This is a genomic window from Gelidibacter gilvus, assembly GCF_004115975.1.
Lineage (GTDB): Bacteria > Bacteroidota > Bacteroidia > Flavobacteriales > Flavobacteriaceae > Gelidibacter > Gelidibacter gilvus.
This window is the reverse complement of sequence record NZ_SDDZ01000010.1, coordinates 1-109691: the sequence shown is the minus strand read 5'-3', so window position 1 is coordinate 109691 and position 109691 is coordinate 1. Positions and strand designations below refer to the sequence as shown.

94 protein-coding genes, 1 rRNA gene and 1 pseudogene are annotated in these 109691 nt (G+C 37.9%); 36 read left to right on the top strand and 60 right to left on the bottom strand.

What is annotated here, in order from left to right:
- Positions 1-13 precede the first annotated feature (13 nt).
- Together rrf and ESZ48_RS14830 are read left to right on the top strand one after the other, a co-directional pair.
- A 5S ribosomal RNA gene (gene rrf, locus ESZ48_RS14835) occupies positions 14-122 on the top strand.
- A 239-nt stretch (positions 123-361) separates the two neighbouring features.
- On the top strand, positions 362-550 hold the full coding sequence (locus tag ESZ48_RS14830) for a hypothetical protein (protein WP_129018285.1): 189 nt from the start codon (positions 362-364) through the stop codon (positions 548-550).
- A 6-nt stretch (positions 551-556) separates the two neighbouring features.
- On the opposite strand, the gene ESZ48_RS14825 is transcribed toward ESZ48_RS14830, so the two are convergent.
- From ESZ48_RS14825 to ESZ48_RS14800, 6 genes are all read right to left on the bottom strand, one after another.
- Positions 557-787 (bottom strand): DUF6095 family protein, encoded by a 231-nt coding sequence (locus ESZ48_RS14825; protein ID WP_129018284.1) that lies wholly within the window; start codon positions 785-787, stop codon positions 557-559.
- Positions 765-1595 (bottom strand): N-acetylmuramic acid 6-phosphate etherase, encoded by an 831-nt coding sequence (murQ, locus tag ESZ48_RS14820; RefSeq protein ID WP_129018283.1) that lies wholly within the window; start codon positions 1593-1595, stop codon positions 765-767. Before murQ ends, ESZ48_RS14825 begins: the two co-directional genes overlap by 23 nt.
- Positions 1596-1799: 204 nt before the next feature.
- Positions 1800-2615, bottom strand: coding sequence for a DUF4249 domain-containing protein (locus ESZ48_RS14815; protein WP_129018282.1), 816 nt, complete (start codon positions 2613-2615; stop codon positions 1800-1802).
- A 3-nt stretch (positions 2616-2618) separates the two neighbouring features.
- Positions 2619-4994: a TonB-dependent receptor gene (locus ESZ48_RS14810; protein ID WP_129018281.1), complete on the bottom strand. Its 2376-nt coding sequence runs from the start codon at positions 4992-4994 to the stop codon at positions 2619-2621.
- A gap of 119 nt (positions 4995-5113) precedes the next feature.
- Positions 5114-7342, bottom strand: coding sequence for an NADP-dependent isocitrate dehydrogenase (locus ESZ48_RS14805; protein ID WP_129018280.1), 2229 nt, complete (start codon positions 7340-7342; stop codon positions 5114-5116).
- Positions 7343-7436: 94 nt separating this feature from the next.
- Positions 7437-8009 (bottom strand): pentapeptide repeat-containing protein, encoded by a 573-nt coding sequence (locus tag ESZ48_RS14800; RefSeq protein ID WP_129018279.1) that lies wholly within the window; start codon positions 8007-8009, stop codon positions 7437-7439.
- 321 nt (positions 8010-8330) lie between these two features.
- On the opposite strand from ESZ48_RS14800, the gene ESZ48_RS14795 reads away from it, so the two are divergent.
- Complete coding sequence (locus ESZ48_RS14795; RefSeq protein WP_129018278.1) at positions 8331-9656, top strand: glycoside hydrolase family 2 TIM barrel-domain containing protein; 1326 nt, start codon at positions 8331-8333, stop codon at positions 9654-9656.
- A complete protein-coding gene (locus ESZ48_RS14790) occupies positions 9646-13413 on the top strand; it encodes a glycosyltransferase family 2 protein (RefSeq protein WP_129018277.1) in 3768 nt (1255 codons plus the stop codon). Before ESZ48_RS14795 ends, ESZ48_RS14790 begins: the two co-directional genes overlap by 11 nt.
- A gap of 714 nt (positions 13414-14127) precedes the next feature.
- On the opposite strand, the gene rplS is transcribed toward ESZ48_RS14790, so the two are convergent.
- Positions 14128-14478 carry a 50S ribosomal protein L19 gene (gene rplS / locus ESZ48_RS14785; protein ID WP_129018276.1) on the bottom strand — a complete coding sequence of 117 codons (351 nt, stop codon included), beginning with the start codon at positions 14476-14478 and terminating at the stop codon, positions 14128-14130.
- A gap of 620 nt (positions 14479-15098) precedes the next feature.
- Between rplS and ESZ48_RS14780 the strand changes: the two genes are divergently transcribed.
- Entirely contained in the window at positions 15099-15296 is a 198-nt protein-coding gene (locus tag ESZ48_RS14780; RefSeq protein WP_129018275.1) for a hypothetical protein, read from the top strand.
- A gap of 29 nt (positions 15297-15325) precedes the next feature.
- On the opposite strand, the gene ESZ48_RS14775 is transcribed toward ESZ48_RS14780, so the two are convergent.
- The 6 genes from ESZ48_RS14775 to ESZ48_RS14750 all read right to left on the bottom strand — a co-directional run bounded on the left by ESZ48_RS14775 (position 15326) and on the right by ESZ48_RS14750 (position 21955).
- A complete protein-coding gene (locus ESZ48_RS14775) occupies positions 15326-16264 on the bottom strand; it encodes a LysR substrate-binding domain-containing protein (RefSeq protein ID WP_129018274.1) in 939 nt (312 codons plus the stop codon).
- Positions 16265-16489: 225 nt separating this feature from the next.
- Positions 16490-17797 carry a DUF58 domain-containing protein gene (locus tag ESZ48_RS14770; protein ID WP_129018273.1) on the bottom strand — a complete coding sequence of 436 codons (1308 nt, stop codon included), beginning with the start codon at positions 17795-17797 and terminating at the stop codon, positions 16490-16492.
- A gap of 168 nt (positions 17798-17965) precedes the next feature.
- Positions 17966-19036: an AAA family ATPase gene (locus tag ESZ48_RS14765; protein ID WP_129018272.1), complete on the bottom strand. Its 1071-nt coding sequence runs from the start codon at positions 19034-19036 to the stop codon at positions 17966-17968.
- 4 nt (positions 19037-19040) lie between these two features.
- On the bottom strand, positions 19041-20246 hold the full coding sequence (locus ESZ48_RS14760; protein ID WP_129018271.1) for a DUF4350 domain-containing protein: 1206 nt from the start codon (positions 20244-20246) through the stop codon (positions 19041-19043).
- Positions 20243-20971 (bottom strand): hypothetical protein, encoded by a 729-nt coding sequence (locus ESZ48_RS14755; protein ID WP_129018270.1) that lies wholly within the window; start codon positions 20969-20971, stop codon positions 20243-20245. Before ESZ48_RS14755 ends, ESZ48_RS14760 begins: the two co-directional genes overlap by 4 nt.
- On the bottom strand, positions 20972-21955 hold the full coding sequence (locus tag ESZ48_RS14750) for a stage II sporulation protein M (RefSeq protein WP_129018269.1): 984 nt from the start codon (positions 21953-21955) through the stop codon (positions 20972-20974).
- Between the two features lie 24 nt (positions 21956-21979).
- Here ESZ48_RS14750 and ESZ48_RS14745 point away from each other — a divergent pair, with 24 nt between their 5' ends.
- Together ESZ48_RS14745 and ESZ48_RS14740 are read left to right on the top strand one after the other, a co-directional pair.
- On the top strand, positions 21980-22696 hold the full coding sequence (locus ESZ48_RS14745; protein WP_129018268.1) for an RDD family protein: 717 nt from the start codon (positions 21980-21982) through the stop codon (positions 22694-22696).
- Between the two features lie 541 nt (positions 22697-23237).
- Positions 23238-23864 (top strand): trimeric intracellular cation channel family protein, encoded by a 627-nt coding sequence (locus ESZ48_RS14740; protein ID WP_129018267.1) that lies wholly within the window; start codon positions 23238-23240, stop codon positions 23862-23864.
- A gap of 253 nt (positions 23865-24117) precedes the next feature.
- Here the strand turns inward: ESZ48_RS14740 and ESZ48_RS14735 are convergent, their stop codons facing one another.
- Together ESZ48_RS14735 and ESZ48_RS14730 are read right to left on the bottom strand one after the other, a co-directional pair.
- Entirely contained in the window at positions 24118-26274 is a 2157-nt protein-coding gene (locus tag ESZ48_RS14735; RefSeq protein ID WP_129018266.1) for a M3 family metallopeptidase, read from the bottom strand.
- Between the two features lie 62 nt (positions 26275-26336).
- The gene (locus tag ESZ48_RS14730) at positions 26337-27044 is read right to left on the bottom strand and encodes a peptidylprolyl isomerase (RefSeq protein ID WP_129018265.1); all 708 of its coding nucleotides are present in this window, start codon (positions 27042-27044) and stop codon (positions 26337-26339) included.
- Between the two features lie 6 nt (positions 27045-27050).
- Between ESZ48_RS14730 and ESZ48_RS14725 the strand changes: the two genes are divergently transcribed.
- The gene (locus ESZ48_RS14725) at positions 27051-27692 is read left to right on the top strand and encodes an NUDIX hydrolase (protein ID WP_129018264.1); all 642 of its coding nucleotides are present in this window, start codon (positions 27051-27053) and stop codon (positions 27690-27692) included.
- Positions 27693-27778: 86 nt separating this feature from the next.
- Positions 27779-28591, top strand: coding sequence for a lysophospholipid acyltransferase family protein (locus ESZ48_RS14720; RefSeq protein WP_129018263.1), 813 nt, complete (start codon positions 27779-27781; stop codon positions 28589-28591).
- A gap of 190 nt (positions 28592-28781) precedes the next feature.
- Here the strand turns inward: ESZ48_RS14720 and ESZ48_RS14715 are convergent, their stop codons facing one another.
- From ESZ48_RS14715 to ESZ48_RS14705, 3 genes are all read right to left on the bottom strand, one after another.
- Positions 28782-29423: a hypothetical protein gene (locus tag ESZ48_RS14715; RefSeq protein WP_129018262.1), complete on the bottom strand. Its 642-nt coding sequence runs from the start codon at positions 29421-29423 to the stop codon at positions 28782-28784.
- Positions 29424-29427: 4 nt separating this feature from the next.
- Positions 29428-29922 carry an RNA polymerase sigma factor gene (locus ESZ48_RS14710; RefSeq protein ID WP_129018261.1) on the bottom strand — a complete coding sequence of 165 codons (495 nt, stop codon included), beginning with the start codon at positions 29920-29922 and terminating at the stop codon, positions 29428-29430.
- A 169-nt stretch (positions 29923-30091) separates the two neighbouring features.
- Positions 30092-30760: a lysoplasmalogenase gene (locus tag ESZ48_RS14705; protein WP_129018260.1), complete on the bottom strand. Its 669-nt coding sequence runs from the start codon at positions 30758-30760 to the stop codon at positions 30092-30094.
- A 158-nt stretch (positions 30761-30918) separates the two neighbouring features.
- On the opposite strand from ESZ48_RS14705, the gene ESZ48_RS14700 reads away from it, so the two are divergent.
- Entirely contained in the window at positions 30919-33072 is a 2154-nt protein-coding gene (locus tag ESZ48_RS14700; protein ID WP_129018259.1) for a TonB-dependent receptor, read from the top strand.
- Between the two features lie 15 nt (positions 33073-33087).
- Here the strand turns inward: ESZ48_RS14700 and ESZ48_RS14695 are convergent, their stop codons facing one another.
- On the bottom strand, positions 33088-33693 hold the full coding sequence (locus ESZ48_RS14695) for a thiamine phosphate synthase (RefSeq protein ID WP_129018258.1): 606 nt from the start codon (positions 33691-33693) through the stop codon (positions 33088-33090).
- 175 nt (positions 33694-33868) lie between these two features.
- Positions 33869-34942: an endonuclease/exonuclease/phosphatase family protein gene (locus ESZ48_RS14690; RefSeq protein ID WP_129018257.1), complete on the bottom strand. Its 1074-nt coding sequence runs from the start codon at positions 34940-34942 to the stop codon at positions 33869-33871.
- A 143-nt stretch (positions 34943-35085) separates the two neighbouring features.
- Between ESZ48_RS14690 and ESZ48_RS14685 the strand changes: the two genes are divergently transcribed.
- The 3 genes from ESZ48_RS14685 to ESZ48_RS14675 are packed head-to-tail and all read left to right on the top strand — an operon-like array spanning position 35086 to position 37652.
- Complete coding sequence (locus ESZ48_RS14685) at positions 35086-35403, top strand: four-helix bundle copper-binding protein (protein ID WP_129018256.1); 318 nt, start codon at positions 35086-35088, stop codon at positions 35401-35403.
- A gap of 18 nt (positions 35404-35421) precedes the next feature.
- On the top strand, positions 35422-36114 hold the full coding sequence (locus tag ESZ48_RS14680) for a DUF421 domain-containing protein (protein WP_129018255.1): 693 nt from the start codon (positions 35422-35424) through the stop codon (positions 36112-36114).
- Positions 36115-36128: 14 nt separating this feature from the next.
- Positions 36129-37652, top strand: a complete 1524-nt coding sequence (locus tag ESZ48_RS14675) for a GH3 family domain-containing protein (RefSeq protein WP_129018254.1) — start codon at positions 36129-36131, stop codon at positions 37650-37652.
- On the opposite strand, the gene ESZ48_RS14670 is transcribed toward ESZ48_RS14675, so the two are convergent.
- The 3 genes from ESZ48_RS14670 to ESZ48_RS14660 form a co-directional block, all read right to left on the bottom strand.
- Positions 37639-38250, bottom strand: coding sequence for a hypothetical protein (locus ESZ48_RS14670; RefSeq protein ID WP_129018253.1), 612 nt, complete (start codon positions 38248-38250; stop codon positions 37639-37641). The genes ESZ48_RS14675 and ESZ48_RS14670 overlap by 14 nt on opposite strands.
- 245 nt (positions 38251-38495) lie before the next feature.
- Entirely contained in the window at positions 38496-39767 is a 1272-nt protein-coding gene (locus tag ESZ48_RS14665; RefSeq protein ID WP_129018252.1) for a hypothetical protein, read from the bottom strand.
- 78 nt (positions 39768-39845) lie between these two features.
- Positions 39846-40415, bottom strand: coding sequence for a thioredoxin family protein (locus ESZ48_RS14660; protein ID WP_129018251.1), 570 nt, complete (start codon positions 40413-40415; stop codon positions 39846-39848).
- Positions 40416-40466: 51 nt separating this feature from the next.
- Here ESZ48_RS14660 and ESZ48_RS14655 point away from each other — a divergent pair, with 51 nt between their 5' ends.
- A complete protein-coding gene (locus ESZ48_RS14655) occupies positions 40467-40802 on the top strand; it encodes a tRNA-binding protein (protein ID WP_129018250.1) in 336 nt (111 codons plus the stop codon).
- 54 nt (positions 40803-40856) lie between these two features.
- Positions 40857-41864 carry a 1-acyl-sn-glycerol-3-phosphate acyltransferase gene (locus ESZ48_RS14650; RefSeq protein ID WP_129018291.1) on the top strand — a complete coding sequence of 336 codons (1008 nt, stop codon included), beginning with the start codon at positions 40857-40859 and terminating at the stop codon, positions 41862-41864.
- A gap of 80 nt (positions 41865-41944) precedes the next feature.
- On the opposite strand, the gene ESZ48_RS14645 is transcribed toward ESZ48_RS14650, so the two are convergent.
- The 3 genes from ESZ48_RS14645 to ESZ48_RS14635 form a co-directional block, all read right to left on the bottom strand.
- On the bottom strand, positions 41945-44452 hold the full coding sequence (locus ESZ48_RS14645; RefSeq protein ID WP_129018249.1) for a M14 family metallopeptidase: 2508 nt from the start codon (positions 44450-44452) through the stop codon (positions 41945-41947).
- 87 nt (positions 44453-44539) lie between these two features.
- The gene (locus ESZ48_RS14640; protein ID WP_129018248.1) at positions 44540-44935 is read right to left on the bottom strand and encodes a PUR family DNA/RNA-binding protein; all 396 of its coding nucleotides are present in this window, start codon (positions 44933-44935) and stop codon (positions 44540-44542) included.
- 176 nt (positions 44936-45111) lie between these two features.
- The gene (locus tag ESZ48_RS14635; RefSeq protein WP_129018247.1) at positions 45112-46866 is read right to left on the bottom strand and encodes an ABC transporter ATP-binding protein; all 1755 of its coding nucleotides are present in this window, start codon (positions 46864-46866) and stop codon (positions 45112-45114) included.
- A 121-nt stretch (positions 46867-46987) separates the two neighbouring features.
- Here ESZ48_RS14635 and ESZ48_RS14630 point away from each other — a divergent pair, with 121 nt between their 5' ends.
- The 5 genes from ESZ48_RS14630 (at position 46988) to tnpA (ending at position 51092) form a co-directional block, all read left to right on the top strand.
- Positions 46988-48088: a Glu/Leu/Phe/Val family dehydrogenase gene (locus ESZ48_RS14630; protein ID WP_129018246.1), complete on the top strand. Its 1101-nt coding sequence runs from the start codon at positions 46988-46990 to the stop codon at positions 48086-48088.
- Between the two features lie 111 nt (positions 48089-48199).
- The gene (gene nusB, locus ESZ48_RS14625) at positions 48200-49144 is read left to right on the top strand and encodes a transcription antitermination factor NusB (protein ID WP_223266465.1); all 945 of its coding nucleotides are present in this window, start codon (positions 48200-48202) and stop codon (positions 49142-49144) included.
- A 72-nt stretch (positions 49145-49216) separates the two neighbouring features.
- Entirely contained in the window at positions 49217-49774 is a 558-nt protein-coding gene (locus ESZ48_RS14620) for a DUF1573 domain-containing protein (RefSeq protein ID WP_129018245.1), read from the top strand.
- Between the two features lie 20 nt (positions 49775-49794).
- Positions 49795-50100 carry a preprotein translocase subunit YajC gene (gene yajC / locus ESZ48_RS14615; protein ID WP_129018244.1) on the top strand — a complete coding sequence of 102 codons (306 nt, stop codon included), beginning with the start codon at positions 49795-49797 and terminating at the stop codon, positions 50098-50100.
- 515 nt (positions 50101-50615) lie between these two features.
- Positions 50616-51092 (top strand): IS200/IS605 family transposase, encoded by a 477-nt coding sequence (gene tnpA / locus ESZ48_RS14610; RefSeq protein WP_129018243.1) that lies wholly within the window; start codon positions 50616-50618, stop codon positions 51090-51092.
- Between the two features lie 180 nt (positions 51093-51272).
- Here the strand turns inward: tnpA and pepT are convergent, their stop codons facing one another.
- Positions 51273-52511, bottom strand: a complete 1239-nt coding sequence (pepT, locus tag ESZ48_RS14605) for a peptidase T (protein ID WP_129018242.1) — start codon at positions 52509-52511, stop codon at positions 51273-51275.
- A 410-nt stretch (positions 52512-52921) separates the two neighbouring features.
- On the opposite strand from pepT, the gene ESZ48_RS14600 reads away from it, so the two are divergent.
- The 10 genes from ESZ48_RS14600 (at position 52922) to guaB (ending at position 67574) form a co-directional block, all read left to right on the top strand.
- Positions 52922-55789 carry a TonB-dependent receptor gene (locus ESZ48_RS14600; RefSeq protein ID WP_129018241.1) on the top strand — a complete coding sequence of 956 codons (2868 nt, stop codon included), beginning with the start codon at positions 52922-52924 and terminating at the stop codon, positions 55787-55789.
- Between the two features lie 70 nt (positions 55790-55859).
- Complete coding sequence (locus tag ESZ48_RS14595) at positions 55860-56903, top strand: quinone-dependent dihydroorotate dehydrogenase (RefSeq protein WP_129018289.1); 1044 nt, start codon at positions 55860-55862, stop codon at positions 56901-56903.
- A 103-nt stretch (positions 56904-57006) separates the two neighbouring features.
- Positions 57007-57621, top strand: coding sequence for a LysE family translocator (locus ESZ48_RS14590; protein ID WP_129018240.1), 615 nt, complete (start codon positions 57007-57009; stop codon positions 57619-57621).
- Positions 57622-57757: 136 nt separating this feature from the next.
- Positions 57758-58471 carry a hypothetical protein gene (locus ESZ48_RS14585; protein WP_129018239.1) on the top strand — a complete coding sequence of 238 codons (714 nt, stop codon included), beginning with the start codon at positions 57758-57760 and terminating at the stop codon, positions 58469-58471.
- A gap of 140 nt (positions 58472-58611) precedes the next feature.
- Entirely contained in the window at positions 58612-59472 is an 861-nt protein-coding gene (locus tag ESZ48_RS14580; RefSeq protein ID WP_129018238.1) for a hydroxymethylglutaryl-CoA lyase, read from the top strand.
- A gap of 177 nt (positions 59473-59649) precedes the next feature.
- Positions 59650-60849: a DUF4856 domain-containing protein gene (locus ESZ48_RS14575; protein ID WP_129018237.1), complete on the top strand. Its 1200-nt coding sequence runs from the start codon at positions 59650-59652 to the stop codon at positions 60847-60849.
- A gap of 83 nt (positions 60850-60932) precedes the next feature.
- Complete coding sequence (locus ESZ48_RS14570) at positions 60933-62054, top strand: imelysin family protein (RefSeq protein WP_129018236.1); 1122 nt, start codon at positions 60933-60935, stop codon at positions 62052-62054.
- A 68-nt stretch (positions 62055-62122) separates the two neighbouring features.
- Entirely contained in the window at positions 62123-63487 is a 1365-nt protein-coding gene (locus ESZ48_RS14565) for an HTTM domain-containing protein (protein WP_129018235.1), read from the top strand.
- Positions 63468-65891, top strand: coding sequence for a TonB-dependent receptor domain-containing protein (locus ESZ48_RS14560; protein ID WP_129018288.1), 2424 nt, complete (start codon positions 63468-63470; stop codon positions 65889-65891). The genes ESZ48_RS14565 and ESZ48_RS14560 overlap by 20 nt, the downstream gene beginning before the upstream one ends.
- Positions 65892-66101: 210 nt before the next feature.
- Positions 66102-67574 carry an IMP dehydrogenase gene (guaB, locus tag ESZ48_RS14555; protein ID WP_129018234.1) on the top strand — a complete coding sequence of 491 codons (1473 nt, stop codon included), beginning with the start codon at positions 66102-66104 and terminating at the stop codon, positions 67572-67574.
- A 541-nt stretch (positions 67575-68115) separates the two neighbouring features.
- Here guaB and ESZ48_RS14550 read toward each other — a convergent pair.
- Positions 68116-68622: a GreA/GreB family elongation factor gene (locus ESZ48_RS14550; protein ID WP_129018233.1), complete on the bottom strand. Its 507-nt coding sequence runs from the start codon at positions 68620-68622 to the stop codon at positions 68116-68118.
- A gap of 260 nt (positions 68623-68882) precedes the next feature.
- Between ESZ48_RS14550 and ESZ48_RS14545 the strand changes: the two genes are divergently transcribed.
- Complete coding sequence (locus ESZ48_RS14545) at positions 68883-70058, top strand: dicarboxylate/amino acid:cation symporter (RefSeq protein WP_129018232.1); 1176 nt, start codon at positions 68883-68885, stop codon at positions 70056-70058.
- Between the two features lie 88 nt (positions 70059-70146).
- On the opposite strand, the gene ESZ48_RS14540 is transcribed toward ESZ48_RS14545, so the two are convergent.
- The 16 genes and pseudogenes from ESZ48_RS14540 to ESZ48_RS19810 form a co-directional block, all read right to left on the bottom strand.
- Complete coding sequence (locus ESZ48_RS14540; RefSeq protein ID WP_129018231.1) at positions 70147-70545, bottom strand: GlcG/HbpS family heme-binding protein; 399 nt, start codon at positions 70543-70545, stop codon at positions 70147-70149.
- A 130-nt stretch (positions 70546-70675) separates the two neighbouring features.
- Positions 70676-71515: a helix-turn-helix domain-containing protein gene (locus ESZ48_RS14535; RefSeq protein ID WP_129018230.1), complete on the bottom strand. Its 840-nt coding sequence runs from the start codon at positions 71513-71515 to the stop codon at positions 70676-70678.
- Positions 71516-71518: 3 nt separating this feature from the next.
- Positions 71519-72031, bottom strand: a complete 513-nt coding sequence (locus tag ESZ48_RS14530; RefSeq protein WP_129018229.1) for a GNAT family N-acetyltransferase — start codon at positions 72029-72031, stop codon at positions 71519-71521.
- 232 nt (positions 72032-72263) lie between these two features.
- A complete protein-coding gene (locus ESZ48_RS14525; protein WP_129018228.1) occupies positions 72264-72689 on the bottom strand; it encodes a DoxX family membrane protein in 426 nt (141 codons plus the stop codon).
- 186 nt (positions 72690-72875) lie between these two features.
- Positions 72876-73145 carry a hypothetical protein gene (locus tag ESZ48_RS14520; protein ID WP_129018227.1) on the bottom strand — a complete coding sequence of 90 codons (270 nt, stop codon included), beginning with the start codon at positions 73143-73145 and terminating at the stop codon, positions 72876-72878.
- Positions 73146-73236: 91 nt separating this feature from the next.
- On the bottom strand, positions 73237-73566 hold the full coding sequence (locus tag ESZ48_RS14515; protein WP_129018226.1) for a DMT family transporter: 330 nt from the start codon (positions 73564-73566) through the stop codon (positions 73237-73239).
- 251 nt (positions 73567-73817) lie between these two features.
- Complete coding sequence (locus ESZ48_RS14510; RefSeq protein ID WP_129018225.1) at positions 73818-74447, bottom strand: DsbA family oxidoreductase; 630 nt, start codon at positions 74445-74447, stop codon at positions 73818-73820.
- Positions 74448-74484: 37 nt separating this feature from the next.
- A complete protein-coding gene (locus tag ESZ48_RS14505) occupies positions 74485-76329 on the bottom strand; it encodes a PLP-dependent transferase (protein WP_129018224.1) in 1845 nt (614 codons plus the stop codon).
- Between the two features lie 109 nt (positions 76330-76438).
- Positions 76439-77560, bottom strand: coding sequence for a DUF6920 family protein (locus ESZ48_RS14500; RefSeq protein ID WP_129018223.1), 1122 nt, complete (start codon positions 77558-77560; stop codon positions 76439-76441).
- A 179-nt stretch (positions 77561-77739) separates the two neighbouring features.
- Positions 77740-78540 carry an MliC family protein gene (locus ESZ48_RS14495; RefSeq protein ID WP_129018222.1) on the bottom strand — a complete coding sequence of 267 codons (801 nt, stop codon included), beginning with the start codon at positions 78538-78540 and terminating at the stop codon, positions 77740-77742.
- A 454-nt stretch (positions 78541-78994) separates the two neighbouring features.
- Positions 78995-79483: a hypothetical protein gene (locus tag ESZ48_RS14490; protein ID WP_129018221.1), complete on the bottom strand. Its 489-nt coding sequence runs from the start codon at positions 79481-79483 to the stop codon at positions 78995-78997.
- A 483-nt stretch (positions 79484-79966) separates the two neighbouring features.
- A complete protein-coding gene (locus tag ESZ48_RS14485) occupies positions 79967-80404 on the bottom strand; it encodes a BLUF domain-containing protein (RefSeq protein WP_129018220.1) in 438 nt (145 codons plus the stop codon).
- A 190-nt stretch (positions 80405-80594) separates the two neighbouring features.
- Positions 80595-81467 carry an SMP-30/gluconolactonase/LRE family protein gene (locus tag ESZ48_RS14480; RefSeq protein ID WP_129018219.1) on the bottom strand — a complete coding sequence of 291 codons (873 nt, stop codon included), beginning with the start codon at positions 81465-81467 and terminating at the stop codon, positions 80595-80597.
- 217 nt (positions 81468-81684) lie between these two features.
- Positions 81685-83394 (bottom strand): glycoside hydrolase family 26 protein, encoded by a 1710-nt coding sequence (locus tag ESZ48_RS14475; protein WP_129018218.1) that lies wholly within the window; start codon positions 83392-83394, stop codon positions 81685-81687.
- 55 nt (positions 83395-83449) lie between these two features.
- Entirely contained in the window at positions 83450-85894 is a 2445-nt protein-coding gene (locus ESZ48_RS14470) for an LTA synthase family protein (protein ID WP_190246276.1), read from the bottom strand.
- Between the two features lie 736 nt (positions 85895-86630).
- Positions 86631-86813 (bottom strand): annotated as a pseudogene (locus tag ESZ48_RS19810) (DUF1398 family protein); the annotation flags it as partial.
- A gap of 803 nt (positions 86814-87616) precedes the next feature.
- Between ESZ48_RS19810 and ESZ48_RS14460 the strand changes: the two are divergent.
- Positions 87617-89326 (top strand): 3-ketosteroid-delta-1-dehydrogenase, encoded by a 1710-nt coding sequence (locus ESZ48_RS14460; protein ID WP_129018215.1) that lies wholly within the window; start codon positions 87617-87619, stop codon positions 89324-89326.
- 119 nt (positions 89327-89445) lie between these two features.
- Here the strand turns inward: ESZ48_RS14460 and ESZ48_RS14455 are convergent, their stop codons facing one another.
- From ESZ48_RS14455 to ESZ48_RS14395, 13 genes are all read right to left on the bottom strand, one after another.
- Positions 89446-90093 carry a TIGR02117 family protein gene (locus tag ESZ48_RS14455; protein WP_129018214.1) on the bottom strand — a complete coding sequence of 216 codons (648 nt, stop codon included), beginning with the start codon at positions 90091-90093 and terminating at the stop codon, positions 89446-89448.
- Between the two features lie 111 nt (positions 90094-90204).
- On the bottom strand, positions 90205-90438 hold the full coding sequence (locus ESZ48_RS14450; RefSeq protein ID WP_129018213.1) for a hypothetical protein: 234 nt from the start codon (positions 90436-90438) through the stop codon (positions 90205-90207).
- A 142-nt stretch (positions 90439-90580) separates the two neighbouring features.
- The gene (locus ESZ48_RS14445) at positions 90581-90859 is read right to left on the bottom strand and encodes a DUF1398 family protein (RefSeq protein ID WP_129018212.1); all 279 of its coding nucleotides are present in this window, start codon (positions 90857-90859) and stop codon (positions 90581-90583) included.
- Positions 90860-90924: 65 nt separating this feature from the next.
- Entirely contained in the window at positions 90925-92328 is a 1404-nt protein-coding gene (locus ESZ48_RS14440; protein ID WP_223266464.1) for a S41 family peptidase, read from the bottom strand.
- Positions 92329-92497: 169 nt separating this feature from the next.
- Positions 92498-93271: an AraC family transcriptional regulator gene (locus ESZ48_RS14435; protein WP_129018210.1), complete on the bottom strand. Its 774-nt coding sequence runs from the start codon at positions 93269-93271 to the stop codon at positions 92498-92500.
- 106 nt (positions 93272-93377) lie between these two features.
- Complete coding sequence (locus ESZ48_RS14430) at positions 93378-94112, bottom strand: CPBP family intramembrane glutamic endopeptidase (protein WP_129018209.1); 735 nt, start codon at positions 94110-94112, stop codon at positions 93378-93380.
- 180 nt (positions 94113-94292) lie between these two features.
- Positions 94293-94730: a hypothetical protein gene (locus ESZ48_RS14425; RefSeq protein WP_129018208.1), complete on the bottom strand. Its 438-nt coding sequence runs from the start codon at positions 94728-94730 to the stop codon at positions 94293-94295.
- A 182-nt stretch (positions 94731-94912) separates the two neighbouring features.
- A complete protein-coding gene (locus tag ESZ48_RS14420) occupies positions 94913-95401 on the bottom strand; it encodes a hypothetical protein (RefSeq protein WP_129018207.1) in 489 nt (162 codons plus the stop codon).
- An 87-nt stretch (positions 95402-95488) separates the two neighbouring features.
- Positions 95489-95785, bottom strand: a complete 297-nt coding sequence (locus tag ESZ48_RS14415; RefSeq protein ID WP_129018206.1) for a DUF4298 domain-containing protein — start codon at positions 95783-95785, stop codon at positions 95489-95491.
- 181 nt (positions 95786-95966) lie between these two features.
- On the bottom strand, positions 95967-96644 hold the full coding sequence (locus tag ESZ48_RS14410) for a hypothetical protein (protein WP_129018205.1): 678 nt from the start codon (positions 96642-96644) through the stop codon (positions 95967-95969).
- A gap of 517 nt (positions 96645-97161) precedes the next feature.
- Positions 97162-97548: a DUF1801 domain-containing protein gene (locus tag ESZ48_RS14405; protein ID WP_129018204.1), complete on the bottom strand. Its 387-nt coding sequence runs from the start codon at positions 97546-97548 to the stop codon at positions 97162-97164.
- 318 nt (positions 97549-97866) lie between these two features.
- Complete coding sequence (locus ESZ48_RS14400) at positions 97867-98211, bottom strand: hypothetical protein (protein WP_129018203.1); 345 nt, start codon at positions 98209-98211, stop codon at positions 97867-97869.
- 300 nt (positions 98212-98511) lie between these two features.
- The gene (locus ESZ48_RS14395) at positions 98512-99078 is read right to left on the bottom strand and encodes an outer membrane beta-barrel protein (RefSeq protein ID WP_223266463.1); all 567 of its coding nucleotides are present in this window, start codon (positions 99076-99078) and stop codon (positions 98512-98514) included.
- A gap of 599 nt (positions 99079-99677) precedes the next feature.
- Between ESZ48_RS14395 and recQ the strand changes: the two genes are divergently transcribed.
- A complete protein-coding gene (gene recQ, locus ESZ48_RS14390; RefSeq protein ID WP_129018202.1) occupies positions 99678-101462 on the top strand; it encodes a DNA helicase RecQ in 1785 nt (594 codons plus the stop codon).
- Positions 101463-101493: 31 nt separating this feature from the next.
- Here recQ and ESZ48_RS14385 read toward each other — a convergent pair whose 3' ends face one another.
- Positions 101494-102411, bottom strand: coding sequence for a T9SS C-terminal target domain-containing protein (locus tag ESZ48_RS14385; RefSeq protein ID WP_129018201.1), 918 nt, complete (start codon positions 102409-102411; stop codon positions 101494-101496).
- Positions 102412-103089: 678 nt separating this feature from the next.
- Here ESZ48_RS14385 and ESZ48_RS14380 point away from each other — a divergent pair.
- The 3 genes from ESZ48_RS14380 to ESZ48_RS19675 all read left to right on the top strand — a co-directional run bounded on the left by ESZ48_RS14380 (position 103090) and on the right by ESZ48_RS19675 (position 107274).
- Positions 103090-105777, top strand: a complete 2688-nt coding sequence (locus ESZ48_RS14380) for a TonB-dependent receptor (protein WP_129018200.1) — start codon at positions 103090-103092, stop codon at positions 105775-105777.
- A 377-nt stretch (positions 105778-106154) separates the two neighbouring features.
- A complete protein-coding gene (locus ESZ48_RS14375) occupies positions 106155-107141 on the top strand; it encodes a c-type cytochrome (RefSeq protein WP_129018199.1) in 987 nt (328 codons plus the stop codon).
- A 7-nt stretch (positions 107142-107148) separates the two neighbouring features.
- Positions 107149-107274, top strand: a complete 126-nt coding sequence (locus tag ESZ48_RS19675) for a hypothetical protein (protein WP_262707991.1) — start codon at positions 107149-107151, stop codon at positions 107272-107274.
- Between the two features lie 70 nt (positions 107275-107344).
- On the opposite strand, the gene ESZ48_RS14370 is transcribed toward ESZ48_RS19675, so the two are convergent.
- Positions 107345-107521 carry a DUF2200 family protein gene (locus tag ESZ48_RS14370; RefSeq protein ID WP_129018286.1) on the bottom strand — a complete coding sequence of 59 codons (177 nt, stop codon included), beginning with the start codon at positions 107519-107521 and terminating at the stop codon, positions 107345-107347.
- A 482-nt stretch (positions 107522-108003) separates the two neighbouring features.
- Positions 108004-109146, bottom strand: coding sequence for a hypothetical protein (locus ESZ48_RS14360; protein WP_129018198.1), 1143 nt, complete (start codon positions 109144-109146; stop codon positions 108004-108006).
- Positions 109147-109691: the final 545 nt, after the last annotated feature.

The window sequence follows — 109691 nt, the reverse complement described above, 5'->3', positions numbered from 1 at the left end:
CGCAGCTATGACTTAAGGTGGTTATAGCGACGGGGCTCACCTCTTACCATTCCGAACAGAGAAGTTAAGCCCGTTTGCGCCGATGGTACTGCATCTCGTGGGAGAGTAGGTCGTCGCCTTTTTTAGAATCCCTTCATAGTAATATGAAGGGATTTTTTTGTTTATATAGGTCAAGGTTTTATTGACGACTCTCCAACAGAAATGTTGGGGAGTTTTTTATTTGGAATACCTATGTAATCTGAAGAGAGACCAGTAACAATAGGAATGGTTCATTCGAAATCGATCAAAACGACTGATGTTATTTGTGAAAAAGAAAAGGGGTTGATGAAAAACAGCTGTCTAGGGAATTGTTAGAATAGTAATGGCTCATTCAAAATCGATCAAAACGACTGATGTTATTTTTGAAATAGAAAACACGGTTGTTGAAAAACATCTGTCTAGGGGCATTGTTAGATCACTAATGCTAATTACGGATTCTTCGCAGTTAATGGAATTGTGTGGGTATAAAATACCAACATTGGCATTTGTAAAGTGGAGTAGAGGCGATTAAAAGTATTTAATCATTAAATAAGCTTTGCATAATAACATAGATGCCTCTAAACAAGAAGAAGATGGCACCAAGGCAGAGTAGAATTGCAATGATCAGAACTAAAATATAGGTGGGTTTGTCCTGATTGCTAAATGCGAGATAAAGAATGGTTGGTCCCGTAAACATCAATACCAGGCAAATGCCAAGATTTTGAATTCCCTTAACCAAAAGGTTTCTATTTGTGCGTTTCGTTTCCATTTGTGTAGTTTTGAATTGCGGTTCTTACATTCTTGTGGGTTTGCAAAAGCGTTTGAGCTTCTGAAAAGTCGATGTGCAGCTCGGTTATCAACATTTTAATGCCTCTATCGACTAATTTATTATTGCTCAATTGCATATCCACCATTTTGTTGCCTTTTATTTTTCCTAATTGAACCATAGCCGCCGTTGAAATCATGTTCAACACTAATTTTTGAGCGGTACCGGCCTTCATTCTGGAACTTCCTGTTACAAATTCCGGACCTACAATAACTTCTATAGGAAATTGTGCAGTTTGGGATAAGGGACTGTTTTGGTTACAAGAGATGGATCCTGTGATAATGTTGTGACGATTACATGCTTCTAATGCAGAAATAACGTAAGGCGTGGTTCCCGAAGCAGCAATTCCTACCACAACATCATTAGAGTTAACTTGGTATTCTTCTAAATCACGCCAACCTTGCTCTGTTGAATCTTCTGCAAACTCTACGGCATTTCTGATCGCACCATCGCCTCCTGCAATTAAACCAACCACTATATCAGGGCTGACGCCAAAGGTAGGTGGACATTCGGATGCGTCCAAAACGCCCATTCTGCCACTCGTCCCTGCGCCGATATAAAATAGACGACCTCCAAATTTTAGCTTGGGGATGATTTGATTAACCAATGCTTCAATTTGGGGCATTGCTTTCTCTACAGAAAAAGCTACCATTTTATCCTCGGCATTGATATTTGAAAGTAATTCTGGAACGCTCATTTTTTCTAAATGATTATAGCGCGAATCTTGTTCTGTGGTTTTGTTGAATTGCATAGGACAAAAATACGAAATTTTGTGTATTGCTCTATCAATCTGGTTGGGTTAGTGATGGCAACGGCATCCTTTTTATGCGCTTCCTATTTATAATTAATAGACGAGGTATTATTCGCATAAAAATATAAAGTGAACAGCCTGCCTGCTGGCAGGCGGGCAAGCCGCTTTGAACCGGAGAATGAAAAGCGGAACCTCCAAATAAATCTACTGAACGGTATATATTAATTCTGCCACTTCTGAAAGTCTAAAATAGCCTAAAGGAAAATTCTCTGGATTTGTTTGATTGACACAATTTCCTTTTACGACGGTAGGTTGGATTTCAAACGGACCACCGCCGGCATTGCTGTTTTGTTGGAGCAAAATGAACATATAATTATAAAAACGTTCAGAAATTCCATGGTTTCTAATAATAACCTGATCGCCAACATCTAAGTCTTCTTCTGAATAATATCCAAATATTTGATTGCCATTATTGTACCTGTCCTCGTAAACGGATAACGATGGAATGGCGGGAATATCGCTGATGAATTCGAAAAAGTAAAAATTGGTTTCATCGGCAGGATCAGTATAGTAGGCTTTCAACTCTGCGTCTTCACCTGAAAAGCCACCAGTAAGGGTTTGACCTACAGAATCTATGGGAACTACAGATTTCAGGGTTTCCGTAGCATAATAAACCTCGTTGTTGTAAGTGATTTCTAGTGAATATGTATGATTGATATTTGGTATAAATCTTGAGTTTTTATAAATCCCTGTTGTTCCCTCTTCCACAAAATTATAAATCCTATTGTTCTGATCTGTTATGATTACAATTGCTCCGCTTGCTGGTGGAATTGCGGAGTCAAAATAAGGTGCTGTTAACGAAAGTTTGACGAATTGATTCTTCCCCGAAGTACCTTTTATCCAATTTATGGAGGCTTCTATAACTAATCTAGGTTCCGCATCATTAAGGTCGAGATCGATAATGTCTTCACATGAAGTTTGAAGAAGGAGTACTGACAATATGAATAAATACGTTCTCATTTTCTAAAATTTAAAATTGTATGAAATTGAAGGAATCATTCCAAAAAGTGCTAATCTACTGGCTTCGTTGACACCGGTATCGCGGTTTTCCTTGAAAGCTATTGATGCTGCATTTTTACGTCCGTAAACGTTATAAATACCAAAAACCCATTCGCCTTTCCATCTTTTTGTAGATTCAGGATTAGGATTGTAATTCGCAGAAAGGTCCAAACGGTGATAATTGCTTAAACGACTCGAATTTCTCGCTTCATAGTTCGGGATTTTGATCCCATTATATTCGTATTGGCCGTTGGGAAAAGTGGTAGGTTGTCCTGTTTGAAAGATGAAATTACTGCTTAAACTCCATTTTTCACTCAGATCATAACTAGAGGTTATGGAGATGTCATGAGTTTTATCGTACGGTGTGTTATACCATTCTCCATCGTTAATTCCTGTTTCAATTGCTGTTCTTCCTGGAGTTTGTTGTTCAGATTTTGATAGCGTATAGGCAATCCAACCTTTTAATCTACCTTCATTTTTCCTAAATAAAACTTCCAATCCGTAGGCTCTTGCTTTCCCATTTAAAATAACTTGTTCAATGGCGTCATTAGCAATTAGATTTGCCCCATCTATATAATCGATTCGGTTTTTGATGTCCTTATAAAAGGTTTCGACTTCCAGCGCATACTTATTGTCCTTAAAGGTTTTGAAATATCCTATAGCGACCTGATCCAATAGTTGTGGTTTGATATACTTTCCACTAGGTGCCCATACATCTAATGGCGTAGGAGAGCTTGTGTTGGAAAGCAGGTGCAGGTACTGGCTCATTCTGTTATAACTTGCTTTGATTGACGAATTATCGTTGAGTTGGTATGCCATGGCCAATCGCGGCTCTAAATTCATGAAGGATTCTATCACGTCAGACCGCTCATAAGTATCGACACCAATAGCCTGCGCTTTTTCATAAATTTGCAACTCTTCATTGAAACTGACCGGTTGATCATTTTCATAGATATTTAGCTCCGATTGCCCCAGACGTTGGAATGAGCTTAGTCTTAATCCATAAGAAATGGCAAATTTTGAACTTAATTGGTGTTCTGCATCAATGTACACCGCATTTTCAAAAGCATATTTTTTGATTAGATCGTAGGGATTAATTCCAGATGTTTCGCTGGTTGGATTAATTTCTCCAGGATTAAAAGTGAGATAAAGGCTGTTCAATCCATATTCCAGTTTAAAATCTGTCGATATATAATGTTTAAGATCGTACTTGAGATTGAAATTCTTGATTCCGGAGATCCAATCGAACTCGACGAATTTAAGCGCTAATCCGTAGTAATAATCAGAATAGATAAGAGATAGATTTGAGAATAATTTATCTGAATACAAATGGTTCCATCGGAAATTTAAAACCGTATTGCCATAGGAGTTATCAAAACTGTCTGAGATTTGAAAAACATCCCTCCCAAAATAACCGGAGAGATAAATATTGTTATTTCTATTGATGTTTAGGCTTATTTTGGTGTTCAGATCATAAAAATAAGCTTTACTATCAAGGTCAAATAGAGGGAAGAACAAGTGCGCATAACTTGACCGACCACCTAATAAAAAGGATCCTTTCTCTTTAATAATCGGACCTTCGGCAAGTAACCTGCTTGAAACTATCCCGATACCACCGTTCATTTGAAATGTATTGCTGTTACCTTCCTTTTGATAAATATCTAAAACAGAGGACACGCGTCCTCCATATTTTGCAGGAATACCGCCTTTATAGAGTTTTAAATCTTTTATGGCGTCTGGATTAAAGACGGAGAATAATCCGAAGAGATGTGAGGAGTTGAAAATAGTTGCTTCATCCAAAAGGATTAAATTTTGATCTACAGCACCACCTCTCACATTAAATCCTGAAGAACCTTCGCCAGCATTGCTAACACCGGGTAGAAGGGTAATGGATTTGATGACATCCACTTCGCCCAAAATTACAGGCATTTGCTTGATGGTGTTTATTGATAAGGAATTGACGCTCATTTGGGGTTTACGAATGTTGAGTTTCTCTACATTTTCCGTAATGACAATCTCGTCCAGACTTTCCGTGGATTCTGTGAGTTTGAAATTAAGTGCTTTGTTCTCATCCATCGTGATGGTTTCAGAAATACTATTAAAACCTAAATAGCTAATTTGAAAATTGTAGGTCCCTTTTGTTAAGGTGATGGAATAAAATCCGTATTCATTGGTGATGGTTCCCGTTTGGAGCTCTGGAAAGATAATATTGACACCAATCAAGGTTTCATTACTGCGTTGATCTGTTATTTTCCCGCTTAGCGTAAATTTTTCTTGCGCAGTGATATATAATGGCAAACATAGCATCAGCCATAGATATACTTTGAATTTATTGGTCATCTGCAATTTTTCATTAAAAATAAAAAAAGCTCCTCGATAAAAGGAGCTTTTTGTGATAATTTTGTTTAATTATTTTCAAATAATTATAAACAAATAAATGTATTTAGCATTTATATGTTTTAAGCTTTATTCTCAAGAATTGCATTAAACGTCGAACTTGGTCTCATGGCTTTATTAATCTTTTCTTCATTTGGATGGTAATAGCCACCAATTGAAACCGGTTTGCCTTGAACCTCTATAAGTTCAGAAGTAATTTGGTCCTCATTCGTTTTTAATACTTCTGAAAGTGTCTTAAATTCTTCTTGTAATTGCATGTCCAAAGTTTGGTTGGCCAATGCTTCAGCCCAATAGAGTGCCAAATAGAAATGACTGCCTCTATTATCCAATTCTCCGGCTTTTCGTGAAGGTGATTTTCCGTTATCCAACAATTTCCCGGTAGCTTCATCTAAAGTATCGGCTAAAATCTGGGCTTTTGGATTGTTATTCGTTTGAGCCAAATGTTCTAAAGATACTGCCAAGGCTAAAAATTCGCCCAATGAATCCCAACGTAAATGATCTTCTTCCACAAACTGCTCGACGTGCTTTGGCGCAGATCCACCAGCACCTGTTTCAAACAATCCGCCACCATTCATCAAAGGCACAATGGATAACATTTTTGCACTTGTTCCCAATTCTAAAATAGGGAAAAGGTCAGTTAAATAATCACGCAGCACGTTTCCTGTAACAGAAATGGTATCTTTTCCATCTTTTATACGCTGTAAAGTAAATGTTGTTGCTTCAGATGGGGATAGAATCTTTATATCAAGACCTTGAGTGTCGTGATTTGGAAGGTATAGATTGACTTTCTTGATCAATTCTGCATCATGCGCTCTGTTTTTATCCAACCAAAAAATGGCGGGTGTATTGGAAGCTCTAGCTCTAGTTACAGCCAATTTTACCCAATCCTGAATTGGTGCATCTTTAACTTGACACATTCTCCAGATATCTCCTTTCTCGACATTATGTTCAATAATCGTTTTCCCTTCTGAATTGATGACGAGAACTTTTCCGTCATTAGTCATTTCAAAAGTTTTGTCATGAGAACCATATTCTTCTGCTTTTTGTGCCATAAGACCCACGTTAGGAACAGTACCCATGGTTGTTGGATCAAAAGCACCATGTTTTTTACAGAAATCGATGGTGGCTTCATATAAACCTGCATAACTGCTATCAGGGATAACTGCTAAAGTATCTTCAGGTTTGCCTTGGGCATTCCACATTTTACCAGAAGTTCTGATCATTGCAGGCATAGAAGCATCAATGATGACATCACTTGGTACATGGAGATTGGTGATTCCTTTATCGGAATTAACCATTGCTAAATTCGGACCATTGGCAATGGCATCTTCAAGAGCAGTTTCTATTTCTTTGCGTTTAGCTTCTGGAAGTTCTTTTAGTTCATCATATAAATTGGCTAAACCATTACTTGGACTGAATCCAATTTGTTTAAACTCATTATGATATTTTTCAAATACATCTTTGAAATATACTTCAACGGCGTGACCGAAAATGATTGGGTCAGAGACCTTCATCATGGTCGCTTTTAAGTGCACTGAAAGAAGAATATTTTTCGACTTCGCGGTCGAAACGGCTTCTTGTAAAAACTTTATCAATGCTTTTTTACGCATTACTGATCCATCAATAATTTCACCATCTATTAATTTCAACTTATCTTTTAGAATGGTCTCTTTTCCATCTTTTCCAACAAATTTGATACTAACAATATCCGCTTTTGAAAGGGTCACGGATTTTTCAGTGTGAAAGAAATCGCCTTCAGACATGGTGGTGACCTCAGTTTTTGAATTTGGTGACCATGCGCCCATAGAATGCGGGTTTTTCTTGGCATAGTTCTTTACGGCTCTTGGGGCACGTCTGTCAGAATTACCCTCACGAAGTACTGGGTTTACAGCACTTCCCATTACTTTGTCGTAGCGTGATCTAATATTTTTGTCTTCTTCAGTTTGAACGTCATCAGGATAATTTGGTATATTGAATCCTTGAGATCTTAACTCCGTAATTGCTTCCTTAAGTTGAGGAACCGAAGCACTTATATTTGGCAATTTAATGATGTTAGCCTCAGGTTTCTTCACAAGTTCTCCCAGTTCAGCTAAAGCATCCGATACTTTTTGGTCTTCCTTTAAAAAATCAGGAAAAAGACCTAAGATGCGTGCGGCCAAAGAAATATCCTTGGTAACGACATCTATATTGGAAGATGCGGTAAATGATTTTATAATTGGTAATAACGAACGCGTTGCCAAAGCTGGTGCTTCGTCTGTTTTTGTATAAATGATAGTGGAAGTTTTTGCCATAAGTACTGTGAATTTAATTTTTTAAGATGAGCCCGAAATTAGGCTGTGCAAATATACGAAATTGAGTTTAGCCTAGAAAGCCCAAAGCATTCAATTAAACAATGTTAATTTGATAGTGATGTAGTAAACCCATCACATTTTCTTTGGAAAACTTTGCCTTTGTGATGGTATTGTTTTCGGGGTTTATTATAAAATTTTCTGAGGAGCTTAAATCACTGTGTTTCAAATTTGTTTGTTCGAAAACAGCGTGTTTGAAGTCGCAGTTATCGAATAAGCCATTATTAAGGTCGGCCTCTGCAAAATTAACCTGATTGAGATTGCAATTGCTGAACTTGATTCCTTTTAACTTCAGTTTAAAGAAGGATGAGAATTGCAATTGGCAATTTGAAAAATTAAAGGATAATAAAAACGGATTGCAATCCTGGAATTGAAGACCAATCATTTTGCAATCCATAAAATCCACTTCCCTAAAGATGCTGTATTTGATATTGGCGTTGCTAAAGTTACAAGTATCAAATTCACATTCTGTAAAAGTGATGGAAGACAGATCTGTTTCCGTAAAATTACAGTTCGTGAAGGTGCAGTTGTCATATTCTGCTTTTTGAAATGGGTTTTCGGTGAAATTGAGGTTAGAAAAAAGTTGTGACTCAATTAGAGGTAGTATCATACGTAAAATATAAATAGAAATTCGAAAGTTACAGGTTCTCCTCTTAGAAAGCAAAAAAGCTTTATGATCAACGTTTTCTTGGGTATGGTTTGAATATAAAAATAAGACTTAGAGTATTGTTTTTAGAGTTTAAAAGCTTCAGTAGAAAAACATACTTATTTTGCTATTAATTCGTGCTGACACCATACTCTTAAGTTCTATTAATCCGATTTTTATGCGATTACAAGTTATTTGTCTCAGATATTCAATAATTCGTCGTAATAATGGTTTCATATAAAAAAAACTTTCTACTTTGTTGCCCTTAAAGGTTTTTAAAATGCAATGAAAAGTAGGATTTTAATTTTTTTTGTGATCAGTATCGCCATTCTCATTTTTCTTTACATCTATATGCATAGGGATCGTGGAAGGGTAGTAGATCCTACACACACTGTGTTTATAAAGAACACGGAAGATGGTTTTCAATTGAATAGAAATGGTTCGCCTTTTCATATAAAAGGGGCCGGTGGGCTTGGGCATATGAAAGAGTTGGCGGAAGCTGGCGGCAACACCCTTCGGGTATATGATACCTTAAATTTACAATCTTTATTGGATGAAGCGCATCGCTATGGAATTGCTCTCATTGTAGATATCCCATTACCTACAAATGAATCAAATGATACTTATTATGCTGATAAGGAGTATATTTTAAAAATTAAGAGGGATATTAGAAATTTAGTCCGGCGGTATAAAGATCATCCATCATTATTAATTTGGAATTTGGGCAATGAACTCTATTTTCCTTTGGTGGCAAGAGAAAACAACTTTATCAAAGTATTCAATCAGCTTGTGGATCTCATTCATGAAGAAGATCCTGACCATCTTGTGAGCACCACCGTTGTTGGGGTTTCAAGAAGCCAGACATTGAGTATTCACCTTATGGCGCCCAAATTAGACATTATTGGATTTAACGCTTTTGGGAATATTACACGTCTCAAAACAGTGATGAACGCGGTAGGATGGATCACCAAACCCAAACCTTATTACATTACTGAATGGGGAAATCACGGTCCCTGGGAATCGGATACTAATTTGTGGAAGGCAGTTCTTGAACCTACCAGTACTGCAAAGGGCGAAATATATAAGGATATTTATTTAACTTATATTGACCCAGATTCAGATTGTTTGGGAAGTCTGGCCTTCTATTGGGGTTATAAGCATGAAGGAACACCAACTTGGTTCAATATCTTGGATGAAGAGGGCCGTAAATCAGAAGTCTATTATTATTTGAAATCACTATGGACCCGAACACAACTGGAGGATACACCCAGGTCAAAAATTCAAAATATTCTATTAAATAATACAGAAATGAACCACCAAGTCTTCGCTCCAGAAAATGTTATGACCGTCCAGCTAAATATGTTGGATACCATTACGCATAATCTCTCCTTTGATTGGAAAATATATAAAGAGGGATGGGGACTCCATGAATGGATTGCAGAACCAGATACCTTGAAAATTTCAGATATAAAAAATTCCTTTTCAAATACTGTGGAATTTAACGTGCCTGAGGAGGATGGTCCCTATAGAATTGTAGTTTCGGTTCAGGATGACGCTGGTAATTTTGCGACCACCAATATCCCATTTTACGTATTGAACCATGACCGATAAAATGCTTAAAGCTCCTTCTAAATATCAAAGATTTAAAATTAGAATACTTATCCTCATCGGATTTGCCAGTATTATTAATTTTTTCTATTGGTTTTTAGACTTCAGTCTCATAGAAGATCATGTGTTGTATTGGCTTTTAATGATATTAATATTTTATGACACGTTCAGACTGATCTATATTTGGTATCACTACTGGGATATTTCGGTACCTCGAAAGCCAAAAACATCTATTCGACCTACTGTTGATGTATTGACCACATATTTTCCTGGGGAACCCAAGGATATGCTCAAGCAAACGTTAATGGCAATTCAAGACATGGATTATGAGCATACCACCTATTTATGTGATGAAGCCAATGACCCAGAGTTAAAGGAATTTTGTCAAGAAAATAAAATTATTCATGTTACTCGGGATAATCGGATTGATGCAAAAGCTGGAAATATTAACAATGCGTTAAAGCAGGCGTCCGGTGAAATATGTTTAATTCTGGATCCAGATCACATTCCCCATCAGGAGTTTCTAACTGAAGTAATTCCTTATTTTGCCGATCCAACTATTGGTTTTGTACAAACGGTACAAACCTATTATAACCTCCATGAATCTTATGTTGCTAGGGCCGCAGCTGAACAGACTTTTCATTTTTATGGTCCTGTCATGATGTGTATGAATTCCTATGGCACGGTAAATGCCATTGGGGCCAATTGTGTTTTTAGAAGATCGGCCTTAGATTCCATTGGCGGGCATGCTGCCGGGCTATCGGAAGATATGCATACGGCCATGAAACTGCATGCCAAAGGATGGAAATCCATCTATGTTCCGAAGTTGCTTTCTGCGGGATTGGCACCAGCAACACTGACGTCGTATTTTAAACAACAACTCAAGTGGTCGCGAGGTACGTTCGAATTATTGGTAACCTCGTACCCAAAACTGTTTAGTAAATTTACATGGCGACAAAAATTACACTATGGCGTGCTTCCATTACATTATTTTACAGGACTTATTTTTTTGATCAGCCTTTTAATTCCCATCATTTCCTTGTTGACTTCTTCCACACCATGGAATGGCAATGTTATTAATTTTGGATTAATTGTCCTGCCAGTCATTGTATCCATAATAGGCATTCGATTTTACGTGCAAAAATGGGTTATTAATAAAGGGGAGCGAGGAACCCATTTGTTAGGTGGATTGTTAATGCAAATTACTTGGACTATTTATTTGATGGGCTTGTTATATACACTCATTAGAAAAAAGGTTCCTTACTTGCCTACGGATAAAGATGATGAAGAGAAAACCAGTTTTTACATCGTTTTGCCAAATCTAATTTTTGGTTTAATTTGTATTTTTTCTATAGTTTATGGACTTTATAGAGATTTTACTCCATTTTCCCTGTTTATGTCGGGATTTGCCTTATGGAATGCCATAATTATGTTTTACACGCTCCGCTTTGCGTACACATTAAATGCCATATCTACTCAGGATCGAAAAAAAATGGATAAAGATTTTAATCGTGAATCGAAATTTGAAAAATATATTTTTACTTTTTGGCAAAGAGGTGCAGTGGCAGTCTTAGGATTGGTTCTTTTATTTACTGTGTATCTTAATGGACGAAAGGAAGAAATAAAATACGACGGATTGGCACATTCTGGAAGTTTTAATAAACCAATAAAATACTTGGGGGTTTTTGCACCCATTGAGGATAATGGTTTGAGTGATTTATCTAAAGTAGAAGAATTCTCAAAGTCAATTAATCAGGATATGGATATTGTCTCATTTTATTTAGCGTGGGACAAAGATCTTAAGACAAGTTTCCCAGAAAAGCAACTTCTCAAGGTATATCATCAAAAGGCTATTCCCATGATTACTTGGGAGCCATGGACCAATACATTTAATGAAGAACAAAACTTTAAAGGCCATGTCCTTGACTCCATTACGAGTGGATATTTTGATGCCTTTATAGGGGATTTTGCCAAACGCATGAAAAATTTGGATAAACCCGTTTTTTTGAGATTTGCGCATGAATTTGACAATCCTTTTTATCCATGGTATGATGATCGTGAGGGGGCCGAAGTTCATTTTAAAAAGGCTTGGATCCATACTTGGCATATTTTTAAAGAACATGGTGCCGATAACGTTATTTGGGTTTATAATCCATGGAAACCAGATAACGTAACCAGTTTTTTTCCAGACGCGCCTTATGTGGACTGGATAAGCATAAACCTCTTGAATTATGCTACCCATGATCAAGAAAATTACCGGTCATTTCAAACGTTATATTCTCCCTATCATGACGAAATAATAAAAACAGGAAATTTTCCGGTGATGCTATCGGAATATGGGACTTACTTTGATCCGGGATACCAGAAATTATGGTTAGAAAACGCAATGGATATGATACTCTCCAATTATAAAGAAATTAAGGCCATTATATTTTTTAATTCCAACGTTGATAATAATATGCCAGATGGAACTGAGGGAGATTCTTACTTAAACTGGACTATTGCAGACGTTGAACATATCGACCTAAATTTTAAAACCAAACAAATGCCCTTGTATTTAACTAAGAATAAACCAAGGGCAGAATCAGCACCAAAGAAAAACACTAATTTATTAGCTAACCTTAGTGATATACGTGGCGTGAACATTAAGAATAGTCAGAAATGGAAACAGGATTATCATGTTAAAACTAGAAAACATTTAGAATCAAATTTTGAAAAAATAAGCAATTTAGGTTTAAATACGATAAAATATACTTCCAATCAAACCTATGACTATAATGTTATCACTATCTCAAAAGAGTATAACTTGAAACTTTCCTTTGGATTTTGGATTCCAGAAACTATTAATTTTATGGAAGATACCCTTATGGCTTCTCGTCTTCACGATAGAATTCTTGGTTTAGTTAAGAAATATAAGGACCATGAAAATATTATTTCATGGCACTTACAAAACGATCTTTTTGCAGACGGAATATCTCAATTTCATGAACCCGTCAGATCTTATCATCTGAGTGCCTATGTAGTTTGGTTGCAAAAATTAACCTCTGAAATTAAAAAATTGGATGCAAGTCGGCCTGTAATTATTGATTATACATTAAATGGCTTAAATGAAAAACAAGCAAAAAGACTATTTGAAGACGTTTTAGGTTTGGACGGTCTAGGCTTAATTGTAAAAGACGACATTTATGATGATACGAATCGTTTGTTGGAAAATATTCGAGCGTTGGACGTGCCTTATGTCTATTCTGACATCTCTACGACAGTCTTAGCTAAGATGAGTCAAGAATCGACAAACACCAATTATTTCATTAGAAACTGGCAGGACCAACATCAAATCGACAAAGTTACTTTTGACGGTGTGATAGATAGAAAAGGAAGATTTAAACCAGACTATTTTGAGCTCGGAAAATATTTGGGGTCATTTCATCATGATGTCGTCCCATATTCAATTCGGATTTTAAAAAGGTTAGATTTACTTGGCTATCCCCACAAAAAGTCATTATACTTTGCCATGCACTATGATCCAATAAAAGGTTGGGAGCGGATGGAACACAACTCAAATTATAAACTAGAGTGGGCATTAGTCAAATGTGATCCCTATGGTAACTTTCTTACTATAAATGAAGTTGAAGGCCTAGTCGATTATGTATTGCTTGACATCCCAGAAAATTATGAAGAATATCACTTAAGATTAACCATCTTAAAAGACAATACGGTAAAGTCCACCATGACGAGTTTAAATACGCCCTATTACCAATAAATTAATCAACACTTATATTTGGTAACATATCAAGAAAGTGAAACAAAATACTCTTAAAAACAAAAGCCATATCATTGTAGCTAAACTACCTTGACATGGCTTTCTTTGAAACAGTGACGTGATCTAATTAACATTGCTGTTAAATCAGCCGATTAAAACTCACATTTTACAATCGTCTTTTTCAATTCAAGTTTACTATTTCAATAAAACATTTCTACAACTATCAAAATGTATTGACCTGTTAAGAAAATGTTTCAGTTTGTTGCTTTTCTTGATGTAGTAAATCTTGCAATTCGCTTTCACGACATACAAATTTCAAAACATTGCTTCCTACCTTAGTATTCACTTTCGTTGCTACTATCTTTGGAAACTTTCAACTCTACCAGTTACAACCTGCCTAAGCGTGATGCACTTCTTAAAGTATCATGATTTTTCAGCCTTTCACGCATACACGTGACACTTAAAAAATCTCAAAAAACAACTTTATAAAGAACGTTACTTTATCCGATTTAAATCAAGTTCAATCTTTTAGGTTGAAACCAACACTGAGGTTGTTATCAAATCGTTTTACTAATTTACGAAAAAATGTTGTGTTGTCCAAAATTCTCAAGGCTTTAGTTATCAACTCACTATAAACATGACTTATTAACAATTGTTCATAAAAAAAAGCCTTGAGAATATTCAAGGCTTTTTTCTACAGTATGTTTGAGGTTATTATCCTCTTCTTTCTTTAATTCTTGCTTTTCTACCGGTAAGACCTCTAAAGTAGAAGATACGGGCACGTCTAACTTTACCTTTTTTGTTCACTTCAATTTTCTGAAGGGCTGGAAGGCTGATTGGGAAGATACGCTCTACACCAATAGTTCCTGACATTTTACGGATGGTAAATGTTTCTGAACTTCCAGAACCTTTACGTTGCAATACCACACCTCTAAAGAACTGGGTACGTTTTTTTTCGCCCTCTCTAATTTCGTAGTACACAGTGATCGTATCACCTGCGCCGAATTGAGGATATTCTTTTTTTTCTACAAATTCGTCTTGTACAAATTTTACTAAAGAATTCATTTCTTTTAATTTTTAAGATTGATCCAAATCAACATTCACGGAAATCGTCAGAGGTTAATTTGAAATTGGATGCAAAAATAAGGATAAATTAATAATTAACAATTATTATTTTAGAATTCTTACAATTTGTTTTCGGTCACCAAATAAATGGTCTGGAGGCTTAAAAAATCTCCTTAAGAAGTTGAGGGTCAAATTGGTTATTATTTTTAGTTTGTCATTTGTCATTTGTCATTTGTCATTTGTCATTTGTCATTTTTTGATGGGCATGTCTAGGTGATGGGGTCAGGTTCACATCATCAGGTGCCTGATATACTTTAGTCCTTTAATTATACCAACTTCACCCATCTAATAAGTATCAAATCTCAATCCTCTATCCAGTTAAAGGCGCAACAAGGAAACGGGAGCACATACATTAATTTGCCGAGAAGACTTTGTATACGTTGGATTTGAAGCAATTAGAACATGGATTTTTATTTGACAAAATAAAATAAAAGACTCTTTAAATTGTTAAAGTTAGTCTTCTGTAGGTTGCCTATTGTTTTTTTTACTAAATTTAGACAACCTAAAAACAATGCGTATTATTGAAATCTACCTAATATTATAACCTAAACTAAAATATCATGTCAAGAGCAATGTTTGAGTACACTAAAACTGTACTTAGCAAAGTCAGTTTTGATACTGCATTGTTCTGTAGAGAAGTTCAGAAAGCTATTCAACGCTTATTACCTTACGAAATTGAAGAGCTGAAGATCTTTATCAAATCTTTGATCCTACAGAATCCAGAATTAAATCAATGTTTAATCTATTTAAAACCATAACAAACGAAAGCGACCAACAGGTCGCTTTTTTATTTGGGCAGGGGACTGATGATTTTTACGTTCTGAAATGTAATCGCTCCACGTATGATCCCGGAAATCACGCTGTGCAATGCATCAATTATTTGCATTTTCAGTTCGCTCTTATGGTAAATAATACTGACCTCACGTGCCGGTGAAGGTTCCACAAAATGATGGAGGTTGACCTTGAGGCTGTCATTAAGTTCAAGCGTGTGCAAATAAGGTAGCAAAGTCATTCCTAAACCTTCGTTTGAGAGTTTGATCAAGGTTTCTATACTGCCACTTTCCAATTGAAAATTGTCGTCATTCTGATCCTTGAACGCTTTACAAAGATTAATGATGCCGTCCCTAAAACAATGGCCGTCCTCAAGCAATAACATGTCATCAATTTCGAGATCAGATACTTCAATTGTTTTCTTATTAAAAAGACGATGATGTTCTGGGATGTAACCTACAAAAGGTTCATAATAAAGTACGCGTTCCTTTATATTTTCACTTTCTAATGGTGTTGCGGCAATGGCAGCATCTAAGTGCCCTTCTTTAATCCTTAAAATGATTTCATCAGTGGTTAGTTCTTCAATCTTCAATTTTACTTTAGGATATTTCTTTATAAATGCTTTTAAAAACATAGGAAGAAGTGTCGGCATTACCGTTGGGATGATTCCAATTCGAAATTCACCACCAATAAATCCTTTTTGCTGATCTACAATATCTTGGATCCGTTCAGATTCATTGACAATATTTCGGGCTTGCTGGACAATTTTTCGTCCAACCTCAGTGAGTTCAATAGGTTTCTTACTACGATCAAAAATAAGAACCTCTAATTCTTCTTCTAATTTTTGTATCTGTGTGCTTAATGTAGGTTGCGTAACAAAGCATTTTTCGGCCGCTTTAGTGAAGTTTTTATGCTCCGCAATGGCTATAACATAGGTTAATTGTGTAATGGTCATGGTTATTCATTTAAACTATAAAAATATAAAAACTATCTACAAAAGCTATTATAAGGAGGGTTAATTAAAGCATAATTTTTGCGAAGAAAAGATCCTTACTATCAAATGAAATGTCTTTTGGTGTGAAATTGAAATCGAAGTTGAAAATAAAAATGCTCTAACTTAGAGTACCGACTGCGACTTCGACTGCAGACTGAGGTCTGAACACTGAAAGCCACTGCTCATTCAAAGCAATCCCCGAGATTTAATCTCCAAATACTTATTAATGGTATCAATGGTCAGGTTTTCAGGCGTCGTTAGGATGGAGTAAATACCATACTTTTTTAATTCTTGAACGATAAGACGTTTTTCAAAGGCGAATTTTTCAGCAATGACCTTATCATAAACTTGTTGAATGGTTCTTGCTTTTTCATCGACAATGCTGTTGAGTTCGGTGTTTTTAAAGAAGATGACCACAAGGAGGTGGTTTTTTGCCATTGCTTTCAAATAGGGCAACTGTCTGTTTAAACTATCTAATGTTTCGAAATTGGTGTAGAGCAAGACCAAGCTACGTTGCGTGATGTTGCGTTTAATGTTGGCGTAAAGTCGGCTAAAATCACTTTCATAATAATCGGTTTTTACATTATAAAGTGCTTCTAATATTAAGCGCATTTGCGAATTTCGGCGTTGTGCGACCACAATGTTTTCCACCTTTTTAGAGAAAGAAAGCATTCCAGCTTTGTCATGTTTTTTTAAGGCGATACTGCTGATGACCAAGGTGGCATTAATGGCATAATCCAATAAGCTCAACCCTTCAAAAGGCATTTTCATCACGCGGCCTTTGTCGATAACAGAATAGATAGGTTGCGATTTTTCATCCTGAAACTGATTGATCATCAAGCTGTTTTTCTTAGCCGTTGCTTTCCAGTTAATGGTACGTAGGTCATCACCTAAAACATAATCCTTGATTTGTTCAAATTCCATGGAATGCCCGATTCGGCGAATTTTTTTAACGCCATAATCATGCAGACTGTTATTAATATTGAGCAGTTCAAATTTACGCAGTTGCTTAAAACTTGGATAGGTTGGCACCATGGCTTCATTATCAAAACGAAAACGTTTGGCTACAAGTCCTATTCTTGTTGATGCATAAACATTTAGGTTTCCAAAATGATATTCGCCACGTTCCGTCGGTTTGAGGTTATAGGCGATGTTGTCTTGTTTTTTGGGATTTATTTTTAGTTTGAGTTCAAAATCCCTGACTTGAAATTGGAATGGTACTTCATCTACGATAGTCAAATATACCATAAAGGGATATTTATTTTCAATAATGATTTCTACCTGATTATTATCGCCATTTGAGAATTTATCAGGTAAGATTCGTTGACCGCTAATTTTATCTCTCCCAAAAAATACAATCACGACATCGAGAAAGAATAAAAATACAATCACCAAAATCAATAATTGGGCAATCCCAAATAAAATAGGAACAAAATAGCTGAATACAAACAGGGTTATAATGACTAATCCACTATAGAAGAATCGCGGCTGCATGTAAAATGGTTTAAAGAATTTCAAGTTTATTTTGTGTTATTTACCACTAATTCACGATTTTGTTTGAAGACTGAAGACTGAAGACTGAAGACTGAAGACCGCTGACCGAAGACGAATGACGGATGACTGAAGGCTGAATACTGCCAACTGAACACTTTCTCCTGAAACCTATCTCGGAATCTCCACATTCTCAATAATCTGTTTGATGACGTCCGTACTTGTGATGCCTTCCATTTCTCTTTCTGGTGTCACGATAACCCGATGGTGCAAGACTGGAATTGCGGCGCGTTTAATATCTTCAGGTGTTACAAAGTCGCGACCTGTCATTGCAGCAAAGGCTTTACTTGCTTTTAAAATAGCGATGGAAGCTCTTGGTGAGGCACCCAGATACAAGAATTTGTTATTTCTTGTCGCCATAATTAAATCGGCTATATATTTCAGCAAATGCTCTTCCACTAATACTTGAGTAACGAGTGCTTGATATTTGACAATTTGCTCTGCGGTTAAGAATGGGGTGATGGCATCTGTTTTGACGCGATCTTGTAAATGGTGCTCGCGCATTAAAATCTCAATTTCTTCTTCCAAATTAGGATAGCCAACATCAATCTTAAATAAAAAACGATCTAATTGTGCTTCTGGCAAACGGTAGGTACCTTCTTGTTCTATCGGATTTTGGGTGGCCAAAACCATGAATGGCGATTCTAATTTGTAGTAATTGCCATCAATGGTGATTTGCTGTTCTTCCATAACCTCAAATAAAGCAGCCTGCGTTTTTGCGGGAGCTCTGTTGATTTCGTCGATCAAGATCATATTGCTGAAAATTGGTCCTTTTTTAAATTCAAATTCCGTTGATTTTAAGTTGAACACAGAGGTGCCTAAAATATCACTCGGCATTAAATCTGGCGTAAATTGGATCCTGCTAAATCCAACGCTTAATGATTTCGCCATCAATTTTGCTGTAATCGTTTTCGCGACACCAGGTACGCCCTCAATCAATGAGTGGCCTTTAGCGAGTAATGAAGCCAAAAGCATATCGACCATGTCGGTTTGCCCAACAATGACCTTACCTATTTCTTCTTTCATTTTTTGCACATTGGTTTGCAATTCAGAAAGATCCAGCCGGTTAGTGAATTTTAAGTCTTGTGAGGTTTCCTCCTGAGGGGTTTCTTCCTGAATGACTTCTGGAGTTGGTATATGCTCTATTGGTGTTTGTCCTTCAACAGGATCTTGGTTTTCCATATGTTTATGAATAAAATTCTTCAATGTGTCTATTGAGTTTTAAAAGATTATCTTCAAAAAACTCATTTTTGGTGCGCAACCAATTGATGAAATTAATAGTTTTTTTAACGGTTTCTATCTTCTTGCCAGATTTTTGGGAGAGTTTGGTGATAAACTCTTCGTTTAAATTGGTGGTGTCTAAATTATAATCGGATCTTATCTTTTCTAAAAAATAGGTAATTTTCTTATCGATGAGATTTTTATGGTCTTGGGTTTCATAATAAAGATTGGAGATTGTTTTCACAAATCCGACGGTTGTGTTTTCCAGCGGTTTTATAATGGGGATGATACGCTGTCTTCTTTTGGCATTGAAAACCATAAATAAAAAGGTCAACAGCAAAGCCAAATACCAGGCCCATTTAAAAGACGTTTGTTGCAAAAACCAACTCAAATTTGATTTTTCTTCAGCATCACCATAATTGGAATCAAAAAACTTGGTGTAGGAGTCAAAGTAAATATTCTCGTTGGGTAGATAAGACAGAACGCCTTCAACATACTGGTAGCGATCGTCCTTTAAAATATTGTAATTGGTAAAAATCTTTGGTTCCAAATGCAAAAATATTTTGCCGTCTTCAAAAGGAACTTCTAGAAAATTGGTCGAATTAAGATCATTGTTGACATAGCCCAAAGTTTTGTGGTTCTCTGCTTCAAATCTTGAAAAATAGGACGCACTATCGCTTTTGTCGATTTGCGTATTTTTGGGTTTTAAATGAGGATGCACGAAGTTTAGCTCTACAATGCTGTCCTGGGTTTTACGAACTTTTACAGTCAAATTTAAGGTATCCAACAGCGATTGAGGGAAGTTGTAGTCTGACATGAAAAGCGTATTGCCACGGCCGGCAAAAATCAAGAGTTCCTCCACATCTGCAAGTTCCAAATAATCTGAATTGCCTACCAATATATAATTCCCTTCTGCGACATGATCGCCATAGCCATCCTCTGAATTCGCATAAAAGTAGTTGTAAGGCGAGTAGTAGATGGTTTTCATAAGTTGACCGTCAAAAAGCTTAGGCAACTCCTTATAAAACACACTTACACCATAGGGTTTATTGCTCTTTTCATTATAGCTTTCTGTCCAATCTACGGTCCGATTGCTACCATAGTCCACTGTGATAGCAATGGTAATAATAGTTGCGGCGATGACAAGTATAACGATTAAGGTTTTGTTCATGAATTGATCTCTTTAATGAGTTGAACAAAACTGTCTTTGGCCAATTGGTATTGTTCCTTATTTAATGAAAACTCACCATACCAAGTGTAATCGTAAATGTAGGAGGTATAGGCAAAACCTTTACTGAAGTTTTGAGATGCAATAGCATTCATATAATCTGCATTGGTTTTATCATCCTCATACTTAATGAAGTTTTTGAGGTTCAGTTGTTTTAATACCAATAAATAATAATACCGAATGGCCAATCGGTAATCATTTGTGTTTTCGGCGTTGGTGATGAGTGCTTTAATGTCGGCCTGCGCTATGTTTTCAGCAGTGATTTCTCCATACGCCTGTAATTTTTCATTCTTTCTAAACGAAAACAGATGACTGCTTCCTTCATTTAACAAGGTGTAGGCCAGATAAGGCAAAGCTAGGATCAGAATGATGATAAACAACCAATTGAAGATACTAAAGTCAAATGAGAAATTATCCGCGTCATTATCTTCGTTTACATACGGCCTGTTTTGAGAGTATTTGGAAGCGTCTCCATGTTTTGATGAATTAGAACGCACTGCTGCCTTTCCTTCATAATTATACTTCCTGCCAGAATAATTATCCTTAAAACCCTCTTTAAATTGACGCTCGTTTTGAGGTTGCTGTACAGATATTTTCGCCCAAAGTGATGTGTTTCCATTGAGCAGAATCATACAGACCGTAACTATAAGCGTAAGGTGAAGTTTCATTTAAGCGATTATGGGAACCAGTTGCGCATCCAATTTTTTCTTGACAACAAACGGATAAATTAAATAATAGTAACTAATACATCCTAAAGTGACCAAGATAATACCAACGGAGATTAATTTGGGCATTTCTTGTGAATATCTTGTGATAAACCCTTCCAGGAATCCAGCGAAAAAGGTGAAGGGGAAGGTGCTGATCACTATTTTAACCCCAGTTTTGGCACCTTCCTTAAAAGACGTAAACCTTGAATGTGTCCCTGGGAATAGAATGCTTGCGCCTAAGATCAAACCTGCTGCTGCTTCAATGACAATGGCGAAAATCTCCATTGAACCATGGATCCAAATCCCTCTGACACTTTCCCAAAACACATTCTTTTCGTAAAAAAAATATTGAAAGGAGCCCAACATGATACAGTTTTTAAATAAGATGTAAACAGTGCCGAGCCCGCCAAAAATGCCCAAAACGAAAGCAATGACGCCGACGCGCAAATTATTGACGGTAATGCCTATAAAACTTCCCCAGTTGCTGCCGCTTTTGTAAACGGCCACAGGATTGCCGGCTTCAATATTTTCTAAGGTCATGTTGACATATTCGTCACCCAAAATGGAGCGGACAAACTCGCCGTCATTCGCTGCTGAAATTGCGCCAATAGCCGTGAAAATTGTGAAAATGATGAAAGCGATATAGACGAATTTTCGATATTGATGCATAATCAATGGCACCTCAGTTTTCCAAAAAGCAACGATTCTATTGCTGTCTTCGCGTTTGGTCTTATATATTTTTTGAAAAGCTTTGGCTGCTAATTGATTTAAGTACGTAATTACTTTACTTTTGGGGTAGTAAGTTTGCGCGTAGGATAAATCGTTAATTAATTGAATATATTGTGACGCAAGTTCATCGGGATTTTTAAAATCATTATTGAAGATGGCGGTTTCAAAACTTAGCCATTTTTCCTTATTTTGCTTGATAAACGCAACTTCTCTCATATAGACGTTAAAATAAAATATAAAATGTCAGAGTTACAAATTAACACAACCCAAAATGTAAAAATTAATTTTACGGCATCTGGGGTGGGCGAACGTTTGATGGCGTTTATTATTGATATGATCCTGAAGATAGGTTATATCACCATTTTAAACATGAGCCTAGGTGTTTTTCAGGATATGGACCAATGGTCGCAAATTGGCATCAATACCTTACTTGGCCTGCCGGTTGTTTTCTATACATTGGTTTTGGAAGCTCTTATGGAAGGACAAACATTTGGAAAGAAAATCATGAAAATTAAAGTGGTTAAGATTGATGGGTATCAAGCTTCTCTTGCCGATTATGTGGTGCGTTGGTTTTTTAGGATCGTAGATATCTATATTTTCGGAATGGGCTTTTTTGTGATTCTTTTCAGCAAAAGGTCGCAACGTTTGGGAGATATGGCTGCCGGCACTTCAGTGATTTTATTAAAAGACAAGGTCGATATAAGTCACACGATTTTGGAGCACCTGGATGACGATTATAAACCAACTTATCCAACAGTAATCAAGCTTTCAGACAACGATGCGCGCATTATCAAGGATACTTTCACTGCTGCAAAATCCGCCAATGATTATCAAACCCTAATAAAACTGCGGAATAAAATAACGGAAGTGATAGGAGTAAAGGCTGTCAATGGTAATGATATTCAATTCATAGACACCATTTTAAAAGATTATAATTACTATACGCAGAGTATGTAAGCAGCGAACCATATTTTCCTTTTCGGAAAATATGTGTGAGTCGCTTATCCCGCTTTTGGGCGGGATCTCTTTGTTGCAGTTCGTAGAAAAGTTTCAACTCTGTTTTTCACAAAACTTGTGCAATAAGCTTGCCCTCAGCGCAGTCGAAGGGCTTATCCCGCTTTTGGGCGGGATCTCTTTGTCGCAGTTCCAAGAAAAGTTTAAAGTTTTGTTTTTCACAAAACTTGTGCGATAAGCTTGCCCTGAGCGCAGTCGAAGGGCTTATCCCGCTTTTGGGCGGGATCCCTCTGTTGTAGTTCCAAGAAAAGTTTCAAGTTTTGTTTTTCATAAAACTTGTGCGATAAGCTTGCCCTGAGCGCAGTCGAAGGGCTTATCCCGCTTTTGGGCGGGATCTCTTCAAGTGAGATCCAAAGTGAATTTCATGTTTTATTTTTTCATAAAACCTTCAAAAACACCCAAATTCACATTTTATCCCATTAAAGTTTCAGATTGCCCAATACGTGTTGCTATCTTTGTCCGCTTATAATTTTTCGGAAAAACTATGTTTCTACAAACCCTTGACATTCTCGGAACTATTGCTTTTACCATTTCTGGTGTATCTGTCGCGATGAATAAAAAAATGGATCCTTTTGGGGTGCTCATTATTGCTTTTGTGACCGCAGTAGGTGGTGGGACCTTAAGAGACATTCTCATTGGGGTGACCCCAGTGACCTGGATGACCAACATGACGTATGTATATGTTATATTCGCTGCGACTGTTTTTACCGTAGCTTTCAAACGAAAGATCAATTATCTGCGCACGTCCTTATTGTTGTTTGATTCGATTGGGATCGGACTTTATACGGTTGTAGGTATTGAAAAAGGTTTGTCGGCCGGGTTGCATCCCTTTATTTGTATCTCATTAGGAACGATCACAGCTTGTTTTGGTGGGGTGATCAGAGATATTTTGTCTAATGAAATTCCAGTCATTTTTAGAACAAAGGAAATTTATGCGACCGCTTGTATTTTAGGAGGCATCACCTATTTTCTTTTAAGACAACTGCCCATTGATGATAATGTGGTATTTATGATTGCGGGCGCTGTGGTTATTTCTGTAAGGCTGATTGCGGTGAAATTTAATATCAGTTTGCCAAACTTGTATAAGAATGATCCCAATAGATCGGTTTAATATAAGACTCTTAAAAAATAGAACTGAAAAGAATAGCGGTTGTAGAGAGTTTTTATTATCTAGTTAAAGGTTAAAACCCTACAATTATATTGCGGCTACTTTAGTCTCTATAAGTGTTTTAGCCACGACTACACGACTAATTATGTGTTTTCTCAAATTCTTTTCCAGCTATTTCACGAAGCAGATTTTTGATCACTAAACAAAGAAAGCCACGTTAAAAACGCGGCTTTCAATAGTGTAAGAAATTCTTTAATTAACTCTTCGGAACAGGGAAACCTCGATCTCTCATCAAAGCTTCAATCTTTGCATCACGACCTCTAAACAAGCGGTAAGCTTCTGCTGGATCCATGGAGTTTCTTGGAGCGAATAAATACTTCACCAATTTTGCGGAAAGGTCTTTATCATAGAATCCTCCTGGAGCATCCCTAAAAGCTTCGGATGCATCGGCCGTCAACACATCTGCCCACATATAGCCATAATAAGCTGTGGCATAACCTTCACCTGAGAACACATGTCCAAAGTGTGGTGTTCTATGACGCATCACCAATTCTTTTGGCATCTTCATTTCATTTAAGGTTTCACGCTCAAATTTATCAATATCAATATTTTCTGGATCTGCCAAATGCAATTTCATGTCTATTAAGGCCGATGCCAAATATTCGGTCGTCCCAAAACCTTGATTGAAGGTCGCTGCATTTTTGATCTTTGCAACCAATGCTGCTGGAATAGGCTCGCCAGTTTTGTAATGTACCAAAAATTGGTTGATCACTTCGTCGGTAGATAACCAGCGCTCCAATAATTGTGATTGGAATTCTGTATAATCCCTAACTCCACCATTTAAGGTTGGATATTTCACATTTGAAGAGAAGAAATGTAGAGCATGTCCAAATTCGTGGAAAAACGTGGTCGCATCATCCCAAGACACTAAAACAGGCTCGCCTGGAGCAGGTTTTACGAAATTGGAGTTGTTAGACGCCAATACGGTTTCTTCACCGTCATAGGTAGTGTGGCTACGGTAAGTTGTTGCCCAGGCGCCAGAACGTTTTCCTTCGCGTGCAAATGGGTCTAAATACCATAAACCAATATGTTTACCAGAATCCTTATCGGTCACGTCCCAAACTTTTACATCGTCATGAAAAACAGGTACGCTACCTTCCGGAACTGGAGTGAATTCATAATTGAACAAACGTCCAGCGGTATAAAATAAGGCTTGAGTCAGTTTATCAAGTTGTAAGTATTGTTTCACCTCTTCACTATCCAAATCATATTTCTTTTGGCGTACTTTTTCGGCATAATATCTGTAATCCCAAGGTTCAATGGTGATTTTATCACCAATTTCATTGGCTACAACTTGCATATCAGTAACTTCTTCTTTCACTCTTGCAATAGCAGCTGGCCAAACAGCCATCATCAAGTCCATGGCGTTTTCTGGTGTTTTTGCCATTCTGTCCTGTAAACGCCACTCAGCATAATTATCATAACCCATCAAGCCTACGCGTTCTTTGCGGAGTTGTAAGATTTTGGCAATTAAATCGTTGTTGTCGTATGCGTCAGCATTATCACCACGAGAATAATAATTGGTCCACACTTGTTTGCGCAATTCACGCTCGGTAGAATAAGTCAAAAACGGATCTATTGAAGACCGTGTGTTGGTAATGGCATATTTCCCATCTTGACCTTTGTCCGAAGCAATTTTAGCCGCCGATTTGACAAAAGATTCTGAAAGTCCACCCAATTGGTCCTCATTCAAGTAAGTCACATAATTCTCTTCATCATGTAAGACGTTGTTTGAAAATTTAGTATAGATAGAAGAGAGCTCTTTGTTGATTTCGGCATAGCGCTTCTTCTTTTCTGTATCTAGATTGGCACCATTCATTTCAAAGCTTTTGTAGGTCAAGTCAACCACACGCTGCTGATCGGCTTCTAAAGGTGTTGTTTGTGAAGCGTCGTACACGGCTTTAATTCTTTGGAATAATTTCTCGTTTTGGGATATTTTAGAATTGTAATCCGAAAGTTTAGGTGCTAATTCTGCTTGGAGATCCCTGAATTCAGGCGATGACATATTGCTGCTCAAGATACCGTAGTAGGTAAAAACGCGAGTCAGGTCTTTTGCGGAGCGTTCCATTTCTACTATGGTATTCTCAAAAGTTGGAGGCTCAGGATTGTTGGCTATTTTTTCAATATCCTCTAAGCCCAGTTCCATGCCTTTTTCAACAGCCTCCTTCACGTCTTTAACGTTCATTTTGTCAAAAGCAGGAACACCATCATAAGGACCTGTCCATTCTTGTAATAGGATATTGTCAGTTTTAGTCATGCTGGTTTCTTTTTTTTCATCGTCTTTACAACTTGTAAAGGCAATCAGGACACATAAACTCAAGGTTTTAATGTGTTTCAGGTTGTGTTTTGTCATTAGTTTTAGTGTTAAATTTTAAAGAGTTCCAAGATATCGAATTAAAGACTCAATCTTCTTAATTAATTTATAATTTCTACTTTACGGATGTAAATGTTCCTTAAAGGCCATTCTGAGCCATCTGTCTCTTGAGCGGCAATGGTATCTACCACATCCATGCCGTCTATCACTCTTCCAAAAACCGTATAACTGCCATCCAGATGATGTGCGCCACCTTGCTGTTGCACGATAAAAAACTGATAGGGAGAGGCCAGCTTATGAGGGTTTTCAATTTCACTACTGGGCATGCTGATCACACCCCGGTCGTGTAGAACACCCCGATTGGTATCTATAGGTAGGAGGTATTGTCCTATTTCTTGACGTTTTTCGGCTATGGATACATCATCGCTATTGCCAGCCTGAATGACGAAGTTGTTGACAATGCGATAAAACTGGGTATTATCAAAATATTGTTGCTTGGTCAAAAAGATGAAATTGGCACGGTGGAATTTGGTTTCATTAAACAGAAGGATGTCTATTGTTCCGAAATCGGTAGTAATTCTCACTTTGTTCTCTTTATGTTCCTTTTCGTACTCGAGGAAAAAGTCCATGGCATTTTCATCGGTGAGTTTTGGGAATTTACGCGTCTTTTTTGCAACGGTGTCTTTTTTGACTTGAATGTCTCCGGAAGGAAAGGAATCTACAGTGGAATGACTATTTTTTTGGCGAGATTGTTTATCTTCACAATTAAGAAAGATGAAAAACACGCCAATGAACATTAAAATTCTCATATCTGAATGAATTTTGATACATTTTTAAAATCTATTTCAAAAATAGAACATATTCCACTTCCAGGTCATGAATCACAGCTGAAAATGTCGCCTAAATATCGTATTGAGTTGATTGAGAAGCAACGTGAGCTCATGAAGTATTCAAAGAAGGCAGGCGTTATGGCTTTGTTTTATCCGGATCAAGATCACAGCACAATGCTGATTTTAATTTTGAGAAAAACTTATAAAGGCGTCCATTCGGCCCAAGTAGGATTTCCGGGAGGTAAGCTGGAACCCGAAGATCCCTCACTGGAATATGCTGCTTTAAGGGAGACTTTTGAAGAGGTAGGTGTGCCCATAGAAGACATGGAGGTTTTAAAGGCCCTCACCAAGCTCTATATTCCGCCCAGTAACTTTACCGTGTATCCTTTTTTAGGAGTGACACATAAGACGCCCCAGTTTTTGAAACAGGATGATGAGGTTGAAGATTTGATAGAGGTTACTTTGGCTGACTTTGTCAATGATGCCCATGTTGGTTCTGAAATGCTCATGACTTCGTTGGAAAAGGAGGTGGAAGTGCCCGTTTTTAAATTGAATGGCCATACGGTTTGGGGTGCAACAGCCATGATGCTCAGTGAAATAAAAGACTTGTTAAAAAAAGTGCTCTAAGCTATGGATTTTACTAAATTTGTTTTCTTAGGCAAGTTGAGGTCATGCGCCTCGCGAATTGAATTTCATAACCGTAAATAAATATAATGGGATTATTTAAAAGAAACCCTTTTGGACATATACTTTTTGTAAAAAAGTGGCTCATCCGCATCCTAGGTGCGATGACACACAGACGTTTTAGAGGCTTTAACGAACTGCAGATTGAAGGTTCTGAAGTCATCAAAAATTTACCGGATACCAATGTCTTATTCATCTCTAACCATCAAACCTATTTTGCAGATGTGGTGGCCATGTTTCACGTGTTCAATGCGAGTTTGAGTGATCGGGATGACAATATCAAGAACATCGGTTATTTGTGGCATCCAAAATTGAACATTTACTACGTTGCGGCCAAAGAGACGATGAAGGACGGCTGGTTGCCAAAAATATTGGCCTATGTGGGTTCTATCAGTATTGAACGTACATGGAGAGCTGAAGGCAAGGAAGTTAATCGCCAGGTTAAAATGAGTGATATTACGGCCATTTCCAAGGCTTTGGATGATGGATGGGTGATCACCTTCCCTCAAGGCACCACAACTCCGTTCAGGCCTATTAGAAAAGGAACAGCGCACATTATCAAACGTTATAAACCAATTGTCGTTCCCATCGTGATTGACGGCTTTAGACGTTCTTTTGATAAAAAAGGACTTCGTGTCAAGAAGAAAAATATCCTTCAGTCCATGGAAATTAAAAAGCCATTGGATATTGATTATGAAAATGAAACTATTGATCAGATTGTAGAGAAGATTGAATATGCCATTGAGCAACATCCGTCGTTCCTAAAAGTCATTCCGCAGGAAGAAATTATGGCTCAAGAAGCGTTGCACAAACTTAGAAGATGGAGGAAAGTAGAGGAATAACCCGTGTTTAAAATTCAATTTCGACTTTTAGATCCCAGTTTCTTCAGGAAGCAATTACATCCAAATCGTTGAGTTTTTATGGAGTTTCATAGTTGCTTTCTGTGAGCTGAAACACCGTTTTAATAATTCCTACAGGTCTGTCTTGATGATCATTGTGTAGCGGGACTTAAGTCGCTGCTTTAATTCTATTTTACATCTCTAGTTTTCTCAACTCCTTATAATTCCTATTGAGTTTTCTTAATAACAGGCCGTAGATCAGCCAATAGAAGAATAATAGCACACCCGCAAAAACCGCAAGTACTCCAGCAACAATCAATATGGTTTTTGCATAGAACATAAAGATATCCCCATTGGCAGCTGCAGCTTGAGTTTTTCGGATCAGGGCTTGGTCTTGATCAAATTCAATATACATTATTACCATTGTGGAAACGACCATGAAGATTAAATTGAAAAGCACATAGTTTTTAACTGTTTTTCGCGTCCTAATGATGTTTTCCATGAGTACTTTGGCGCTGTCCGTTACTGAGATGCGTCTGAAGTTTTTGTAAAATAAATAGAAAAAATAAGCCAAGATCACATAGCCGATAACGGTCAATGGAATGATCAGGTAGTCAGAGTCCATCTTGTCAAAATGCTGGGCGTTCTTAGAGTCTTTTAAAAAGAAGGTGAGGCCTGTCCATAGGGCAAACTCCAACAGACTGATGATAAAGATCCATTTGACAATGGAGGATGACCGTTTCAAGATCATTTTATAGATATCATTGGCTGAAACATGAGGGTACTGTGCATCCTCTTGTTTCCAATGTTTTTTTAATAATTCTAATTCATCCATATAATTACGGATTAAGTATTGTTTTTAGTTTGTTTTTAATCCTGTTCATTTTCACTCGCGCATTGACCTCACTAATCCCTAAGGTTTCACTAATTTCCCGATAATCTTTCTCTTCTAAATAAAGAAAGACCAATGCTTTTTCAATATCATTCAACTGGTGGACGGCTTGATAAAGTAATTTTAATTGTTGCTCTTCGGTGTCATCGTACTCTTCCGCCTTGATCTTAAATTGAAATGTTTCCAGTTCGTAGGTGTTGACCGTACGTTTGGATTTTCGATATAAGGTGATGGCGGTATTTAGTGCCACGCGGTACATCCAAGTGCTGAATTTAGCGTCTCCACGAAATTTAGGATAGGCTTTCCAAAGCTGAATGGTGACCTCCTGGAACAAATCATTATGCGCTTCCCGATGGTTTGTATAGAGCCTACAAACTTTGTGCACAATATTCTGATGCTCCTCAAGCAACGCTACAAAATTATGTTCTAATTCTTTGTTCAAATCGGTTAGTTAGTTATACTGTTAGTAGAGAAATCATAGCGATTGTTACAGAAATTAGTAGTTATTTTTGAAATATTAATAGGTTGGTATGTACGTTGAACCAGCACTTCATGCATGATGACGTTGCAATCTGATTATTAATTGATTAATTAGTGACTATAGAGAAAGCCTATCGCTGTTTTAGAAGCCCCAAAACGATAAAATATTGAGCTAAAGCATAAGTTAGCATGATGCTGATACTGGAAAACCTTAATGGCATATAGAATTTATTTAAGGCCAAAATACTATCTGAAATCACGAACAATATAGCACCTAAAAACACTAAAATAAAACTTATTTTTGAAACTTTTTCCTGTCTTAAAAATGCGGTAATGACGATTATTAAAATAATAATTATATAAAAAATCACAGGAATCAATAGGTCACCTAAACTATTTCTGAGGAGATAAAAAAGCCCGATCGCATAGACCACTAAAATTGTAATTAAACCAGCAGAATTGGTTTTCGTATGCCTCCGCTTCCAAAATATCACGATATAAAATACATGTGCCAAGAAAAAGGAAACCAATCCAAACATGAAAAAATTTTGAGATTGGTCCACAAACATCAATAACACATCGCCCATTAAGGAAAAGACGAGTGCTGCTAAGGTCATGACTTTGGTTTTTGAGGTGAGCTCTTTACTTTGGACATAAAAATAGATGATTAAAGCAGTCAGTAACGAAGGTTTTGTAAAGTAGTGCCAGGTTGAAAGGCTTTCGACACTGCCACAGATAAGTTCTGCTATAAGGAGCAACATAAATAGGACGGTAAATTGTTTTTCAGTTTTGGTCAGCATCAGTTGGAATTTGGATCTAAGATACTAAAATGATGGAACTATTGACTTCACATACTAAAAGTCAATTCGTCCTTAGATTATGACAGTTCAGAACTTAAGAATTTTCATTGTGTTTGATTCTGCACACATTTGCGGCAACAGTTAATCACGCAACCTTTATGAAAGCACAAGTCTTCTTTCTTATCTTTTTCACTATTATTAACAGCTTTGGACAAATCACAATTTCAGGGAGAGTGACGGATGTCAAAGGTCTGCCTATACAAGGTGCCAACGTCTATCTGGAAGGATCCTATGATGGAGGAACAACCGATATTTCGGGTCTGTTTTCTTTTAATACAGATCAAATGGGTATGAAAACCTTGGTGGTTTCCTTCCTTTCCTATGAAACCTTTAAAAAAACTACTGAAGTGGTATCAATGAGCGATTTGGAGATCAAACTGCGTGAAGACGTGAACACCTTGGATGCCGTCATTCTTTCGGCAGGAACCTTTGAAGCAGGAGATAATAGTAAAGTCTCCGTTTTGAACACCTTAGATGTGGTGACCACAGCGAGTGCCTTGGGCGATTTTGTCGGTGCTTTGCAAACTTTACCGGGCACAACAACCGTGGCAGAAGACGGACGCTTGTTTGTACGTGGTGGGGAAGCGGATGAGACACAGATTTTCATAGATGGCATTAGAGTGTTTACGCCGTATAGTCCAACCACAAACAACACGCCTACTCGTGGACGCTATTCGCCTTTTTTGTTTGATGGGATCACGTTTTCCACGGGTGGCTATTCTGCCGAATATGGTCAGGCACTTTCCAGTGTTCTTTTGCTAAATACTATAGATGAAGCCGATCAGAACAAAACAGAAATTGGCATTATGACCTTGGGCGGCGGCCTTGGTAATACCCGAAAACGGGAAAAAAGCTCTTTAAGTGTGAACGCCTCTTATATTAATCTAGCGCCCTATATCGCTCTTTTTCCAGACAGGAATGACTGGGATAAGCCATTTCAGTCGGCTTCGGGAGAGGCGGTATATAGACAGCATTTTGATAGGGGATTGTTGAAAATATACACAGCTTTTGAAACCTCCAATTTCGAATTGACCCAAGAAGACATCAATTACTCCGAAGGTGTCCACTTTAAACTAAACGATAATAATCTATATTTTAATGGGACTTATCAGGGTATGCTCACTGATGTTTGGTCGGTTTTTGGAGGCTTGAGTTATGCCCATGGGCAGACAGATGTTGGCGTTTTTGACAGTGAGATTGACGATACTGAAAACTCCTATCACGCCAAATTCAAATTGAAACGCCGATTCAGCAATCGGTTGAAGCTGAATTTTGGTGCTGAATACTTTTCCACCCATTTTAATGAAAACTATCAAGACGAGTTGATATCGCCAAAACGCTACGGATTCACGAATGATATTGCTGCCGCTTTTGCTGAAGCCGATGTCATTTTTTCAAAAAAGTTGGCATTGAAAGCAGGATTAAGAGCAGATTATAGCCAGTTGTTCAAAGCGACTGAGATCGCCCCGCGGGTGTCTTTGGCTTATAAAACCTCAAAAAGAAGTCAGGTGTCCTTAGCTTATGGCGATTTTTATCAAAACCCAAATAATGATATCTTAAAGTTTGATCAATCACTTCAACCGCAGCACACAGCGCACTATATCTTGAATTACCAATACAATGCGGAGGGGCGCATATTTAAAGCTGAGGCATATTATAAAAATTATAAAAGCTTGATAAAGTACGATTCGGAGTTTTTAGATTTTGAGACCAATTTTGATAATTCCGGGAGCGGTTTTGCCAAAGGCATCGACTTATTTTGGCGTGATAATAAGAACATCAAAAATGTCGATTATTGGGTAAGCTATTCCTTTTTGGATACGGAACGAGATTATAAAAACTATCCTTACGCCGCCCAACCCAACTTTGTCAATTCGCACAACCTCTCTGTGGTAGGTAAATATTGGATGGATGCTCTAAAAAGCCAGGTAGGTTTTAGTTATGCATTTGCATCTGGAAGAAACTATACAAATCCTAATACCGATGGCTTTTTGAATGCCAAAACGAAATCCTATAATAATCTAAGCCTGAATTGGGCGTATTTATTAAGTCCCCAAAAAATTCTCTATGTTTCTATCAACAATGTGCTGGGCTTTAATAATATCAACGGCTATCAATATGCAACTACGGCAGATGCGAATGGTAATTTTTCAAGAAGAGCTTTACTTCCAGCGGCGGATCAATTCTTTTTTGTAGGATTCTTTTGGACCATAAGTGATAAGGGCACGGATAATCAATTGAATAATTTATAATTTTTAGCTATCAACTTATGGTTTAGTGATAATGGCATCATAAACGGTTTTTAAGTTCGTAAAATTTTCCAATGGCTCTTTGCTTTGCCAAAAATCTTCCATCACGACGATTCCTTTATAGCCTAAAGCAAAAATTTCATGTATAGTGTTGGCATCCAATTCAGAAACACAAAAAATTAGTTTATCAATGCCGTTAACATCACTTCGTTTTCTTTCAGAGGTAGTTTGGGTTTCTGAGGGAAATTGCGACCATAGAAAATGATAATCAAATTCGAAATCGCTGTGCTCCAAATCATTTAATTCATGAAACGCAGAACTGATGGTTTTTCCGAAAAGTTTTAAGTTTTTAAAATAACGGGTAGGTGATTCAATATACTTCCGCCGTTGTTCCTCTTCAAAGTGGATGCCCTTTAAATCAAAGTTATTCGTCAATTCATGAAAATGATGGAGAACGATTCTGTTGCGATATTTTGGGTCTATTTCAGTTATAAAATTGACATATTCTTGAGCAGTTTTATAGGGTTTTCTCAAATGATAACATTCTAGACCAGACTCGAAAAGCTGATCCAGAATTTGAGTTTCGTTTTCTATGTCTTTTTGGGGCGCTATAAGTACAATCATAAGCTATCATCAATTTCAGATGTAAAATCAATTTTAATTTCAGATGTTTTGGTGATTTCTGTTTACTCTTATTTCTCAAACTTGTTATAAATGCTAACAAGAATATTGTTGAGATTATAAAAATGATGTGAGACTTTATAAGGAGTAATTCTTGGTTTAAAGAATTCTAACATTTTTATGATCCATTTTTTGTTTTGAGCTTTTCAATTTGATTCCTTGCTTTTTCCAAATCCTCCTTTGATGCCGGTTTTGGCATTTGTGATTTTGCGCCTTCGGGTTCAAATGATAATTCTACATAAAAAGGAAAATGGTCAGAATCTATGGATTCGCAAGTTTTTAAGTCTATTAACCTAAATTCGGGTGAGACAAAAATATGATCTAAAGGCCATCGTAGCAAAGATTTTTTGGCATTAAAAGTATTATAAAATCCTCTTCCAACCCTAATGTCCAGTAATTCACTGGTATTTTGGAATAAAAGTGTTGTTGATGACCAAGGAATATCATTGAAATCGCCGATTACTATTACAGGAATTGGAGATTCACGTGCTAATTTTGCAGTCATCATAAGTTCGGCGTCCCTGTCGGTCGACAACGGGTTTTCTTGAGGCATCGGTGGTGTGGGATGTACGGCAAAAAGTTGAATTATATCGCCGGAAGGTAATCTTAATTTGCTGTGGATAGAGGGGATGGTATCTGTAACCATAAACTTGATTTCTGGGTTGATGAGTTCTAATTTAGAATACATCAAAATGCCATACGTATTGTCTAATGGCAGCTCAACTCTATATTTATAATCGGCAGACAAATGTTTAACAATGGCATCCTGCCATCGGTTATTGGCCTCTGTAAACACCATAACATCCGCATTGAGCTTTTCAATAATAGCGATCAAGCTATCATTTTGCTCGTTTTTCTGCAAGACGTTGGCAGTGAGTAGTTTAATCTTTTTAGTATTGGAAGTTTTGGTGGCATCGTGCACTTCTTTGGCGTAAAAAGGCGTATAAGGAACAATCTTTGAAAATTGAAAGATAAAGCATCCAATAAGGGCTGCAATGAATAAGTAGTCTTTAGAGTTTCTGAAATCGAATTTTATAAAATATATCAGAATGGCAATAAAAGTGAGTGTTGTAAGTTGAATTAGTGGGAAATCAAACATGCGTATCCACCAATAATCTGCTGGAATAAGTGGCAGCAAGGTGAAGAACATAGCAGTAAAACCAAAGCCAATAAGAAATTTTTTTAGATTCACTTTTTTGTGATTTTAGCATAAAGTAATTAAAAATTTTTTAATAATTGGTGCTCTTTCAGAATAAGAGTATAAGGGTTAATTTTTTTACGAATTGAATTACGCACATCCTCTTAAATTATTGAAATTGCATAAAACTCTTTTTTATGAAAACAGCGTATCAAAAATGTATTGAAGCCTGCCAAAAATGTTTGGTAGATTGTCAAAACTGTCTCGTTGAAATGGCGGGAATGAAAAGTATGAATGACTGCCCAAAATGCTGTGTAGAATGTATTGATGCCTGTTTGGTGTCCATAAAAATGATGGCAGCAGACAGTAAACATGCAGCGGAATATTGTAGATTATGTGCAGAAATTTGTGACTGGTGTGCCGAACAATGTGGTCAACACGATCATGAACACTGTCAGAAATGTGCTGAATCTTGTAGAAAATGTGCCGAAGAATGTCGTAAAATGGCCGCTTAAGAACTTTTTTTCATCAAAATGGAAAATGTTTTCGAATGGCCACGCGTTCTGATGAACGAGTTGCCCTATAGCTTTTTACTGGAAGTTGTTTTTAGGGTAGCGGTGATGTTCTTAGTGCTACTTGTATTATTGCGATTTGCCGGAAAACGCGGTGTCAAACAATTGTCCATTTTTGAAATGGTCATTATTATCGCTTTAGGATCGGCGGCCGGTGATCCAATGCTCTACGAGGACGTGGGGGTTGTGCCGGGCATCGTGGTGATAATAGTTGTGATCATTCTATATCGTCTCATTACCATGTTGGCGGTAAAAATTAAGCCTTTGGAACGTTTAATCGAAGGTGAACCAAAACTCATTATTGAAAATGGCGAATTTGTTTTAAACATTCTCAATAAGGAAAATTTGGCAGCTGATGAAGTGTATTCCCAATTGCGCTTAAAATCGGTAGAGCATTTGGGTCAGATTAAGTATGCCTATTTGGAAACCACAGGCGATATAAGTGCTTTTTTTTTGGAGGACGAGAAAGTAGGCTACGGTTTGCCAATACGACCAGAACTTCTCTATGGAACTTCCAGTGTACGCAGTTCGGGCACGTATTATTCGTGTACCTCGTGTGGGCATTCGGTGCCCTTGCAAATTGCTAAAGACACTTGTGAACGCTGTGGAAAAAAAGAGTGGTTAAAAAGTATCAATACAATTAGAATTTCTTAAAATAAAATCAACTCATGGCCATATTAGGTAATATTATCAAGGGAATCATTGATGTTAAAGATTCCTTTTCATCAGAAAAAAATCCTGTTGAAGAACAGCAAGACCTTTTAAAAAAGCTGTTGACCAAAGCAAAGAATACGGCGTTTGGTAAGCACTATGATTTTGAATCGATATTGGAATCGGAATCTCCAGCAACTGCATTTGCAAACCAGGTGCCTTATTTTGATTATAACAAAATCAATAGCGAATGGTGGTACCGACTTCAGGACGGTGAAGAAGATGTCACCTGGCCTGGACATCCTAAATATTTCGCTTTGAGTTCTGGCACAACAGGGAAAGAGAGTAAGCGCATTCCGGTTACCGATGAGATGATTGACGCCATTAAAAATACAGGAATACAACAGGTTTTTGCCCTCAGTAATTTTGATTTCCCAGCCGATTTTTTTGAAAAGGAAATTATGATGTTGGGCAGTTCTACGGAGTTGAAGGAGCATAACGATCATTTGGAAGGTGAAATTAGTGGCATTAGCGCTAGCAAAATTCCGTTTTGGTTTCGACCTTATTACAAGCCGGGAGAGGAGATTTCTAAAATAGACGATTGGGATGCACGTGTACAGCGGATTGCTGAAAATGCAGAAAACTGGGACATTGGCGCTTTGAGCGGAATTCCCTCCTGGATTGAGCTCATGCTTCAAAAAGTAATCAAACATCATAATTTAAACCATATCCACGAAATTTGGCCAAACCTTCAAGTATTTACCTCAGGTGGCGTTGCTTTTGGACCCTATGAGAAAAGTTTCAATGCCTTAATGGGACAACCCATTACAATTATTGACACCTACTTGGCCTCTGAAGGATTTATCGCTTTTCAATCACGACCAGATACTGATGCCATGAAATTGGTAACGGATGAAGGTGTTTATTTCGAATTTGTTCCTTTTAAACCTGAATACATCAAAGAAGATGGGTCTTTGGTTAAGGATGCGCCGTCCATCACTTTAAAGGATGTGAGATTAGACCAAGATTATGTGTTGTTGATGAGTACCGTGAGTGGCGCTTGGCGCTATGAAATTGGCGATACCATTATGTTTACAGATGTGGAGCGGGCAGAAATTAAAATTACGGGCCGCACCAAGTTTTTCCTGAATACGGTTGGATCGCAATTATCTGTCAATAAAATGGATGATGCGATGAAACATCTCGAAGCTGAGTTTTCGACTAAAATACCGGAATATACCATTTGCGCAAAACGCTGTGAAGATGATGAATTCTATCACTGTTGGTATATTGGCTCAGAAGATGCACTGGACGAGCAGCAGATTGTGGAAAGCTTGGACAACTTTTTAAAGGAAGCCAATAAAAATTATAAAGTGGCCAGAAGTAAAGCTTTAAAAGGAGTGAAGGTCACTTTGGTGAAACCTTCCGTTTTTCACGAATGGAGCGGAGCCAATAAGAAAAAAGGAGGTCAGGTAAAAATGGAACGGGTGATGAAGGCCGATAAATTCAAGGAATGGGAGTCTTTTGTTACTGAGCTATAGCCTCCGATTCTATTTTGCGTTTTTCGATGAGGTCCATAATTTCCTCTGGCGATAAATAATACTTTTTTATGCGCAATTTATAAGCATCGTGTATATCGGCATTGTTCAAGATGAAATCCTTAGTCTTTAAAATATAGTTTTCCATATTGTGGCGTATGGCATAGGTGTCTGCCGCACGTTCTGCTTCTACAATATGAGAATCAGAAAGAAGGTATTTAACTCCAAACCAGATCAAATTGAGTTTGCTTCTATTGGAATAATCCATGACATGACCCAATTCATGACCAATCCAACCGATTAATATATCTGAGGGAATATGCTTGGTCAAGAATTCTTTATCAGAAATCTTGAACTTTTCACTGATGAGAATCACATACCTCCTGTTTTTACGAGCTCTAAAAAAACTTCCAAATGTTGGTCTGGCCTGCATGGTCGATTTTTTTATGTTCTTTTTAAATCGAAACTCAATGTGGGTATCCCGGAGGTCAGGATAAAACTCTAAAGCCTTTTTTATTTCTTTAGATATGGATTCAGGAATAATGTGTTGGGCGTTCATTGACGTGCTAAAGATTATGATTAAGAAAATGAGGTATTTCATATTAGAGATCATAAAATACAGTTATTTTCAGGAAAAATCATGCCGTTTTAGGTTTATTTAACGAAATTCCATTAGAGTTAAATATTGATTTATTCGAGCTAACAATCCAGTTGTCGTCGCGCTGATATCTGACTTTAAATGCAGTTATTTGTTCATTCATATAGAATGTATTTTTTGCTCCAAAATTGAAGAAAAACGGCTTATTTTAGCCGTTTTTCTTATTTTAAAACTCCCTTTATGCTATTTTAATAGCATTCGAAACAGTTCAAATAATGACCATTGAACTTGACGTCTTCTGAACCTTTTAAGGGTGATGTTGGATATGGTTTTTCCACCAAGAGGCGTTGGAATTCCTTTGCGTAGGTTTGGAGTTCGTCTCTTCTGCTTTTGAGTTTGTTTTCAATTTCCAAACCATCCAATTTGTAAATCTGAGCTGGCCATTGACGTACCGCATTTTCGATGACCTGATCCGTCAACAGTTTTTGCAATTGCTGTGCTTCTTCAACAAAAACGTATTCCGGTGTACTCTTTAAAAAATAGACATCAAAATCTTGGATCAATCCCGGGAGGTAATCAATATCTTTTTGGAAAGGACGCATTTCAGGAGTGACATTTTTACTTGCAATAATATTGGGGACGATGCCACCAATATTGAAAAAGGCATTGTCTCTATCGGCAGGTAGCGGAATGGCAACCTGACCGTTCTCTTCTTCTTTTATGACCCATCCCCATTGTTTGGCATGTCTGTCCCAATCGCCAATAACCAAGTCAAATAGGCGCGCCCTTACCAAGGCGTGTTCGTCTATTTTAAGTGTGTCGCCACGTTTTAATTTGAGCTCCTGTAAATCGTCGGTTTCAATAATTGTGCTGACATTTTTAATGGTCGTCCAATTGGTTTTGCTTTCCGTTTCATGTTCGAATAGAAAAAGCTTGTTGCCGTAATCCTCATTGTATTCTTCCAGAGCCTCCTGTTTGGGGATAAAATAAACTTTTGGAGATGTATGTAAGATGTGTGCCGCATCGGCCAATAGGGCGACAACTGTTGCTGCATATGGGTGTTGTGCGGAAATGCCATCTATAATAATGTTTTCCAAACCTAATGTTTTTGCAAATTCAGGGATCAATGGTGCAGGCGTTTTGTTGATACTTCTTAGCGCGTATTTATTGCCGATACTATCCTGGAGCTTTAAGGATTTTGTTTGGTTGCCGCCACCTTCTTTTACGATGGTCAGACCACCTAAAAGTGTATCCAAAAACACAACTGGTACTTTTACTGGAGTGGCCCAAGCATCGCGATAATGCTCTCCTTGCATCATTTTTTTCAAATCGCTGGCTTCATACAGCGTGCTTGCTGAAATGGTCAGCGAATCATAATCCTTGAAATTAATTGTATTGACATTGTCAAGATTGACGATGGTGGAGGTCCCATAATTTTTAGGCGTGCTGTTTAATGACCAATATAGTAGAATAATAAAAAGAACAAGTACAGCGCCAATAGTTATGAAGATTTTTTTCATGGGGTGTTCTGTTTTATTGCGTTTGAGGGTGTCAGTTTAATTTTCCTGTTTTAGTGGCAGAGGATAAAATTTTGATGCTTATTTTCGATTTTCAGGTCGCCATTTTATATTGCAGCCAATACTTGGTTTTTGATCCTGCGAGATGGGTTGATTATTCAGAAGGGCATTGAGGGCGTTTCCGATATCCTCTCCCGTTACCGGAATGTCATTGCCAGGTCTTGAACCATCAAGTTGACCTCTATAGACCAATTCCAAATGAGCGTCAAAAACATAAAAGTCCGGAGTGCAGGCAGCATTATAAGCTTTGGCAACCTCTTGGGTTTGATCATAGAGATAAGGAAAAATATAACCTTCATCTATGGCGGTTTTTTTCATAAATTTTGGCCCATCCTGTGGATAGTTTTCGATGTCATTACTTGAAATAGCTACAAAATCGATGCCCTTGGATTTATATTCTTTTGCTAATTGTACCAATTTTGAATTCACATGGATTACAAATGGGCAATGATTGCAAATAAACATAATGACGGTACCATTTAGACCTTTACAATCATCCAAAGTGAGCTTTTCATCACTCACGGTATCCATCAGTTTAAAAAAGGGTGCCTTTGTTCCTAAAGGCAACATGTTTGAAGGGGTTTGAGCCATGATTTTATCTTTTATCTTGTGAATTAGTTTAAGTTTAACTACATTTTGAGCATGGAAAAGATAGTAACTTTTGAGGAGTTCACCAAAGTTGATTTACGCATAGGAACTATTGTTGAGATCAATGATTTTCCCGAGGCAAGAAATCCTGCCTATCAATTAGTTATTGATTTTGGTGCTTTGGGAATTAAGAAATCTTCCGCACAAATTACCACACTGTATTCGAAGCAAGATTTGTTGAACAGACAAGTTGTAGCAGTCATAAACTTCCCAAAGAAGCAAATTGCAAAATTTATGAGTGAATGCTTAGTTGTTGGTGCCGTAAAAGATGGTGACGTGTTTTTATTGCGACCAGAAATGCAAGTGTTAAATGGATCAACCGTAGCCTAAACCATAGAACAATTGAGGAATAACAGCAGATTGAAATTACTATGGTTACACAGCATGAGAAGTTATATCCGATTGGCTCTGTTTTTTTATTATAAAAAAATCGAGATCAACTATAAGGAGCATCTTCTTCCAAATCAACCAACGCTCTTTCTGGGAAACCATCAAAACGGCTTGATGGATCCGCTTCTCATTGCCACCAAAAAAGGACAGTTTTCTTATTTCTTGACTAGAGCCAGTGTTTTTCAAAAACCGTGGATGAGCAAATTTTTGCGAAGTCTATTGATGTTGCCTGTTTATCGTGTTCGAGATGGGTGGGACAGTTTGTCGAATAATAAAGCCATTTTTAAAACCTGTTCGAATTTACTTCATGAAAATAATGCCATCGTTCTTTTTCCAGAAGGGAACCATAATATAAAACGGCAAGTGAGGACCTTGAGTAAGGGGTTTACCAGAATTATTGCCGAAACTTTAAATGACCATCCAGATATTGAAATCAATTTAGTGCCCGTAGGTTTTAATTATAGAAGGCCGGAGGAATTTGGTGACCATGTAGTCTTAAACTTTGGAGCGCCTTTATCATCAGAAAACTACAAAACACTACCATCCAATGCAACAGTTTTAAGATTGAAACAAGATGTGTATGATGCTTTAACAACAGTCACAACGCATATTGATGGCGAGGATTACGACGAAAAATTGCAAAAGTTAGAAGCTTTAAATGCGGATTTTCTTAATCCGGGAGCCGTTAATCAATGTGTCACAGCTGAGTTTAAAGGCTGTAAAAGCCAATCCAAACAAAAGCACAATCCGATAAAGGCGATAGCCAAAATAGGATTGTGCATTTCTTTATTTCTACCTTATGCGATTTGGAAACTTATTCTGGTACCAAAAATAAAGGAACCAGAATTTACGTCTACATTTCGTTTTGCAGTAGTCATAAGTTTGGTGCCGATTTTTATGATTGTGATTGCTGTTATATTATGGCTTAACTTTGGAATTCTTTATGCGCTTATATATTTGACAGCTGTGCTTATTTTAGATGTGATGGCCGTTAAATTATAACTCTGGAATTTCATTTTAGCTACTTTAGTTTTTGTTAGACCTGTAGTTTTAAACGAAAATGAGTTATTAATCAGTTACAATTATAGTTCGTCTCTAAAAAATATAGCATTCATCATTAATTTATTGGTTCCAAACCAAAACGCCCTAAAATTGGTGTTGTCCGTAAACGCAACTACTTTACCTCGTTTCATGCGCTGCATTTGGTAAGGTACCGTCAATGCTAAACTATCCAAGTTTGGCTTGGATACATAGCCACTCAATAATGGGTTTTTAGTGTATTGTATAGGGTTGTTGTAGCTCTGTTTGTCTGGGTTGATATATAAAGTAGAATTTCTAAATACAGGAAGTTTGTCATTCTTATATCCAAAATTAATAGGATGGGAGCGGTCCAATTTCACTTCAAATATGGCACCACCAATCACTTGGGCTCCACTATAATCGCTACGCTGTTCAAAAGTTATATTTTTGGCGACACGTTCCGATTTTTTGAAATCGAGTTTCATGAATTTGTTAGTGTTCAACCAACGCAGGGTGTTTTTAAATCCAATGAGCGTTCCGCCATTTTCAACCCAAGTGGCTAATTTTTCAGTGTTGCTTTTATCGAGAGTACCACTTGGCATAATGATGGTGTTATAGCGACTCAAATCGACACGACCTAAATTATCAGTATCCAATTTGGTTAAGATCATGTCATAACGCTGGTCAAGTAAATGCCAGATTTCTCCTGCATCATAAGATGAAATTCCATTACCTACAAGAAGGGCGATTTTTGGAAGGGTCAAAGGTTTGAATTCGCTGCTTCCTAAGTTAATCCCTTCGGTTAGACCTGTTGAAACAGCATCTATTTGCACGTGGCCATCTTTGGCTAATTCATTTAAAAACTGATAAAGCTCATCAGCGTTTTTAGATTGATTTTGTACAGGAATTAAGATGGTGCCGTAATCGTATTTTTTGTCCTTAGTTCCGAACTGTTTCATGGCAACTTTGGCCATTAAATCGTTTTTGAGAATGGCGTTGAGCACTTTTGGTGTGTAATACTCGTGCCATTCCATTAAATAGGCATAATCACTTTTAGATGATACTTGCCCTGGTTTCATTTTTAAATCCAACACTTTTTCGCCCAAATGTGAGGCCAGAACGCCTTCCGCATAATCTAAATTAAAAGCCAGTGGCAAAGTCCACGCGGACACATCATAGAATAAGCTGTCCTGAAACGTCGTTCGCTTTTCGAACATGGCATTGATCAGTCGGGTGTTTTTCTGATTTTTAGGTACGACATAGCTGTGGCCTTTTTTGAATTGTTTGCCATCTATCGTGGCATCGTCCTTAAGGTCATAGATTTCAATTTGATGCCTTCTCAATATCTCGGCCAATTCATAGGTTTTGGCGGCATCTTTTGAATCTCCAAAAACGATGTTTTTTCCTTTTTCCTTAATTCCTTCCCCACGTGCATTTTTAAAAAAATCATGTTGGTATTTTAAGATTTCTTCACGCATGTCATGACCTGCCTCCAAAGTGGATAATGCTGCAGTAAACTGATTGCGGATGGTAAATGGGAAGGTTAATATGCCATTGTCACTTTCCTGAATATGGCCTCTAGAACTCGCTTGTTCAAATAAGATACCTATACTTCCATTAATGTCAGGGAAGGTGGAGCCTTTTCCATAGTAAAAATCGTCAAAACTTTCTTCAGTATAATAAAAGGAACCAATTTTGTCAAAAGCCTTAGCGTGGAAATTGCCAATGCGCTTTGTCAAATCCTGATTTAATTGCGGCGTTAGCGGATGGGTTCTGCTCGGAATTCCAGGTTGGAAAAAGAAAGAAGAGTTGGTCCCCATTTCATGATGGTCCGTCAGGATATTTGGCAGCCATTTATGGAAAGTTTCCAGTCTTGCTCGAGATTCTGGCAGTTGTACCGGCAACCAATCTCTGTTCATATCAAACCAATAATGGTTGGTTCTACCTCGTGGCCAGACTTCATTATACTCACGATCATTTGGATCAGGGTTTAAGTTTTTGCTTTTATTGGAGTTTGCCCAAAATGCAAAACGCTGTAAACCATCGGGGTTGAAAGACGGATCAAAAAGCACGACCATGTTGTCTAGCATATTTTTGACTTCGCTACTTTCTGCGGCAGCGAGATAATACGCCACCAAAAGTGCAGCGTTGGAACCACTGGGCTCATTGCCGTGAATTGAAAATCCCTGGTTGACCACAATAGGCATATTGCTAGTGTTTACGGACGCATTGTCTTCCGTAGCCGAAATGTGTTGCTGACGGATGGCATCAATATTTTCGTGGTTTTTTGCTGAGGTAATAGTGAGCAAAACTAAAGGTCTGCCTTCGTAGGTAGTACCTCTATTTTCGAGAGTAATTCTATCTGAACTTGCAGCCAAAGCTTTCATGTATTCTACCAACTTATCATGAGTGATGTGCCACTCGCCAACTTCATGTCCAATAACAGACTGTGGGGTAGGAATGGATTTGTCATAAGTAGTGTTTTGTGGTAAATAATACGATAGGTCCGTCTGTTTTTGTCCAAAAATGAAACATGACGTCAAAAGACACAAGGTGAATAGGAATCTCATTCTCATAAGTATTTTAGTTAAAGTATAAATATAAAAAAACCGCTACCCAAAGTAACGGTTCCTATAATAATTTTGTCGTTTGTTAGTTTAAATATCCTCAAACTTGATATCAGTAAACCTTTCAGCCGATGTCATCGGATCTGAATCTAAATCTGAATTTTCGTCTTCTGAATCAGAATCTTCTTTTTTGAAATCTTTCTGATGGCGTTCGCTGATGACTTCATCACCTTTTTCATCAATGACATAGTCGGTCATTTCTTTTAAAATCTCATTAAATTCACTAAAATCTTCTTTGTACAAGTAGATTTTATGTTTTTTGTAGTGAAAAGATCCATCATCATTCGTGAATTTCTTACTTTCTGTGATAGTGAGGTAATAATCTCCAGCTTTTGTGGCTCTAACGTCAAAGAAATAGGTTCTTCTTCCTGCGCGCAATACTTTAGAGAATATTTCCTCTTTCTCCATCATTCCGTGATCACTCATATTTTTTTATTTTAATTAGTAACGGTTTACGTACCAAAAATCTAAAAAAAAAGATTAGTAACCAACAATTTCTGATATTTCTTTTAACTAATGATAAAGAATCGGCTTGTAACAATCTAATAAGGTCTGCTGCGCGATTGAGAATAAGGAATTTAGATGATAAGATTGAGTTGAGGTTATTGGTTTTCAGTCAGCTGTTTTATATAAAGCTCTTTGTAGTAACCGTCTACATCAATTAAGGTGTTATGGTTTCCTTTTTGAATGATTTGGCCGTTGTCTAAAACAATTATTTTATCGGCGCTTTTGGCCGAAGAGACACGATGGCTGACAATGATGGTGGTCTTGCCCTTAGTAATCGTCCTGAGGTTATTGAGGATTTTTTCTTCAGTTTCCGTATCTACCGCCGATAGACAGTCGTCAAACAATAAAATTTGCGGCGCCTTAATAATTGCTCTTGCAATAGAGATCCGCTGCTTTTGTCCACCAGATAAGGTAATGCCTCTTTCACCTAAAACAGTGTCATAACCTTTAGTGAACCCTTTGATGTTTTTGTGAACATCGGCATTTTTTGCTGCGGCGATGACTTCTTCTTGCGTCGCATCTTCTTTTCCGAACATGATGTTGTTTTTGATGCTATCCGAAAACAAAAACGCTTCTTGCGGGACGTAACCTATATGATTTCTTAAGCTTACTAAATTAAGATCCTCAATGGGGGTGTCATCAATTAATATCTCGCCAGAAGTCACATCATACAAACGCCCAATAAGGTCTAAAACAGTCGATTTTCCAGAGCCTGTTTTGCCAATAATAGCCATTGTTTCGCCTTTATTGAGTTTAAAGCTCACCTTGTTCAAGGCTTGAATGTTCGTGTCAGGATACGTGAAGGATACGTCCTTGAATTCAATGGTGCCTTCAATATGGGATGGTTCAGTAGCATTGTTTTTTATCGTTGGCTCCAGCTTTAGAAATTCATTGATCCGCTTTTGTGAGGCTTCTGCCTGTTGCACTACGGAAGTTACCCAGCCCACGGTAGCAACGGGCCATGTTAAGAGGTTCACATAAATAATGAATTTTGCAATGACTCCTAAACTTTCGATTTCGCCATCAATATATTGCTTACCGCCTATGTAGATAACGATGATGTTGCTTAAGCCAATTAAAAAGATCATCAGAGGGAAAAAAAGCGCTTGGATTTTTACCAAATCAATGTTTTTTTGTCTGCTTTCTGCGGAAAGCTCATCAAAATCAGCATTCGTCTTGTCTTCAATACCATACGACTTGATCACGCTGATTCCGCTAAACGTTTCCTGGGTAAACGTAGAAAGTTTTGCAAGCCATTGCTGCACGATGGTACTGCGTTTGTGGATAGACTTACTTAAAATATAAATGAAATAAGAAAGGATAGGCAAAGGGATAATGGTATACAGCGTGAGCGTGGGTGCCGACCTGAACATTAAAAAAATCGCAATGATAAATAGCGTTACGGTGTTGATGCTGTACATTATCGCAGGTCCGGCGTATTCCCTGACTTTACCAACGTCTTCACTGATACGGCTCATTAAGTCGCCAGTTCGGTTAGACTTGTAAAAATCTAACGATAACCTTTGGTATTGTTGATAAACTTCATTTTTTAGATCATATTCGATCTCTCGTGAGACATAAATAATAGTCTGACGCATGGCAAAGGTGAAAACGCCACCAATAATCGCCGCACCAATAATATATAGGATGTTTACGAGCAATTCACTTTTAACGACTGCAAGATCTGTGGTGATACCTTTTCTGTAATTATCAATGACATCTACTGAATTACCTACCAATTCTGGAGTGAAAAGAAGAAAAATTCGAGCAACAATCGTTATTAAAATCCCTGCTAATAATTTATATCTGTACTTATAGAAGTACTTATTGACGTGCTGTAATTCTCTCATCTATAATTATTGGTCGCTTGCGTTTTATGAACCCTATAAATTACGACTGTATTTTTGCTATTACTCGGGTATTGGTTTATTTTTGAAATATCTAATAAAAACTCAGAACAAATTTAAACATATGGATTCAAAGGTCATAAGTTCAAAAGAGCTTTCAAAAGTAGACCCTGTATTTGGCCAGATTTCTTTCGATAATCATGAGCAAATTGTTTTTTGCAACGACAAAGATACTGGTTTAAAAGCAATAATTGGCATTCATAATACGGTTTTAGGACCTGCTATTGGTGGTACAAGAATGTGGAATTATGAGAATGAATGGGAAGCATTAAATGATGTTTTGAGGCTGTCGCGAGGAATGACCTTTAAATCTGCAATTTCCGGATTAAATTTAGGAGGCGGTAAGACGGTGATTATTGGGGATGCAAAAACTCAAAAAACACCTGAATTGATGCGCAAATTTGGTGAGTTTGTAAATTCTTTGGGCGGGAAATATATTACTGCTGAAGATGTTGGGATGACCACCGAGGATATGGACACTGTTAGGGAAGTGACGCCACATGTTGTTGGGATTTCAGAGGCTAAAGGCGGATCTGGAAATCCGGCTATAAATACAGCTTATGGTGTTTTTATGGGGATGAAAGCTGCCGCAAAATTCAAGTATGGATCTGATGTGTTGGAAGGGAAATCAGTGTTTGTGCAGGGTGTTGGAAACGTTGGTGAAGCCTTGATAGGGCACTTGTTGAAGGAAGGTGCTAAAGTGACCATTACCGATATTAATCAGGAGCGCCTGGAGAGTGTCAGGAACAAATATGACGTTGTCATTTATGAGGGTGACGATGTATATAGTCAAGAAATGGATATTTATGCGCCTTGTGCTTTGGGAGCTACCATTAACGATGCTACCATCAATAAAATAAAAGCTCAGATCATTGCAGGTTCTGCCAATAATCAATTGGCTGAAGAGCGGCATGGCCTCATATTACAGGAAAGAGGAATTGTTTTTGCCCCAGACTTTTTAATCAATGCTGGAGGTCTCATTAATGTGTATGCGGAAATTGAACCTTGCGATAAGCAAGAAACCATTAAAAGAACTGAAAATATCTACAATACCACTTTGGAAATTTTAGAACGTGCTGCCGAAAGTGGTCTCACACCAAATGTTGCTGCTTTAAATATGGCTAAAGAGCGTATCCTAAAGCGAAAAAATGAAGAATTGAAATAAGCTTAAGATATCCATGTCATTTTTTTTCGAAGTTATAAATTAATACTATTTTTGCACGGCGAAAATAGCAACAATGCTTTTCGCCTTTTTTAATTTAATAAGTTCTTACAAATGCTAAACAGAAGACATATTCGTATAAAAGTGATGCAAACCCTTTATGCGTTTGATGGAGATGAAGGTGACGATTTCGGAAACCACCAAAAGTTTTTACTCCAAAGTCTTGAACACATGTACGATTTGCATCTTTTGATGCTGTCACTTTTAATTGAAGTCCAAAAGAGGGCTGAAGATTACCAAGATAAGTCGCAAAGAAAAATTTTAGCAACACAAGAAGAGAAAAATCCCAATAGAAAATTTATCAATAATCAAGTTCTGCAAATCTTGAATGAAGACGTGGCGCTTCAAATTGAGATTGAAAAACGCAAGATCGATTATTGGTATCTGGATTTTGAATATGTGGATATCATTTTTAAAAGCATCATTGAAAGTGATCTTTATAAGGATTATATGTCCAGTAAAGTGTCTGATTTCAAAGAAGACAAGGACTTTATTAGTGATGTGTTCACTGAAATTATTGCACCCAATGAGAAACTTTACGAGTATATAGAAGATAAAAAACTGACTTGGTTGGATGATTTGCCTGTAGTTAATACGGGAATTCTAAAGATGCTCCGAAAATTGAAAAAGGAGAATAAGCCCAATTTCTTCACACCAAAACTATTTAAGGATACTGAGGATAAGGAATTTGCCACGGCATTATTCCAAAAAACCTTACTGAATAAATCAAAATTCAGCAAGGAAATTGCTGCCAAAACCCAGAACTGGGACGCGGAACGTATCGCTAATTTAGATGCAGTTTTGCTTCAAATGGCTATTTGTGAATTTCAGAAATTCCCGTCTATCCCTGTAAAGGTGACCATTAACGAGTATATCGATATTGCCAAGGAATATTCTACACCTAAGAGCAGTTTCTTTATTAACGGCATTTTAGACAAGATTGTTAAGGAATATAATGAGAATGGCGAATTAAATAAAATAGGGAGAGGGTTGATGTAATGGGAAATAATTACTATTTTTACACCCTCAAATTTATTTTAAATTGAACATTTTAATCAAATAAATAATACAATGAAAAAATTAATGTTAGGTGTTAGCGCACTTTGCTTAGTTGCCTTTATGTCATGTAAAGAAGATGCTACGGCAAAAATTAAATCGGAAAATGTTGCAGAAGCAGCACAAAGAGATGCCAACTCAGGAAATTTTGCATCTGTGTCGTTTGAAGAGACAGAACATGATTTTGGTACCATAAAAAATGGAACCCCTGTTGAAGCTATTTTTAAATACACAAATACAGGAAGCTCTCCATTAGTGGTCAGTGATATCAAAAGTACTTGTGGATGTACAGTACCTTCAGATTGGACAAGACAAGTTGCTCCAGGAGAAACTGGCGAATTTAAAGTGAAATTTGACGGAAAAGGAAACGGTGTAGTTACTAAATCCATCACGATGACCACCAATACCGAAAGAGGTGCTGAAACGGTTAGAATCAAAGCAATGGTTGAAGGAGATCCTAATGCACCAATGCAGCCAGCTGTTCAACAAACAGGAGGAACACAATCTATTATGCAACAGCCTGCTCGTAAATACAGCACGCAACCAGGTCACGAAGGCCATAATCACGACTAACAAATTATAATTAAGAATTAATGGGAGAAGGAATAAGTTCGTTTTTACCTTTTATTGCGATGTTCGCTGTAGTGTATTTTTTTATGATTGCACCACAAATGAAACGCGCCAAAAAGGAAAAAAAGTTTGCAAGTGAGTTAAAAAGAGGCGACAGAGTAATTACCAAAAGCGGAATGCACGGTAAAATTGTCGACCTAAATGATAAAGATAGCAGTTGTGTTATTGAAACCATGGCAGGGAAAATCAAGTTTGATCGTTCTGCAATTTCAATGGAAATGAGTAGCAAGCTCAATGTAGATCCTGCAACTACGACAACCACAAAATAACTTTTGCTTATAAATTATGAAAGCCACTTCAGTTGAAGTGGCTTTTTTTGTTTTAAGGATTCTCATTTTATGGGTAAATTATAGATGTCGCTGCGCTGCAGCTCGAACGGGTAATGATTGTTTTGCTACAAAGATGGCGCAACTACGTTGCTAAAATGATTGCATGACTACTTAATTATTATTAGCAGTAAGATTGGCAATTGCTGTAAAACATGGTTTAATTATTACATCATAAAGATTTAAGAATTACAATATTTTCAAGGTTGATTAGAGTATTGCAGTTCAATAATCAGATCATTTTTTTTGTTGAATTAGTGAATTGTAAATGAGTGCTTTGCGGATTTGATAGCCGTGATCGCATAGTTTAGGATTTCGTCATATTATTACTTTGGTAGTTGAGAAATAACACTTGAAGTATTATGGAATTATATTTTTAATAGCTCCGTAGGAGCAACATCTTTGTAATTAAAAAGAACCCGTTAATCCAAGCTCCGTAGGAGCGTGATCTCTATAAAATGGCTAACACATTCACCCAAATGTACGTTCAAGTTATTTTTGCTGTTAAGGGGAGAGAAAATTTAATATCTGAAATTCATAGGGAAGAAATTGAAAAATATAGCTGTGGAATTATCAATAACAACAAATCCAAACCAATTGCTATCTACTATAATCCAGACCATGTACACATTTTAATTGGTATGAATCCCTCCTTGTCATTTTTAGATTTGGTTCGAGATATTAAGGCAGATTCATCAAGATGGATCAATCAAAAACGGAGGATTAATGGGCAGTTCAGATGGCAAGAGGGTTATGGTGCCTTCACCTATTCAAAATCGCATGTAGATAAAGTTGTAAAATATATCTGGAGACAGTCGGAACATCATAAAAAATTGTCATTCAAACAAGAGTATCTGGAATTGTTAAAGCGCTATGACATAGAATTCGAAGAAAATATCTTTTTGAGTGCGATGAATAAAATTAATAATGGATGATTTTCTGTAAATGGGTTGAGTTCATACTTTAATTTTATCTATTGTAAAACCCATTCTCAGTCAAGAAAATGGGTTTAATTTTATTTAATAACATGCTTTTTTGTCTTCGTGTTTTAAAGTTTTATGTGTCCTGTTTATTCTTTTATAATTATGGACAAAGTAATGTATACAAACTGTGACCTACTTCTTCAAAGCCACCAACTCAGCTATCTTACAAATCACTTTTGTAGCTTGGATCATGCTCTCCACTGGAACATATTCGTAACGGCCATGGAAGTTGTGGCCTCCGGCAAATATATTCGGACAAGGTAAACCCATAAAACTTAATTGAGAGCCATCCGTGCCGCCTCTTATGGGCTTGATTATCGGCTTGATGTTAAGTGCGATCATGGCTTCTTCTGCAATATCTACAATATGCATTACAGGTTCAATTTTCTCTTTCATATTGAAATATTGATCCTTGATCTCAATTGTCACAACTTCTCTTTCATATTGGGTATTCAAGTCGAAGGTAACTTGAAGCATAGCTTCCTTTCGAGCTTCAAAATGCGCCATGTTATGGTCTCTAATAATATATTTTAAAACCGTTTCCTCAACAGTGCCTTGAACGCTTGCCAAATGGAAAAAACCTTGATAATTCTCGGTGTGTTCTGGAGTTTCCAGCATAGGTAAAGAATTGATGAATTCGGTAGCAATATACATGGAGTTGATCATCTTTCCTTTGGCGTACCCAGGATGCACAATTTTCCCTTTCACTTTTACGGTGGCACCTGCAGCATTGAAATTCTCATATTCCAATTCGCCTATTTGGCTGCCATCCATAGTATAGGCCCATTCTGCACCAAATTTCTCAACATCGAATTTATGCGCCCCGCGGCCAATTTCTTCATCAGGTGTAAAACCGACACGGATGTCGCCGTGCTTGATTTCAGGATGTTGAATCAGGTACTCCATAGCGGAGACAATTTCCGTGATTCCAGCTTTGTCATCCGCGCCCAGAAGTGTGGTTCCGTCGGTTGTGATAAGCGTTTGGCCTTTGTATTGCAACAAGTCATCAAACAGGTCAGGCGAGAGGATAATTCCTTCTTTTTCATTCAAAACAATGTCCTTACCATTATAGTTTTTAATAATTTGAGGTTTGACATTTGCGCCCGTGAAATCTGGAGAGGTATCAAAATGGGATACAAACCCGATGACAGGAACCTCATGGTCAACATTACTGGGTAGTGTTGCCATGATATAAGCATTATGGTCGATGGATACGTCTTTCATCCCAATGGCAGTGAGTTCCTTAACGAGTAAATGTGCCAAATCCCATTGCTTTTCAGTACTTGGTGTGGTGTCTGAATTTGGGTCGGACTCCGTGTCAATAGTGACGTAACTTATAAATCTATCAATGATGTGTTGTTTGTCAATCATACTTTTTTAATTTATTGTGCAAAATAAAGAATATTCATAATAAGAATAACGCCTTTAAATCTATTTTAATTATTATTTTCTATTCTTAAGCGTTGTGTTATTTCCTTTGTTTTAGCTTATTTTTTGAATTATTTTCTTATATTTGGTTAAGATGCTTTAAAAAATGCATTTCCTTTAGAAAACATATCCCCTTTCTATATTAGCTTACTCCGCTTTTTATCGTTGTGCTTAAGATGTTAAAAAATAGGCAAAAGTAATTTATTGTTCACCAATCCTAAAGTTTTCAAGATACATTCTAAAATTGGATTGGTCGAATGTTGTCCATTTATATTATCGCTATTCAATTTTTTTAAAGTTAAAAATTTTCATTGAAATAAATACAAACAACTTAATCCTTAAAACAAGTAATTATGAAAAAAAACTACCTATTACTATTTTTAATTCTTTTTTCTTATTCTCTTTTTGCCCAGAAGGTTTCTGGTGTGGTTATAGATGAGAATAACGAACCCTTAAGTGGTGTGACAATTATAGTCAAAGGCACATTGTCTGGGACTATAACGGATTTTGACGGTAAATATGAGATAAAAGCTGATATAGGACAGAAATTGGTTTTTTCTTATGTGGGGTACAATAATCTCGAAAAATCAGTAGAAGGCACAACACTCAATGTGATCATGAAAGCGGGTGTTTCATTACAAGAAATCACTTTGATTGGAAGTAGAAATCCTGCGCGAACTGCTGTTAACTCATTATCTCCGGTAGATGTTATTGATGTTACGGAACTTGCCTCAGTGAGTCCTCAAGTCAATCTAAACCAGATTTTGAATTTTGTAGCGCCTTCATTTACATCCAATACACAAACCATTGCCGATGGAACTGACCATATTGACCCTGCGTCATTAAGAGGGCTTGGGCCAGATCAAGTTTTGGTTCTTATTAATGGAAAACGCCGCCATACATCATCACTTGTTAATGTTAACGGAACCTTTGGACGGGGAAGTGTTGGGACGGATTTAAATGCGATTCCAACCGCATCGATAAGACGTATTGAGGTGTTAAGAGATGGTGCTGCCGCGCAATATGGTAGTGATGCCATTGCCGGTGTAATAAATATTGTACTCGACAATGCCACTGATGAATTGAAGTTAATTGTGACCACTGGAGCAAATTTCACTAAAAACGCCAATGAACAAACTGGAGGCGTTGATGGTGCTACAACTAATATTAGTGCAAACTACGGTTTGAAACTTGGAGATAGAGGAGGTTACATCAACTTTACTGGTGATTTTGATTACAGAGATGACTATAACCGCATGAAAGAATGGGAAGGGAGTATTTTTAACCGGTATAATACTATAGAGCGTGTTGCTTCTAATGACGGGTATGATATCTCTAAATTGTTAGATAATGATGTAGCCGATGTGATCAAATACGGAAACCAGGCAGGTTTTAATCTTGATCCTAACGCCTCGAAAGCAGATCTTCGCACCATCCTAAGTGCTAATAATACGGATGCTGAACTAGCGAGCAGAAATATGACCCGATCAGATTTTAACATGAGAGTGGGACAATCTGAAGTAAGAGGAGGTCGGTTTTTTACTAACTTTTCTTTGCCTTTAGATGACAAAGGCTCTGAGTTGTATTCATTTGGAGGACTCAGTTCACGTACAGGAAATTCTGGAGGCTTCTATCGTTTGCCTAATCAAAGTCGGACTTATACCCCAGCGTATATCAACGGGTTTTTACCAGAAATAAATTCTACTATTAGTGACCAATCACTTTCAGTTGGGATTAAAGGTAAAGTAGGAAATTGGAATGCCGATTTCAGCAATACTTATGGCAGGAATGCATTTGCGTATGTCATTGGAAATACCTTTAATGCCTCCTTGCAAAATGCATCGCCAACAACCTTTGATGCTGGTGGGTTCAACTTTTCACAAAACACCGTAAATTTAGATCTTAATAATTTTTACGAGGATATTTTCTCTGGACTTAACGTCGCCTTCGGAGCGGAATATCGTCTGGAAAAATATGAAATCGTCGCTGGACAAAAGGATTCTTATGAGCAATATACTGCAGCAGGAGAGGCTATAACAACATCTACCCAACAACCGTCTGTTGATTTCTTTGGAAGTGCAAGACCCGGTGGTTCACAAGTGTTTCCTGGATTTAGTCCAAAAAACGAAGTGAATAGAGGACGAAACAGTGTGGCCGGTTATATTGATTTAGAAGCTGATATCACCGATTCATTCCTGTTAAGTCTTGCGACCCGATTTGAGAATTATTCAGATTTCGGATCTACTATTAATTTTAAATTGGCAGCGCTTTTGAAAGTCAATGAAAGCTTAAATCTTAGAGTTGCGGGTAATACCGGTTTTAGAGCGCCTTCATTACATCAATTGTACTTTAATTCAACCTCCACCATTTTTGATCAAAATGGAGATCCTCAAGAAGTCGGAACATTTGCCAATGATAGCCGTGCGGCAAAATTATTGGGAATCCCAGAACTTAAACAAGAAACCTCAAGAAGTATTAGTGCAGGTTTTACAGTGAAATTGCCTGAAGCACGAGTTAATATTACATTAGATGGTTATTTTGTTGGCATAGACGATCGCGTAGTTTATACAGGACAATTTGAAGGTCCAGGAACAGGGACTGAGCTTGATAATTTATTGTCTCAAGCCAATGCCACTGCAGCTTCTTTTTTCGCCAATGCTATTGATACAGAGTCAAAAGGGATAGATTTAGTGATTACCCAAAGTATGAATATTGGAAGCAATATGATATTGAAAAATGATTTGTCTGCAACTTTTTCAAAAACTAAACAAGTGGGACCTATTAATGCGTCTCGTGTTCTTGAAGATGCAGGGTTAGTGGATACTTATTTCCCAGAAGACAGCCGCATTTATTTGGAAAAAGCAGTGCCGAGTACAAAAGTAAACCTGTCCAATACCTTGAGTATGGGCGACTTTACTTTTTTCCTGCGAAACGTGTATTTTGGAGAAGTGACTGAAGCGACAACAGATATCAACTTACAAGAAGTGTTGAGTTCAAAAATAGTTACGGATCTTTCAGTAGGTTATAAAGTATCTGATAGCTTTCTGGTTACAGTTGGTGCGAATAATTTATTTGATATCTATCCGGATCGTCTTAGTAAAGATATTAATGGAATGGGGAACAACCGTAGTGATGGACGTTTTGACTGGTCTAGAAGAGCACAGCAATTTGGAGTTGGTGGACGATTTTTATTTGCTAGACTTAGCATTTCGCTTAAATAAAAGTAAATTTTAAAAACTAAATAATATGAAAACTACCCTATATTTGGGTAGTTTTTTATTTTTGACAGTTATGTATAAAACCATCATCCGACCGTTACTTTTCAAGTTTGATCCTGAAAGAATCCATCATTTTACATTTTCGATGCTTCGTTTTACGAACCAAATAGGATTGGGCAGTACTTTTCGAAGAAAGTTTAAGATAGAGAACCCGAAGTTAGAACGTGACCTTTTCGGATTAAAATTCCCAAATCCTGTCGGATTAGCGGCTGGATTTGATAAAAATGCCATGCTTTACAAAGAGCTATCCAATTTAGGGTTTGGTTTCATTGAAATCGGCACGGTCACACCAAAACCACAGGATGGAAACGAAAAACCACGTTTGTTTAGATTAAAAGAAGATTCAGCCATTATAAATCGCATGGGTTTTAATAATGCTGGTCTCGAGGAAGCGGTAGAGCGTTTGAAAAACAATCCTGTACAAGGCGATAAGAAACGTGTTTTGATTGGTGGAAATATCGGAAAGAACAAAATCACCCCTAATGAAGATGCTGTAAACGATTATATGATCTGTTTTGAAGCGCTTTTTGATTATGTCGATTATTTTGTGGTCAACGTCAGTTCTCCAAACACCCCAAATTTGCGTGCATTACAGGAAAAGAAACCATTGACCGATCTATTGCAAACCCTTCAAGACAAAAATAATTCTAAGGAAAAACGAAAACCGATCCTCCTTAAAATCGCTCCAGATTTGACTGACGAGCAACTTTTGGACATAATAGACATTGTTTCCATAACCAAAATTGATGGCGTTATTGCTACCAACACGACCATTGCTCGAGAAGGATTGAAGAGTGATAACAAAAACGAAATGGGAGGTTTGAGTGGAAAGCCCTTAACAAAGCGGTCAACTGAAGTCATCCGGTTTTTAGCAGATAAAAGCAATAAGGCATTCCCAATAATTGGTGTAGGAGGGATCCATTCCGCCGAAGATGCTTTGGAGAAATTAGATGCTGGCGCCGATTTGATCCAACTCTATACCGGGTTTATTTACGAAGGGCCGAAATTGATAAAGGATATTAACAAAGCGATTTTGGCAAAACAACTAAGGAGTTAAAGGCAGAAGATGTACTATAAATTACCGCTCCTATCAAATAGTTTTAATAAATGTCCGTCTAAAATCTTGTTTCTAGAAGCGCAGCGATCTTAGGTCTTTTTTTATGATAGAAACTCTCCTTTCTTTTTCAGTTGCTACCCTTGCTTTGGCCATAGCACCGGGGCCAGACAACATTTATGTGTTGACCCAATCTTTGGTTAATGGTACTAAAAGCGGCATCGCCACAACGGCTGGTCTTATAAGTGGCTGTATTGTGCATACGACACTATTGGCGTTTGGTATTTCAGCAATTATTACAGCTTCAGATGAACTTTTTTATGGAATAAAAGTTTTGGGAGCTTGCTATTTACTTTACTTGGCATTCAAAGTTTATAAGAGTGATGATCACATCTCATGGTCAGAAGATGCACCCAAGAAATCCTACATGCAGCTTTTTAAAACGGGAGTGATCATGAATTTGGTAAATCCGAAAGTCATGATTTTCTTTTTGGCATTTTTCCCCGGCTTCCTTTGGGATAAAGATGGAAATACGGTGGTTCAATTTTATATCTTGGGAATTACATTTATGGTTGTTTCTTTCATCATCTTTAGTGCTATCGCATTATTGGCAGGGCGTATCTCCAAATTCATAATAGAAAGAAAAGGTGTTGGCACTTTTTTAAAATGGCTCCAGATTGTTGTTTTTGTAGGTATTGCACTTTATATAATTGCAGCTTAAGAAGAGCCTTTGTTTTGGCTTAAACTTCTTTTATTGGGAATTCAATGGTTTGATTTCAAGATGATTTGCTCTTTTTTGACGATGAAAATTAACGTAATAGATGTAATTTAGCCAGGAACCAAAATTATATTTTATTATGAAAAAAATCACATTTCTTGCAGGACTTGCTTTTATGCTCTTCTCTTGCAACTCTGAAAAAAAAGAATCTTCAGATGGTACATCGGACAATGCCACCGAGAAGGTGAGTAACAAGGACAGCGGTAAATCTTACGACTGCTTAAAAGATTTTGAGGACGATTACGGAACATTGCTTACCAAAGAGGAAATGGCCTCTGTTTATCCCATAGCTGATAAAGCGAAAGTAGAATTGCGTTCAGGCAGTTATGGTCAACATATTTACACTTGGGAAAGTGATAGGCCTTCTTTTACGATGGAAGTGAGCAATATGAAAATGGATGTTCCTGATCAAAATACCATCGGAATTAAAAATCTTTCGTTTTATTCAGATAAAAAAGAATTGAAGTCGGCCATTAGCTCTTTCGACATGAGCTATAAAAAATTGTCTGATGCCGAATTAGAGAAAATTCAGAAAAATCTAGAAAAAGCAGATGAGGAAGTTAAAGAGACCGGTAAAGACTTCATGAAAGTGAGAGCTAAATCGAGTTGGGACGCTGTTGAAGGTTTGGGTTCTAGTTCTTGGTACAAGTGGAGTGACCAATGGGGCGGGGAGTTAGTGGTTCTAGCTGGAAGAGCCAATTTTACGATCTTAACAAAAATTAGTAATGATCCTGATGAGAATCGGGAATTGGCAAAAAAACTAGCTGAAAAGGTGATTGCAAAATGTAAGTAATTGAAATGCGGACTTTTAAAAAGATTTTATTCTTAAAAGTCCGTATTTCTTCCCTTATTTATAACATTTGATATTCTAAACCCCTTCTTTTTTTGATTTGAAAGATTCCTTCATACGTAGGAATTCATATCTTTGAGCCCATGCAACAGGTTAAAATAATCGAATGTCCACGTGATGCCATGCAAGGCATCAGGGATTTTATTCCTACTGAAAAGAAAGTCCAGTACATTCAGTCATTACTGCGCGTTGGGTTTGATACCATCGACTTCGGGAGTTTTGTGTCCCCTAAAGCGATTCCACAAATGGTGGATACTGCTGAGGTGCTTTCCAAGCTTGACCTTTCCACAACCAAAAGCAAACTTTTGGCAATTATCGCCAACACCCGAGGGGCTGAAGACGCGGCCACACATCCTGAAATAAATTATTTGGGTTATCCTTTTTCAATTTCAGAAAACTTCCAAATGCGTAATACCCATAAAACGATTGCGGAATCCGTTGTGACTTTGGATGAGATTCTGGAAATCGCCGATAAGACAGGAAAAGAGGTGGTGGTTTATATCTCCATGGGTTTCGGAAATCCTTATGGCGATCCGTGGAATGTGGATATTGTGGGCGAATGGACTGAGCGTTTGGCAAATATGGGTGTTAAGATTCTATCGTTAAGTGATACGGTGGGAACGTCCAATCCGGAGAATATAAATTATCTGTTTTCTAACTTGATTCCAAAATACCCAAATATCGAATTTGGCGCACATCTTCATACAACGCCAACATCGTGGCATGAAAAAGTGGATGCGGCCTATAAAGCCGGCTGTCTCCGTTTTGATGGTGCCATTCAAGGTTTTGGCGGTTGCCCAATGGCAAAGGATGAATTGACCGGAAATATGCCCACCGAAAAATTACTCTCTTATTTTACTTCAAAACAGCGCAATACACTGAACGCCTTGAGTTTTGAAAGTGCATACAATGAAGCGACCAAAATTTTCACATCTTACCACTAAAAATTATTTTTCAGAATATTGACTTTTTTATCGCTTGCAATATTCTCATACTCAACATATAATTTAGTTTTTATTTTCTTATTTGAAATTAGTCTAAATAAGCTTTGGTGATTTTAAAATCCTAACTTATTTTTGTACTCTAAATATATCAAGTATTTATATTAAGACTAAATAAGAATGAGGAAAATTATATTAGGAATAGCCATTACTTCAGTGCTATTTACATCATGTTCAAATGATGATGACATCAATTCAAATCCGCAAGTGGAAGCACCATTAACCTATAAATTCATGAGAGATGGTAAGTCTACTGTAGATTTCAACGGTCAGACCACCCGTATTAAAATGGCTCAGGAATTTCTCTCCGCCCTAAAAGACAATACTAAATCTGCCGCTGATCTTCAGGCCATGTTCGCGCATGTTGAAGGTGGAAATGATTTTTCTGTTGCTGATTTCAATGCCTCTGGAAAAAATATACGCAGCAAAGTAGCCGCATCAAAAGACTATTTTTCTGCCAATACTACAGTTTCCAATCAAATTAAAAGCGTGATGGATTCTTGGATTGAGCAACAAGCGACTACCGTATTTACAAATTGGGAAACTATCGCAACTTCAGGAACGGCTGGCCAATTACAACAAGCCGGCGGTGGAACTGTAAGATATGTTGATGGGAAAGGTCTTGAATTGGATCAGGCTATTGCCAAATCGTTAATTGGCGGTTTAATGACGGATCAAATGTTAAATCATTATTTAAGCACTTCTGTATTGGATGAGGCTTCAAATATTCAAAACAATAATAACGGCATTGTCGATGAAGGCAAATCTTATACAACCATGGAGCACAAATGGGACGAAGCTTATGGCTATTTATACGGTAATGAAGTTAATCCTTCAGTTCCCGTTTTAGGGGCCGACAGTTTTTTAAATACCTATTTAAAGCAGGTCGATTCAGATCCTGATTTTGCAGGGACAGCTTTAGCAGTATATGATGCCCTGAAATCGGGTAGAGCTGCAATTGTAGCGACAAACTACGAAGTGAGAGATGCACAAGTTGAAATTATTAGAGAAAATATTTCAAAAGTTCCAGCCGTTCGTGCGGTTCATTATTTGCAAAGTGGAAAAGAGAAAATGGCAGCAGGAGATATGGCAAGTGCTTTTCACGCCTTATCTGAAGCCTACGGATTTATCAATAGCTTACAGTTTACAAGACAGCCAAGTACAAGTTCCCCTTATTTTACACATGAAGACGTCATGTCTTTTATGGACACCTTAATGGAAGGAAATGGCTTTTGGGATGTTTCTCCGGAAACGTTAGACAGCATGGCTGAAACTATTGCGACAAAATTCGGTTTTACAGTAGCTCAGGCAGCCAACTAAAAATAGAGGCGAAGTGGTTGCTCTTCTAGGAAGGCAATCACTTCCGCTTTAAATTTGCATAATTATTAAGAAAATCAATTCACATGATTAAAAATATAGCGTTAGTTTTTGGTTTGGCACTTATAATGGGCTGTAGCTCCACTGATGATTCGGACAAGGGCGGGTCTGGTACCGATGATTTTGACCGATCGGCATTATTGAAAAACCTGGCAGATAATATCATCATTCCAGCCTATCAGGATTTTGGACCAAAATTGACCACCTTAAAAGGATCCATTGAGAGCTTTGTGGCAACGCCAAATCAAAGCACTTTGGAAGCCGCCAGGAAAAATTGGCTGATCGCTTACAAAGCTTGGCAGCATGTGGAAATGTTCAATATTGGAAAGGCTGAGGCTTTAAATGAATATTATTATTTTATGAATATTTATCCAGTTACGGTTTCTGATATTGAGAATGGCGTAAGCACTGGCAATTACGATTTAAACACACCCAATTATCACGATGCACAAGGGTTTCCAGCGTTGGATTATCTCTTATATGGTGTTGCTGCAGATGATGCAGGAATCGTGGCAAAATTTACATCAGATCCCAAAGCAGAAGGCTACAAGGATTATTTGACCGATGTGATCAACCGAATGGACAACTTGACACAACAAGTCATCACCGATTGGACTTCTGGATATCGTGACCAATTCGTGAATTCTTCAAAAAATACGGCAACAAGTTCTTTGAACAAGTTTGTCAATGATTTTATTTTCTATTATGAAAAGGGCTTGCGTGCCAATAAAATCGGAATTCCATCAGGTGTTTTTTCTACAACACCTTTAGCGGATAAAGTGGAAGGCTACTACAATCAGGAGGTTTCAAAAGCATTGACTCTTGAAGCTCTAAATGCCGTTCAAGATGTGTTCAATGGAAAATCTTTTAATGGCTCAACAACTGGTGCGAGTTTTAAAACGTATCTGGAATATTTGAAAGTTGATAGAAATGGTCAAAACCTGAGTGCTATCATCAACGCACAATTCAATGAAGCGCGGACTAAAATAGAAGGATTAAACTCGAATTTCAGTAAGCAGATTGTCACTGATAACACAAAGATGACCGTTGCTTATGATGCTCTGCAAAGGGCAGTGGTGTATCTAAAGGTGGACATGGTCCAGGCTTTTAATATTAGCGTGGATTACGTAGATGCTGATGGCGATTAATATTTAAGGTAATACATATGACAAAGAAGATTCTTTAAATGACTTAGAGAATCTTCTTTTTTGGTTTTATGAGCACAAGGGTTAAAACATATCTAAACAATCAAACCCATCCAGCGCCCTTGGCGGTTTTTCGGATCGGCTTTGGCGTGATGATGCTTCTCAGTATCCTACGCTTTTGGTGGAATGGTTGGATAGAGACGCTTTATATCCTGCCCAAATTCCATTTTTCATATTATGGTTTTGAATGGATCAAACCTATTGGCGATTACACTTATCTGATATTTGCGGTGTGTGGAATTTCAGCATTTTTGGTGGCCATCGGATTGAAATATCGCATCGCCATCATCGCGTTCTTCTTGAGTTTCACCTATATCGAACTCATGGATAAAAGCGCGTATCTCAACCATTACTATTTTATAAGTGTGTTGAGTTTTTTAATGATTTTTTTGCCTGCAAACGCTTATTTTTCTGTTGATAATCTTCTCAAGAAGAAAACCTATACGGCCATCCCCAAATGGACCATTGACAGTATTAAATTATTGGTGGGCGTCGTTTATATCTATGCAGGATTCGCCAAAATAAACTCCGATTGGTTATTTAAAGCCATGCCGTTAAAAATCTGGTTGCCTTCAAAATATGACCTTCCTTTTATAGGAAATTCATTTATGCAACAGGAATGGTTCCACTACGCTATGAGTTGGTCTGGAATGATCTATGATTTGATCATTCCGTTTTTATTGATCACCAAACGCACGCGCTGGTTTGCCTTTGGATTGGTGGTTTTCTTTCATGTGTTCACTCGGGTTTTGTTTCCCATCGGCATGTTTCCGTACATTATGATTGTCACCACGCTCATATTTTTTGATGCGGATTTTCATCTACGTATTTTAAATGTGTTCAGAAAGCTATTGAAACCATTTAGAGTCTATTCAGAAAACTTAAAAACACAAATCTATCACTGCAAAAAACAAAAACTGGTACTCCCAATTATCACCTTGTTTTTCGTTTTTCAGATCACTTTTCCCTTTCGCTATCTTTTATATCCCAACGAATTGTTCTGGACTGAAGAAGGTTTTCGGTTTTCATGGCGGGTGATGCTCATGGAGAAAATGGGTAACACCGCCTTTAAAATTGTAGATTCAGAAACTGGACACGGCTTTTTGGTCGATAATTCCGATTTCTTAACCTCATTTCAGGAGAAACAGATGAGTTTTCAGCCAGATTTTATTCTGGAATACGCCCATTACTTGGGTGACCATTTTAAAAGTCAAGGTCATAAAAATGTTCAAGTATTTGCAGAAAGTTATGTGGCTCTCAATGGCAGATTGAGTCAGCCGTACATTGATACACGTATAGATTTATATAAAGAAAAAGAATCATTCCGGTCTAAAAACTGGATTTTACCATTCCATGATGAAATTAAAGGATTTTAGTGTTTTTATAATGTGTTTGATAGGCTTTTCGGCCTTGTCACAAAACACGGTTTCGGGAATTGTTACCAATGCACGAACCCAGCAACCAGTTGCCGATGTTGATGTTTATGATAAGGTTTCAGGCTTGTTGACCAGAACAGATGCGTCCGGATTGTACGAGTTTACCACCACAAAAAGTAATCTCACGCTGGTCTTTTTCTCTTATGAATTTGAAGCGAAAGAATTACAATTAAAAGTCAGCAGCAGTACAACATTAAATGTGTCCATAGACGAATTGGGCATTGCTTTAACTGAAGTGGAAGTCACCGCCAGAAAGACGAAAGTCTTTGAATTATCACGATTGAAGGATGTGGAGGGAACGTCAATTTTCGCTGGAAAGAAAACCGAAGTCGTTTTGGTGGAGCAGTCCATGGCGAATTTGGCCTCTAACAATGCGCGCCAAATTTACAGTCAGGTGGCTGGATTGAACATTTATCAAAATGATGATGCTGGTTTACAGCTCAATGTGGGCGGACGTGGATTGGATCCTAATCGTACCGCAAATTTCAACACGAGGCAAAACGGGTATGACATCAGTGCCGACGTTTTAGGCTATCCTGAAAGTTATTACACGCCAGCTGCTGAAGGTTTAAGTGAAATTCAGATCATCCGTGGTGCGGCGTCCTTGCAATACGGAACGCAGTTTGGAGGTTTAATCAATTTTAAGATGAAATCGCCAAATCCCAATAAACCTTTTGAACTGATTACAAGAAATACTTTGGGCAGTTTTGGTTTGTACACCAATTTTACCAGCATCAGTGGCACAAAAAATAAGTGGAGTTATTATACTTTTTTCAATTATAAGAAAGGCGATGGGTTCCGACCAAATTCCGAATTTGAATCGAAGAATGTATATGCCCATATCGGCTATCAGTTTAATGAAAACACCTCTTTAACTGGAGAGTTGAGCTATATGCGCTATTTGGCACAACAAGGTGGTGGATTGACCGATCAGATGTTTGATAACGATCCTTACCAGAGCAACAGATCACGGAACTGGTTTCAGGTGGATTGGTTATTGTACAATTTGAAATTTGAACATAAATTCACCGAGAATACCAATTTTAGCTTCAATGCCTTCGGATTGAATGCTTCACGTTATGCCTTAGGATTCAGGACCAATCGTGTGGATCAAATTGATCCAATGACAGAGCGTGATTTGATTAAAGGTGATTTTAAGAATTATGGTTTTGAAGCTCGAGTCTTGAGCAAATATGAAGTGTTTGACAAAGCCTCCACGTTTCTGCTGGGCACTAAGTTCTACCGTGCCAATAATGCAGAGCAGCAAGGTCCAGGCAGCGATGGCATCGGACCAGATTTTGGGATGAAATCAGAACGTTATCCAAATTATGCAAATCAATCCAACTTTGATTTTCCAAATTTGAATGTCGCCGTTTTCGGAGAAAATATTTTCTATGCCACCGATCAATTTTCAATCACTCCAGGATTTCGTTTTGAATATATAAAAACCCAAAGTGAAGGGTTTTATAAACGCATCAATACAGATGCTGCTGGCAATGTCATTTTTGAGGAGTCGGTGGAAGACAATCGTGATTTTGAACGTTCGTTTGTGCTCTTGGGATTGGGTTTAAGTTATAAGCCTAACACTGCATTTGAAGTCTATGGCAACCTTTCGCAAAATTACCGGTCGGTAACCTATTCAGATATCAATATCAATAATCCAGCTTTTGCCGTGAATCCGAATATTACGGATGAAAAAGGATTTACCACAGATGTGGGCATTCGTGGAAATTTCAAGAATTTAGTATCTTATGACTTGGGCGTTTTTGGTTTGTTCTATAATGGACGCATTGGTTTTGTCCAAAAAGGACTTCCTGATGGACGGGTCATCAGCGAACGTGGCAATGTTGGTGATGCCGTTTTGTATGGCGTGGAATCTTTATTTGATTTTAATCTGAAGAAAGTTTTAGAGCTCAATAATGAGTTCAGCTTGAATTATTTTATCAATTCCTCATTTATCCATTCGGAATACACGGCGTCGGAACAGTCAAACGTGAAGGGCAATCAAGTGGAATTTGTACCCGATGTGAACATTAAGACCGGTCTAAAATTTGGATATCGAAACTTTATGGCAAATGTACAGTACACCTATCTCTCACAACAGTTTACGGATGCGACCAATTCACAATCGGCAAATATCAGTGGCATCATTGGGGAAATACCGAGTTATGACATTATGGATGTGTCCTTGTCCTATGCTTACAAGCGCTTTAAATTGGAGACTGGCATCAACAATATTTTGGATAATGCTTATTTTACGAGACGAGCCACCGGATATCCGGGACCGGGAATCATTCCTTCGGCGCCCCGTAATTGGTATATGACACTTCAAATTAAAATATAATACGCGGTCTTTTTTACGGAAGATCTATTCTGGTGAGGTTATGTGGTTTAAAATCGATTGTAATACTGTGTAGTTCAGTCACTTTAAAATAAATAAATTTTGTTTTATCTGAATTTTTCAAGAGTACAGAAAGAATCAATGTTACCAAATTTTTAACCTGAATCTAAATAAATTTTCCGTAGATTTGCACGCAATTAAACCGCAATTGCAATGATAGCACACGAAAGCAAAATAGTAGGTGAGGGATTGACCTATGACGACGTTCTACTAATTCCTGCATATTCTGAAGTCCTTCCTCGGGAGGTCAATATTCAAACAAAATTTACACGTAACATTACCATCAACATTCCTATAATATCAGCAGCCATGGATACGGTTACTGAAAGCGCTATGGCTATTGCTATGGCTCGAGAGGGTGGGATAGGTGTCTTGCATAAAAACATGAGCATTGCCCAACAGGCCAATGAAGTGCGTAAGGTGAAACGTGCCGAAAGCGGTATGATCATAGATCCTGTCACTTTACCATTGACGGCAACGGTGTTGGATGCCCAGCGCAATATGGCTGAACACAGTATTGGCGGCATTCCGATTATTGATGAGAACGGGATTTTAAAAGGTATTGTGACCAACCGTGACTTACGATTTGAAAAAGATAGTTCCCGCCCAATTGTGGAAGTGATGACCAAAGATAATTTGGTAACAGCTCCCGTTGGCACGTCATTGCAAGATGCCGAAGGGATTCTTCAAAAGAACAAAATTGAAAAGCTACTTATCGTTAACGAAAATTATAATCTAGCGGGTTTAATTACCTTCAGGGATATTACAAAATTAACCACCAAACCTATTTCAAACAAGGATACTTATGGCCGTTTGCGCGTTGCAGCCGCTATTGGCGTTACTGCGGATGCGGTGGAGCGAACAGAAGCCTTAGTGAAATCGGGAGTCGATGCCGTGATTATTGATACAGCGCACGGTCATACCAAAGGTGTGGTGACGATGCTTAAAACAATCAAAAAACGATTCCCTGAACTTGAGGTCATTGTAGGTAATATTGCTACTGGTGAAGCCGCTAAGTATTTAGTTGAAGCTGGTGCTGATGGTATTAAAGTAGGTATTGGACCGGGTTCCATTTGTACGACACGTGTCATTGCCGGGGTTGGATACCCACAGTTTTCTGCAGTTTTGGAAGTTGCCGCAGCCATAAAAGGCTCTGGAGTTCCAGTTATCGCTGATGGTGGTATTCGTTATACAGGCGATATCCCTAAAGCGCTTGCAGCTGGTGCGGATACGGTGATGTTAGGTTCTTTATTGGCCGGAACAAAGGAGGCTCCAGGAGAAACCATCATATATGAAGGTCGGAAATTCAAATCTTACCGTGGGATGGGGTCTGTGGATGCCATGAAACAGGGCAGTAAAGACCGGTATTTCCAAGATGTTGAAGATGATATCAAAAAGTTGGTACCAGAAGGCATTGTAGGTCGTGTGCCGTACAAAGGCGAAGTCATTGAAAGCATCCATCAATTTGTGGGCGGATTGCGTGCAGGGATGGGCTATTGTGGTGCCAAGGACGTAGCCACCTTGAAGGAAACTGGACGTTTTGTGAAAATCACTGCTTCGGGAATCAATGAAAGTCATCCGCACGATGTGACCATTACTGAAGAGTCTCCGAACTATTCAAGATAAATAATTTAACTTCTGTAATAACAGAGCTATGATAACAAAAACACGACTTTAATTGGTCGTGTTTTTTTTGTTCTTTGTGGAACTTAGTGAATCCTTTGTGTAACTCTGTGTAATAGCTTGCTTTCAAAATTGGATTTTAGACACGAATTTCACGGATTTTCACGGATTCAGATATTTAATTAATTTGAAATTAATAATTATAATAAAACATTTGTCATCGGTGTTTCACCATATAACAGTAAAAACCCTTTGTGTAACTTAGTGATTATCTTTGTGTAACTCTGTGTCATAGATTGTTTTCAAAATTGATTTTAGACACGAATTTCACGGATTTACACAGATTCCTATATTTCATTAATTTATAACTGACATTTATAAAATCATTTGTCATCTCTATTTCACCACATAACAGTGGATGCCCTTTGTGTAACTTAGTGATTATCTTTGTGTAACTCTGTGTAATAGCTTGTTTAAAAATAAATTTTAGACACGGATTTCACGGATTTTCACGAATAACACGCCGCCTTAATCCATGTTTTATTTACTGCGGATACTCAATATTCATAACTTCAAAAGTACGATCTTCTTTTGCCAATTTTAAGACCACCGTGTCGCCAACCTTCTTATCGGTCAAGAGTCGTGCAATTGGCGAAATAAATGAGATTTTCCCTTTAGAAATATCGGCTTCATCAACGCCTACAATCTGATAGTGCTGTAGCTTTTTATCCTTCCCAATTTTTAGGCTTACCAAAGCTCCAAAGCGCACTTCATCTTGCGGCTGGGTGGTGAGATCCACAATTTTAGCCGACAGGATGCGATTATTCAACAACTGTAATTTAGCGTTGATATGATTGGTGGCGATGCGTTTTTCGTTTTCGTTGGTTATCTCCAAATTGTCGCGTTCTGCAATCAGGTTTTCATTTTCTGATAGCAGTGCGTCCATGCCAATTTGGGTCACATAATTAGTGACCCCTTCGGGTAAATCCGCTCGTGGTGCTACAAATGGCACTTCTTCCTGATCATCTTCTTTTACAAATCCTCTACTCATGCGTTACTAAATTTAATACGATCAATGATGGTTTTTATTAAAATTAAAGAATATAAAGTGTTCTGCAAAACTTAAGTCATTCTTATCCTGTTGCGATGTTGCGATTCAGTTGAAAACTTGTTTGTCAAAAATGTCGCGTTAAGACCTTAAAAAAAGAACGATCTTAAGATGCTCCTTTAGGACATTGACAGTATATTAGCGAACTCAATATAATCTACTCTAAGACTGTTTCAAAAGTCTTAAAGCAATTTGCATGTATTATGAAGCGCTTATTTTCTAATTTACTTTTTAAAGTTTTTATTGCCATAGTTTTAGGGACGGTTTTTGGATTGTACTTACCTGAATCCATCAATAGAATCTTCACGACCTTTAATGCCTTTTTTGGACAATTTTTAAGTTTTTCGATTCCATTAATTATTATGGGATTGATCATGCCGGCCATTGCCGATTTAGGTCGAGGTGCTGGTAAATTATTACTGCTCACTGCTGCCATTGCCTATGGCTCGACCTTGTTTTCAGGGTTTATGACTTACTTTACAGCTTCCAACATATTCCCTCAGCTTTTAGAATCAAGTGTTAACCATACGGCTGATATCACCGATTCCGGTCCTGAATTGTTGCCCTACTTCAGTCTCACCATCCCACCGGTATTGGACGTTATGACCGCATTAGTGTTGGCATTTGTGATTGGTTTGGGTCTTTCTTATCAAGAAAAATCAAGTTTAAAATTGGTGATTAAAGATTTTGAAAAAATTATCATGCAATTAATAACCAACGTTATTGTGCCTTTATTACCACTTTTTATTTTAGGCATTTTTGTGAGCATGGCGTTTAGCGGTCAAGTGTTTTCAATATTTACCGTTTTCCTAAGTATAATAGGCGTCATTTTCGCCTTACACATTTTACTGCTATTGTTACAATACACTATAGCGGGACTGTTTACAAAGAGAAATCCGATAAAATTATTGGCCACCATGATGCCCGCCTATTTCACCGCATTAGGAACACAATCATCAGCGGCTACCATTCCTGTGACCTTGGAACAGACCTTAAAGAATGGGGTTTCAGAGAAAATAGCGGGATTTGTTGTTCCCTTATGTGCTACCATTCATTTATCTGGAAGTATGATGAAAATTACCGCCTGTGCCATGGCATTGATGATTTTACAAGGTGTGCCTTTTAGTTTTACACTTTTTGCTGGATTTATATTCGTGTTGGCCATTGCTATGATTGCAGCGCCAGGAGTTCCCGGAGGCGCGATAATGGCAGCTGTTGGCATCTTGCAATCTATGTTAGGTTTTAACGAAGAGATGTTGGGTTTGATGATTGCCCTTTACATCGCTATGGACAGTTTTGGCACCGCTTGTAATGTTACTGGAGATGGCGCTATTGCGCTCGTCGTGAATAGGGTCACCAAAGAAAAATTGATAGCCTAAATCTTCAGGGTTTTTTCAATCTACTTTAAAATAAGAAAGAGGATAATTAAAACTTAATTATCCTCTTTTATATTTAATGCTTCTGTTTTTAGATGCTTGCTGCTCCAGCTTCTGCAACGGCATGATCATTTTCAACCGCACTTCCACTAACGCCAATAGCACCAATTATTTCGTCTTTTGAATTCTTGATTGGAATACCACCTGGGAAGGTGATCAATCCGTTATTGGAATGCTCAATATTGTATAAAGAACCACCTGGTTGTGACAATTCGCCAACAACTCCAGTATTCATATCGAAAAAACGAGCTGTTTTTGCTTTTTTGATGGAGATGTCAAGAGAACCTAACCATGCACCGTCCATTCTGGCAAATGCCACTAAATTTGCACCTGCATCTACAATGGCGATGTTCATTTTTGTGTCAATTGCAATAGCTTTCTTTTGTGCTGCTGCGATAGCTTTCTCTGCTTGTTGTAAGGTAATATTCATAATGTCTTTGTATTTATAGTGTTATTATTCAAATGCAAAGTTACTATGATGGCTGAGCTATTCAGTTATCAAAAGAGTTCAATAGCTTATGAAAAAAGGTCAATTGGAGGTCGAAGAAAATTAATTGAACTTATGAAGCGGTTTCGCTAGGGCTAAAACCGAATTTGTTTTTATAGGCAATGCTGAAGTTGGAAAGATTGTTGTATCCAAAATCCAAATAGATTTCAGAGGGTTTTAAAACACCTTCTTCCAAGGTTTCTTTTGCTTTCTGAAGTCGTTTGTCCTGTAACCATTTTCCCGGTGACACCTTATATTCACGTATAAAACGCCGTTTAAAAGTGGAGAGGCTCATATGGCATAAAAATGCGATTTCTTCTAGCCTCAAGTTGGAGTGGATCTTACTTTCAATAATCTTTTTAAAGGGTGAACTGCCATCCGCAATTAGTGACTGCAAATAGTGTTCAAATTTCTGTCCATATTTCTGGATGAGATACAGCATCAATTCTTCAAATTTCACCGACAATAGATTCTCCATAAAAATCGCAGGGGCATTGCCAATAGTCGATAAAGAATTTAAATAGGAGGTAATATAAGTGTCATTTCCAATAATAAAATAAGGACTGTCTTCTTTTACTATGATAGTATTCGCCGTGTGCTTCTCTAAAAACTCCTTCAGTATTTTTTCCGAAAAAAATAAGAGTTTACAATAATAAATGGCTTCTGTTTCGAGTAATTCTGTCCATAACCAATTCCCTTTTTTCAGCAATAAGGATTGGTCTTTGTTTACGACAACGGAGGTGCCCGCAAAGTGGACTTGTTTTTTGCCGACTTGAAGAAAACTGAACATATTCATGCTTAAGTTGACTTTACTTTTAACCACGTCACTGGTCATTTTAAAATCATAAACGAACAAATCTGGCTTCTCCATGGTTTTGGGAAGGTAGATTTCAGGGATGTTTTCTATCGGCATGTATCAAGATGTTATTTTCATTTCAAACAAACTAAACGGACCTGTTTTATAATGTTCTGGTAAATCACTGGTATATTCAATTTCCCTGATTCCTATATGTGTAAAACCAGAACCAATATAATAATTGTTTAATCTCTCATTTCCACTATGTGTGTCCATTCTGATAAAATCTATATCCTTTTTCTTTGCCAAGGCTTTGCACCATTCCACAATCTTTTTCACATAAGATCGGCCCTTGAAATTTGGGTGTGTCGCAATCCGATGCAGGTAGATGGCTTTATCATTTTCAGAATCTTTCCAAATTACCGGATCATTAAAAGTAATCACAAAGGAACAAACGAGATTATTGCCTTCCATAATTTTAAAATGCCGATTCTCGTTAATTTCCTTTTCGATGAGTGTTCTTTCAAATCCGCTCCAGCTCTTATTATTCACGGTTTTCTGATAAGCGGTTGCCGCGTCATATAAAGCAAATAGGTCGTTGATGTCGGCAAGAGTGCTAGGTGTAATAGTCATTAAAAGAGTAGTATTTGTAGATTTCTTTAATCGGGTTTCCGTAAGGATTTTCGTTTTTAATTACGGCCGATGGTCTTGTTGTGATGAAGATACTAATTTAACAAATACTTATCGAAATTGGAGATCCCTAGGAAGATTTTTGCGCAGTTCCTAGGATACTTTTAATTCAAGTTTTCAACTGAATAGGAAAGGTCATGCTTGTTTTTACTGATGCGATTGTCTTTTTATATTTTCAATGTTTCTTTTTCGCGATGAGTATGTCCACTTCCAAATACTTTTCTTTCAAAAGACTTAAAGCAAAAGCCGCTGCAGAAGCCGAAAACACTGAATAGTCAAAAACACTTTTTATCCCGATGCTAAAGGTCATGGAAAGCGCGAAGATTAAAAGTAGAATTCCACTCAGTTTTGCAAACAGTTCTGTTTTAAATCCGATAATCAGGAAGATGGCAAAAATAATTTCTGCTGCCGTAGCTACAGTTCCCAGCGTTGGTATTAAGGTATCCGGAACCCACGGATTCAATACGTGCGTATATTCTAAAAAACTGTTCCAATTTCCCCAAGCAGAGATATCTTTAGGCCACATGCCCAACCGATCTGCCGAGGCCGATAAAAACCCGACAGCAATGGCAAGCCTCAAAAAGAGTTTGATTGTTTTCATGATGCATCGATTTTTTTATGATGTTCTTGGTGACCACAAAACCAAGTGTGCTCTGTCATGAAGAGTGATTGACATAAGCTATTAAAAGTACGAAATTTGGTATTGAAATCCTACTTAAACTGGCATAGAATGGGGTTTTTAGATCGTCGAAACCTATAAGATTCCAATGGGAAATCCGTCGATCGATCAGGATTTAGAGCTGAACATCAGTTTGTAAATCCAAGTTCCGATAAAATAGAATAAAGCCAACCATCCGATCAATAGGAGAGCTCCCAAGATCCAACCTAGTGTACCAAGTGTAAATCCAAATCCAAAAAAGTAGGTTGCCATACTGTCAATAGGCTTTATGGATACTGCAATATTTTCGGGTTTTGACAAAATATCGATGAGTACTATCAAGATCAGATATCCTACCAATAGTCCTATACTTCCTGATATTATTTTGTTTTTTTTCATTGTTGTCCGGTTAAAATTGAGGAGACCCGTAAAGGGATTTAAGAATAATTATCAAATAGTACTCATGCAAATAAATATGGTTTCATTTTATTTAATTGACAGCCGATTTTGAAAAGAAGTTCATCACAAACACTCCGGCTACAATCAGTGTGATTCCAATAAGGGCAGGAAGATCTAAAGATTGTTTAAAAATAACCACCGAAATTATTGCGGAAAGTACAATTCCCAAACCACCCCAAATGGCATAAGCAATTCCCAGTGGAATTGATTTTAAGGCATGCGAGAAAAAGAAGAAACAAATAGTATAGGCAACAATGGTCAAAATGGTAGGAATGGTTTTTGAAAAGCCATTTGAGGCTTGCATAAAACTAGTGCCGATGAGTTCAAATACAATAGCTAAGGATAAAAAGAGATACTTCATGGATGATGATTTTACGTCTGCAAAGAAACGATAAATCAAAGGAAGTCAAACCGAAGATTACGACAAAATAATAATGTAATCAAAAGGTTTTAAAAAAAAAGAAGCGGCATCACTTACTGATGCCGCCATTCCTATAAATTGCTGTATCCTGTTATAAATGTTTTGAAATCAAGAAGATTCCGAAACAGATTTTAAAAAATGTGAGGTACAAATGGATCTTTTTCTCTAAATAGAAGAGAATGAGATCAAAACTAGTCGTTATAGGCTTTTTCCAGAGCTTCTAAGAACACCTCTTCTGGCTGCGCACCAGAAAATGCATGTTTATTGTTGAATACAAAAAAAGGAACTCCAGTAACGCCAATTTCTTTTGCTTGCATCTGGTCTTCGGCAACATTTTTATCTAAGGCCGAATCGTTGAGTTGTTTTTCTAAGTCTTCTGCTTCAAAACCTAAGCTTTCTCCAAGGGCAACCAACACCTTCATGTCATCAATGTTTTTACCATCGGTGAAATGTGCTTTCAACAAGAGTTCTTTGGCCTCGTTTTGTTTATTGATCTTTTTTGCGGCATGCATTAACTTATGTGCATTAAACGAATTAGCAACCACTGCATCCTTGAAATTAAAGTCGATACCCACTTCCTTCGCCATAGCGGTCGAGTTTGCCAACATCTGTGACATTTGATCTTTGTTTGCGCCCTTATTTACGAAATAATCGATCGTGGAAATGTCTGGATTGGTGCGTAAGTTGGGGTCCAATTCAAAACTTTTCCATTCAATAGAAACCTCGTCTTTATGTTTAAACTGTGAAATTGCATTTTCTAATTTCCTTTTTCCGATATAGCAAAAAGGACATCTAATATCTGACCAAATTGTAATTGTCATAATCTATTATTTATATTAATTATTTTTTATTGTTAGGTTAAATTCCTTCGACAAATTCCAAAAACACTTTTTTGTGAAGATCAAGATCCAAATCTGGTGCCAATGAAACCCGTACAATATAATCTTTGTCGCCTTCTTTGGTGGTTCCTTGCGTAGAGGTGGCGGGAACCGTCCAATAACAGCCTTTTAATTGCCCATAACTAACACAGAACTTACTTTCATGGGGAATTTTTGTAATCATTAAATTGATTAATTTAAGATTCAAAGCTCTTTTATAAGCTTCTTGTTCTTCATCAGAATTTCCTTTGGTGGGAAGGTCCAGTGAAAATACCGATGGCGTAAAACCTTGGTCCGCCAATGCTTCTGAAACAAAATTGATTTTCGCCGCAGGTAACGCGTCATGGATAAAGTTTACAAATTCTCGAGTATTTTTATAAGCAACCTTAATTCTTTGATTCATTGATGGCAATTGTTTTGCCAACACGTCCATTTGAAGATCCGTAGCCTCATTATCGCAAAGTTGGAGGTGCAGTTCTATTTTCTCCATCAAAACGTCTGTTTTTTTGTTTCCTACACAATAGCCCGCAGTACATAATCCGCCACTTGGGAATTTTGATCCGCTGGCGTATGAAATGGTGCGCACCGATGAAAGGATGTCCTCATCACCTAAAAAATGGACGTTAGGACAAAATGTCTGATCCAAAATAAACACTGGGGCAATCGCACGCTCACCATTTTTGGTATGACGTACCTTACTTAAAACCTCTTTTAATTTTGTTAGATCTGGGACTTCAACTCTTGGGTTTGTTGGAATTTCAGCAATGATATAAGGGATCGCATCGTCGTTGGCAATTTTATTTAAAACAGTGTCAATGCTTTCCACCATATCGTTGTCACCATCCACAAGTAAATCAACCACATCAACGTTGTCAAGACAAGCAGCAACGCGTCGTGCTTGATCATTAGTACCGCCATAACAGTTGGGCGGCACAATGAATTTGATGTCTTTTCCTTGATGTTGTTCCAAGGCATCGTGAATGAGCCCCATCATAATGGCATACTGCATGGAGAGTCCGCTTGAAGCTACCAATGCTTTTGAAGTGGTGTTGGTAATCTCATTGATGGTCTCTTCAACTAGGGTCTTGTTTGTTTTGATATCCGAATTTTGAGGAATAACAAAAGCCTCGTCCATGATCAATTTTAATGCTGAAAGGCAATTGGCCGGGGTCATGGCAATGGTCTCTCTTCTTCTGACGTGTTGGATTTCTGAAACATAACGTTCATTTTTGGCGCCATTTACCAAAATCACACTGCCAAGCTGATGATGTACAGTGACAAAAAAATCAATATTAGAAGTGAGGTCAACATCAAGAAAATTATCTTGATCTGAAATAAAAACGGTACTGCCCTTAAATGCAGCACTATCTTTTGTGTTTTCTACTTTCGTCAAATCAAATTGATAGCCATAAATGCGTCTCAGGATTTCGGCATCAAAATGATCAGGTAATTTATTGGTATAAACAATTTGGGTGCGTTTACCGTCTAACAAGTTTTTTCTTAGAATAGCTAAAATGGGCGCCATTCGCGATGAAAAACTGATGACATTTTCTGAGTTGAGATGATGTTGATGAGCAATTTCCCATTCTAACACACAAGATAGGGGATGGCCTAATCGGATATAATCGTAAGCCGTGGGCAAATTGTTCAATGCGGATTGTTGGTAATTATTCTCTTGAAATAAGGCTTCAAATTGGTCTAAAAACTGCGTTTTAGCCAATGCTTCATCATAAATATCAAGACGATGCGTTGTGATGGTCAACCAGCCAGAAGGCATGTTTTCCAATACGTTTTTTAAAAATTCGCCTCTTTTTTTGTCTTTCATAAAGTTGTCTTTTAATAGGCCGAGAAGGTACGATAAATAGGGGGTATTGAAAAGAGGTGTCCTAGGTTTTTTGAAGTTTTTCCCCTAGTTTTTTAGCTCAATTCTGCTATTATTTTTGTAGATTATTGGCGTCAGAACTATTTCCCACGTTGTATTTAATGTCTGTTATTTTTAGTTTTAGCCAAGTCCAAGGACCGTTTTCCAATGTCCAATCCGCTTTCAATTCTACAGGTATCTTAATTCCATTCCACGCTTCGGTTTTAATTGCGGTTACGGTCCATTCGGTAGGTTGCGCATCATTTACATCTTTATACCGCATGGCAACGAATTTTTTGAAATTGCCGTTGTTGTCAAAGTGGAACACGCCCGAACCTTTAGTTCCCTTATATTCCATTGTTCCTTTGGCGGCATATTCATCAATAGTTTCCCATGACACATAAGGACTTAAAGCAGAAGAAGGAAACCACACTATTTCAGCCAAATACCTTTGCAATGTTGCTTGATTTACTTTTTGATTATTTTTTGCATTTGCAATTGAAAAAAGTGACAGCATCTTAATGGTCATTTCTCCTTGTCCGTTTTCAAATTTGTCTCTCCCGACCACGTCTAATAATGGATTCATTTTTAAGTTGACTGACCAATTAAATGCAGGCGGTTCAATTGTGAAATATTGTTTTGCTTTTGCGTTGCTCCAATCTTTTTGGTCTGGCTTAAGCCTCATTTGTAAATTTTGTTCCAAGTAAACATTATAAATTGGCTCTTTCCCAATGGCGCCGCTAGTCAGCAACCATGTTTGGACGATTGGAGGCAATTTTGATATCATCTGTTTCGAAAGAACGCTTTTGTTCCTTGTGCTGGCAATCTCAATCATTTTGGTTATTTCATCTCCAATGGTTTTCTTAAAACTAAAAGTGGAATAGGCAATTATTGCTGAAATGAAAATGATGAGGTTTAAAATCGTCCCGAATTTGGCGTCATCCCAAAAGTTTATAATTATAACTTGGGAAAGAATCACGCCCAGCATTCCGCAAATCCACCAATAATTAGAGCGTGCAATTAATAAAACACTGGCCGATGCAAAAAAGATAAAGGTTAACACCGATGCAATTCCGAATGTTTTGGAAATCGGTTCTGAAATCACATTTAATTCAGAAAAGCCAAATGCTTCCAAAAACCCGAATAAATGGATGATTCCATGTATTCCAATCAGTAAGATTAAAGCTAGTCGCATGGTTTTCTTATGCTGTTCCGCATCGTTTATTTTTAAGGATTAGTAGCCTTCTTTAAGTAGCTAATTTAACACATAGAAATTGAATAGAAAATCCTTCCTGCCACGCTTTTGGGCAAAAAGGATTTTTGTTAATTTGTTGCACGCGCAATTTAAATTGCAAGGCGAGGTGTGTGGTAGGCTTAGTTTTTAAATACCGTTTTTCCGTCCTTGGTCAGTTCAACGTTGTCGCCTTTCCCTCTTAATTCATACTGGTCGTTTCTGTACCAAATACCTGATGCAGGTTTCTGACCAGTTAAGTCGATTTGCTCGCCGCCATTTAAATAAACTTTCGCTGTATTGGAAGTGTTATTAAAAGTCATATCCAGTGTTTGACCTTCATCATTTTTTAGAGAAGAAGTAACAATTTCATCTGTATGTGTAAAAACAACGTTCCCGTCTTTTTTCAGCTCAATATCATTCCCTTTTCCTCTTAATTCATACTGGTCATTTTTGTACCAAATTCCTGATGCAGGATTTTGGCCTTCCAAATCGATTTGTTCGCCGCCGTTTAAATAAACTTTCGCGGTATTGGTGGTGTTGTTCACCGTCATATCCAGCGTTTGTCCGTCTTTACTCTTCAAGGAGGTATTGATAATAGCATCATCGTGGGTAAAGATTACTTTTCCGTCTTTTTTCAGTTCTATATCATTGCCTTTTCCCCTTAATTCATAATGCTCGTTGGTGTACCAGATTCCTGAAGCCGATTTCTCTGCGACCAAATCAATGGTTTCTCCTTGAAAATTTAAAGTAGCAGTGCCATTGGTATTGTTAAAGGCCATTTCTAAGTTGTTTCCGTCTTTGTCGGTTGACGCGCTCTTTACGATATCGTCAGTAACTTGTTCTGTGGTTGATGTTTGTGTGTTTTCTTGCTTTGTTGAGTCTTTACATGAACTTAAAAATAATGCGGTTAGCATTGTCATTGTCAAAATTGTCTTTGTCATTTTGTTGTCTAATTGATGTTATTGTGTTCCGTTTTTCCACGGAACTTAAAATTTTTAATTCTTATTCTTATACAACATCCATGCCATTGCAACCTCATTTTGTAGTGTGATTTTAAATTATCCTAATTAATTTTTTCCTGATTCAAAAAAGCTGGAATCTTGTTCACCTCCGAAGCAATTCGCATCAGATTTATGGATTTCGGTATCTAAAATTCTTAGGGAAGGCACTAGTCGCTAACGGGAGAAACGTAAATTCACATAAAAAGAAGTCAACCATTACGTTTACAGCATTTTGTTAGGTCGTTTCGTATGACATGTGCATCTGACAGTTCATTATGCTTGAAATGTCGATTTTTCACATTATAATAGTGGTCATAATCATGGGATTATGATCTAAGGTTCAATAATGATCTAATTATTTAAAAAGCAATGGCGCTCACAAAAGGACAGGAGCTTATTTTAAGGGTTGAAAGTCTTGATTGCTGAATGGTGGCGTATCAGGTGTTTTTACAATGATATACTCCATATCCACGGCTTTGTGACACTGGTTGCAAGTGTTTGTGAGCGAGGTGTAACTGGAATTGAATAAGGCGGTATTTTTTTGTTCGATGGCCTTACTGATACTATCCAATGGCGGCATGATCATTCCTATCAATAGTGTTTCCTCTCGTCCCTCATGGAATTTTTCGATATCTTCAATAGCTTCCATGAGTTCGTGCACTTCAAAGTCGGCGAGATCCCAGTTTTCGTATAGTCCTGCAAACCATAGTTTGGAGTGGTGTGCTTGAATACTTCCCATAAAATCTCCGAAGCCCGGTTTGTAGGTGTTCTCAAGTTTCTTTTCCAAACTGTCAATTTGTTTTTGTAAACTTTGCGTTTGGTTGGTTTGTTGGTCACAGGCAAAAAGCCCTAAAGTCATCAGGATCAAAAGCGTTTTTTTCATCTTATTTTTTTTTATATGATTACGAGTTATTATTCCGGGGATTTTCTGTATAATTTTTTAAGTGGATAAACACTAATTTAACAATTATTATCCGAAAAGAGAAACACTGTTTGCCAAAAGGAGAACTAGCAGGGTATATTGCTGGTTTAGTGAACGTAATTTTAGACGCACTACTATGCGCATGATAGTTTAAATTGTAGGAGGGATGCGAGAGGTTATAAGGTTAACGGCTGCGCAATTGTGTCCTTGCTTGTTGACATAATTTCTTTTGAGGTATTGGGCAAAGCTGACGTCGCTTTTAAATGCAATCCGGTTGTGCTTTGCAAACTTTGCAATCAGCAGGGCAAATTGAACTTTTTTTATCTGCCAATGGTCTCAAAATACTGAAAAAACATCGCGAAATCAAATGGGGTAATTAGCACCGTACATAAATAATCGATTATCAAAGTGGAACATTACATTGCAAATATTACAAAGCATTATTTAATAGACCTTCTCAAATTGTTTAACCGTGCCGTCCAGTAATATTTTTTGAACGGTGGCCCAAAAAGTCAATAAGGGACTCGTAGGTTTTTCAGTAAGATCTGAAAACGTTAACAAATCGTTAACAAATGTTTTGATGTTTTTATCTTCCGGTCGGTAGAAGGCCATGTGCCATTCCTTAAAAAATCGGGTCTCCACATTAGTATCCCAAAGTAAGGTTACCGACTGATGCCGATCATCAGCCTTAATTTTTCTGTACACATGACGCACATCCTTTTTATTACCTTCAAGGATTTGGACAAAACTATTATTGTGGTAAATAAGACAACCGGAAATATTCCTAGCTGAATTCGTGGCATTGGCCTCCTCAAGGATCGCTTCTAAATCTTCAAATTTTAATCTTGGTCTTGCTATGGAGCGGTAAGTCAATTGGTACATATCTGTTTTGTTTTAAGCTTAGGCTAACACAGGTATCTATAAACCATAAATATGCTTACCTTAATCAATTACGAAAATAATAACTTTTTTATAAAAACATAATCGTTATAATTTGTTTCTACCGGGCTATTCGAATTTCTGCATGTCAACCATAAATCAAATTCATATACTTTAGCACTGTTCCGAATTTTTAGTCTAATCTATAAAATAACAGTCGGCTTTGTTTATTCATGGGTAATAGAAGCAGTTTTTTTTCTTGTATATAAGCAATATCACCTACACTTTGTCCTACTTGAAGAACTTCTTGGGTGTTGCCATCATAATCTACTAAATGGATCATGCCACTATTCCAATCAGAAATGATTAAACGGTCTTTATCATAAGGTCTAATCCCATCCAAATTACCAATGATGGTTGTTATGGAGTCTATGGCCTTTGTTGTCATGTCTATTTTAGAAACCCGACCGCCATTGGGTTGGCTTCCCCATGAGGCCACATACATGGTGTTGTTTTGTACCAACAAGCCATTTGGTCGATCTAAGTTCTCATCAGCTAACCATAAACTAAAATTACCCTGGGTATCCAATTGGTATATTTTTGAGGTGCCGGTATCAGAAACATAAACATTCCCTTGACCATCAATTGCCACGTCATTTAGAAACTCAAGACCTTCATGGCTATATTTTTTAATAATTTTTCCAGTTTTTAAATCGGCTTCAACAAGCTCATTGATATCTGATACGTAAAGTTTATATTCTGTAATTGCAATCCCTTTAGGGTCGTTGAGCCCACTTATAAATAGGGCATCGATAAGCTTACCATCTAGGTCTATAGTAGCAATAGCTCCATCGCCAGGTTCTTTTTCCCCAATTAAAGAGGCATAAATAATATTCTGCTTAGCATTATAAACTGCCGATTCGCAATGCGTCAACCCTAAAGTCTCGGTGATAAAAGTGGCCGTTGGGATTTGAACGGTGTCAGCTTGGGCTATTTCTGCGGCTTTATTATTTTTGCAGCTGGTGGTTATTAGTAACCCGAGTACTGCGTAGATAATTGGTTTCATATTTTAGAGATTTTATGGTTCATCTGTTTCAATGCTGTTTTCCCAATGTGTAAAAAGTGTTTCTATTGAGCGGTTAATTTAGTTGGTATGTTTTTAATTTTAGCCATTTAAGCATCGGTCACCCTCAATTTACGATTATTTTTAATTAATTTCTCAATATCATAAGGCCTTAATTACATTACCTTGGTTTGGCATCCAATTTTTTATGGCGTTCCCTTTATTCTTTTTCTAAAACTTCAATAAACCGATTAAACGATGCTTTGGAAATACTCCAATCTGGTGGCTTTATTTCACCCCAGGCTTTTGGTGTATCGGACATATTGAAATAGTTCACACCAATGATCTGTTTATGGTCTCGGATTACTTCGGCAGCATCTTCCAACCACTTTGTTTGGAATTCTTCAGGTCCTTTAACTCCAAATTCGGTTATGAAAATAGGTTTATCGATAAATCGCATCCGTTTATTTTTGCGTTCAAAGATGGTCTTAAAGGTCTCTTGTTTTTTAGGATCGGTGATGTTTTTGTCAGGCAAACCGTAGATGGCAATACTGATATATTCAACAACATCATTACCGGGCCACCACTCAATGGAGCCTCGATCGCCTGCAGGACCCCAAACACGTGCGATGTGTGGGGGCAAGGGCTCCATAAAGGTCATGAAGTAACGAAAGGATTTAATATAATCTATGGGATTTTGACTTTGCCAAGGGTAACGGGTGATGGGAATTTCCATTTCATGGGCATACCGTAAATACACCTTTCTGTTCGTGCTGGAAATAACGGTGTACAGCTGTTTGATTTGCTGATCGTAAGCACCATTGCTCACCTGCCGAAGGACATCTAAATCGGTTTCCCCATTAGGATTCCGGAAGGGTTCAAAAGTCACAATAATATCATGGCCGCGTTTTTCTACAGCCTGAAAACTTTTTTGGAACGCCCCACTGTCAAGATTACTGAAATCGGCAAAAAGATGTTCTACGGTTACCTCTTTTTCGTCGTTCAAAAGAGATTGTGGATCGTAAAGTCCTATAGCAATGGGGCTTGATGGATGGTTATCAGAATCCCGTGGGGCGCGTTGGTAATTCTCATCAGAATAGATATTGTCCCGATTTTCATGAATGTGTTTGCCTAATTCGGCAAGAGCAGTCGCTGTCAGAGAATCTTTTGCAGTTTGTCGGGAACCCAAAACATATATTGGTTTATTCATAAATCTTAGGCGGTGTACCCGTCGCATCAAATCGTACTCGATTGAATAATCTTTTGGATAGACCTTAAGCAGCTTTTCAGAGTCACTTTTAAGGCTAATGGTTGCAACGTCCACATAATCGTCACCTGGGTAAAATTCCATGGCTCCAGGATAGGAGGCGGGTCCCCAGACTATTTTGGCTTGCGGAGCATATGTCTTGCATACCTTGAAAAAGTGTTGAAAGGCTTCAATATATCCACTTTTTTGTTGCCATTGATAGAGTCTTGTAGGGACTTCCATTTCAGGATTGAATCTAATGTACACATGGGGTCGGTTGCCAATCACTTTTGTACACAAATTTTCAATAGCACGGTCATAAGAACCGTCTTGTACGTCAGCTAAAGGGTTATTGTAATAGGAAAAAAGTTTGGTCTCATGGGTTTCGACAGTGATCATAACTGGAATATCCTCCGGAATTCGCGATATCATCTCATTATTCAGGTCCCATTTGTTGCTGTCATATATTTTTAAGGTGAAATGCGGGAACGTATTTACTTTTCGCGTGGGCAGATTGTTTGTGAGCGAAACTTCCGCCAATAGGGGGGCGTCGGTATTAATTTCCAGCGAATTGTTTTTAAACGTGGCAAGCAAATGTTGATCCAAATTATAACGAATAACTGTATAACTCAAAAGCAAAAGTACACCACCCAGCGACAGGATATAGAGGAAAGCTTTCTTCATAATGGTTTGGTAAACGTTTTATTAGATTTGCCCATCTCGAATTTAAAATAATTAGTTACTGATCCGCTTGTAAAAGGTCCGTCATAAACTTGTCTTGAAATTGTACCCATGAGGCTACTTTACTTCTTGCTTTTATAATTGCGGCCTCCATCTCATTATGGTAAAGATTATGGAGCTCTTTAGGATCATTTTTTAAGTTATAAACTTGAACCGTGTTCTCCGTTTCATTAAATATATATTTTAAATCGCCATTCCTGTATCCAAAAAGATAGTCTGACCAGGGAGCAAAAAAATAGGCTTCATTAGAGGTCGAGCTTAACAAATTTCGACCTTGCCATATTTCAGGAACTGCCATCCCCAACATGGGAAGCACTGTGGTTGCCAAATCTTTCATTCCTGCAATATCTTTTATACGCTCGCCGTTGAACAAAGTGTGGTTGATCAAATAAAGTGGCACCTTTAAGTTTTCTTCATAGATACCAGTGCCATGGCCGTATTGTGAGTGCTGACCAAAGGCTTCGCCATGGTCCCCAGTTACCACTACCAGTGTACTTGAGGCTAAACCTTTGTCTTCTAAAAACTGCATGACCGCTCCTACCAGTTCGTCGTTACGCTTTAAACAATTTAAATACCTATTGAAACTTAGATTTGAAACGCCAAAATCCTGTTCTTCATCTTCAAAAAAATAGGGATAATGGCCTTGAACGGTCCAGAGCATGGAAAAGAAGTTTTGGTTGGGATCCTCATCGATCCAAGTTGAGAAGCGATCGGCTAAACATAAATCGTTGATGCCATTGCCTTCTTTATAAGAGGTATCCGCCAATTGAAAATGGTCCTCACAGGTGATCTTCGAGAAATCTTCAACAAGGTCAAATCCCCGATGTGCCAAATAGGTGTCGCAATTTTGAAAGCGAAGGTCTGCCGAGGTGAAGAACGAGGTTCTATAACCTTCCTCTTTAAGACGTGATGACATTGTAGGGTGATTGATTTCAGGGTGTTCTTGGGTGATGCTCTTAAAAGATAGATCTGGGTACATAGAGGCAAGCATAGAAACAAGCGAAAAATTAGTTGCCGGACTGTGGGCATACATTTGATCAAAAATTAAGGCCTGTTCTGCATATTTATTGAGATTGGGACTTAATCCAAAGCGTCCACCATAAGCATCGAAATATTCCGCCCCAGCCGATTCGAGCACGATAACTACTACGTTTTTGACTCCATGTTCGTTGGAGATCCTCGGCTTTTCTAGAAGTGTGCTCTTGGCGGGGTCAAAAGCTTCCTCTTCTGTAGTCAGGTCTAAAGTAAAAAAGGAAGCCTTTGAATTGGCCGTGAACATCGACTGAACAAAAGCGGTAATGGCGTTTTGTGATTGGCCTTTAGACCAAGATACTTGGGTTTCACTTGCAAACCAAACCAAGCTTATCAGACCTAATCCAAGGAAAGAAAAGATGGTGTATTTTACGTGTTTTTTACTCTTCAAAAGCTGATAGGCGATATATAAAAGTCGTGCCAGTAGTAAGAGGGATACGCCATAGGCTATTAAGTTAAGAACAATGCCAACAGAGATGTTTTCTTTAAAAGCCGTCTTGGCTTCATCACTGCCTAAAAAGTCCGAATAATATAGCCATTGATAGGTAAAGGGTTTTCCTAATAAAATGATATTGGTAATATTTACGAACGCAGCAATTGTTACGCCCACAGCCAGTATAATAAATATGAGGCGAAGACTATTTTTGATTTTTATAGGATTAGTCAGTAAAGTAGCAAGACCAAAAATAAGGGTGATAGTGGCCACAAAAGTGAAATCACTAAAACTTCCCCTCACGAGATCAATTATAAGTTTTGGGTTATTAAGGTAATTTGTGGGGTTCAACCCCAGAATTTCAGAACGTGCCAAAGCTAGTAGCAATAGTAAACTTAATCCAATAAAAAGGATGCTCTCAAATGGTGTGGGTGACTTTAGAATTTCGACCCTTCTTTTTTGTAAGACATACCACAGAAAATATAAAACCATGAGAAAGGCCAATAACAACCATCCTTTGGAAATCAGTCGCGAAGCCGATTTTGTTTGCATGGCAACATAATGGGCTTGTTTGATAATTGGGGTGTCGTCCGTTACGAGTTGGCGTCCACGAGATTTCAAGTCCCAATGATCTATATAATGGCCTTGTTTGTTTTTGGTGCTCCAGAAATCGTAGTTGATATGGGTAGTTGCAGGCACCTTTAACTTTACTTTAAACCCTTCTTCCGATGCTTGCATGGGGGTGTATAACAGTCCATCGGTAAGCTTGCTGTGGTCATTGAGGGTTAGAAGCTCGCTCAATTCAATCCCCTCAATTTGCCAAACTAAATAGACGTTACCTGATTCCGGAGCCAAGTAATTGAATTCCTTTTCTATAAGGGTATAGCTACTTAAATTTGAACTGGAGTCCTTGCTGGTTAATCGATCTTGTGGAGGCGCACCATAGGCCAAAAGGTTTGCTGATAATATACAAATCACCAGAATCTTATTTAAAAGATCGGACATTTGAGTCACTGAAAATTTTGGATTTCTGTTAATTAGTAAGGGAAAAGTCCAACACGAACAGTTTTTAGGTGTTGGTATTTTTGTGGGATTTATTTTGTCTGTTAGAATTACCATGTGATTTGTTAAGCGGTGGAAGCAATTTGCTGATCTTTACAGATCAGTTAAATTTCTAAGTGCCAATCTACTAACTTTCTACAAACTTTTATATTAGAAATCCATATATTTTTGTTGTTCTAAATAGAATGATATAGAGCTTGTTTCTAACAGGATATTTTCGGTAATTTTTTCTCTAGCTTGGTATTTAGGCTCTTTGATGCTAAAGCTAACAGAGACAATACTGGCGTGTAGCACTAAAGATTTATCACAATCTTAAGGAACCAGTGTCCAAAAGTTATTAAAAGGAGTCCTGTCATTCCGATTAGGAAACCGCTTTTATAAAACGCTAAAAATAAGTTTCTTATGGCGGCGAGGGGAATAAAACCTTGTATAAATTATAATGGTCTTACAAAAAAGTCTTTTGCAAAATCCAAAAACTTAAACCTATTATTATTTACTTGGCAGGGCATAGGAAAACAGCTTATCGGTGTAACGAACCGACCAGCTGATCATCAAGCGGGATTTTTTTTGTGAGGGTGAAATAACAATGTTTAGATATCAATTATATTTATTTTGGAAGATTGGGCCATATTACAAAAAGAGGTCTAGAGTTTTATGCTAGAGGCACTTTTTCCACTACTATCTCATTTTGAACCTGATCATAATAGGTACAAGTCATTTTATCAAGATTCATAATCCACTTTTTAATTCCCTTTTCAGCACAATCTTTACAATATGTAAAATAGTTAGTTTGCCCTTGTTGATGGATTTTCAAATAGTGACGGAACTTATCTTTGTCACTTTTGTTGCGCTTCTAAATCCTGGGCTATTTCTTCGGCTTTTTTGTTTTCACAACTGGTTGCTATAAGTAAGCCGAATACTGCGTAGATAATTGGTTTTATTTTTTTAGTGAGTTTTAAATTTTTTGTTAATTTATTTCAGCCTTGTTTAGGTTTGGTTGCGTGCTATGTTGTTGAACAGTAGTTGTATGTGTACGATATCTGGAACATGTGCTGCCGTCTGCACTAGCCCATACGATTGTAATGTTTTATAAATATTTAGATTCGGTCTTGTTTTTTGTGGGCTCTAATGGTTAATCCCATCGCTATGATAATTAATAGACTTGATAAACTTGATACCCAAAATCCGGGGTCATATTTTTCCGATACTATAAAGTTCGAAATAATTAGAATTGCAATGGCACTAATTAGGATTAAGGGTAAGGTTTTTTTCATTTGTACTATTTTTTTCATCATGAGTAGAAAACACAGATCAATTTACATCAAGTGATTCTTCTATCTAAATCCTAAATTACCACCTTTTTACAAATTTCAGAATAAGGACAATGATCTATTTGTAAAACGCTTACAGTTTGCTCCTTGTCCGATTGAGAATCCTGAAACACAGACGACATCATTTTAAAAGTGAGCGCTAATCGCTTAGTGATTATAATTTCCCCTAAAATATTAGGAGTTGTTCAATGACTTATGTCATGGTGTGACTGACATTAATTCCGTAACTTGATTTTTCGGAGGCTCAGAACAGAAAATATATATTCTAACTGACCTCTGTTATTGGTTTAATAAGTAAAAAACATATATGAAGACATCTAATATTTCAGCAGAAGTGCTGGCGGCAAACACAACTGTGGACCTGCTTATTGTGGGCTCGGGAACGGGTATTTCTGCAGCCTTAGCCGGACATGAAAAGAATTTAAAAAGTTTAATTATAGAAAAGACGGAATACGTTGGTGGTTCCACGGCACTATCAGGAGGTGCTTTTTGGATTCCGGCCAACCCTGTGCTGACTGAGAATGGCTCGAAAGATACGCTTGAAAAGGGAGAGCAATATCTCAAGGCTGTTGTAGGCAATGATTCGCCACCAGAGCGATGGCAATCTTTTCTCAAGCATGGAAATGCCACCATTGAAATGCTTAGACGCACAACCCCAATGACCTTTTTTTGGGCGAAGGGCTATTCCGATTACCATCCGGAAGAGCCTGGAGGAGACGCCATGGGAAGAACTTGTGAGTGTCAACCCTTCGATCTCAAAAGACTGGGGAATGAGATTTCACGATTTAGACCAGGCCTGATGGCAGCCTCTTTGCCTATGCCTGTAACCGGCTATGATTATAAGTGGTTGAACTTGATGATGCGTAAGCCAGGAAAGGCTTTTCCCATTATCTTCAAAAGACTTTTTCAGGGTATAGGCGGTAAGATCGTTGGAAAAGACTTGGTGGCTGGAGGTCAGGCGATAGCGGCTGGGTTGTTTGCTGGAGCTATTAACAACAATATTCCCGTAGCAACCAATACAAAATTGGTAGAATTGCTGGTGGACGGCGATCGCGTTGTTGGCGCGGTAGTAGATCACGACGGCACAAAGAAAGAAATAAAAGTAACGCGTGGTGTTGTATTGGCTGCTGGTGGCTTTGACCACAATATGCCGATGCGACAAAAATACCAATCAGAATCTTTGGGCGATCACTATAGTTTTGGAGCAGAAGGAAATACCGGAGATGCCATCCAGCTTTCCCAAAAGATTGGAGCCGCTATCGATCTTATGAAGGAATCTTGGTGGTTCCCTGCCATTTCTCCGTTAAAGAAAGGAGAAAACCCTATGGTTCTTTTGGCGGAGCGTTCGCTGCCAGGGAGTTTTATGGTCAATGCCAAAGGCAAACGGTTTATTAATGAAGCGACGGATTATATGAGTTTTGGTCAAAAGCTCTTGGCCGATGAAAAAGAAGGAACGCCCATTGGAGATATGTGGTTGGTGTTTGACCAAACCTATCGCAATAGATATATTCTTGGGGGATCTGTTTTCCCAAGGGCTAAGCTGCCAAAAGAATGGTATGATGCCGGAATTGCTTTTTCAGCTGATTCTCCTGAAGAAATTGCAAAGTTAACAGGCTTACCTGCAAAGGAATTTAAATCAACTTTTGATAGGTTCAATGCCCTAGCAGAAACTGGTAAAGACGACGATTTCCAAAGAGGAGAAAGTGCTTATGATCGTTATTATGGCGATCCAACAGTGAAACCCAATCCGAATTTATTGGCGCTTAAAGGAAAATTATATGCCGTAAAGGTGGTCCTGTCCGATTTGGGAACTTGTGGTGGTCTGGTGGCAGATGAGCATGGCAGAGTTTTACGTGAAGATAAATCAGCTATAGAAGGGTTGTATGCCATAGGAAATACGGCCGCCAATATTTTTGGTAGAGTCTATCCGGGTGCAGGGGGAACCATCTGTCAGGGTCTGGTCTATGGGCATATCGTGGCGGAACATGCGGCGAGTTTATCACCGGTAGAGGCGTAAACTGTCAAATGGCAAACTCGTGCCTCGTAGATTTGCCTCGAGAATATGAATTGTATAATTAGGTTAGGGATGCGGTCAATCGTGTCCCTAACCCATTTATAATCCAGGCATTAAAGCCGTCATTCATACTTACGAATGAGCCCAAAATCAAACGGTGTCCAAAGACAAGCCTTTAGGCCACTTTCCTTAAAACCGGTATTCACCCAAGTGTTACACGTATTAAAGATGGTGTAGTTTCCATGGGCTTTATAGAAATCGTCCGATTGTGTATACCCTTGATCAATGAGCATTTTTTTAAATCCGTGGCTATCTGTTTTAAAGCTATGGCGCACGTAGTTGTGGAGTTGTTTTAACTGTGTTTTGGAGAGTTTAATTTCAATCCAATCGGATTGTTTCACACGATGCATGGAAACGTGCATTAAGGTAGAACTTTGAACGAATAAGGCGCTAATCGCATTTCTGAAGGTGAGATCGCTCCAATTTGGGGTATGGATATAAAAGTTTTCTTCACCCCAACCAAAAGACAAATAAGAATCTTCGTCAAAGTATTTTAGGTCTCTAAGCAAAGCAGGATCTATTTGGGCAATAGGAAGAACAATATTTAAATGGACGCCATTGGTATTAAGATAAATCGTTTCGATATTGCTGTCATTTTGATGGCTCTTATTTACAGTAATAGATGTGAGGAGCAATGACATGATGAGATATGACAAGGGCAAGAGCAGAAGCACCAAACTCCACTTTACTATCCGCGTTAAATATCTCATTTGGTTGGTCAATTAGTGAACTTCCGGAAAGCCAGTGGCAACTTGAGTTATCAATCCTCTCTTTTATATTTTTTAGAATTCGCAACGATTAATAAGAGTGGAATGCCAATTCTAAATAGAAATCGGCTTCTTAAGGAAAACCCATACCAACTGCCTTTGTATTCCCGATTGGGTTTTCAACTTCTCAGTTCTTGGTGCCAAAAGTGCCGTAAGACCACCGGAAATCATGGCTTTATAGGCGCCACCTAAATCTTCAAAGAAAAGATTCATTAAGGTTGAGATGATAAGGAAAATAATGATGAAAGCGGAAAAACTTAAGATCCTGAATTTCGTTAGTTTATTCATTCTACTCGATTATTAGAGGTTAACGGTCTGTATCAATGCCACTGACTTGCCCAATACATGACGACAAAGTAAATACAGCCTAAACATAGTCACTTTCTCCAAACTTACCAGTGGTTTCATAATTTTTTTGACTTCTAAAACGTTAAAACATTGCCTTATTTTTAAAGAAATTAGACGATGGTTTATGCGGTAGGTGACGGAACCTATCTTTGTCGCTTTTGTTGGCTATGGTCATAGCATCATATTGTGGTTTGGGTGTTGCTTGGAATCCGTTTTTTCCAAAATAAATTGTATGACTGTCAGTAACGCAAGTATCAAATGCAGTTACACCAAGTCCTTTAATCTCCTGGATGTATTTTGGAAATTCAGCGCCTGATTTAATTTTGCCGTGCGCCAATTCTATGTCTTCTAGTGTAAACATCGTTTATGCTCGATCATATACACCGTTGCGAGACACGGGCGGAACCGCCCTCGCCAGCATTGTCTTTATTCAGTAATCAATTCTATGGCAAACTCCTTTTTGGCGTTTTTCATATATAAATAAGCTTCCCAACTTTGAGGCACTTTAAAATCAGGCATGACACCCCGTCCTTTGATTTCGGGAGATACGTTCATTTGAAAGTGGACTGTAGGGATGTCTACTTCAACTTTTGAATACGGTAATGTAATTGTTTCAGAATAGCCGCTGACGTTCCCTTCGTAGGTCCCACCTGTTTCTTCCCCAATAAATACGGCTCTGTCCGTCATCTTCATAAGACTTGCAAATTCAGCGCCTCCGGAAAAGGTAGCCCCGCTGATCAGGACATAAACTTTTCCACTGTAAATCAATTCAGGGTCTGGCTTTTCATAATAAAGATCAGAGTAGTAATCCGTGAACAATGTATATTCTCCTCTTTTGGCAATGGTGTCGCCAATAGCCCAGTCATCCTCTATATAGCCGTGCTTGTGCTTGTTTTTATGGTAAGGTTTCTGTAACATCGTCACTTGTTTGTACTTTTGAATGACTTCCTTTGACAGATAACTAAAAAGTAGCGTTTCAGTACCCTCAGTGCCACCGCCATTGGCTTGAACATCTAAAATGAGATGCTTGATGTTAAGGGAATCTATTTTCTTGAAACTCGTTTGGAAAAAGTCCTTGTGATTACTATCGTCCCTACTGAAACTGGGCACACTTAAATAGGCTATAGAATCATTGATGGCTTCGAATTTGAATTCCTGATAATCAAAATGTTTAGACTTGAACTTCGCATTTTTGTTTTTAAACGTGGTGAATCTAATGGGAGGAATACTTATCTTTTTAATAGCGTTACTCCCAAATTCCTGAACTTGAAGTTCGAGCTTTTTTTCCTTGCCATACACCAATCGGTAGAGCAAAGAAAAGTGAAGGCCGCCAACCCATTCATGTTTGGAGGTTTCATTAAAACCATCGGTGGGAATCAGAGGGTACAATTGTTCGAGGATCTCAGGTATGGTTTTGTCATTAATCGCGATTAACTTTACCCCATTCGTAATGCCGTTAATGTCCTTTCCAAAATTCTGTGTAACGATGAGGTCTTGGTCGCATAACTTCACCGCCAACGGCAGGAATGACTTTGAGATTCCTATTTTAAACATGGTCCAATTTGGGAGTGCAATGGACGTATGGCCTTCATTGGTGAGCCCAATAACGTACCGTAACTTTTTATAGAACTCCAATCGTGTCATTGGGTTTTGCAGGGTTTGTCGGATACTGTCAATCTCTCGATCCGTTTGCTGTACGCCAACATATTGGTAAAGCCCTTGATGCTGTAGTTGTAGTTCTTCTATTAAATAATCGAAATCTTCATGGAGTTTTTTCGAACTTATTTTCTTTTGCGCATTGACAGTGGTGAAACAGAATATGGCAATCACTAGCAAAAACACCTTTAGTATGATCTTCTGGTGGTGCCTTTTTTCAAAGGATTTGTAAGTTGCCCTTGAGAAAGGAAGAAGCGAAAAGGAAGTAACGGTGTGCATTTACATCTAAGATTTCAACAAAGGTAAGGGGAAGCTATAAGAGGCACTTGTAGAATATTGGCAATTACGGGATGTCGATCAGTCTGGTTTGATAGGCTTTGGGTGAAATCCCAATATACCGTTTAAACGTATTGGAGAAATGTGCCATATCAGTGAAATTATAATGATAGGCCAATTCCGTGAGGTTCGAATCTGCGACAATCATTTGCTTGCACGAGAAAATCTTTTTCATCAGGATGTAGTTCATTGGGGTCAGTCCAGTTGCCGATTTAAAGTTTTTAATGAATCCAAATTTGTTGATATGAGCCATCTGGGACAATTCTTCCAGGCAAAAACTATCAGTAATATGATTTTCGATATACGTGTTGATTTGTTTAAAATTACTGAAGTCCATTTCCAAAGGTTCGTTCTCGCTTTCTTCCGAATGCTGTTTTAAGGTTTTCACAAACTGGGATAGGTACGACACAATCGCTTTAGGATTTCTGAGGTCCATTGCTTTTTTTAAGTCCAGGAACAATTGGTTGGCCTGAGGACTGTTTATTTTTCGATTGACAAACCGGATGTTTTTTCCTTTTGTCACATGTTTCATAAGGTCATTCGATACGTAAAGCGTGTCAAATGCCAGTTGCGAATTTTTATCCAGTAACGGATTGGAATGTATTTCATAAGGATTGGTAATGGAGATGCTACCCGATTCACTAAAAAGGCTCCGATTGTCAAAATCAATCTGTTCAATACCTTTGTGAATCAGTGAAATACAAAACGTTTCGTGAAAATGTTTTGGAAATTCGGTGGTTTGGTTGGTGATACTGATGTATTCTAAATTATCAAATAGCATGGGTATGTTTTCGATGGATCTGTAAATGGGATATAAGGTAAATATACAGCTTTCTTTATAAGTGCTCAGCAGCACTTAAAACAAGACTTTAATGCGCTATTGAACTTTAACTATCGTTCCCATAATACGGGTTGGACGTTGGAACAAATGCCGTTTTATCCTTAAGATCATATTTCATAATCAAAATTGCACTGATGCTGCTTATGGCAACAATTATCAATTTTAGATTCAATTCAATGCCCTGCAGCAGTTCACTCTGTAAAATATTAAAGAACGCGTGAAATAAAGCTACAAATATCAAGGATTTTGATCTGTCGGCAACATAGCCAATCCCGAAACTGCCTGCGAAAAGCATTAGGAAAAATAGGCCGTTGCTCAACGTCAATTGAAAATTCAAATGCCAAACAAACCATAATATTGTAATTATTACATACTTGAGGATTTTATTTAATTCACTTAATTCTGTTTGCAAATAGTTTCGCCATCCGTATTCCTCGAATAAGGCATAGATTACGATAAGTGCTATATATTTTGGGGCATTCAAGTAGAGTTGTCCTGTATTCAGAATTCCAACTAACGAAAATAGGACAATAGGAATACTGACCGCTAAAAGTGTTTTTGAAAATCCGATACCGAACAATTTTAATCCGCTTGGTCTTTTCAGAAATTTTATAACAAAAAGCCCACCCAAGAGAGGACCGATGCCTTGCAATAAGACATGGATATAAAGATTTGAATGTATAAAGAAGTCAGGTTTAATTACAGTGATGTAATATCTTAATCCTATGGCACTAACGTAAAATATCGCGATTGCTGTAATTCTTTTGGCTGAATTGGTCATCTTTTAAAGTTTTACCCAAAACAAACTGTTTTATTCTAGTCGGTCAATTTGATTGCTCCCAACTGTTGTTTTGTGGGATGGGTTGTTTGGAACCTTCAGAAAACGGTCTTACAAGTAATGTTTTAAGCTGAAGCAGTGAGGTAGGGTCGCTCGCATCATCCTCAATAGGTAAAAGCCTGCTTATTCCGATTTGTAAAGTTCGGGGGTGATCGCAATTTCCATGGCAAACGCGCCATTTTTATCGTAATATTTATAGTCCATGGTAATCTTATTATCCCGATAAATCTTTAATTCCGGACTGGTTTTTATATTCTCAATGAGGCTTGGGCGGACATATTTGTTGACGGTATCTAAATTAACTTCAGACTTTTCGATTTCCAAAAGAGTATAGTAATAAATAAAGTTGGTCTTGCCTATGCTCCCCATGCTGTCCAATCTCAACGACTGGTCTAATTGCATCGGACCCTGAGTGTTGAAGTCCGAGGCAACCGTTTTTAATTCTGATGCCACATCCGATTTAAAAAACTGCTGCACCGCATAAAATGTGATCGCAAAAGTGATAGCCCCCACGATGATTCCCACCGTTTTACCTTTCTTTTTTTCTTTGTTCTGTTCCATTACTAATGATGATTTGAAGATGTTTTTTTATTGGTTCACAAGTTTATTTAAAGTCCGAATCCCTCAGAAGTATAATGCTGGTATAAAGTCCGTTGAAGACCAATAATTCCGATCCCCAATAAAAAAACTGCGTTCTGTTTTCTTTCACATTCTTAAATTATGAGATGCCTTATTATTGGTAGTCAGAATTTTGATTTTGTTACACCACTATTTCTATCAAATTCAGAATCGTAATATCCAAAACGGACGGTCGCTCTATGAAATATAAATTGGGTCGCGGTTTCTGTAAATTCAATAGTATCGAAGAAAATGGTATAACTTATCTTCTTGACTCCCGTATTTACTGGTCCAGAAAATATAGGATTTTCCCGGTCATGACCTGCATAGACCATACTGCCAAAATATTCATAAGTTTCATTGCCCTCCTCCAATCGCGTGCTTATGATGGCATGTGGACCATTACTGGGATGTGTTTTAGTATAGGGCTCGAATCCGAGAAATGTAAAGGTCAACCCCGGACGATCCTTGAAAGTGAAACAATCGTTTGGTTCCACCACAAAGGTTTCTAGGAAGTTTTTTTCGAGGCAAACCGAAACTTCCTCTTGAGTATCATCACTTTTTGAACATCCTAGAGTTAGTAACAGGATAAGTAGGTAAGCTGTTTTTTTCATTGTTTTTTTACTGGTTATTGGGCACAATTGCTGTCAATAGGGATTTATTCATTTATTGATTTTTCTGACTCTTGCTACAATATAAAATCATCTTATTTTTTTGCTCAGTTTTTCCATTTTATCAGATAATTCAACCAAATCGGTAAGCAACGTATGAACAGCATCCTCACTCAAAACGCCTCGTTTAAGGTCTTGTGGGACTTCATTCCTTTTATCTGCCATAACATCTTTCATATATTGCGATTCATAATATTTCTTTAATGTTTTTAAATCTTTCAAAGAATCTGCAAGTTCATCCATGGCTTTGTCAGATTTCTCAACTACTAAAGTGAGTTCGTCTAATATGTTTTCCATTTTTGTAATTCGGTGTATTGTAGTATTCATAAGTAGCTATTTTTTGTTTTCATTTTGCAAATCTATAATTTTAGATTCGTTTTATTAAGTTAGTGAATGGAACGATTTTATTGATAACGTTTCCTTTATGAGCAGTGGCGTGGGACGTCACGGACAATTCCAAACAGTTACTTCCTATTAGGCGAGGACAAGCCATGGCTTATACACATCTTTATTCCATTTTATCTTTGTTAATCGCACAAGTTATGGACATCATCATAGAACCATACAATTCGCTTGATAGTTTATTATATTTTTCTTCTATTTCTTTTTTCTCAAATGACATATCATTCCAAGAACCCATTCCGCCAAACACAAATGCTTTGCTCGCTGACATTAATAATTGTCTGTTTTCTAAATCATAATTATTCCAAAGGATCAAGTCATAATGGTAGAAGTCAGCTTCTGGATTTTCATTTTCAAGCGTTTCTTTGGCATTTTTAAATAGTCTCCCCCAGTTTGCTGTTGTTTCTTCATAAGCAAATTCAGATATATTTTCGAGACAAGTTTTTAAATTTTCTCTTGTTTGAGTAATGTCCATTTGTTGGTTTATGGTTGGTCGATTTTCCATTGCTTTTCCATAAGTGACTTGCCAAAGTTTTTCGGTCGAATTCTTATCGTGAATCCATTTACTTAACCAAAAATCGGAATGAGTTGGATAAATCGTTTCTATAAACCAGTTTCCGCCACCTCCAACAAATCCAGCCATTTTATGGTCATCTTCTTTAACGCTTTTATAGAAAAGTCGAAGTTTGATACAATTGTTAGATTTTAAATACTCAAACCATTCGAGAGGATTTTTGGAAACAGTTATTTCCTTTTTAGAACCGAAAATATTCTTTTTTTTCATTTCTCTAAAGTCAACAAACTCGCAATGTTGAAAAGCAGTATTTTTCGGATAAAAACCTGATAATTTTCCGTTTTTCAGATATTCATTTCCGAAAGATGTAATGGCAATAATTTGTGCTAATATTCCTGTCATTTCCGATTTTATTTAGTTTGTGGGCAATATCTCATACTTTGTTAACCAGCGTTTTATACGCTTTTTATAATTCCAATTCCTAAAGCAAAGGATTTAAACCTGAAATCAGATTCCTTATAAAATTTTGAAATAGTATTATTAAAGTCCATAGTTATCTGTAAAGCTATTTTTTTTGTGAAATTATTTGCAATTCCTCCTCCAAGTTTAAATGCTAGTGCGAAAAAACGTAAAAAATCCAAATCCGTTTTTGACTGCACTAGATAAAAAGATTCCAACTTATAATCCAATAAGTGATGCGTTGGCTATTTTGTTTTATTGTATCTTACTTTTTTCTTTAAGTAACTCTTCGTTAGTTAAATCTACGGATTCTTCCTTCCTATTTTTTTTATTTTGTATTTATAGGTGGAATTTTATAAGTTGTTGAGTATTTTAATATTTTAATCAAATCAGGATTGGATAATTCCTTAACTGATTTGACTTTATAATGTCTAAATAGTTTTCCCGTTCCTTCAAGTAAATTTTTGGGGTCGGGAAGTTCCGCACCATAGTTAAATCCTAAATTTACGTGGTTTGTTGCTGGCATTACCCAACAAAAATGTTCAGTTTTTTTCTTGGGACCGGTTCCAAATCCTATGTTTTTTTGCCTAATCCAAACGACTTCGACAACTTCGGGAAGCACTTTATATATCAATTTTCTCGTTTGCCTTGCAATTTCTTTTATTTCGTTCGAAAAACTTTGGATTGCCTGTTCAAATTCTTCGCTATGTTCCATTTTTAATAATACTTAAAAAATCAATCAGTTCTTAATATTCGGTTTGTTTTTTGGTTTCTGACCAACTTATTTGTGTTTGATTAGTTACGAAATAATGACCGAGCCTGTGGAAAATCCTTCCTGCAATGCTTTTGGGCGCTGCCGATTTTCTAAGTAGACGAGAATTAAGCAACCCGCCAGAACAATTCTTCGGCTGTTTATTCTTACATGGTATTTTGCGCTGGCTTTTCTTTCTTAATTCCGTATTGTTAAATTCGAAATCTAAGTAAAATTTTTTATCATTTTTTGAAATTGAACAAAGAGATTTCAAGTCAAAGGTTATTTGGATTTTGCTGATATAATATAAATGAGATTATATCCAATTCCTAACGTGGTACAAGGGAAATATTCATTTTCTTTTGGTTTTCTGAAATCTACTACTATTTCTTTCCCTGCCACTTTAAATTCATTCGGTAAATTTATCTCGTAGTATGTATTGTCAATTGAGCTTGGTAATCCTGGACTGTTTTCATTAAATTTTATCAGAAATGAATCGCCGCAGTCCAATCCTTTTCCAATGACAACAGCATTAAATAGCTCATTATTATCGTCAACATTGTTACAAGAATAGAAAGTGAAGGTCATGATTGCTATTAAAAGCATTTTGTAAGTTCCGTTTTTCATAATTTAGGTTTACTTATAGATGGTATTTTATGAAATGGTTGCGCTATCTTTTGGTAATATTTGATTTTGTAATACGTGTATGCGCTGTGGCGTGTTATGACGTGGTCAATTGCAAACAGGTACATGACAGAGGAAGTTCCGTGCAGCAACAGCCTTTATTTAATCATTTCTTAAAACATTAGCATTAAGAGCTTCATCTTTTTCCCGAAATGGGAGGAATTATTTACAACTTGTTTTTACCACTAATCAAACACCTGGAATCCGCCATTTTCATCGTTAGCGGGAATATCACCTTAGTCTTTAATTATTCAGAGGAAATGTGATTCCTACCGCAAATGCTCCAGCGTATTGTTGCACTGAGGGTTGAAAGAAATAAGCAAATCCTAAATCGACATTATGGTTTTTTCCCAATTCAAGTCCAAATGAAAAAGGGATATGGTAAATAAGGCCACTTTTGTCATAAGTATCATAAGTTGTAAAGGTTTCAAATTTCCCAATTGAAGTTCCCATGCCAACTTCAACGTAAGGTGCCACCCAAGGAATTGGCGCGCGCAATCTTACTTTTCCGCCAAGTAAAAAGGCTTTTGTTTCGGCTTTTTCATCCGTTGGATTGTCATTTAAATCTTTTCCGTTGGAGTTGGTCAAAATAAAACCTGCATACGGCTTCAATTCAACCCAAGAAGTCACTTTCATGACCAGTTCTCCTTGTGCAAAAAAACCAGTGTCCACAACTTCATCAACGCTATTGTACGGCGCACTTAATCCATAGCCAATTTGAGCATGGATTGATTTTTCTTTAATAAATTGTGCTTCGGCCAAATTTGAAGTCAGAATTATTATTAAGAGTATTAGGGTTTTTTTCATCATATCTTACAGCTAATATTTATAAGTAATCAATCCATCTATAGCTACTTTATATGAATACGACAGGAAGTGTCGCCACCCAATTTTCTCATAAGCTAGGTTTATTGATGCCAATTTGCAGCCGCCAATCTAAGACCTTTCCCCAAAATATCCAATAGGTTGATCTCGGTATTTTACAGCTTTTTAGAACACTTGTGGCAACCGCTTTCCTGATTTCTATCTGCTTCTTCGCTGTTGTTCATGTTACATGTCCGGCCGCCAGCGCTCATTTGAAATCAGTTCCCACAAAGCGTCCTTACACTGCCAACAAATTGTTTCTGAGTTATATGAGCGGAAAATATAAATGCCATCACAAAGCAGGTTGAATACAAAACGAATTACTGTTCACAACAAACTTAGAATTCAATCTTGAAATCAGTACCTTTGACCCCGCTTATAAAAGTGAATTTATCCCACATAAGTTTATTGAATAAAACTTGATTTTCCCACTTTTAATTATTGAAATAGACCTCAAGAACCTAGGTGTTCCTGAATTCTAAGCGCTAATTCAGAGCCCAAAAACAGGAAAGACACCTTTGCCAGTGTCTCTTTAAAGAAAAAAAATGATCAGTACAGATACCACTTTAGAACTTTTAAAAACCCATTTTGGATACCGTAGTTTTCGGCCCAACCAAGAGCGGATTGTCAACGATATCATCAATGGCAAGGATGTATTGACCATCATGCCTACGGGAGGAGGGAAGTCGGTGTGTTTTCAGTTGCCAGCGCTAGCACTTCCAGGGACGGCCATTGTTATTTCGCCTTTGATTGCGTTGATGAAAGATCAAGTGGATGCGTTGTTGACCAATGGCATTCCTGCTGCTTATTACAACAGCAGTCAAGAGGTTTCCGTACAGCATGACGTCCTTAGCAAATTGCAACAAGGCGCGTTGAAACTGATTTATGTGGCGCCCGAAAGCTTGCAAAACCTGTCCCCATATTTTTCTGAGATAGAGATTAGTTTAATCGCCGTTGACGAAGCCCATTGTATTTCGTCTTGGGGCCATGATTTTAGACCTGCGTATACGCAACTTGGCCACCTCAAAAAGCAGTTCCCAAACAAACCGATTGCAGCATTTACGGCCACCGCTGATGGCGCTACGCAACAGGATATCCTGACCCAATTGAAGATTTATGATGCTGAGGTGCACTTGTCCTCTTTTGATCGGAAAAATCTTTATTTAGAAGTGCGCCCCGGCAACGACCGCATTACTCAGATCATTAGATTTCTAAAGACGCGACCCGATGAAAGTGGCATTATTTACTGTTTGAGCAGAAAAAGTACGCAAGAGGTCACCACAAAATTAAATAAAAGTGGCTTCAAGGCCAAAGCCTATCATGCTGGGCTTACTGCCGAAAAACGAAACAGCATTCAGGAAAGCTTTATCAATGATGTCACCCCGATCATTGTGGCCACTATTGCCTTTGGGATGGGCATTGACAAAAGCAACGTGCGGTGGGTCATCCATTATAATATGCCCAAAAATATCGAAGGGTATTACCAAGAGATAGGACGAGGCGGTCGCGATGGACTTCCAGCCTATAATATTTTGTTTTATTCGTATGCCGATGTGGTTCAGCTAAGGAGGTTTACCGAAAACAGTTCCAACGCCGACTATCAAATAGCGAAACTGGAGCGCATGCAGCAATTTGCTGAAGCTTTAAGTTGTCGCCGTATTGCGCTTCTTAATTATTTTGGAGAACACCATACCGAAAACTGCAACAATTGCGATATCTGTAAATCGCCACCACGCTACTTTGACGGCACGCTTCTGACCAAAAAAGTATGCTCGGCGGTGTATCGACTTAAAGAACAAGAACCTACCGGGATGGTCATAGACGTCTTGCGGGGGGCTCAAAACAATCATGTTTTAGGCAAGGGCTATCAGAACATCAAGACGTATGGCCTTCTTAAAGAGATGTCCTGGTTGGATTTGCAACAGTACATTATTCAGATGTTGAATCAAGGAATCTTGGAAATCCGCTTTCATGAAAATGGGCGATTGGTATTGACGCCGTTGGCCAATGCTATATTATTTGATGACCGACCGGTAAGATTGGCCACTCCTCCAAAACAAGTCATGGCCACCAAAGGCGATCGACCTAAACACACCGCCGATTCCAAACTATTCCAGAAACTGCGCGAACTCCGTTCAGCCATTGCCAAAGAAGCGAAAGTCCCAGCCTATGTGGTATTTAGTGATGCGACCTTAAAAGATATGGAAGCCAGAAGGCCAAAGACCAAATCAGAGTTTAAAGAAGTGTTGGGGATTGGTAAAGTGAAGGCAGAGCGGTACAGTCGCTACTTTTTAAACGCCATCGCTGTCTTTGAGTCGGAGGAGGCTTAACCTCGTCCATCACAACTTCATAAGTAAAACACTAGTGGTCGGTTAAGGTTTGTGTATCGATGTCAATACCCATCAGTTTAGCAGGAACCTTTATTTTAATGGGACCAAGAGACGTATTAAATTTTTCGTTGGAAAGATATAACCGATGCGCGGTTGGCGTAATTTCAGAAAGTGCAATTCCTTCCACTTGATGTCCCAGGGTAACAATATCCGCAATTTTTTCTGAGAGTTCTCCCGAGAACACATCTAGGCTATGCTCGGGGATGTTATGGATCGTGTACAGAAATGGCGCTTCGGAAGTGCTATAGCCCACAAGATAAATCACCCGTTCATCAGGAGAAGTATCCGCACCGGTAATCAGGCCGTTGATAGGGTAACTGCTTTCTAAAACAGCGCTATGGGTGCCACTGGTTTTTGGAATTGCATAAACATTCGTACAGTTATCTGCCCAGTTTTTGGTAAACACAAGCAACTTATCACCATAAGAAATCAGGCCTTCAGCATCCCAATTGGTCTGGTTTGGTTGCCGCGTAAAATCAATTTGATCGGCATAAGAAAAGGCGATAATCTCCGCAGTAACGGCATCATCCGTCGTGTTGTAGTCTGCTTTAGCTATTTTATAGATCTTTAAATCTGTCCTGTCGCCAGAGTTGTTTCCAATGTCGCCAATATAGATATAAGAGGCATCTTGGGCGATATCTTCCCAATCCACATTGATCGCATTGGCTATTTCAACCGTTCTTGTGATGGCGCCGGTGGTGGGGTTGATGTCATATAATTGGGCTTTGCCGCCACTGTCGGTATGGGTAATGAGCGTATCATTATAAAAAAGGAGACCGGAAGTTTCGTCTAAAGCAGGTGTTTCTAAAGCCGTGATATCTTCGGCAATTTGTGCGCTGGCGGTAAATAGGCCAAACCAAAAGAGGAGGAGTGCTGCTATAGGGTTCATATAATTTAAGGTCTGTTTTGTGACTGTTTCATCCAGTATTCTAAGGTGAATAACTCTCTTTATTGCGCTCGTATTGTAGGCGTTCAGGATTTTAATGTTGTGCAAAGGTATTGTTGATATTTTTACTGCATAAATACCGATAGGGAAAAGAGCGCACATAATTTTAGGGCTGACCAATACATGCCAAAGCTCTTTGTGACTTCAAATTAAATACCCATCGGTCATCCAAGCGTGTAAAAATACGAAAATAACAAAGAAGTGAGAGAGGTCGACGAGGATCATACCGCACTTTAAATTCATACTCTTGGTTTTATGGGTGAAGGGTTTTTAGGGGATTTTTCACATCTCAAGACCAGTTCCAATTTGATTTCGATGAAGTCGTTTGATCTCTAAATTTAGCCTTATTCTTTCTAATCGGACTTTGATAGATTAGGAGAAAAGAAAGACCATTCTAGGAAAGATCAAAATGCTGCAAGTGCGATTTTATAGGCGTTTTATCAAATGCATTTATAGTGTTCTTTTTAAGTAAGAGTTGTTAAAAATACTGAGGTTTTGATCGATTCATAAGAATTTATTATTTATTATGTTAATTAAATGGTTGAATGTTTTATTCGATACTAAGCAAAGTTGCGTCAATTTCATCTATATTTAGCTTAACTAACTCAAAACCCTCATCATATGAAACACTTCTTTATCTTGATGCTAAGTCTTTTTAGCATGAATTTTTGTTTAGCACAGGCAGTCACAGGAACCGTAACGGATTCTAGTGGTGAGCCTATGGTTGGCGTGAACGTCATTGAAAAAAACACCACAAATGGCGTTGTGACCGATATGGATGGTCGGTATAGAATTTCAGTGCCTGGCACTGCTGTCTTGGTTTTTAGCTATGTTGGCTCCAATAGCCAAGAGGTTCCTGTAAATGATCGAACCACTATTGATATTACACTTGGAGAAAGCGTAGGTCTAGAAGAAATAGTTTTAGTAGGCTCCAGAAGTCCTAAACGAACTGCGATGGATACCGCAGTTGCCATTGACGTTATTGACGTGTCTGAAGTCACTACACAAGTTGGAAAGGTAGAAATCAACGAACTCTTACAATATGCTGCGCCTTCTTTTAATGCCAATAAGCAATCTGGTAGTGATGGATCGGACCATATTGATCCTGCGTCGTTGCGCGGGATGGGACCAGACCAAACGCTGGTATTGATCAACGGGAAACGTCGGCATCAATCCTCTCTAGTGAACTTGTTTGGAACCCGAGGCCGTGGTAATACGGGAACGGATTTAAATGCCATTCCTGCCTCCGCTATAAAACGTATTGAGATTTTACGCGATGGCGCTTCGGCACAATATGGTTCAGATGCCATAGCAGGTGTGATCAATATCGTATTGAAGGATAATGTGAATGAAGTTACAGGAAGTGTCAATTACGGATTTTATAACACGAATGCTGATGTCAATACAAGTGCGTTTAGAGAAGATGATTATGGGGTTTGGAATACCAAAGGGTTCCGTCTGGATACCAAAAAAGATGGCAATGCCATTGGGAAAGATAAAAGTTTTGATGGAGGCTCCGTAAAAGTCACCGCGAATTATGGTGTCAAAGTAGGTGAGAAGGGTGGTTTTGCCAATTTCACGACAGAATATCTAAGTAAAAATCACACCTTACGGCCTACTTTTGATTTTAGAAAGGGTTTTGGAGAATCGGCCATTGACGGCTTTAATTTCTTTGGGAATTTTGCCATTCCTGTTTCTGATAAAACAGAAATCTATGCGTTTGGTGGACGGAATTATAGAGATACCGACGCCTATGCTTTTACCAGAAACGATGGCGAGCGCGTTGTAGAATCAATTTACCCAAATGGTTTTACGCCACGCATCACCTCTATCATCACCGATAACTCCGTAGTTGCTGGGGTTCGCACCGAGACTAACGCCGGATGGAAGATTGACATTAGTAACAGTTATGGCATGAACAATTTCCATTATTATATTAAAGGCACGCTCAATGCCTCTTTAGAAGAGGCATCACCTACCGACTTTGATGGTGGTGGCCATAGTTTAAGCCAAAACATCATTAATTTTGATTTTTCCAAGTATTATGATAACGTTTTAAGTGGGATGAACCTCGCCTTTGGTGCGGAATACAGAACGGAGAACTTTATAATTTTTGCAGGTGAGGCAGGGACTTACGGTACATTTACCGAAGACGGTATCCTGATCACAGATCCGGCTAACCAAACGCAAGCGGAAGATGATGATGGCAATCCACGTCCAGGAGGTTCACAGGGCTTTCCTGGCTACGCGCCAGCCAATGAGGTGAATAGAAGTAGAAGTAATATTGGTTTATATGCCGATGCCGAATTTGATCTCACGGAAAAGTTTCTATTGAGTGCAGCGGCACGTTTTGAAAACTTCAGCGATTTTGGAGGAACCTTTAATGGGAAATTAGCGGCGCGTTTGAAAGTTTCAGACCATATTAATATTCGAGGTTCTGTCAGTTCGGGCTTTAGAGCGCCATCTTTGGCGCAGATCTATTATAACCTGCGATTTACGAACTTTATTGGCGGGGTTGCCAGTGATCAGTTACTATCGCCAAATAATAGTCCCGTGACCGCATCCTTCGGAATTGGACCGCTTACAGAAGAAAAAGCGTTTAATGCGGCATTAGGTTTTACGGCATCGTTTGGCGAGTTCAGTGCCACTGTAGACGGTTACTATATCAATGTAAAAGACCGAATCGTTTTGACGGGTACTTTTGCTTCCACAGAAATTCCAGGTGTAGATTCTGCACAGTTTTTTACTAATGGTGCCGATACCAAAACTACAGGATTGGATGTCATCTTGTCTTGGAAGACTGATGTTGGAACGGAAAGTAGTTTTGGAGCCACATTTCTTGGAAACTTCAATGACATGAAAATCGATAAAATTCTTAATGGCAATCTAGACGAACAAACCTTCTTTGGAGAGCGTGATAAAGCCTTTTTATTGGCTTCTGCGCCCGACAGTAAATTGAGTTTATCATTGACCTACAATAAACGTTGGTTTGATGCTGCCCTGACCTTGACACGATTTAGTGAAGTCAACTTGTTGGATTGGCAAGCCGAAGAAGATTCCGCAGATTACGGCGGATTTGACGCTAAAATACTTGCAGCAACAGACGCGTATGGCGCAAAAATGGTGACCGACCTTAATTTAGGTTTTAATCTGTCGCGTAATTTAAAATTGAATCTTGGTAGCAATAACCTGTTCAATATCTATCCAGACCAACAAGACGACTGGACTGAAGGCGGTGGCTATTGGGATGCTGTACAAATGGGATTTGGCGGCGCCTATTACTATGCTAAAATGAATTACCGATTTTAATTCCTCAACACCTTAAATTTTTATAATAGAAATGAAGCCGAGCACATTGCACGGCTTTTTTTATTGAATCTCCTGCCTAAAAGCATTGTTTGCTTTTCCGAAATAGGCTTGTTTCGGGCGCCTGTTCCGCGGTTGGGATCAAGCCAGAATTTTCAAATTCTTTTGCATCATCTTGTGGACCTCTCAAGTTCCATTTTCGAAATTAGGCGCACATCGCAATTCGTAGGAAAAGAGCTATAATTTACTGATTTAGAGAGGTGTAAGAATTGATTTTCTTTGAAATAAATAACTCAAATCTACCAACCTATGGCTTATTTATGTACCTTAGTAGCAACCAAAACTCCAGGTGATTTAGCTTTTCTTCAAAGCTCATAACCATGAAAAGGTTTAAAAAGATCTTGATGTGGGTCCTCTCCCTTCTGGCAATTGCCGTCCTATCCCTATTTATTTATCTGAAATTTGTTCTGCCCGATGTAGGGGATATGGAAGAGGTCCAAGTGATCAGCACGCCGGAGATGGTTGCCCGAGGTAACTATTTAGCCAATCATGTCGCCATTTGTATGGATTGCCATTCTAAACGCGACTGGTCCAAGTTCTCAGGACCACCAGATCTTGGATCCATAGGTATGGGAGGCGAACTTTTTGACCAAAGAGTAGGTTTTCCGGGCACTTACTACGCCAAGAATATTACGCCTACTGGAATTGCGCGCTATACTGACCAAGAACTTTTTAGGGTCATCACCACGGGCGTGACCAAAGAAGGTCGAGCCCTTTTTCCGGTCATGCCCTATCCCTATTATGGCCAAATGGATAAAGAAGATATTTATGCCATTATTGCCTACATCCGAACTTTGCCGCCCATTGAAAACACCGTTCCCGAGTCGGTTCCAGATTTCCCCATGAGCTTGATCATCAATACCATTCCCCATAAAGCAACCTTTAGCAAACGACCCGCCAAGGATGATGTGATCAATTATGGGAAATACTTGGTGATGGCCTCAAGTTGTATCGAGTGCCATACCCTAACCAATAAGGGCGTTTTGGTTGTTGGACGTGAATTTGCAGGCGGACGGGAATTCCCGTTCCCCAATGGTGCCATTGTGCGCTCCAAGAACATCACCCCAGACCAAGAAACGGGCATCGGCAGCTGGACTGAGGCCGAGTTTCTAAGCGTGTTCCAAGCACGAGCTGACGAGGCCAAAAGTCCGATACCACTTAAAGCTGACGAATTCAATACCATCATGCCTTGGGTCATGTTTGCCGGTATGGAGGAAGAGGACCTCAAAGCCATTTTTGCTTATTTAAAGACCATTAAACCCATTAAAAATCCAGTCGAATTTTATTCCCCAGTCACTGTAAAGTAACTTATGAGTGCAGCTCTACGCCATTGCTTCGGTGGCGATAGTGATCATGGATGGTAGTCAGGTGAATAAGGAAGTCAGAGAGGCGCTTTTGGATTTGGCAAATGAGGTTGCAAAACATATCGCTGACTTATAAACTCTGACCTAATCAATAATACCTATTTTATGGGATTGTGGAACGGTAATCGGTTTTGACGATAGCCGTTTTAATTGCGTAACATTTTCTCCATTTTACGACTTCTTGACAATTTATCAATGAGCTCTTTCATATGCCGGCATTGTTTATACAATTCACGTTCATCATAGATCTCTTCACTACGATATCCACAAACAACGCCTTTAATTAAGTATCCGTTGGGATGTATTTTGGCTTTTTGAAAAATGTTCTAAACTTTATAGGTTTACAATTTACTAATACAATTTCCTAACCCCCAGTATACCAATTTTACCCAAAACATCCAGTACGTATAACCACATAATTTTCAAATCAATAACTTAGCGATTGATCGTTTGCAACGAGCTCCCGGAAATTCTGTCAGCATGAGGGTTTTCAATGCCATCAAAAGATCAAGTACATTCACAATAATCCCGGTCGTCGTCGGTTTGGTAACAGATCCTATCCACTATAAATACTCAAGCGCAAGGAATTATCAGGACGATCATACCGTACTTGAAATTGATGATCCTGGGCTTATGGGTTTGAATATATGTTGATTAGGGTTTTCGGTATGGCAGGCGTTGCAAACGCGCGCCAACGAGGGAATTAAATTTAACCTATTATTTTAATAAACAAAGAAAAGCCAACTCGATGAGATGGCTTTTTCTGGTTTAGGTAAGGAAATCTATTTTCTATGCTGTGTATTTATTAGTTAACAATAGTTGGTAATGCTGCAATAAAAGCATCGTGGATAGATTGCGCATTAGGCAGATGTCCTTTTTTCTTAATTGCGGTAGCTTGTAAATACCCCTGTCTTGCGGCTTCCAATCGTTGATCTGGAGTGCCGTGGTGGCCTGGGTTCTGAAACAGGCAATCACCAATATTATAAAATGCCGATAACATGTCTTCAACTCTTTTCCAGTTATAAGTGCCGCCTCTTTTATGGGTTAAATAAAACCCTGTAAAGAAATCGGCCTCTAATTCTGTCATCCGTGTAGATTCTGGAGTGCCAATAAATGGTGGGGTAGGATATGTCCAAAGTCCGTAGTTTTGAAATTGAATCTGGTGGCTCCACTCGTGCGCGAGAATTCCGGACCAAACTACTTTTGGATCTAATCCGGTTTCAGACAGCATAGAGACCAACCCATCACCAATGACAATAATTCCAGTTGAGGTGGCAAAACCGTCCACGGCATAAAATGGATTTTCAGGAATTTGGTCACTGTAATCGTTATAATATTCCGCAATCGACAGAAGATAATCGATTTCCGCTGGAGTAGCATCTGAGTAAGTTTCATAGACATAGCGTATAAAATCTAAATCCTCTAAAGTTGAGGTATGCTGGCCTCTTACACTAATGAGATTAGCCATATCCCAAAAACTTTCCAGATTTATCACCGTCTTTTGTACGAAATTTGTATACTCGCCCTTGGCTCCAAAAGTATCCGTGTTTTTGTTTTCTACTTGAGCAGCAATTTGATTGATAACGAAATAGTCATCCAAAACAACATCTACGGCGTCAAAGTTAAAATCCCAAAGATCAAAAAAGCTGTTAATTAGAGCATCATTGTAAAATGAAGTCACTGCATCAAAAGGTGTATCTCCACATTCACTTGGAGTTACTGCTTTGATGCGACGGAATGAAAAATCCTGTACATAAGTACCGGACATTTTCCAATCAATATTACCAACCGTATTTTGTGGCAACGCGGGTCTTGAATTTATGGAAGGCGTGTCTTCCATAATTGCATTAGGTGCGATTGGGGAGCTGATTTCTTCGTTGCTGCAAGACGTTAAAGTTAAGGTCAGTGACAAAGCAAGGAGAAAGATAGGTGTGATGAGTTTTTTCATAATGACGTATCTGTTTAGAAATTAAGTAGTTAATTTACGAAAAATATTAAATTAAAAATCCAAAAGACTTTAGAATTTTTGGAATTATCTAAGTTACTTATTTGCTGAGCCAGGTATGCTGCTACCTATCTGAAGAAAATATGATGGTCTTTCACAAATCATTTATTCAAAGATTTTTTAGACTTTTGGAGACACGCACGCTAGCGGGGGATGTTGCCAGCTTTTGACGCTCGTTCGAAACGAGTTGCTTACAAAGCATTCCGCTCAGCCGATGAACGCTCTCTGGAATTATTAAAGTCTTTTAGAAATTGACGTATAAAAAGCTTGTTGAAACTATAGCTAATAACCCAAAATAAAGCAGAAAGGAGTGGCTGCTATGGTAACTGGAACGCGCAGGAAAGAAATCCTCAAACGTTTCTGTATGCTTCCCCAATTTAGAACTGTTTGTTAATCCAAATATATAGTTTTTCCGTTTTAAAATGAATTGGCTTTCTCTTCATGTTTCTGTTTAAAAGCCAATTTATTTTAAAATGTGCCCAGCGGCA

Excerpts from the sequence above, each read along its gene's own strand:
- ESZ48_RS14560 (WP_129018288.1), top strand. The coding sequence starts at position 63,468 with ATGAAATTAAAGGATTTTAGTGTTTTTATAATGTGTTTGATAGGCTTT.
- ESZ48_RS14805 (WP_129018280.1), bottom strand. The coding sequence starts at position 7,342 with ATGGCAAAAACTTCCACTATCATTTATACAAAAACAGACGAAGCACCA.
- ESZ48_RS14695 (WP_129018258.1), bottom strand. The coding sequence starts at position 33,693 with ATGATTGTACTTATAGCGCCCCAAAAAGACATAGAAAACGAAACTCAA.
- ESZ48_RS14595 (WP_129018289.1), top strand. The coding sequence starts at position 55,860 with ATGTATAAAACCATCATCCGACCGTTACTTTTCAAGTTTGATCCTGAA.
- nusB (WP_223266465.1), top strand. The coding sequence starts at position 48,200 with ATGCTAAACAGAAGACATATTCGTATAAAAGTGATGCAAACCCTTTAT.
- ESZ48_RS14420 (WP_129018207.1), bottom strand. The coding sequence starts at position 95,401 with ATGAAAAAAACAGCTTACCTACTTATCCTGTTACTAACTCTAGGATGT.
- ESZ48_RS14830 (WP_129018285.1), top strand. The coding sequence starts at position 362 with ATGGCTCATTCAAAATCGATCAAAACGACTGATGTTATTTTTGAAATA.
- ESZ48_RS14650 (WP_129018291.1), top strand. The coding sequence starts at position 40,857 with ATGAGAAGTTATATCCGATTGGCTCTGTTTTTTTATTATAAAAAAATC.
- ESZ48_RS14665 (WP_129018252.1), bottom strand. The coding sequence starts at position 39,767 with ATGAAAAAAATCTTCATAACTATTGGCGCTGTACTTGTTCTTTTTATT.
- ESZ48_RS14630 (WP_129018246.1), top strand. The coding sequence starts at position 46,988 with ATGGATTCAAAGGTCATAAGTTCAAAAGAGCTTTCAAAAGTAGACCCT.
- ESZ48_RS14455 (WP_129018214.1), bottom strand. The coding sequence starts at position 90,093 with ATGAGATATTTAACGCGGATAGTAAAGTGGAGTTTGGTGCTTCTGCTC.
- ESZ48_RS14745 (WP_129018268.1), top strand. The coding sequence starts at position 21,980 with ATGTCAGAGTTACAAATTAACACAACCCAAAATGTAAAAATTAATTTT.
- ESZ48_RS14425 (WP_129018208.1), bottom strand. The coding sequence starts at position 94,730 with ATGGAACAGAACAAAGAAAAAAAGAAAGGTAAAACGGTGGGAATCATC.
- ESZ48_RS14670 (WP_129018253.1), bottom strand. The coding sequence starts at position 38,250 with ATGAAATACCTCATTTTCTTAATCATAATCTTTAGCACGTCAATGAAC.
- ESZ48_RS14580 (WP_129018238.1), top strand. The coding sequence starts at position 58,612 with ATGCAACAGGTTAAAATAATCGAATGTCCACGTGATGCCATGCAAGGC.
- ESZ48_RS14720 (WP_129018263.1), top strand. The coding sequence starts at position 27,779 with ATGGGATTATTTAAAAGAAACCCTTTTGGACATATACTTTTTGTAAAA.
- ESZ48_RS14380 (WP_129018200.1), top strand. The coding sequence starts at position 103,090 with ATGAAACACTTCTTTATCTTGATGCTAAGTCTTTTTAGCATGAATTTT.
- ESZ48_RS14760 (WP_129018271.1), bottom strand. The coding sequence starts at position 20,246 with ATGAACAAAACCTTAATCGTTATACTTGTCATCGCCGCAACTATTATT.
- rplS (WP_129018276.1), bottom strand. The coding sequence starts at position 14,478 with ATGAATTCTTTAGTAAAATTTGTACAAGACGAATTTGTAGAAAAAAAA.
- ESZ48_RS14755 (WP_129018270.1), bottom strand. The coding sequence starts at position 20,971 with ATGAAACTTCACCTTACGCTTATAGTTACGGTCTGTATGATTCTGCTC.
- ESZ48_RS14505 (WP_129018224.1), bottom strand. The coding sequence starts at position 76,329 with ATGAAAGACAAAAAAAGAGGCGAATTTTTAAAAAACGTATTGGAAAAC.
- pepT (WP_129018242.1), bottom strand. The coding sequence starts at position 52,511 with ATGATTGACAAACAACACATCATTGATAGATTTATAAGTTACGTCACT.
- ESZ48_RS14770 (WP_129018273.1), bottom strand. The coding sequence starts at position 17,797 with ATGCAGCCGCGATTCTTCTATAGTGGATTAGTCATTATAACCCTGTTT.
- ESZ48_RS14500 (WP_129018223.1), bottom strand. The coding sequence starts at position 77,560 with ATGCGACTAGCTTTAATCTTACTGATTGGAATACATGGAATCATCCAT.
- ESZ48_RS14385 (WP_129018201.1), bottom strand. The coding sequence starts at position 102,411 with ATGAACCCTATAGCAGCACTCCTCCTCTTTTGGTTTGGCCTATTTACC.
- ESZ48_RS14635 (WP_129018247.1), bottom strand. The coding sequence starts at position 46,866 with ATGAGAGAATTACAGCACGTCAATAAGTACTTCTATAAGTACAGATAT.
- ESZ48_RS14705 (WP_129018260.1), bottom strand. The coding sequence starts at position 30,760 with ATGCTGACCAAAACTGAAAAACAATTTACCGTCCTATTTATGTTGCTC.
- ESZ48_RS14620 (WP_129018245.1), top strand. The coding sequence starts at position 49,217 with ATGAAAAAATTAATGTTAGGTGTTAGCGCACTTTGCTTAGTTGCCTTT.
- ESZ48_RS14825 (WP_129018284.1), bottom strand. The coding sequence starts at position 787 with ATGGAAACGAAACGCACAAATAGAAACCTTTTGGTTAAGGGAATTCAA.
- ESZ48_RS14480 (WP_129018219.1), bottom strand. The coding sequence starts at position 81,467 with ATGAAACCAATTATCTACGCAGTACTCGGGTTACTAATAACCACCAGC.
- ESZ48_RS14590 (WP_129018240.1), top strand. The coding sequence starts at position 57,007 with ATGATAGAAACTCTCCTTTCTTTTTCAGTTGCTACCCTTGCTTTGGCC.
- ESZ48_RS14735 (WP_129018266.1), bottom strand. The coding sequence starts at position 26,274 with ATGACAAAACACAACCTGAAACACATTAAAACCTTGAGTTTATGTGTC.
- ESZ48_RS14680 (WP_129018255.1), top strand. The coding sequence starts at position 35,422 with ATGGAAAATGTTTTCGAATGGCCACGCGTTCTGATGAACGAGTTGCCC.
- ESZ48_RS14550 (WP_129018233.1), bottom strand. The coding sequence starts at position 68,622 with ATGAGTAGAGGATTTGTAAAAGAAGATGATCAGGAAGAAGTGCCATTT.
- ESZ48_RS14540 (WP_129018231.1), bottom strand. The coding sequence starts at position 70,545 with ATGAATATTACCTTACAACAAGCAGAGAAAGCTATCGCAGCAGCACAA.
- ESZ48_RS14405 (WP_129018204.1), bottom strand. The coding sequence starts at position 97,548 with ATGGAACATAGCGAAGAATTTGAACAGGCAATCCAAAGTTTTTCGAAC.
- ESZ48_RS14515 (WP_129018226.1), bottom strand. The coding sequence starts at position 73,566 with ATGAAGTATCTCTTTTTATCCTTAGCTATTGTATTTGAACTCATCGGC.
- ESZ48_RS14810 (WP_129018281.1), bottom strand. The coding sequence starts at position 4,994 with ATGACCAATAAATTCAAAGTATATCTATGGCTGATGCTATGTTTGCCA.
- ESZ48_RS14490 (WP_129018221.1), bottom strand. The coding sequence starts at position 79,483 with ATGAAAAAAACGCTTTTGATCCTGATGACTTTAGGGCTTTTTGCCTGT.
- ESZ48_RS14360 (WP_129018198.1), bottom strand. The coding sequence starts at position 109,146 with ATGAAAAAACTCATCACACCTATCTTTCTCCTTGCTTTGTCACTGACC.
- ESZ48_RS14575 (WP_129018237.1), top strand. The coding sequence starts at position 59,650 with ATGAGGAAAATTATATTAGGAATAGCCATTACTTCAGTGCTATTTACA.
- ESZ48_RS14530 (WP_129018229.1), bottom strand. The coding sequence starts at position 72,031 with ATGACTATTACACCTAGCACTCTTGCCGACATCAACGACCTATTTGCT.
- ESZ48_RS14685 (WP_129018256.1), top strand. The coding sequence starts at position 35,086 with ATGAAAACAGCGTATCAAAAATGTATTGAAGCCTGCCAAAAATGTTTG.
- ESZ48_RS14585 (WP_129018239.1), top strand. The coding sequence starts at position 57,758 with ATGAAAAAAATCACATTTCTTGCAGGACTTGCTTTTATGCTCTTCTCT.
- ESZ48_RS14750 (WP_129018269.1), bottom strand. The coding sequence starts at position 21,955 with ATGAGAGAAGTTGCGTTTATCAAGCAAAATAAGGAAAAATGGCTAAGT.
- ESZ48_RS14780 (WP_129018275.1), top strand. The coding sequence starts at position 15,099 with ATGTCAAGAGCAATGTTTGAGTACACTAAAACTGTACTTAGCAAAGTC.
- ESZ48_RS14795 (WP_129018278.1), top strand. The coding sequence starts at position 8,331 with ATGAAAAGTAGGATTTTAATTTTTTTTGTGATCAGTATCGCCATTCTC.
- ESZ48_RS14790 (WP_129018277.1), top strand. The coding sequence starts at position 9,646 with ATGACCGATAAAATGCTTAAAGCTCCTTCTAAATATCAAAGATTTAAA.
- ESZ48_RS14740 (WP_129018267.1), top strand. The coding sequence starts at position 23,238 with ATGTTTCTACAAACCCTTGACATTCTCGGAACTATTGCTTTTACCATT.
- ESZ48_RS14655 (WP_129018250.1), top strand. The coding sequence starts at position 40,467 with ATGGAAAAGATAGTAACTTTTGAGGAGTTCACCAAAGTTGATTTACGC.
- ESZ48_RS14400 (WP_129018203.1), bottom strand. The coding sequence starts at position 98,211 with ATGAAAAACGGAACTTACAAAATGCTTTTAATAGCAATCATGACCTTC.
- ESZ48_RS14510 (WP_129018225.1), bottom strand. The coding sequence starts at position 74,447 with ATGACAATTACAATTTGGTCAGATATTAGATGTCCTTTTTGCTATATC.
- ESZ48_RS14450 (WP_129018213.1), bottom strand. The coding sequence starts at position 90,438 with ATGAATAAACTAACGAAATTCAGGATCTTAAGTTTTTCCGCTTTCATC.
- recQ (WP_129018202.1), top strand. The coding sequence starts at position 99,678 with ATGATCAGTACAGATACCACTTTAGAACTTTTAAAAACCCATTTTGGA.
- ESZ48_RS14520 (WP_129018227.1), bottom strand. The coding sequence starts at position 73,145 with ATGAAAAAAAACAAAATAATATCAGGAAGTATAGGACTATTGGTAGGA.
- ESZ48_RS14765 (WP_129018272.1), bottom strand. The coding sequence starts at position 19,036 with ATGGAAAACCAAGATCCTGTTGAAGGACAAACACCAATAGAGCATATA.
- ESZ48_RS14430 (WP_129018209.1), bottom strand. The coding sequence starts at position 94,112 with ATGACCAATTCAGCCAAAAGAATTACAGCAATCGCGATATTTTACGTT.
- murQ (WP_129018283.1), bottom strand. The coding sequence starts at position 1,595 with ATGCAATTCAACAAAACCACAGAACAAGATTCGCGCTATAATCATTTA.
- ESZ48_RS14725 (WP_129018264.1), top strand. The coding sequence starts at position 27,051 with ATGAATTTTGATACATTTTTAAAATCTATTTCAAAAATAGAACATATT.
- ESZ48_RS14640 (WP_129018248.1), bottom strand. The coding sequence starts at position 44,935 with ATGAGTGATCACGGAATGATGGAGAAAGAGGAAATATTCTCTAAAGTA.
- ESZ48_RS14775 (WP_129018274.1), bottom strand. The coding sequence starts at position 16,264 with ATGACCATTACACAATTAACCTATGTTATAGCCATTGCGGAGCATAAA.
- ESZ48_RS14715 (WP_129018262.1), bottom strand. The coding sequence starts at position 29,423 with ATGGATGAATTAGAATTATTAAAAAAACATTGGAAACAAGAGGATGCA.
- ESZ48_RS14525 (WP_129018228.1), bottom strand. The coding sequence starts at position 72,689 with ATGAAAACAATCAAACTCTTTTTGAGGCTTGCCATTGCTGTCGGGTTT.
- yajC (WP_129018244.1), top strand. The coding sequence starts at position 49,795 with ATGGGAGAAGGAATAAGTTCGTTTTTACCTTTTATTGCGATGTTCGCT.
- ESZ48_RS14730 (WP_129018265.1), bottom strand. The coding sequence starts at position 27,044 with ATGAGAATTTTAATGTTCATTGGCGTGTTTTTCATCTTTCTTAATTGT.
- ESZ48_RS14800 (WP_129018279.1), bottom strand. The coding sequence starts at position 8,009 with ATGATACTACCTCTAATTGAGTCACAACTTTTTTCTAACCTCAATTTC.
- ESZ48_RS14660 (WP_129018251.1), bottom strand. The coding sequence starts at position 40,415 with ATGGCTCAAACCCCTTCAAACATGTTGCCTTTAGGAACAAAGGCACCC.
- ESZ48_RS14570 (WP_129018236.1), top strand. The coding sequence starts at position 60,933 with ATGATTAAAAATATAGCGTTAGTTTTTGGTTTGGCACTTATAATGGGC.
- ESZ48_RS14460 (WP_129018215.1), top strand. The coding sequence starts at position 87,617 with ATGAAGACATCTAATATTTCAGCAGAAGTGCTGGCGGCAAACACAACT.
- ESZ48_RS14495 (WP_129018222.1), bottom strand. The coding sequence starts at position 78,540 with ATGACAAAGACAATTTTGACAATGACAATGCTAACCGCATTATTTTTA.
- ESZ48_RS14445 (WP_129018212.1), bottom strand. The coding sequence starts at position 90,859 with ATGTTTACACTAGAAGACATAGAATTGGCGCACGGCAAAATTAAATCA.
- ESZ48_RS14410 (WP_129018205.1), bottom strand. The coding sequence starts at position 96,644 with ATGAAAAAAAAGAATATTTTCGGTTCTAAAAAGGAAATAACTGTTTCC.
- ESZ48_RS14475 (WP_129018218.1), bottom strand. The coding sequence starts at position 83,394 with ATGAAGAAAGCTTTCCTCTATATCCTGTCGCTGGGTGGTGTACTTTTG.
- ESZ48_RS14435 (WP_129018210.1), bottom strand. The coding sequence starts at position 93,271 with ATGCTATTTGATAATTTAGAATACATCAGTATCACCAACCAAACCACC.
- ESZ48_RS14395 (WP_223266463.1), bottom strand. The coding sequence starts at position 99,078 with ATGATGAAAAAAACCCTAATACTCTTAATAATAATTCTGACTTCAAAT.
- ESZ48_RS14535 (WP_129018230.1), bottom strand. The coding sequence starts at position 71,515 with ATGCCGATAGAAAACATCCCTGAAATCTACCTTCCCAAAACCATGGAG.
- ESZ48_RS14545 (WP_129018232.1), top strand. The coding sequence starts at position 68,883 with ATGAAGCGCTTATTTTCTAATTTACTTTTTAAAGTTTTTATTGCCATA.
- ESZ48_RS14815 (WP_129018282.1), bottom strand. The coding sequence starts at position 2,615 with ATGAGAACGTATTTATTCATATTGTCAGTACTCCTTCTTCAAACTTCA.
- guaB (WP_129018234.1), top strand. The coding sequence starts at position 66,102 with ATGATAGCACACGAAAGCAAAATAGTAGGTGAGGGATTGACCTATGAC.
- ESZ48_RS14645 (WP_129018249.1), bottom strand. The coding sequence starts at position 44,452 with ATGAGATTCCTATTCACCTTGTGTCTTTTGACGTCATGTTTCATTTTT.
- ESZ48_RS14565 (WP_129018235.1), top strand. The coding sequence starts at position 62,123 with ATGAGCACAAGGGTTAAAACATATCTAAACAATCAAACCCATCCAGCG.
- tnpA (WP_129018243.1), top strand. The coding sequence starts at position 50,616 with ATGGCTAACACATTCACCCAAATGTACGTTCAAGTTATTTTTGCTGTT.
- ESZ48_RS14375 (WP_129018199.1), top strand. The coding sequence starts at position 106,155 with ATGAAAAGGTTTAAAAAGATCTTGATGTGGGTCCTCTCCCTTCTGGCA.
- ESZ48_RS14485 (WP_129018220.1), bottom strand. The coding sequence starts at position 80,404 with ATGTACCAATTGACTTACCGCTCCATAGCAAGACCAAGATTAAAATTT.
- ESZ48_RS14415 (WP_129018206.1), bottom strand. The coding sequence starts at position 95,785 with ATGAATACTACAATACACCGAATTACAAAAATGGAAAACATATTAGAC.
- ESZ48_RS14675 (WP_129018254.1), top strand. The coding sequence starts at position 36,129 with ATGGCCATATTAGGTAATATTATCAAGGGAATCATTGATGTTAAAGAT.
- ESZ48_RS14700 (WP_129018259.1), top strand. The coding sequence starts at position 30,919 with ATGAAAGCACAAGTCTTCTTTCTTATCTTTTTCACTATTATTAACAGC.
- ESZ48_RS14600 (WP_129018241.1), top strand. The coding sequence starts at position 52,922 with ATGAAAAAAAACTACCTATTACTATTTTTAATTCTTTTTTCTTATTCT.